The 110,397-nt window shown below is 67.7% G+C and carries 118 protein-coding genes and 2 tRNA genes (2 of these 120 cut by a window edge); 55 read left to right on the top strand and 65 right to left on the bottom strand.

Annotated elements, in window-relative coordinates; genetic code table 11:
• Positions 1–369 carry the 3' portion of a DUF2336 domain-containing protein gene (locus AC1DSZ_RS13480; RefSeq protein ID WP_476838860.1) on the top strand. The gene continues 720 nt to the left of window position 1, outside the view, so only the last 369 of its 1,089 coding nucleotides appear in the window; its start codon lies beyond the left edge, outside the window; it ends in the stop codon at positions 367–369.
• Between the two features lie 35 nt (positions 370–404).
• On the opposite strand, the gene trmB is transcribed toward AC1DSZ_RS13480, so the two are convergent.
• The 8 genes from trmB to miaB form a co-directional block, all read right to left on the bottom strand.
• Entirely contained in the window at positions 405–1,094 is a 690-nt protein-coding gene (trmB, locus tag AC1DSZ_RS13475; protein ID WP_476838859.1) for a tRNA (guanine(46)-N(7))-methyltransferase TrmB, read from the bottom strand.
• 10 nt (positions 1,095–1,104) lie between these two features.
• Entirely contained in the window at positions 1,105–2,295 is a 1,191-nt protein-coding gene (metK, locus tag AC1DSZ_RS13470) for a methionine adenosyltransferase (protein ID WP_476838858.1), read from the bottom strand.
• A gap of 174 nt (positions 2,296–2,469) precedes the next feature.
• A complete protein-coding gene (locus AC1DSZ_RS13465; protein ID WP_476838877.1) occupies positions 2,470–2,943 on the bottom strand; it encodes a helix-turn-helix domain-containing protein in 474 nt (157 codons plus the stop codon).
• Between the two features lie 155 nt (positions 2,944–3,098).
• On the bottom strand, positions 3,099–4,694 hold the full coding sequence (gene lnt / locus AC1DSZ_RS13460) for an apolipoprotein N-acyltransferase (RefSeq protein WP_476838857.1): 1,596 nt from the start codon (positions 4,692–4,694) through the stop codon (positions 3,099–3,101).
• 9 nt (positions 4,695–4,703) lie between these two features.
• Positions 4,704–5,783, bottom strand: coding sequence for a hemolysin family protein (locus AC1DSZ_RS13455; protein WP_476838856.1), 1,080 nt, complete (start codon positions 5,781–5,783; stop codon positions 4,704–4,706).
• 5 nt (positions 5,784–5,788) lie between these two features.
• Entirely contained in the window at positions 5,789–6,304 is a 516-nt protein-coding gene (gene ybeY, locus AC1DSZ_RS13450) for an rRNA maturation RNase YbeY (protein ID WP_476838855.1), read from the bottom strand.
• Between the two features lie 38 nt (positions 6,305–6,342).
• Complete coding sequence (locus AC1DSZ_RS13445; RefSeq protein ID WP_476838854.1) at positions 6,343–7,386, bottom strand: PhoH family protein; 1,044 nt, start codon at positions 7,384–7,386, stop codon at positions 6,343–6,345.
• A gap of 74 nt (positions 7,387–7,460) precedes the next feature.
• Positions 7,461–8,837, bottom strand: coding sequence for a tRNA (N6-isopentenyl adenosine(37)-C2)-methylthiotransferase MiaB (gene miaB, locus AC1DSZ_RS13440; protein ID WP_476838876.1), 1,377 nt, complete (start codon positions 8,835–8,837; stop codon positions 7,461–7,463).
• A gap of 408 nt (positions 8,838–9,245) precedes the next feature.
• On the opposite strand from miaB, the gene AC1DSZ_RS13435 reads away from it, so the two are divergent.
• Complete coding sequence (locus tag AC1DSZ_RS13435; RefSeq protein ID WP_476838853.1) at positions 9,246–9,797, top strand: DUF1003 domain-containing protein; 552 nt, start codon at positions 9,246–9,248, stop codon at positions 9,795–9,797.
• Positions 9,798–9,960: 163 nt separating this feature from the next.
• Here the strand turns inward: AC1DSZ_RS13435 and infC are convergent, their stop codons facing one another.
• Positions 9,961–10,491, bottom strand: a complete 531-nt coding sequence (infC, locus tag AC1DSZ_RS13430) for a translation initiation factor IF-3 (RefSeq protein ID WP_188520240.1) — start codon at positions 10,489–10,491, stop codon at positions 9,961–9,963.
• Positions 10,492–10,639: 148 nt separating this feature from the next.
• On the bottom strand, positions 10,640–11,857 hold the full coding sequence (locus tag AC1DSZ_RS13425; protein ID WP_476838852.1) for a glycosyltransferase family 4 protein: 1,218 nt from the start codon (positions 11,855–11,857) through the stop codon (positions 10,640–10,642).
• 101 nt (positions 11,858–11,958) lie between these two features.
• On the opposite strand from AC1DSZ_RS13425, the gene AC1DSZ_RS13420 reads away from it, so the two are divergent.
• Positions 11,959–12,744: an alpha/beta hydrolase gene (locus tag AC1DSZ_RS13420; RefSeq protein ID WP_476838851.1), complete on the top strand. Its 786-nt coding sequence runs from the start codon at positions 11,959–11,961 to the stop codon at positions 12,742–12,744.
• A 191-nt stretch (positions 12,745–12,935) separates the two neighbouring features.
• Here AC1DSZ_RS13420 and AC1DSZ_RS13415 read toward each other — a convergent pair whose 3' ends face one another.
• Both AC1DSZ_RS13415 and AC1DSZ_RS13410 read right to left on the bottom strand, forming a co-directional pair.
• Positions 12,936–13,199, bottom strand: a complete 264-nt coding sequence (locus AC1DSZ_RS13415) for a BQ00720 family protein (protein WP_476838850.1) — start codon at positions 13,197–13,199, stop codon at positions 12,936–12,938.
• A 54-nt stretch (positions 13,200–13,253) separates the two neighbouring features.
• On the bottom strand, positions 13,254–13,682 hold the full coding sequence (locus AC1DSZ_RS13410; protein ID WP_188520236.1) for an Hsp20 family protein: 429 nt from the start codon (positions 13,680–13,682) through the stop codon (positions 13,254–13,256).
• 201 nt (positions 13,683–13,883) lie between these two features.
• On the opposite strand from AC1DSZ_RS13410, the gene AC1DSZ_RS13405 reads away from it, so the two are divergent.
• The 3 genes from AC1DSZ_RS13405 (at position 13,884) to pheT (ending at position 18,047) form a co-directional block, all read left to right on the top strand.
• Positions 13,884–14,327: a type II toxin-antitoxin system PemK/MazF family toxin gene (locus tag AC1DSZ_RS13405; RefSeq protein WP_476838849.1), complete on the top strand. Its 444-nt coding sequence runs from the start codon at positions 13,884–13,886 to the stop codon at positions 14,325–14,327.
• A gap of 206 nt (positions 14,328–14,533) precedes the next feature.
• Positions 14,534–15,616, top strand: a complete 1,083-nt coding sequence (gene pheS, locus AC1DSZ_RS13400; RefSeq protein ID WP_476838848.1) for a phenylalanine--tRNA ligase subunit alpha — start codon at positions 14,534–14,536, stop codon at positions 15,614–15,616.
• Between the two features lie 10 nt (positions 15,617–15,626).
• The gene (gene pheT, locus AC1DSZ_RS13395) at positions 15,627–18,047 is read left to right on the top strand and encodes a phenylalanine--tRNA ligase subunit beta (RefSeq protein ID WP_476838847.1); all 2,421 of its coding nucleotides are present in this window, start codon (positions 15,627–15,629) and stop codon (positions 18,045–18,047) included.
• A 41-nt stretch (positions 18,048–18,088) separates the two neighbouring features.
• Here the strand turns inward: pheT and lepA are convergent, their stop codons facing one another.
• Positions 18,089–19,894 (bottom strand): translation elongation factor 4, encoded by a 1,806-nt coding sequence (gene lepA / locus AC1DSZ_RS13390; RefSeq protein ID WP_476838846.1) that lies wholly within the window; start codon positions 19,892–19,894, stop codon positions 18,089–18,091.
• Between the two features lie 112 nt (positions 19,895–20,006).
• On the opposite strand from lepA, the gene AC1DSZ_RS13385 reads away from it, so the two are divergent.
• From AC1DSZ_RS13385 to AC1DSZ_RS13365, 5 genes are all read left to right on the top strand, one after another.
• Positions 20,007–20,525, top strand: a complete 519-nt coding sequence (locus AC1DSZ_RS13385; RefSeq protein WP_476838845.1) for an N-acetyltransferase family protein — start codon at positions 20,007–20,009, stop codon at positions 20,523–20,525.
• 7 nt (positions 20,526–20,532) lie between these two features.
• On the top strand, positions 20,533–21,030 hold the full coding sequence (locus tag AC1DSZ_RS13380; RefSeq protein WP_476838844.1) for an N-acetyltransferase family protein: 498 nt from the start codon (positions 20,533–20,535) through the stop codon (positions 21,028–21,030).
• 126 nt (positions 21,031–21,156) lie between these two features.
• Entirely contained in the window at positions 21,157–21,996 is an 840-nt protein-coding gene (locus AC1DSZ_RS13375) for an EamA family transporter (RefSeq protein WP_476838843.1), read from the top strand.
• A 50-nt stretch (positions 21,997–22,046) separates the two neighbouring features.
• On the top strand, positions 22,047–22,316 hold the full coding sequence (locus AC1DSZ_RS13370) for a type II toxin-antitoxin system ParD family antitoxin (RefSeq protein WP_476838842.1): 270 nt from the start codon (positions 22,047–22,049) through the stop codon (positions 22,314–22,316).
• A complete protein-coding gene (locus AC1DSZ_RS13365; protein WP_476838841.1) occupies positions 22,313–22,615 on the top strand; it encodes a type II toxin-antitoxin system RelE/ParE family toxin in 303 nt (100 codons plus the stop codon). Before AC1DSZ_RS13370 ends, AC1DSZ_RS13365 begins: the two co-directional genes overlap by 4 nt.
• 3 nt (positions 22,616–22,618) lie before the next feature.
• Here the strand turns inward: AC1DSZ_RS13365 and hrcA are convergent, their stop codons facing one another.
• Positions 22,619–23,686, bottom strand: a complete 1,068-nt coding sequence (hrcA, locus tag AC1DSZ_RS13360; protein WP_476838840.1) for a heat-inducible transcriptional repressor HrcA — start codon at positions 23,684–23,686, stop codon at positions 22,619–22,621.
• A gap of 208 nt (positions 23,687–23,894) precedes the next feature.
• On the opposite strand from hrcA, the gene rph reads away from it, so the two are divergent.
• The 3 genes from rph to AC1DSZ_RS13345 all read left to right on the top strand — a co-directional run bounded on the left by rph (position 23,895) and on the right by AC1DSZ_RS13345 (position 26,003).
• Positions 23,895–24,608, top strand: coding sequence for a ribonuclease PH (gene rph, locus AC1DSZ_RS13355; RefSeq protein ID WP_476838839.1), 714 nt, complete (start codon positions 23,895–23,897; stop codon positions 24,606–24,608).
• A gap of 10 nt (positions 24,609–24,618) precedes the next feature.
• Positions 24,619–25,248, top strand: coding sequence for an RdgB/HAM1 family non-canonical purine NTP pyrophosphatase (gene rdgB / locus AC1DSZ_RS13350; protein WP_476838838.1), 630 nt, complete (start codon positions 24,619–24,621; stop codon positions 25,246–25,248).
• Between the two features lie 107 nt (positions 25,249–25,355).
• Positions 25,356–26,003 carry a hypothetical protein gene (locus tag AC1DSZ_RS13345; RefSeq protein WP_476838837.1) on the top strand — a complete coding sequence of 216 codons (648 nt, stop codon included), beginning with the start codon at positions 25,356–25,358 and terminating at the stop codon, positions 26,001–26,003.
• Positions 26,004–26,114: 111 nt separating this feature from the next.
• Here the strand turns inward: AC1DSZ_RS13345 and rpsA are convergent, their stop codons facing one another.
• The 3 genes from rpsA to aroA all read right to left on the bottom strand — a co-directional run bounded on the left by rpsA (position 26,115) and on the right by aroA (position 30,069).
• Positions 26,115–27,824 (bottom strand): 30S ribosomal protein S1, encoded by a 1,710-nt coding sequence (gene rpsA, locus AC1DSZ_RS13340; RefSeq protein WP_476838836.1) that lies wholly within the window; start codon positions 27,822–27,824, stop codon positions 26,115–26,117.
• Positions 27,825–28,067: 243 nt separating this feature from the next.
• Positions 28,068–28,700, bottom strand: a complete 633-nt coding sequence (gene cmk, locus AC1DSZ_RS13335; RefSeq protein ID WP_476838835.1) for a (d)CMP kinase — start codon at positions 28,698–28,700, stop codon at positions 28,068–28,070.
• A 4-nt stretch (positions 28,701–28,704) separates the two neighbouring features.
• A complete protein-coding gene (aroA, locus tag AC1DSZ_RS13330; protein ID WP_476838834.1) occupies positions 28,705–30,069 on the bottom strand; it encodes a 3-phosphoshikimate 1-carboxyvinyltransferase in 1,365 nt (454 codons plus the stop codon).
• A 170-nt stretch (positions 30,070–30,239) separates the two neighbouring features.
• On the opposite strand from aroA, the gene AC1DSZ_RS13325 reads away from it, so the two are divergent.
• The 3 genes from AC1DSZ_RS13325 to AC1DSZ_RS13315 all read left to right on the top strand — a co-directional run bounded on the left by AC1DSZ_RS13325 (position 30,240) and on the right by AC1DSZ_RS13315 (position 32,767).
• The gene (locus AC1DSZ_RS13325; protein WP_188520221.1) at positions 30,240–30,629 is read left to right on the top strand and encodes a TIGR02300 family protein; all 390 of its coding nucleotides are present in this window, start codon (positions 30,240–30,242) and stop codon (positions 30,627–30,629) included.
• Positions 30,630–30,716: 87 nt separating this feature from the next.
• A tRNA-Ala gene (locus AC1DSZ_RS13320) sits at positions 30,717–30,792 on the top strand.
• 280 nt (positions 30,793–31,072) lie between these two features.
• Entirely contained in the window at positions 31,073–32,767 is a 1,695-nt protein-coding gene (locus AC1DSZ_RS13315) for a methyl-accepting chemotaxis protein (protein ID WP_476838833.1), read from the top strand.
• A gap of 82 nt (positions 32,768–32,849) precedes the next feature.
• Here AC1DSZ_RS13315 and AC1DSZ_RS13310 read toward each other — a convergent pair whose 3' ends face one another.
• From AC1DSZ_RS13310 to AC1DSZ_RS13290, 5 genes are all read right to left on the bottom strand, one after another.
• A complete protein-coding gene (locus AC1DSZ_RS13310; RefSeq protein WP_476838832.1) occupies positions 32,850–33,188 on the bottom strand; it encodes a hypothetical protein in 339 nt (112 codons plus the stop codon).
• A 256-nt stretch (positions 33,189–33,444) separates the two neighbouring features.
• The gene (locus AC1DSZ_RS13305) at positions 33,445–34,293 is read right to left on the bottom strand and encodes an ABC transporter permease (RefSeq protein WP_476838831.1); all 849 of its coding nucleotides are present in this window, start codon (positions 34,291–34,293) and stop codon (positions 33,445–33,447) included.
• 8 nt (positions 34,294–34,301) lie between these two features.
• Positions 34,302–35,210, bottom strand: a complete 909-nt coding sequence (locus AC1DSZ_RS13300; protein ID WP_476838830.1) for an ABC transporter permease — start codon at positions 35,208–35,210, stop codon at positions 34,302–34,304.
• Entirely contained in the window at positions 35,207–36,340 is a 1,134-nt protein-coding gene (locus AC1DSZ_RS13295) for an ABC transporter ATP-binding protein (protein WP_476838829.1), read from the bottom strand. The genes AC1DSZ_RS13300 and AC1DSZ_RS13295 overlap by 4 nt, the downstream gene beginning before the upstream one ends.
• Before the next feature lie 117 nt (positions 36,341–36,457).
• Positions 36,458–37,609, bottom strand: a complete 1,152-nt coding sequence (locus AC1DSZ_RS13290) for an extracellular solute-binding protein (protein WP_476838828.1) — start codon at positions 37,607–37,609, stop codon at positions 36,458–36,460.
• Positions 37,610–38,022: 413 nt separating this feature from the next.
• Here AC1DSZ_RS13290 and AC1DSZ_RS13285 point away from each other — a divergent pair, with 413 nt between their 5' ends.
• Positions 38,023–39,411, top strand: coding sequence for an NAD(P)-dependent oxidoreductase (locus AC1DSZ_RS13285; RefSeq protein WP_476838827.1), 1,389 nt, complete (start codon positions 38,023–38,025; stop codon positions 39,409–39,411).
• Positions 39,412–39,422: 11 nt separating this feature from the next.
• Positions 39,423–40,736, top strand: a complete 1,314-nt coding sequence (preA, locus tag AC1DSZ_RS13280; RefSeq protein WP_476838826.1) for an NAD-dependent dihydropyrimidine dehydrogenase subunit PreA — start codon at positions 39,423–39,425, stop codon at positions 40,734–40,736.
• Positions 40,737–40,787: 51 nt separating this feature from the next.
• Here the strand turns inward: preA and AC1DSZ_RS13275 are convergent, their stop codons facing one another.
• A complete protein-coding gene (locus AC1DSZ_RS13275) occupies positions 40,788–41,672 on the bottom strand; it encodes an SMP-30/gluconolactonase/LRE family protein (RefSeq protein WP_476838825.1) in 885 nt (294 codons plus the stop codon).
• Between the two features lie 157 nt (positions 41,673–41,829).
• Between AC1DSZ_RS13275 and AC1DSZ_RS13270 the strand changes: the two genes are divergently transcribed.
• The 4 genes from AC1DSZ_RS13270 to rplT all read left to right on the top strand — a co-directional run bounded on the left by AC1DSZ_RS13270 (position 41,830) and on the right by rplT (position 44,275).
• Complete coding sequence (locus AC1DSZ_RS13270) at positions 41,830–42,567, top strand: GntR family transcriptional regulator (protein WP_476838824.1); 738 nt, start codon at positions 41,830–41,832, stop codon at positions 42,565–42,567.
• On the top strand, positions 42,564–43,487 hold the full coding sequence (locus AC1DSZ_RS13265) for a dihydrodipicolinate synthase family protein (protein WP_476838823.1): 924 nt from the start codon (positions 42,564–42,566) through the stop codon (positions 43,485–43,487). The genes AC1DSZ_RS13270 and AC1DSZ_RS13265 overlap by 4 nt, the downstream gene beginning before the upstream one ends.
• A 178-nt stretch (positions 43,488–43,665) precedes the next feature.
• A complete protein-coding gene (rpmI, locus tag AC1DSZ_RS13260) occupies positions 43,666–43,866 on the top strand; it encodes a 50S ribosomal protein L35 (protein WP_188520211.1) in 201 nt (66 codons plus the stop codon).
• Positions 43,867–43,906: 40 nt separating this feature from the next.
• Positions 43,907–44,275 (top strand): 50S ribosomal protein L20, encoded by a 369-nt coding sequence (rplT, locus tag AC1DSZ_RS13255; RefSeq protein WP_188520210.1) that lies wholly within the window; start codon positions 43,907–43,909, stop codon positions 44,273–44,275.
• A gap of 65 nt (positions 44,276–44,340) precedes the next feature.
• On the opposite strand, the gene AC1DSZ_RS13250 is transcribed toward rplT, so the two are convergent.
• A complete protein-coding gene (locus tag AC1DSZ_RS13250; protein WP_476838822.1) occupies positions 44,341–45,570 on the bottom strand; it encodes an MFS transporter in 1,230 nt (409 codons plus the stop codon).
• A 174-nt stretch (positions 45,571–45,744) separates the two neighbouring features.
• On the opposite strand from AC1DSZ_RS13250, the gene AC1DSZ_RS13245 reads away from it, so the two are divergent.
• The gene (locus AC1DSZ_RS13245; protein ID WP_476838821.1) at positions 45,745–46,554 is read left to right on the top strand and encodes an NAD-dependent epimerase/dehydratase family protein; all 810 of its coding nucleotides are present in this window, start codon (positions 45,745–45,747) and stop codon (positions 46,552–46,554) included.
• 5 nt (positions 46,555–46,559) lie between these two features.
• Here the strand turns inward: AC1DSZ_RS13245 and olsA are convergent, their stop codons facing one another.
• The 11 genes from olsA to hslV form a co-directional block, all read right to left on the bottom strand.
• Entirely contained in the window at positions 46,560–47,363 is an 804-nt protein-coding gene (gene olsA, locus AC1DSZ_RS13240; RefSeq protein ID WP_476838820.1) for a lyso-ornithine lipid O-acyltransferase, read from the bottom strand.
• A 5-nt stretch (positions 47,364–47,368) separates the two neighbouring features.
• Entirely contained in the window at positions 47,369–47,746 is a 378-nt protein-coding gene (locus tag AC1DSZ_RS13235; protein WP_476838875.1) for a Fur family transcriptional regulator, read from the bottom strand.
• Positions 47,747–47,883: 137 nt separating this feature from the next.
• Positions 47,884–48,309: a GNAT family N-acetyltransferase gene (locus AC1DSZ_RS13230; protein WP_476838819.1), complete on the bottom strand. Its 426-nt coding sequence runs from the start codon at positions 48,307–48,309 to the stop codon at positions 47,884–47,886.
• A gap of 55 nt (positions 48,310–48,364) precedes the next feature.
• Complete coding sequence (tsaB, locus tag AC1DSZ_RS13225; protein ID WP_188520205.1) at positions 48,365–49,048, bottom strand: tRNA (adenosine(37)-N6)-threonylcarbamoyltransferase complex dimerization subunit type 1 TsaB; 684 nt, start codon at positions 49,046–49,048, stop codon at positions 48,365–48,367.
• Positions 49,049–49,128: 80 nt separating this feature from the next.
• On the bottom strand, positions 49,129–49,734 hold the full coding sequence (locus AC1DSZ_RS13220) for a malonic semialdehyde reductase (RefSeq protein WP_476838818.1): 606 nt from the start codon (positions 49,732–49,734) through the stop codon (positions 49,129–49,131).
• Between the two features lie 121 nt (positions 49,735–49,855).
• Entirely contained in the window at positions 49,856–50,419 is a 564-nt protein-coding gene (locus tag AC1DSZ_RS13215; RefSeq protein WP_476838817.1) for a NifU family protein, read from the bottom strand.
• 120 nt (positions 50,420–50,539) lie between these two features.
• Positions 50,540–51,034 (bottom strand): universal stress protein, encoded by a 495-nt coding sequence (locus AC1DSZ_RS13210; RefSeq protein WP_476838816.1) that lies wholly within the window; start codon positions 51,032–51,034, stop codon positions 50,540–50,542.
• 76 nt (positions 51,035–51,110) lie between these two features.
• Positions 51,111–52,151 (bottom strand): tryptophan--tRNA ligase, encoded by a 1,041-nt coding sequence (gene trpS, locus AC1DSZ_RS13205; protein WP_476838815.1) that lies wholly within the window; start codon positions 52,149–52,151, stop codon positions 51,111–51,113.
• A gap of 77 nt (positions 52,152–52,228) precedes the next feature.
• Entirely contained in the window at positions 52,229–53,803 is a 1,575-nt protein-coding gene (gene murJ, locus AC1DSZ_RS13200; protein ID WP_476838814.1) for a murein biosynthesis integral membrane protein MurJ, read from the bottom strand.
• Between the two features lie 48 nt (positions 53,804–53,851).
• The gene (hslU, locus tag AC1DSZ_RS13195; protein ID WP_476838813.1) at positions 53,852–55,156 is read right to left on the bottom strand and encodes an ATP-dependent protease ATPase subunit HslU; all 1,305 of its coding nucleotides are present in this window, start codon (positions 55,154–55,156) and stop codon (positions 53,852–53,854) included.
• A 42-nt stretch (positions 55,157–55,198) separates the two neighbouring features.
• Positions 55,199–55,756: an ATP-dependent protease subunit HslV gene (hslV, locus tag AC1DSZ_RS13190; RefSeq protein ID WP_476838812.1), complete on the bottom strand. Its 558-nt coding sequence runs from the start codon at positions 55,754–55,756 to the stop codon at positions 55,199–55,201.
• Positions 55,757–55,951: 195 nt separating this feature from the next.
• Here hslV and hisB point away from each other — a divergent pair, with 195 nt between their 5' ends.
• Genes hisB through coaA form a run of 7 tightly spaced genes read left to right on the top strand, consistent with a single transcriptional unit; the run spans position 55,952 to position 60,556 of the window.
• Complete coding sequence (gene hisB / locus AC1DSZ_RS13185; protein WP_476838811.1) at positions 55,952–56,539, top strand: imidazoleglycerol-phosphate dehydratase HisB; 588 nt, start codon at positions 55,952–55,954, stop codon at positions 56,537–56,539.
• 47 nt (positions 56,540–56,586) lie between these two features.
• On the top strand, positions 56,587–57,084 hold the full coding sequence (locus AC1DSZ_RS13180; protein WP_476838810.1) for a DUF2628 domain-containing protein: 498 nt from the start codon (positions 56,587–56,589) through the stop codon (positions 57,082–57,084).
• Entirely contained in the window at positions 57,081–57,731 is a 651-nt protein-coding gene (gene hisH, locus AC1DSZ_RS13175) for an imidazole glycerol phosphate synthase subunit HisH (protein WP_476838809.1), read from the top strand. The genes AC1DSZ_RS13180 and hisH overlap by 4 nt, the downstream gene beginning before the upstream one ends.
• On the top strand, positions 57,719–58,477 hold the full coding sequence (gene hisA / locus AC1DSZ_RS13170; RefSeq protein WP_476838808.1) for a 1-(5-phosphoribosyl)-5-[(5-phosphoribosylamino)methylideneamino]imidazole-4-carboxamide isomerase: 759 nt from the start codon (positions 57,719–57,721) through the stop codon (positions 58,475–58,477). The genes hisH and hisA overlap by 13 nt, the downstream gene beginning before the upstream one ends.
• Positions 58,470–59,243: an imidazole glycerol phosphate synthase subunit HisF gene (hisF, locus tag AC1DSZ_RS13165; RefSeq protein WP_476838807.1), complete on the top strand. Its 774-nt coding sequence runs from the start codon at positions 58,470–58,472 to the stop codon at positions 59,241–59,243. Before hisA ends, hisF begins: the two co-directional genes overlap by 8 nt.
• Entirely contained in the window at positions 59,240–59,563 is a 324-nt protein-coding gene (locus tag AC1DSZ_RS13160; RefSeq protein ID WP_476838806.1) for a phosphoribosyl-ATP diphosphatase, read from the top strand. Before hisF ends, AC1DSZ_RS13160 begins: the two co-directional genes overlap by 4 nt.
• 30 nt (positions 59,564–59,593) lie before the next feature.
• Entirely contained in the window at positions 59,594–60,556 is a 963-nt protein-coding gene (gene coaA / locus AC1DSZ_RS13155) for a type I pantothenate kinase (RefSeq protein ID WP_476838805.1), read from the top strand.
• Positions 60,557–60,634: 78 nt separating this feature from the next.
• On the opposite strand, the gene AC1DSZ_RS13150 is transcribed toward coaA, so the two are convergent.
• The 5 genes from AC1DSZ_RS13150 to AC1DSZ_RS13130 are packed head-to-tail and all read right to left on the bottom strand — an operon-like array spanning position 60,635 to position 64,539.
• On the bottom strand, positions 60,635–61,633 hold the full coding sequence (locus AC1DSZ_RS13150) for an adenosine kinase (RefSeq protein ID WP_476838804.1): 999 nt from the start codon (positions 61,631–61,633) through the stop codon (positions 60,635–60,637).
• Between the two features lie 54 nt (positions 61,634–61,687).
• Positions 61,688–62,059 (bottom strand): helix-turn-helix domain-containing protein, encoded by a 372-nt coding sequence (locus tag AC1DSZ_RS13145; RefSeq protein WP_476838803.1) that lies wholly within the window; start codon positions 62,057–62,059, stop codon positions 61,688–61,690.
• Positions 62,056–62,631 carry a Smr/MutS family protein gene (locus AC1DSZ_RS13140; RefSeq protein ID WP_476838802.1) on the bottom strand — a complete coding sequence of 192 codons (576 nt, stop codon included), beginning with the start codon at positions 62,629–62,631 and terminating at the stop codon, positions 62,056–62,058. Before AC1DSZ_RS13140 ends, AC1DSZ_RS13145 begins: the two co-directional genes overlap by 4 nt.
• Positions 62,628–63,818, bottom strand: coding sequence for a murein transglycosylase A (mltA, locus tag AC1DSZ_RS13135; protein ID WP_476838801.1), 1,191 nt, complete (start codon positions 63,816–63,818; stop codon positions 62,628–62,630). The genes AC1DSZ_RS13140 and mltA overlap by 4 nt, the downstream gene beginning before the upstream one ends.
• Before the next feature lie 13 nt (positions 63,819–63,831).
• Complete coding sequence (locus AC1DSZ_RS13130) at positions 63,832–64,539, bottom strand: Tim44/TimA family putative adaptor protein (protein WP_476838800.1); 708 nt, start codon at positions 64,537–64,539, stop codon at positions 63,832–63,834.
• Positions 64,540–64,795: 256 nt separating this feature from the next.
• Between AC1DSZ_RS13130 and secB the strand changes: the two genes are divergently transcribed.
• Positions 64,796–65,278, top strand: coding sequence for a protein-export chaperone SecB (gene secB, locus AC1DSZ_RS13125; protein ID WP_188520186.1), 483 nt, complete (start codon positions 64,796–64,798; stop codon positions 65,276–65,278).
• Positions 65,279–65,348: 70 nt separating this feature from the next.
• On the opposite strand, the gene dnaQ is transcribed toward secB, so the two are convergent.
• The 5 genes from dnaQ to AC1DSZ_RS13100 are packed head-to-tail and all read right to left on the bottom strand — an operon-like array spanning position 65,349 to position 69,009.
• Positions 65,349–66,074, bottom strand: a complete 726-nt coding sequence (gene dnaQ, locus AC1DSZ_RS13120; RefSeq protein ID WP_476838799.1) for a DNA polymerase III subunit epsilon — start codon at positions 66,072–66,074, stop codon at positions 65,349–65,351.
• Between the two features lie 27 nt (positions 66,075–66,101).
• Positions 66,102–66,713, bottom strand: a complete 612-nt coding sequence (gene coaE / locus AC1DSZ_RS13115) for a dephospho-CoA kinase (RefSeq protein ID WP_476838798.1) — start codon at positions 66,711–66,713, stop codon at positions 66,102–66,104.
• The gene (locus AC1DSZ_RS13110) at positions 66,710–67,555 is read right to left on the bottom strand and encodes a shikimate dehydrogenase (protein ID WP_476838797.1); all 846 of its coding nucleotides are present in this window, start codon (positions 67,553–67,555) and stop codon (positions 66,710–66,712) included. Before AC1DSZ_RS13110 ends, coaE begins: the two co-directional genes overlap by 4 nt.
• A complete protein-coding gene (locus AC1DSZ_RS13105) occupies positions 67,552–68,175 on the bottom strand; it encodes a Maf family protein (RefSeq protein WP_476838796.1) in 624 nt (207 codons plus the stop codon). Before AC1DSZ_RS13105 ends, AC1DSZ_RS13110 begins: the two co-directional genes overlap by 4 nt.
• A 3-nt stretch (positions 68,176–68,178) precedes the next feature.
• A complete protein-coding gene (locus AC1DSZ_RS13100) occupies positions 68,179–69,009 on the bottom strand; it encodes a pyruvate, water dikinase regulatory protein (protein WP_188520181.1) in 831 nt (276 codons plus the stop codon).
• Positions 69,010–69,412: 403 nt separating this feature from the next.
• Here AC1DSZ_RS13100 and hemE point away from each other — a divergent pair, with 403 nt between their 5' ends.
• The 8 genes from hemE to AC1DSZ_RS13060 all read left to right on the top strand — a co-directional run bounded on the left by hemE (position 69,413) and on the right by AC1DSZ_RS13060 (position 78,083).
• Positions 69,413–70,483, top strand: a complete 1,071-nt coding sequence (hemE, locus tag AC1DSZ_RS13095) for a uroporphyrinogen decarboxylase (RefSeq protein ID WP_476838795.1) — start codon at positions 69,413–69,415, stop codon at positions 70,481–70,483.
• Positions 70,480–70,905 (top strand): protoporphyrinogen oxidase HemJ, encoded by a 426-nt coding sequence (gene hemJ / locus AC1DSZ_RS13090; protein ID WP_476838794.1) that lies wholly within the window; start codon positions 70,480–70,482, stop codon positions 70,903–70,905. Before hemE ends, hemJ begins: the two co-directional genes overlap by 4 nt.
• Positions 70,906–71,112: 207 nt before the next feature.
• Positions 71,113–72,378: a transcription termination factor Rho gene (rho, locus tag AC1DSZ_RS13085; RefSeq protein ID WP_188520178.1), complete on the top strand. Its 1,266-nt coding sequence runs from the start codon at positions 71,113–71,115 to the stop codon at positions 72,376–72,378.
• Between the two features lie 76 nt (positions 72,379–72,454).
• Positions 72,455–73,771 (top strand): tRNA uridine-5-carboxymethylaminomethyl(34) synthesis GTPase MnmE, encoded by a 1,317-nt coding sequence (mnmE, locus tag AC1DSZ_RS13080; RefSeq protein WP_476838793.1) that lies wholly within the window; start codon positions 72,455–72,457, stop codon positions 73,769–73,771.
• Positions 73,772–73,836: 65 nt separating this feature from the next.
• Complete coding sequence (gene mnmG / locus AC1DSZ_RS13075; RefSeq protein ID WP_476838874.1) at positions 73,837–75,696, top strand: tRNA uridine-5-carboxymethylaminomethyl(34) synthesis enzyme MnmG; 1,860 nt, start codon at positions 73,837–73,839, stop codon at positions 75,694–75,696.
• Positions 75,693–76,325 carry a 16S rRNA (guanine(527)-N(7))-methyltransferase RsmG gene (gene rsmG / locus AC1DSZ_RS13070; protein WP_476838792.1) on the top strand — a complete coding sequence of 211 codons (633 nt, stop codon included), beginning with the start codon at positions 75,693–75,695 and terminating at the stop codon, positions 76,323–76,325. The genes mnmG and rsmG overlap by 4 nt, the downstream gene beginning before the upstream one ends.
• A 12-nt stretch (positions 76,326–76,337) precedes the next feature.
• Positions 76,338–77,180, top strand: a complete 843-nt coding sequence (locus tag AC1DSZ_RS13065) for a ParA family protein (protein WP_476838791.1) — start codon at positions 76,338–76,340, stop codon at positions 77,178–77,180.
• A 33-nt stretch (positions 77,181–77,213) separates the two neighbouring features.
• Positions 77,214–78,083, top strand: coding sequence for a ParB/RepB/Spo0J family partition protein (locus tag AC1DSZ_RS13060; RefSeq protein ID WP_476838790.1), 870 nt, complete (start codon positions 77,214–77,216; stop codon positions 78,081–78,083).
• A 12-nt stretch (positions 78,084–78,095) separates the two neighbouring features.
• Here AC1DSZ_RS13060 and holA read toward each other — a convergent pair whose 3' ends face one another.
• From holA to leuS, 3 genes are read right to left on the bottom strand one after another with little or no spacing between them, the layout of a single operon-like run.
• Positions 78,096–79,115 carry a DNA polymerase III subunit delta gene (holA, locus tag AC1DSZ_RS13055; protein ID WP_476838789.1) on the bottom strand — a complete coding sequence of 340 codons (1,020 nt, stop codon included), beginning with the start codon at positions 79,113–79,115 and terminating at the stop codon, positions 78,096–78,098.
• Between the two features lies 1 nt (position 79,116).
• On the bottom strand, positions 79,117–79,644 hold the full coding sequence (lptE, locus tag AC1DSZ_RS13050) for an LPS assembly lipoprotein LptE (RefSeq protein ID WP_476838788.1): 528 nt from the start codon (positions 79,642–79,644) through the stop codon (positions 79,117–79,119).
• Positions 79,631–82,261, bottom strand: coding sequence for a leucine--tRNA ligase (gene leuS, locus AC1DSZ_RS13045; RefSeq protein ID WP_476838787.1), 2,631 nt, complete (start codon positions 82,259–82,261; stop codon positions 79,631–79,633). Before leuS ends, lptE begins: the two co-directional genes overlap by 14 nt.
• Positions 82,262–82,416: 155 nt before the next feature.
• Between leuS and AC1DSZ_RS13040 the strand changes: the two genes are divergently transcribed.
• The gene (locus AC1DSZ_RS13040) at positions 82,417–83,091 is read left to right on the top strand and encodes a YggS family pyridoxal phosphate-dependent enzyme (RefSeq protein ID WP_476838873.1); all 675 of its coding nucleotides are present in this window, start codon (positions 82,417–82,419) and stop codon (positions 83,089–83,091) included.
• On the opposite strand, the gene AC1DSZ_RS13035 is transcribed toward AC1DSZ_RS13040, so the two are convergent.
• Together AC1DSZ_RS13035 and AC1DSZ_RS13030 are read right to left on the bottom strand one after the other, a co-directional pair.
• Positions 83,092–83,766, bottom strand: a complete 675-nt coding sequence (locus tag AC1DSZ_RS13035) for an HAD family hydrolase (protein ID WP_476838786.1) — start codon at positions 83,764–83,766, stop codon at positions 83,092–83,094.
• A 12-nt stretch (positions 83,767–83,778) separates the two neighbouring features.
• Complete coding sequence (locus AC1DSZ_RS13030; protein ID WP_476838785.1) at positions 83,779–84,243, bottom strand: L,D-transpeptidase family protein; 465 nt, start codon at positions 84,241–84,243, stop codon at positions 83,779–83,781.
• A 201-nt stretch (positions 84,244–84,444) separates the two neighbouring features.
• On the opposite strand from AC1DSZ_RS13030, the gene AC1DSZ_RS13025 reads away from it, so the two are divergent.
• Complete coding sequence (locus tag AC1DSZ_RS13025) at positions 84,445–85,131, top strand: response regulator transcription factor (protein WP_476838872.1); 687 nt, start codon at positions 84,445–84,447, stop codon at positions 85,129–85,131.
• Positions 85,132–85,152: 21 nt separating this feature from the next.
• Complete coding sequence (locus AC1DSZ_RS13020) at positions 85,153–85,638, top strand: cyclic nucleotide-binding domain-containing protein (RefSeq protein WP_476838784.1); 486 nt, start codon at positions 85,153–85,155, stop codon at positions 85,636–85,638.
• On the opposite strand, the gene xth is transcribed toward AC1DSZ_RS13020, so the two are convergent.
• The 6 genes from xth to tesB all read right to left on the bottom strand — a co-directional run bounded on the left by xth (position 85,639) and on the right by tesB (position 93,214).
• Complete coding sequence (gene xth / locus AC1DSZ_RS13015; RefSeq protein WP_188520166.1) at positions 85,639–86,451, bottom strand: exodeoxyribonuclease III; 813 nt, start codon at positions 86,449–86,451, stop codon at positions 85,639–85,641.
• A gap of 85 nt (positions 86,452–86,536) precedes the next feature.
• Entirely contained in the window at positions 86,537–87,361 is an 825-nt protein-coding gene (locus AC1DSZ_RS13010; protein WP_476838783.1) for an outer-membrane lipoprotein carrier protein LolA, read from the bottom strand.
• Positions 87,362–87,416: 55 nt separating this feature from the next.
• A complete protein-coding gene (locus AC1DSZ_RS13005; RefSeq protein WP_476838782.1) occupies positions 87,417–90,083 on the bottom strand; it encodes an FtsK/SpoIIIE family DNA translocase in 2,667 nt (888 codons plus the stop codon).
• A 208-nt stretch (positions 90,084–90,291) separates the two neighbouring features.
• Positions 90,292–91,764 (bottom strand): ammonium transporter, encoded by a 1,473-nt coding sequence (locus AC1DSZ_RS13000; RefSeq protein WP_188520164.1) that lies wholly within the window; start codon positions 91,762–91,764, stop codon positions 90,292–90,294.
• Between the two features lie 27 nt (positions 91,765–91,791).
• Positions 91,792–92,130, bottom strand: coding sequence for a P-II family nitrogen regulator (locus AC1DSZ_RS12995; RefSeq protein WP_188520163.1), 339 nt, complete (start codon positions 92,128–92,130; stop codon positions 91,792–91,794).
• A 208-nt stretch (positions 92,131–92,338) separates the two neighbouring features.
• Positions 92,339–93,214, bottom strand: a complete 876-nt coding sequence (tesB, locus tag AC1DSZ_RS12990) for an acyl-CoA thioesterase II (RefSeq protein WP_476838781.1) — start codon at positions 93,212–93,214, stop codon at positions 92,339–92,341.
• A gap of 126 nt (positions 93,215–93,340) precedes the next feature.
• Here tesB and AC1DSZ_RS12985 point away from each other — a divergent pair, with 126 nt between their 5' ends.
• Complete coding sequence (locus AC1DSZ_RS12985) at positions 93,341–94,579, top strand: ubiquinone biosynthesis hydroxylase (protein ID WP_476838780.1); 1,239 nt, start codon at positions 93,341–93,343, stop codon at positions 94,577–94,579.
• A gap of 59 nt (positions 94,580–94,638) precedes the next feature.
• On the opposite strand, the gene AC1DSZ_RS12980 is transcribed toward AC1DSZ_RS12985, so the two are convergent.
• The 4 genes from AC1DSZ_RS12980 to AC1DSZ_RS12965 form a co-directional block, all read right to left on the bottom strand.
• Positions 94,639–94,851: a Trm112 family protein gene (locus tag AC1DSZ_RS12980; protein WP_476838779.1), complete on the bottom strand. Its 213-nt coding sequence runs from the start codon at positions 94,849–94,851 to the stop codon at positions 94,639–94,641.
• A complete protein-coding gene (locus AC1DSZ_RS12975; RefSeq protein ID WP_188520159.1) occupies positions 94,848–95,519 on the bottom strand; it encodes an LON peptidase substrate-binding domain-containing protein in 672 nt (223 codons plus the stop codon). Before AC1DSZ_RS12975 ends, AC1DSZ_RS12980 begins: the two co-directional genes overlap by 4 nt.
• Before the next feature lie 34 nt (positions 95,520–95,553).
• Positions 95,554–96,462 carry a thioredoxin gene (trxA, locus tag AC1DSZ_RS12970; protein ID WP_476838778.1) on the bottom strand — a complete coding sequence of 303 codons (909 nt, stop codon included), beginning with the start codon at positions 96,460–96,462 and terminating at the stop codon, positions 95,554–95,556.
• Between the two features lie 97 nt (positions 96,463–96,559).
• The gene (locus tag AC1DSZ_RS12965) at positions 96,560–97,078 is read right to left on the bottom strand and encodes a prolyl-tRNA synthetase associated domain-containing protein (RefSeq protein ID WP_476838777.1); all 519 of its coding nucleotides are present in this window, start codon (positions 97,076–97,078) and stop codon (positions 96,560–96,562) included.
• A 166-nt stretch (positions 97,079–97,244) separates the two neighbouring features.
• Here AC1DSZ_RS12965 and AC1DSZ_RS12960 point away from each other — a divergent pair.
• Positions 97,245–97,319, top strand: a tRNA-Gly gene (locus AC1DSZ_RS12960).
• A gap of 95 nt (positions 97,320–97,414) precedes the next feature.
• Here AC1DSZ_RS12960 and AC1DSZ_RS12955 read toward each other — a convergent pair.
• Entirely contained in the window at positions 97,415–98,152 is a 738-nt protein-coding gene (locus tag AC1DSZ_RS12955; protein ID WP_476838776.1) for a cyclic nucleotide-binding domain-containing protein, read from the bottom strand.
• Positions 98,153–98,881: 729 nt separating this feature from the next.
• Between AC1DSZ_RS12955 and AC1DSZ_RS12950 the strand changes: the two genes are divergently transcribed.
• Positions 98,882–100,150: a class I SAM-dependent methyltransferase gene (locus AC1DSZ_RS12950; protein WP_476838775.1), complete on the top strand. Its 1,269-nt coding sequence runs from the start codon at positions 98,882–98,884 to the stop codon at positions 100,148–100,150.
• A gap of 14 nt (positions 100,151–100,164) precedes the next feature.
• On the opposite strand, the gene AC1DSZ_RS12945 is transcribed toward AC1DSZ_RS12950, so the two are convergent.
• On the bottom strand, positions 100,165–101,325 hold the full coding sequence (locus tag AC1DSZ_RS12945; RefSeq protein WP_476838774.1) for a trans-sulfuration enzyme family protein: 1,161 nt from the start codon (positions 101,323–101,325) through the stop codon (positions 100,165–100,167).
• Between the two features lie 130 nt (positions 101,326–101,455).
• Between AC1DSZ_RS12945 and AC1DSZ_RS12940 the strand changes: the two genes are divergently transcribed.
• A complete protein-coding gene (locus AC1DSZ_RS12940) occupies positions 101,456–101,977 on the top strand; it encodes a TspO/MBR family protein (protein ID WP_476838773.1) in 522 nt (173 codons plus the stop codon).
• On the opposite strand, the gene AC1DSZ_RS12935 is transcribed toward AC1DSZ_RS12940, so the two are convergent.
• The 3 genes from AC1DSZ_RS12935 to AC1DSZ_RS12925 are packed head-to-tail and all read right to left on the bottom strand — an operon-like array spanning position 101,917 to position 103,757.
• On the bottom strand, positions 101,917–102,339 hold the full coding sequence (locus AC1DSZ_RS12935) for a response regulator (RefSeq protein WP_476838772.1): 423 nt from the start codon (positions 102,337–102,339) through the stop codon (positions 101,917–101,919). The two genes, AC1DSZ_RS12940 and AC1DSZ_RS12935, sit on opposite strands and share 61 nt — an antisense overlap.
• A gap of 51 nt (positions 102,340–102,390) precedes the next feature.
• Complete coding sequence (hpt, locus tag AC1DSZ_RS12930) at positions 102,391–102,939, bottom strand: hypoxanthine phosphoribosyltransferase (RefSeq protein WP_188520152.1); 549 nt, start codon at positions 102,937–102,939, stop codon at positions 102,391–102,393.
• Between the two features lie 59 nt (positions 102,940–102,998).
• Positions 102,999–103,757 (bottom strand): zinc-ribbon domain-containing protein, encoded by a 759-nt coding sequence (locus AC1DSZ_RS12925; RefSeq protein WP_476838771.1) that lies wholly within the window; start codon positions 103,755–103,757, stop codon positions 102,999–103,001.
• A 137-nt stretch (positions 103,758–103,894) separates the two neighbouring features.
• On the opposite strand from AC1DSZ_RS12925, the gene ftsE reads away from it, so the two are divergent.
• The 8 genes from ftsE to AC1DSZ_RS12885 all read left to right on the top strand — a co-directional run.
• Positions 103,895–104,557: a cell division ATP-binding protein FtsE gene (ftsE, locus tag AC1DSZ_RS12920; RefSeq protein WP_476838770.1), complete on the top strand. Its 663-nt coding sequence runs from the start codon at positions 103,895–103,897 to the stop codon at positions 104,555–104,557.
• Complete coding sequence (locus tag AC1DSZ_RS12915; protein WP_476838769.1) at positions 104,550–105,542, top strand: cell division protein FtsX; 993 nt, start codon at positions 104,550–104,552, stop codon at positions 105,540–105,542. Before ftsE ends, AC1DSZ_RS12915 begins: the two co-directional genes overlap by 8 nt.
• 100 nt (positions 105,543–105,642) lie before the next feature.
• Positions 105,643–106,290: a YdcF family protein gene (locus AC1DSZ_RS12910; protein ID WP_476838768.1), complete on the top strand. Its 648-nt coding sequence runs from the start codon at positions 105,643–105,645 to the stop codon at positions 106,288–106,290.
• Between the two features lie 89 nt (positions 106,291–106,379).
• On the top strand, positions 106,380–107,141 hold the full coding sequence (locus tag AC1DSZ_RS12905) for a lysophospholipid acyltransferase family protein (protein ID WP_476838767.1): 762 nt from the start codon (positions 106,380–106,382) through the stop codon (positions 107,139–107,141).
• Positions 107,142–107,395: 254 nt separating this feature from the next.
• Positions 107,396–108,967, top strand: coding sequence for a signal recognition particle protein (ffh, locus tag AC1DSZ_RS12900; RefSeq protein ID WP_476838766.1), 1,572 nt, complete (start codon positions 107,396–107,398; stop codon positions 108,965–108,967).
• A gap of 84 nt (positions 108,968–109,051) precedes the next feature.
• Positions 109,052–109,390 carry a 30S ribosomal protein S16 gene (gene rpsP / locus AC1DSZ_RS12895; protein WP_476838765.1) on the top strand — a complete coding sequence of 113 codons (339 nt, stop codon included), beginning with the start codon at positions 109,052–109,054 and terminating at the stop codon, positions 109,388–109,390.
• 33 nt (positions 109,391–109,423) lie between these two features.
• Positions 109,424–110,095, top strand: coding sequence for a ribosome maturation factor RimM (gene rimM / locus AC1DSZ_RS12890; protein WP_476838764.1), 672 nt, complete (start codon positions 109,424–109,426; stop codon positions 110,093–110,095).
• Positions 110,092–110,397: the 5' end (the start) of a carbonic anhydrase gene (locus AC1DSZ_RS12885; protein ID WP_476838763.1), read on the top strand. The gene runs 426 nt beyond the window's last position; the window shows 306 of its 732 coding nt (coding positions 1–306); the start codon lies at positions 110,092–110,094; the stop codon falls past the right edge of the window. The genes rimM and AC1DSZ_RS12885 overlap by 4 nt, the downstream gene beginning before the upstream one ends.

Here is a 110,397-nt window from a genome sequence, read left to right as displayed (position 1 = left end):
GAAATCGAGGAACTGACGCTGCGCTTTGGACGCGGCGAGCTCAGCGAGGCCGACGTGGCCACCTTCGCCCGCGAGGGACGCCGCGCCCAGGCGCTCGCCGCCCTGGCGCTTTTGGCGAGCCTGCCCCGCAGCATCGCAGACCGCGTGTTCGTGGATCCCGACGAGGACCTGCTGCTGATCGTCTGCAAGGCGATCGGCCTGCACTGGGAGACCGTGGACGCCCTGCAGCGCTTCCGGGTTCCGTCCAGCCACCGTCCCTATGATGCGACGCGCCTGCGCGACAGCTTCGACCGGCTGAACCCGGCGACCGCCAAGCGGGTGATCCGCTTCCTGCATGCGCGGGAGCCGCGCAGCGAACGCATGAACTGACCAACGGGCGCGGCTCCACTGAGCCGCGCCATTTGTCATCGCCGGCGCATGCGCAGGTAGGAGGGCGTGCGGCCCTCCCGCAGGGCCTTGGCCTCATAGCGGGTGCTCGGCCAGCCCGGATAGGGCTCACGCCAGTCGGCGGCGCGTTCGGCCTCCCACACGAAATCGGGCGAGCGCAGCACGCGCGCCAGGACCCAGCCGACATAATGGTCGATGTCGCTCGCGAACCAGAACGAGCCGGCGGGCCGGAGGATGCGCCCGAGCCGCAGGAGCATGGCGTCCGACACGAACCGCCGCTTGTGATGGCGCCGCTTGGGCCAGGGGTCGGGATAAAGCAGCACCACGCGGGCGACCGAGGCGTCCGGCAGGGCCTCGATCACCTGCAGGGCGTCGCCGTCGAACAGGCGGATGTTGTCAAGCTTCTCGGCTCCGATGGCGGCCAGCAGCTTGGCCATGCCGTTCACGAAGGGCTCGCAGCCGATGAAGCCCACGTCCTGGTTCTGGCGCGCGCGCGACAGGAGATGCTCGCCGCCGCCGAACCCGATCTCGAGCCAGACCTCGCGCACCGGCCGCCCGAACAGCCCTTCTGGCTGCCCGAGGTCCGTCTTCGGGTCAACGCGCAGGCGGGGCAGGAGCGTCTCGAAGAGATCAGCCTGCCCGGCCCGGAGTTTCTTGCCCTTGCGACGGCCGTAGAACGCGCCGCCTTCGCCCGCGGCGCCCGTCATGCCGCAATCCTCAGGCCAGCGACTTGAGCTGGTCGGCGAGGTCCGTCTTTTCCCAGCTGAACCCGCCATCCTGTTCGGCCGCGCGGCCGAAATGGCCGTAGGCCGCCGTGCGGGCGTAGATGGGACGGTTCAGGCCCAGATGCGTGCGGATGCCGCGCGGCGTCAGGTCCATGATGTCCATCAGAGCCTGCTCGAGCTTGCCCTCGTCGATCCGGCCCGTGCCGTAGAGGTCGGCGTAGATGGAGAGGGGCTTGGCGACGCCGATCGCGTAGGAGAGCTGCAGCGAGCAGCGCTCCGCCAGGCCGGCTGCCACGACGTTCTTGGCGAGGTATCGGGCGGCATAAGCGGCGCTCCGGTCCACCTTGGTGGAATCCTTGCCCGAGAATGCGCCGCCGCCATGCGGGGCCGCGCCGCCGTAGGTGTCGACGATGATCTTGCGACCGGTGAGGCCGCAATCGCCGTCGGGTCCGCCGATCACGAACTTGCCGGTGGGGTTCACGTGCCAGACGGTCTCGGCCGAGATCCAGCCTTCCGGCAGGGCCTCGCGCGCGTAGGGCTCCACGATGGCGCGGACGTCGTGCGACGACAGGTCGGCGTCGAGATGCTGGGTCGAGACCACGATCTGGGTCACGCCGACCGGCTTGCCATTCTCGTAGCGCACCGTGACCTGGCTCTTGGCGTCCGGGCCCAGCACGGTGCTTTCGCCCGAGCGGCGCGCCTTGGACATGCGGGCCAGGATGGCGTGCGCGTAATAGATCGGCGCCGGCATCAGCTCGGGCGTCTCGCGGCAGGCGTAGCCGAACATGATGCCCTGGTCGCCCGCGCCCTCGTCCTTGTTGCCGGCCGAGTCGACGCCCTGGGCGATGTCGGCCGATTGCGCGTGCAGCAGCACCTCGACCTTCGCGTTCTCCCAGTGGAAGCCCTCCTGCTCGTAGCCGATGTCCTTCACGGCGAGCCGGGCCAGGTGGGTGAGGTAGTCGCGCGTCAGCACGGCCGGGCCGCGCGTCTCGCCGGCGATCACCAGGCGGTTGGTGGTGGCCAGCGTCTCGCAGGCGACGCGAATGTCCTTGGGGTCCCAGCCCTGCTCGGGGCCGATGCGGTAGAAGGCGTCGACGATCTCGTCCGAGATCCGGTCGCAAACCTTGTCGGGGTGACCTTCCGAAACGGACTCGCTGGTGAACAGATAGCTCGAACGCGCCACGATGACCCTCGCCTGTCCTTTCAGCGGCAAAGGCCGCCACTGAGCGGATTGTCGTGACAGGGAGCGTTCTTCAGGTCAAGCCGTATTGCCGGACGCGTTCGTTACTCCGAACGAAAGAGCCCGCCGCCGGGGAGGCGAGCGGGCGCTTGCGTCGAAGTCGCGTTCGGTCGGCGCCTACTCGGCGACGAGCGGCTGGACCAGTTCGGCCACGGGCTCCGCGAAGCCGGTCTCGGCCAGGATCGGGGCCGCGTCGGCGCCGGCCAGCGACGACACGAGGTCGACGATGCGGCGGCGGATCTTGGCGTCCTTGATCTTCAGGAAGGCGCGGTTGAGCTGCACGCCCTCGTTGGTGGCCAGGAAGTCGGCCACATAGGTCGTGTCGGCGCCGTCGCGGAAACCGGCGGTTTCCATCTCGGGCTGCGGCGAGCCTTCAAAGGAGAACTCCACCGGCATGCCGAGGATCTTGGAGATCTGCTGCAGCCGGCTCGCGCCGATGCGGTTGGTCCCCTTCTCGTATTTCTGGACCTGCTGGAACGTCAGGCCGAGCGCCTCGCCGAGCTTTTCCTGGCTCATGCCGACCAGAACCCGACGCATGCGAACCCTGCTCCCGACATGCTTGTCGATCGGGTTAGGAGCCTTTTTCAAAATCATCGTTGCCTCCGCGATGCGGTCCCGCGGCCCTGCCCCCAGAACCGCCGCCGTTGCGCTTGTGCGTTTCGCCGGCAGGAAGCCCGGATAGCGGTTTGCAACCTACCGAGGCGACCAACGGTTGAATCGACCGTAGCGCAACCCAATGATTATTGTCAAATACGTTGCAAACGAATGGTCAACAGAATTGATGAAAGCGAAAACATCAGCAGCGCCAGCAGGTTGCCGTAGGCGCCGAAGGGCGTGCTCGCCAGGCGTGCGGGCAGGCGCGAATCAAGCACGCCGTCCACGCCGAGCGGGAGGGACGCGACGATGCGGCCATAGGGATCCACCACGGCCGAGATGCCGTCGTTCGCCGCCCGGATCAGCGGCAGCCCTTCCTCGATCGCCCGCAGCCGGGCTTGCGCGAAATGCTGGTAGGGACCTGGCGTCAGCCCGAACCAGGCGTCATTGGTGAGGTTCAGGAGCACGCCCGGATCGCCCTGCTCGGGCTTCGCCTCGCCGGGGAAGATCGCCTCGTAGCAGATCAGCGGCGCGACGGGCGGCAGGCCCGGAACGGCCAGCATCTTGCGCCGCGCGCCGGCCTCGAACCCGCCCGGCGCGTTCACGAACTGGCGCAGCCCCATGGCCGTGAGGGCGTCGTTGAAGGGCAGGTACTCGCCGAACGGAACGAGATGCGCCTTGTCGGAGCTGTCCACGATCGTGCCGTCATCGGCCACCACCTGGACGGCGTTGAAATAGCGTCGCCCGCGCTCGCCGGGCAGCGGTTCGGCCGAGCGCACCGCGCCGGTCACCAGCACGGCCCCCTTGGGCAGCATCTGGGCGATCTGCGCCAGCGCGGTGGGGTCACGCGCCAGAATGAACGGGAAGGCGCTTTCCGGCCAGATGAGGTGCGTGACCTTGGCCATGCCGGGATGTTCCGGCGACGTGGCGCGGTCGCTGAGCGTGAGATAGCGGGACATTATCGCGTCCCGGTTCTCCGGCCTGAACTTGTCGTCCTGCGGCACGTTCGGCTGCACGATCCGCAGCGACACATTGGGGGCCATCGCGGTTGCGCCCGTGGCGAGCCTCAGCCCGCCAAAGCCCGCCAGCAGCACGAGGCCGGCCAGCGCACACACCGGCGCGGCCCAGCGCTCGCGCCCGCTGGCGCCGGTCGCGATCGTGGCCGGAGCGGCGCAGATCAGCGTCGCCAGCAGGGTCAGCCCGTGAAGGCCCATCCAGGACGCCGCCTGCGCGAGCCAGAGATGGCCGCCGAGCGCCATGCCGAACTCGTTCCACGGAAAGCCGGTGAACAGCACCGAACGTAGCCATTCGGTCGCGGTCAGGGCCAAGGACAATGAGACTACCCGCATTGGTCCGGGCGTCCAGACGATGCGGGCGAGCACGAAGGCCAGCGCCGTATAGACGGCCAGCACGGCCGGCAGCCCCACCACGCCGAGCGGCATCAGCCAGGCGAACTGGTCGGCCTCCACCAGAAAGGCGGAGCCCAGCCACCACAGCCCGGCGACGAAATAGCCGAAGCCGAAGAACCAGCCTGCCAGGGCCGCATGGCCGAGCGTGGCGCGCGACATGCGACCGACATCGGCCGCCGAGCCGTCCAGCAGCCACACTGCGAGCGTAAAGGACGCCATCAAGGCCGGCAGCACGCCGAAGGGCGGCATCGCGAGCGCGCCCAGCGCGCCGGCCACAAAGGCCAGCGCGAGGCGTCGCCATCCCCAGGCGAGGATGATCCGGTGGGCGAAGTTGTTCATGCGGCCTGTTCAGCCTTGCTTGGCGTCGGGCGCGGCGGGGGAGGATTGGTCCGTGATCGCGGCCCGTGGCGGGGGCAGACTGAGGGGAGCGTCCGGCGGGGGCAGCGCCTCGAGCGCGCTGGTGTGAATGCGCAGCCGCTTGATGCGGCGGGGGTCGGCGTCCAGGATCTCGAACTCGACGCCGGCCGGATGGGCGATCACCTCGCCCCTCACCGGCACGCGGCCCACCAGGGCGGCGATGAGGCCTCCCAGCGTGTCCACGTCCTCGGCCATCTCGCCATGCGCGAGATCCACGGTGAGCTCGGCCGAGGCCTCCTCCAGGCTCGTGCGGGCGTCCGCCAGATAGGACCCGTCCGGCGCCTTCGTGATCATGGGGGCGTCCTGGAGGTCGTGTTCGTCCTCGATGTCGCCCACGATGATCTCGACCAGGTCCTCGATCGAGACCAGCCCGTCCGTGCCGCCGTATTCGTCGATCACCAGCGCCATGTGAGTGCGCGAGGCCTGCATTTTCACCAAGAGGTCCATGGCCGGCATGGAGGGCGGTACGAACAGCACCGGCCGCAGGATCTTGGCGGCCGAAAGCGGGATCGAGAGATCCACCTTGCCGAGGTCTGGCGCCCCGGCCGGCAAGGCGCGACGCCGGCCCGGCGCTTTCGCGGTTTCGGCGCGGGTCGCCATGTAGTCCAGGAAGTCGCGGATGTGCACCATGCCGCGGGGGTCGTCGAGCGTCTCGGCGTAGACCGGCAGGCGTGAGTGGCCGGCGGTGCGAAACACGCGCAGAAGCTCGCCCAGCGTGATCTCGATCGGGACAGCCACGATGTCGGCGCGCGGCACCATCACGTCGTCGACCCGGTGGGTGCGCAGTCCGAGCACGTTCTTCAGCATCGCCCGCTCGAGCGGGGCGAAATCCGCGCCGCTTTCGGCGAGCGCCTCCTCGAGATCGTCGCGGAAGCTTTGGGCGTGCCTGATCCCGAGGCGCGACAGGAACCGGTCGATAAAACTTTCGCCCGGCGTGTCGCGCGCTTCAGCCTGACCGGCTCCGCGTGTGGAGCCGTTGGTCGAGCCGCTGGATGTGTCTTCGGACGTCATGGTGATCAAGCCATCCTGACGGACGGCGTCTCCTCGTCAAGGGGGCGGTCCGCGTAGGGGTCGGCGACCCCAAGCGTGGCCAGAATGGCGACCTCGAGCGCTTCCATGCGCTCGGCGTCCTCGGCCACGATGTGGTCATGGCCGAGCAGATGCAGAAATCCATGCACCACCAGGTGCGTGAAATGGTCGGCGACGCTCTTGCCGTCGTCCTCGGCCTCGCGCTGAAGCGTTTCGAACGCCACCGCGATGTCGCCCAGAAACGGCGATTTGGAGACCTTGGGGCCCTCGACGGCCGGAAACGACAGCACGTTGGTGGGCTTGTCCTTGTCCCGCCACTGCTGGTTGATCTCGCGCATATGCGCGTCGTCGGTCAGCAGCAGGCTGACCTCCGCGCCGGGGAGGAGCCGCACGCCAGCGCCCGCCGCCGCGGCCGCGATGGCCTTTTCGGCAATCGCCTCGGCCTGCGGCAGCGCACGCCAGAGCGGGCTTTCTTCCTGGGTGTCGAGAACCGGGCTCGTCATGTCGGGTCTGTCATGGGGACAACGTCATGGGGACAACGTCATGGCGCGCGCTTCGGCGCCTCGCCGCGGAAATCGGCCTCGTAGGCTCCGACGATGCGGCGCACGAGATCGTGGCGCACCACGTCGCCTTCCTTGAAGGTGACGCGACCGATGCCCTCGACGCCGTCGAGGATGCGAACCGCCTCGACGAGGCCGGATTTCTGGCCCGGCGGAAGGTCGATCTGGCTCGGATCGCCGGTGATGATCATGCGCGAGCCCTCGCCCAGGCGGGTGAGGAACATCTTCATCTGCATCGTGGTGGTGTTCTGGGCTTCGTCCAGAAGCACGATCGCGTTGGTGAGCGTGCGGCCGCGCATGAAGGCGAGCGGCGCGATCTCGATCATGCCGGTCTGCATGCCGCGCTCGACGTGGCGGGCCTCCATGAAGTCGTACAGCGCGTCGTAGATCGGCCGAAGATAGGGATCGACCTTCTCCTTCATGTCGCCCGGCAGGAAGCCGAGCCGCTCGCCGGCCTCCACGGCCGGGCGCGACAGGATCAGCTTCTCGACCACGCCCTGTTCGAGCAGCTGGACCGCGTAGCCCACCGCCAGCCAGGTCTTGCCGGTGCCGGCCGGGCCTTCGGCGAACACGAGCTCCTGGCGCTTCAGCAGCCGCAGATAGGAATGCTGGGCGGCGTTGCGCGCCCGCACCCGGCGTCGGCGCGTTCCGATCTCCTCGAAGGAGGATGATCCGGCGTCTGCGACCGCGGGAAACAGCACGCCCTGCATGGCGGTTTCCTGGATCACGCCGTCGACGTCCCCGGGGCTCAGCGCCTCGTTCAGCTGCACGCGGGCATAGAGCCGCTCCAGCACCACACGGGCCTGCTCGGTGTTGTCCGGCGTCCCTTTCAGGATCACGTTGTTGCCGTTGGCGTTGGCGACGACGCCGAGCCGGCGCTCCAGATGAGCGAGGTTCTGGTCGTACTGGCCGAACACCAGGCTGGCCAGCCGGTTGTCCTCGAATGTCAGCTTGATCTCGGCGGCCTCGGCGATGCCGCCGCGCGGCTTGACGGTGAAACGATTGACGCCCTCGGCTGGTCTCAAGGAAGCCTCTTTTCTCTCATGGTCGCCCGTTGAACGCGCGAGACCGCCTCTGCGCTGCTGAGCATCCTGCTCTTTCACGCGGATTCCCGATCCGGTTCGATATCGGCCCGCTCGCCTAGCAGGCTGAAATTGCCGAGGCCGCCGATGCGCACCGGGAGGATGTCGCCCGCCTGGGCGCCCCGTCCCTCGAACGCGACGGCCTGCAGGTAGGGCGACTTGCCGACCATCTGGCCCGGATGCTTGCCGGGCTTCTCGACCAGCACGTCCACGGTGCGGCCAACCGTGGCGGCGTTGAAGGCCCGTAGCTGGCGATCCAGCAAAGCCTGCAGCTCATGCAGGCGAGCGGTCTTCACGTCCTCGGGGATCTGCGCTGCGTTGTCGGCGGCGGGCGTGCCGGGCCGCGGGCTGTATTTGAACGAATAGGCGGCCGCGAAGCCGACCTCGGCGATCAACCCCATGGTGTCGCGGAAATCGGCGTCGGTCTCCCCCGGGAAGCCGACGATGAAGTCCGACGACAGCGCGATGTCGGGCCGCACGGCGCGCACCCGCTCGATGATGCGCAGGTATTCGTCGCGTCCGTGCCGGCGGTTCATGGCCGCCAGGATGGCGTCCGAGCCGGACTGCACGGGCAGGTGCAGGTAGGGCATCGCGGCCGGCAGGTCGCCATGGAGCGCGATCAGGTCGTCGTCCATGTCGCCGGGGTGGCTCGTGGTGTAGCGCAGGCGCGCGATGCCGGGGGTCTCGGCGAGGCGCCGCATCAGGCGGGGCAGCGTCCAGGCGCGGCCGTCCGACCCTTCGCCATGATACGCGTTGACGTTCTGGCCAAGGAGCGAGACCTCGCGCACGCCGGCGGCGGCGAGCCGTTCGACCTCGGCCACGATGGCCGCGACAGGGCGCGAGACCTCGGCTCCGCGCGTGTAGGGCACCACGCAGAACGTGCAGAACTTGTCGCAGCCTTCCTGCACGGTGACGAAGGCCGACACGCCGCGCTGGCGGGTGCGCTCGGGCCGCGGCTGCGGCAAAGCGTCGAACTTGCTGTCGGCCGGAAAGTCCGTGTCGACGACGGGCCGCGTGCGGGCGGCGTCCAGCAGGGCGGGCAGGCGATGGTAGCTCTGCGGGCCGACCACGAGGTCGACGCCCTTGGCGCGGCGCAGGATCTCGGCGCCTTCGGCTTGCGCGACGCAGCCCGCGACGACGACCTGCATCGATCCGCCGGCGGCCTCACGATCACGACGCATCTCGCGGACGCGGCCCAGCTCCGAGTAAACCTTCTCGGCGGCCTTCTCGCGGATATGACAGGTGTTCAGGACCACGAGATCGGCGTCCGCCATCTCGGTCGTCTCGGAAAAGCCTTCCGGGGCCAGAACGTCCGCCATTCGCTGGGCGTCATAGACGTTCATCTGGCAGCCGTAGGATTTGACGTAGACCTTCCTGCTTCCGTCCTGGGCCATGTTTCCGCCGAAGCCGCGGCGCGCTCGCGCCTCGCGAATCACTCTCGCGGCCATGCCGAGCATGCCGCAGTTCTCCGCACGGTGTTTAGACGGTCGCGGCCTGCAAGAGAACTGGATTCGCAAGAAGCCGCCGGGCGTGGCTGCGGCGCATCAGCCCGGGAGGCCTACGCGGCCTGTCCGCGCCCCCGCCAAGAGGCTCGCGGGGTTGACAAATTGGTTCGCTGACGCATCTTCCCATTCAGCCGCGCGGGTACAGCCCGCCCGGCCCCATCAGGACACCGAACCGCAATGCCCAGCGACAGTCCCAGTCGATTGACCGCGCCGTTGACGGCCGTTCGGGTACGCTGAGCCTTCCGCTCCGCTCACTCCCGATCCGCCGCCAGCGGCCGGTCGGAAAGAGAGTGAGCCATGAGCAACGAGATCCGTTATCTCGCCCAGCACCTGCTGCACGCAGGCGTATCGCCCCTAAGCGAGCGTGACCGGCGCGTCATCGCGCGCGTCGCCCGCCGCATGCACGTCGCCCGCGACGTCAACCAGGTCTTCGACGACCGCCTGACCTGGAGCGAGCGCATCGCCGACAAGGTCGCGGCGGTGGGCGGCTCCTGGGGCTTCATCATCGGCTGCCTCGTCTTTCTGGGCGCGTGGGCCGTGCTGAACGCCGCCATCCTGGCCGCCAACGCCTTCGATCCCTACCCCTTCGTGTTCCTGAACCTGCTGCTCTCCATGGTGGCGGCCCTGCAGGCGCCCGTGATCATGATGTCGCAGAACCGGCAGGCCGCGAAGGACCGCCTGGCGGCGGCGCTGGACTACGAGGTCAACGTCAAGTCCGAGACCGCCATCTCGGAGCTGCACGACAAGGTCGACCGGCTGCAGGCGCAGATCGAGCAGCTCGTCTCCCTGCAGGCGAGCGCCCTCAAGGACGCCCGCGACGACGCCCGGGACCGCCTGCGGGCCGTGTAGGCCGCCTGGGCCAACGTCCCGTCATTGCGAGCCGGAGGCGAAGCAATGACGGCGAGGCTTCGGGACGTTTCGCCTGCATTCCCGGCGCATCGAAAGCGTCCAAACACAAAAAAGCCGCCGCGGGGTTCGCGGCGGCTTTTTGCTGAGTGACCCTGGCTGCGCGTCAGCGCGGCGCCATGATCATGACCATCTGGCGGCCTTCGAGCATGGGCTCGGATTCCACCTTGGAAACGTCCAGCATCTCGGCCTTGACGCGCTCGAGCAGCTTGATGCCGAGGTCCTGGTGGGCCATTTCGCGGCCGCGGAAGCGCAGCGTGACCTTGACCTTGTCGCCTTCCTCGAAGAAGCGGCGCACGGCCTTCATCTTGACCCCGTAGTCGTGGTCGTCGATGCCGGGCCGGAGCTTGATCTCCTTGACCTCGACGGTCTTCTGCTTCTTGCGGGCCTCGGCGGCTTTTTTCTGCTCGTTGAACTTGTATTTGCCGTGGTCGAGGATCTTGCAGACGGGCGGGGCCGAGTTCGGCGCGATCTCGACGAGGTCCAGGCCTGCGTCTTCGGCCATCTTCAGGGCGTCCAGAAACTGGACGATGCCCTGGTTGGCGCCGGTCTCGTCGATCAGCTGCACTTCGCGAACGCCGCGGATGTCGCGATTGGCGCGGGGCCCATCCTTCTGCGGGACCGGAGCGGCTCTCATAGGTCTGCGAATGGCTTTAGTCTCCTCTGGGCCCGCCCCTTCCGGGCAGAACCGATCGGCCATAGGGGTCGGCGGCGGGCGTTGTTGACGGCAACGTGGGAAATTCGCAGAAAGCTCCGCGAAGTCAACTCACGGCTTGTGAATTCGTTTATCGATCCTTGGCCAGGAGCGCCGAATAGACGTCCAGCGTCTCCCGGACCATGCGGCTGAGGGAGAAATGGGCTTCTACGTGCGCGCGGGCGCGCGAGGCGAGCGCGTCGCGGGCGCTGGCGCCCAGCTGCAGCGCCTGCCCGACCGCATCCGCGAGCGCGGCCGCGTCGCCCGCCGGCACGCGCCAGCCCGTGCGGGCCGACGGCGGCGCCTGCGGGGGCGCGAGCACGGTCTCGGGCACCGCGCCCAGGTCCGACACGACCACGGGCGCGCCCATCGCCTGCGCCTCCACGGCCGAGCGCCCGAACGCCTCCGGCTCCGTGGACGGGACCGTGACCACGGACGCGGCCATGAACGCCGCGGGCATGTCGGCGCAATGGCCCGCGCGGTACACCACGCCCCCGAGCCCGAGCCTGGCCGTGAGCGCGTCGAGCTCCTTCACGTACCCGTCGCGCCCTTGCGGGTCGCCGGCCAGCACGATCGCGAGGTCGCGCACGCCGCGGTCCACCAGCATCTTGGCGGCCTCGATCAGCACCTTCTGGCCCTTCCAGCCGGTGAGGCGGGCGGCCAGGAGCACGACGCGCTGGTGCGGCTCCACGCCCCACTGCTTGCGCAGCGCCTCGACGCGCTCGGGCTCGACCGCATGCGGCGCGTAGGCGCGCAGGTCCGTGCCGCGGTGGATCACGCGGACGCGCTCGCGCGCGAAGGGGTGCATGCGGCCGATCAGGTCCGCGGTGTAGTGCGAGTTCGCGATCACGGCGTCTCCGCGCGCCATGACGGAATTGTAGAGCACCTTGACGGCGGACTTGCCCGAGTAGCTGCCCGCATAGGTGGTGACGAAGGGCAGGCGCAGCGCCCGGCTGGCCGCGAGCGCGCTCCAGGCCGGCGCCCGCGAGCGGGCATGGACGATGTCGACGCCCTCGTCGAGGCAGATGGCCCTGAGACGGCGGGCGTTGGAGAGCATCGCGAGCGGGTTCTTGGTCCGGGCCGGAAACGGGATCCAGATCCCGCCCTTGGCCTGCAGCTCGGCGACCAGCCGGCCGCCCTCGGTGGCGACCAGCGCGCGCGCGCCAGCGGCCGCCAGCGCCTCGGCGACATCCACGGTGGTGCGCTCGACGCCGCCGGCCTCCAGGTCCGGAACGACCTGCAGGACGGTGCGTCCGGCCAGATCGGACAGGCCGCGGCCCACAAAGGCCGTGGTGGGACCCTGTCGCATCAGACGCGCCTCCGGTAATGATCGCGGGCGCCGGAAAACCGGCCATATGTCGAAAAGCTCAGGCGATTCGCCGCGACGCGTTGCATGCCAAGAGGTTTACGGTGAGCGCAGTCAACACGCAATTTGCCCCTCCGGAATTCCTGAAGTTGGACGTGGACGACGGCCCCCGCCGCATCGCGTATCGGCTTCGGGCCGGCGCAGGGCCGACGGTGGTGTGGATGGGCGGATTCCGATCCGACATGCTGGCCACCAAGGCGGCTACGCTGGACGCGTGGGCGGCCGAAAAAGGGCGCAGCTTCCTGCGCTTCGACTATTCGGGCCACGGCGAATCCGACGGCCGTTTCGAGGACGCCACGATCTCGCGCTGGCTCGGCGAAAGCCTTGCGATCATCCGCGACAAGGCCGGCCCCAAGCCCATCCTGGTGGGCTCCTCCATGGGCGGCTGGCTGGCGCTCCTGGCCGCCCGCGCGCTGAAGGCCGAAAACCTCGGCCTATCCGGGCTCGTGTTGATCGCGCCCGCCGTGGACTTCACGCAGGCGCTGATGTGGGTTCGCTTCCCCGCTAAGGTGAAGCGCGAGATCACCGACAAGGGCGTCTGGATGCGCCAGTCGGAGTACGCGCCGGACCCCTACCCGATCACCCGGGCGCTGATCGAGGATGGACGGCTTCATCTCATGCTGGATGGCCCGCCGATCATGACCGGCTGCCCGGTGCACATCCTCCAGGGCATGCGCGACCCCGACGTGCCGTGGAAACACGCCATGCGGCTCGTGGAGCACATGCCGGGCGACGATGTGGTGACGACGCTGATCAAGGACGGTGACCACCGCCTGTCCCGGCCCGAGGACCTGGCCAGGCTGGTGAGCGCGATCGAGGGGATCGGGTGAGCAGTTCAGAGTGACGGAGCGCAACTCTCTCCCGCGCAGCGGGGGAGATGTCGGCGCCAGCCGACAGAGCGGGTCGCGGTGCGCCGGAAATCGTTCAGAGACAAGCGCACGACCGCCCCTCCCTGCCCTCCCCCGCTTCGCGGGAGAGGGTTCCGGCTGCGGCCGCGCCGCGCCAGGGGAGGAACTTCGCTCTAGTGCACGCTCACGGGCGTGAGGTTGTTCTCCCACGCATTCGCGATCGCGGTGTTGCGGCTGTCAGTGACCATGATTGGCGTGCCGTCCGCGCCGAGCAGCGCGAAGAGGTCGAGGCCGGGCTGGATCTCGGGCGCCTGCGGAAACAGACGGTTGAGGTCGTCCGACTTGATGGCCCGCACATACGCGATCTCTCCGCCGCCCATGGCGGCCAGGATCTGCGGGGTGACGTTCAGGTCGAAAGTCTTGCTGGCGTTAGGCATCGCACCCTCCTTTGAGCGGAGCGAGTGGGGGAAAGCGTCTTTGCAGGCGTGGGATCAGTCCCGGCTCAGGATGTCGATCCGCCTGACGATGCGCTCGCATTCGGGGCGAACCAGATCGATGGAAAGCAAGCCGTTGGCGAGATCGGCGCCGCGGACTTCCAACCCGTCGGCCAGCAGGAAGGCCCGCTGGAACTGCCGCGCCGCGATGCCGCGGTGCAGGAACATCCTGTCCTTGTCGTCGGCCTGCCGGCCACGGATGACCAGCTGGTTCTCCTCCAGGGTAATTTCCAGATCGTCCCGGGTGAACCCCGCCACCGCGAGCGTGATCCGCAGCCGCTCCGGCATGTCGCCGTCGCGGTGGATGCGCTCGATGTTGTAGGGCGGGTATCCCTCCGAGGCGGCCTTGGCCACCCTGCTGAGAGCCCGTTCCACCTCGTCGAAGCCGAGCAGGAACGGTGATGACAAGGACGGTACGCGTGACATGAAGCCCTTTAGCGAAGGCGCTCCGGATCCGGGCCCGCTCATGCAGCACCCGGGCGGCCGAGGCCGCATCCGGAATATGTGCGCTGGCGGGGGTGGGTTCAAGGGTTGGATATGGTTGCCTTCCAGGCTCGTGCTGCCGGATTATGATCGTGTTGAGATTGCGCCGCACAGCCGAATGGCGTTCAGAAAGTTTGGATCACGATGCCCATCGCTTTTCCGGTGGCACGCCGCACTGTTCTTCTCTGCAATTACGGGGCCGGTGGATTCCGAGAGCCCGAAATGGTGAAGAAGCGCCCGGCGGTCGTTGTGTCACCGCGTCTGCCGAACCGTGACGGTCTTTGTGCCGTGGTCCCGCTATCCGGTTCTGAACCTCGCCGCTCTGTTCCATACATCGTCCGCCTGGAACTGGACGACGACCTGCCGTCTCCCTTTCCGCAGCGTGTCTGGTGGGCAAAATGCGACATGGTAGCGACTGTCAGCTTTACACGGCTGGACTTGTTCAGAACGGAGCGCGATCAATCAGGTCGACGACGTTACATTCAGCCAAAACTGCCCTCAGCACAGTTCGAATTGGTGATGAAGGGAACGCTGAATGGACTCGGCCTGGGTCACTTGACATTGTTCGCGCCCGAACCACATTGGTGATGATTGCTCGCGGCCTCGGCCGTTGAGCCTCAAGACCCCGCAAGGGGCGGACCCCGCCACGGCGATAACAAGCCCGGCGGGGTTTTCTTTAGGTGAAGGCGCTCCGCCACGCCTCTCTCTCGACAACCCGCGCCCTCCCGTGGCAAACACCCGCGTCCGCGCAGGGGGCTCCAAAGGGGCCTCTCCGGCGCCTGAGGTGTTTGCCCATGTCCGATCTTTCCGCCCTTGAATCCGAGATTGCGGCCGCGGCGGCCCAGGCCGGCGACGAAGCCGCGCTCGAGGCTGTGCGCGTCGGCGCGCTCGGCAAGAAGGGCTCCGTGTCCGAACTGCTGAAGACGCTGGGGGCGATGAGCCCGGACGAGCGCAAGGAGAAGGGCCCGCTGATCAACGGCCTGCGCGACCGCGTCACGGCGCTGATCTCCGAGCGCCGCACGGCGCTGAAGGACGCGGCGCTGGATGCGCGCCTCGCGGCCGAGCGGGTGGACGTCACGCTGCCGTCGCCCGAGAGCGCGCTTGGCCGGGGCCGCGTGCACCCGATCAGCCAGGTGATCGACGAGCTCACCACCATCTTCGGCGACATGGGTTTCGCGGTCGCGGAGGGGCCGGACATCGAAACCGATTTCCTGAACTTCACGGCCCTCAACTTCCCGGTCGGCCACCCGGCGCGGGAGATGCACGACACGTTCTTCTTCAACCCGGACGCCAACGGCGAGCGCAAGCTGCTGCGCACCCACACGAGCCCCGTGCAGGTGCGCACCATGATGAGCCAGAAGCCGCCGATCCGGGTGATCATCCCGGGGCGCACCTATCGGTGCGACAGCGACCAGACGCATACGCCCATGTTCCACCAGGTCGAGGGCCTGGTGATCGACAAGGGCTCCCACATGGGCCACCTGAAGTGGATCCTGGAGGAGTTCTGCAGGAGCTTCTTCGAGGTCGACAACGTGAAGATGCGGTTCCGGCCGTCGTTCTTCCCGTTCACGGAGCCGTCCGCCGAGGTCGACATCCAGTGCTCCCGCAAGGGCGGCGAGATCCGCTTCGGCGAGGGCGACGACTGGCTGGAGATCCTGGGCTGCGGCATGGTGCACCCCAACGTGATCCGCAATTGCGGGCTCGATCCGGACGAGTACCAGGGCTTCGCGTGGGGCATGGGCATCGACCGCATCGCGATGCTGAAATACGGCATGCCGGACCTGCGCGCCTTTTTCGACGCCGACGTCCGCTGGCTCAGCCACTACGGCTTCCGCCCCCTCGACATGCCGTCCCTGACGGCCGGCCTGAGCGTTTGAGGACTGACCGATGAAGCTCACACTCTCCTGGCTCAAGGAGCACCTCGACACGGGCGCGAGCGTCGAGACGGTGGCCGAGACGCTCACAAAGGTCGGGCTCGAGGTCGAGGCGATCGAGGATCAGGCCAAGGTGCTGGCGCCATACACGATCGCGTATGTGGTCTCGGCCGAGCAGCACCCGAACGCGGACCGACTGCGGGTGTGCATGGTGGACACCGGCGCAGGCGAGCCCGTGCAGGTGGTGTGCGGCGCGCCGAATGCCCGGACGGGCATGAAATCGGTGTTCTCGCCGCCCGGCACGTTCATTCCCGGCAAGGGCATCACGCTGGGGGTCGGCACGATCCGGGGCGTCGAGAGCCGCGGCATGCTGTGCTCGGCCATGGAGCTCGGGCTCGGCGAGGACCATGACGGCATCATCGACCTGCCGGCTGACGCGCCGGTGGGCGTCGCCTATGCGGAGTGGGCCCATCTCGACGACCCGGTGATCGACTTCGCGGTGACGCCGAACCGGCCGGATGCGCTCGGCGTGCACGGCGTGGCGCGCGACCTCGCGGCCGCCAATCTCGGCCGCTTCATCGACAAGCCGGTGCAGACCGTGCCCGGCGCCTTCCCGTGCCCCACGCGCGTGCGGCTCGACTTTGCCGCCGATGACGCCAGGCTCTGCCCGGCCTTCGCGCTGCGCCTCGTGCGCGGGGTGAAAAACGGCCAGAGCCCCGAGTGGATGCAGCGCCGGCTCAAGGCGATCGGGCTGCGCCCCATCAACGCGCTGGTCGACATCACCAACTACATGACGTTCGACCAGAACCGGCCGCTGCACGTATTCGACCTCGCCAAGGTGAAGGGCGACCTCGTTGTGCGCCGCGCCCAGGACGGCGAAGAGGTGCTGGCGCTCGATGGCCGCACCTACCGCCTCGACGCCGGCATGGTGGTGATCGCGGACGACAATGGCGTCGAGAGCATCGCGGGCGTGATGGGCGGCGAGCACTCCGGCTGCGACGAGAACACCACGGACGTGCTGATCGAGTCGGCGCTGTGGGACCCGCTCAACATCGCCACCACGGGCCGCAAGCTCGGCGTCAACACGGACGCGCGCTACCGCTTCGAGCGTGGCGTCGATCCGGCCTTCTGCCTGCCGGGCCTCGAGATGGCGACCCGGATGGTGCTGGACCTGTGCGGCGGCGAGGCGTCGGCGGTCGAGCTCGCGGGCGAGATCCCGGCCTCCGACAAGCTGATCGACTTCCCCTATTCGGAAGTGCAGCGCCTTACCGGGCTGGAGCTGCCGGTTCCCGAGATGAAGGTGATCCTGCGCGAACTCGGCTTCTGGGTGTCGGGCTCGGACCGCTACGTGAAGGTGGCGGTGCCGTCCTGGCGGCCGGACGTGGAAGGCAAGGCCGACATCGTCGAGGAGATCGTGCGCATCGCCGGGCTCGACAGGGTGCTGTCGACGCCGTTCCCGCGCGAAGAGGCGATCGTCGCCAAGCCGGTGCTGACGCTGATCCAGAAGCGCACGCGCACGGCCAAGCGCGCGCTTGCGGCGCGCGGCATGGTGGAGGCCGTGACGTGGTCGTTCATCGGCAAGAGCGAGGCCGAGCGCTTCGGCGGCGGGCAGCCGGAGCTGGCGCTCGCCAACCCGATCGCGGCCGAACTCTCCGACATGCGCCCGAGCCTGCTGCCGGGGCTGCTCAAGGCCAGCCAGCGCAACGCCGACCGGGGCTTCGCCGACATGGCGCTGTTCGAGGTCGGGCAGGTGTTCCGCGGCGACAAGCCCGAGGACCAGAAGATCGCGGCTTCGGGCGTGCGGCGGGGATTGGCGCGCGCCGAGGCTGCCGGCCGGCACTGGACGGGCGCGAAGGCGGCCGACCTGTTCGACGCCAAGGCGGACGCCATGGCGGTGCTGGAGACGCTGGGCGTGCCCACGGGCGGGCTGCAGATCGTGGCGGGCGGGCCGGCGTGGTTCCACCCGGGCCGGTCGGCGACGCTGCAATTCGGCCCCAAGATGGTGGTCGGCTGGTTCGGCGAGTTGCATCCGCGCGCCCTGGAGGCGCTGGACGTCAAGGGCCCGGCGGTGGGTTTCGAGCTCATCCTCGACATGCTGCCGCCGCCCAAGGCCAAGCCCACCAAGGTGAAGCCGAAGCTGACGCTGTCGGACTTTCAGCCGATCGCGCGCGACTTCGCGTTCGTGGTGGATAGGGCGGTGGCGGCCGGCGACCTCGTCAAGGCGGCGCAGACGGCGGAGCGGCAGCTGATCACGGCCGTGGACGTGTTCGACGTCTATGAGGGCCCGGGCGTGCCGGAGGGCAAGAAGTCGGTCGCGCTCGCGGTGACGCTGCAGCCCACCGAGAAAACGCTCACGGATGTCGAGATCGACGCCGTGGCGGCCCGGATCGTGGCCGAGGTGCAGAAGAAGAGCGGCGCGACGCTGCGGGGCTGACCGGCGCGCGGGCGGGGTGGGCGCGTTGGCGCCCGCCCGCCTCAGCTGTCCATCTTCAGGGCGGCGATGAAGGCTTCTTGCGGGATCTCGACGCGGCCGAACTGGCGCATGCGCTTCTTGCCCTCTTTTTGCTTGTCGAGGAGCTTGCGCTTGCGGGAGACGTCGCCGCCGTAGCACTTGGCGGTGACGTCCTTGCGCAGGGCCGAGATGGTTTCGCGGGCGATGATCTTGCCGCCGATGGCCGCCTGGATCGGGATCTGGAACAAGTGCTGCGGGATCAGCTCCTTGAGCTTCTCGCACATGGCGCGGCCGCGCATCTCGGCGCGAGTGCGGTGCACAAGCATGGAGAGCGCGTCCACCGGCTCGGCGTTGACGAGGATCGACATCTTCACGAGGTCGCCGGCCTTGTAGTCGGTGATGTTGTAGTCGAAGGACGCGTAACCTTTCGAGATCGACTTGAGGCGATCGTAGAAGTCGAACACGACCTCGTTCAGCGGCAGGTCGTAGATCACCATGGCGCGCTTGCCGACATAGTTCAGGTCGACCTGCGTGCCGCGCCGGTCCTGGCAGAGCTTGAGGATGCTGCCGAGATACTCGTCCGGCGTCAGGATGGTGGCGCGGATCCAGGGCTCCTGGATCTCCTCGATCTTCATGATGTCCGGCATGTCGGCCGGGTTGTGCAACTCGACGTGCTCGCCGTCGCGCAAAGCGAGCTTGTAGATCACCGAGGGCGCGGTGGCGATGAGGTCGAGGTTGAACTCGCGCTCCAGCCGCTCCTGGATGATTTCGAGATGCAGCAGGCCGAGGAAGCCGCAGCGGAAGCCGAAGCCGAGCGCGGCGGAGCTTTCCATCTCGTAGGAGAAGCTGGCGTCGTTGAGGCGCAGGCGGCCCATGGCGGCGCGCAGGTCCTCGAAGTCGGCCGCGTCCACCGGGAAGAGGCCGCAGAACACCACCGGCTGGGCCGGCTTGAAGCCCGGCAGGGCCGAGGCGGTCTGGCGGCGCGTCTCCGTGATGGTGTCGCCCACGCGGGTGTCGGCGACCTGCTTGATCTGGGCCGTGATGAAGCCGATCTCGCCGGGACCGAGCTCGGCCTGGTCGGTCATCTTTGGCTTGAACACGCCGATGCGGTCCACCGAATAGCGGGCGGCCGCGCCCATCATGGTGATGTCCGCGCCCTTCTTGAGCACGCCGTCGATGACGCGCACCAGCACGACCACGCCCAGATAGGCGTCGTACCAGCTGTCCACCAGCAGAGCCTTGAGCGGCGCGGTCTCGTCGCCCTTCGGGGGCGGCAGCTTGGTGACGATGGCCTCCAGCACGAGGTCGATGCCAAGCCCGGTCTTGGCCGAGATCGGCACCGCGTCGGAGGCGTCGAGGCCGATGACCTCCTCGATCTGCGCCTTGATGCGGTCGGGCTCGGCGGCGGGCAGGTCGATCTTGTTGAGGACGGGCACGATCTCGTGGTTGGCGTCCAGCGCGTGGTAGACGTTGGCGAGCGTCTGCGCCTCGACGCCCTGCGAGGCGTCCACGACTAGCAGCGAGCCCTCGCAGGCGGCCAGCGAGCGGCTGACCTCATAGGCAAAATCGACGTGGCCGGGCGTGTCCATGAGGTTCAGGATGTAGGTCTTGCCATCCTTGGCCTTGTAGTCGAGCCGCACCGTCTGGGCCTTGATGGTGATGCCCCGCTCGCGCTCGATGTCCATGCTGTCGAGCACCTGCTCGACCATCTCGCGTTCCTGCAACCCGCCGGTGGACTGGATCAGCCGGTCGGCCAGGGTCGACTTGCCGTGGTCGATGTGGGCCACGATCGAGAAGTTGCGGATGTTGGAGATGGGGTGCTCGCTCATCGCGCCGGAATAGCAGCCGGGCGTTGGATTTCCAAGCGACACGGCGGCGCGGGGCGCTTGATTCGAAGCGCCGGCCCGGCGAACCTGCGGCGGTCACGCTTCCGGAGCCGCCATGACGGTCACGACCCGCATCCTCGATCCCGCCGCCGCCCGCGACGCCCTGCCGGCGCTGGTCGATATCCTGGTCGGCTGCGTGAAGGGCGGGGCCTCGGTCGGCTTCATGAACCCGTTCGGGCCGGAGGACGCGCGGGCTTGGTGGCGTGGCGTGGTCGACGACCTCGCGGCCGGGCGCCTCGCGCTCGTGGCGGCTGAGATCGACGGCCGGGTGGTCGGAACCGCGCAGCTGCATCCCTGCGCCAAGCCGAACCAGCCGCACCGGGGCGATGTCGCGAAGGTGCTGGTGCATCCGGGCGCGCGGCGCCGCGGCGTGGCCGAGGCCCTGATGGCGACGGTCGACGCCGAGGCGCGCCGGCGCGGCCTCACGCTGCTCACCCTTGACACAGTGACGGGCTCGGCCGCCTCCTCGCTGTACCGCAAGGCGGGCTGGACGGTGGTCGGCGACATTCCGGACTACGCGCTGTGGCCGGACGGGGGCCTGTGCTCCACGACGGTGTTCTTCAAGCGGCTGTGAGGCGCACATGCAGGTCACGATCCGCGACGCGACTGAAGACGACCTGCCGGCCATGCTGGAGATCTACAACGACGCCGTGCTGAACACGACGGCGGTGTGGACCATCCACACGGCGGACCTCGAGAACCGCCGCGCGCTGATGCGCGAGCGCAAGGCCAAGGGCTACCCGGTGCTGGTCGCCACGCTGGGCGACATGCTGCTCGGCTATGCGAGCTTCGGCGATTTCCGCCCGTGGGACGGCTACGCCCACACGGTGGAGCACTCGATCTACGTGCACCAGCACCACCACGGCAAAGGCGTCGGCAAGGCCATGATGCCGCCCCTGATCGCGGCCGCGCGGGCGCTCGGCAAGCACGTGATGGTGGCCGGGATCGACGCGTCGAACACGTCCTCGCTGCAGTTCCATAAGCGCTTCGGCTTCAACGAGGTTGGGCGCATGCGCGAGGTGGGGTGGAAGTTCGACCGCTGGCTCGACCTCGTGCTGCTGCAGAAGATGCTGGACTGAAGACGCTAGCCTGGGCACGTCCGGCGGCCTCGCGGCAGCCATGCGGCCAAGCCTCTGGCGTGGATCGCGCCCGTTCGGCAAGGTGATCGCGGCGGCGTCCGCCTCCCTGCCTGCGGAACCTCCGCCTTGACCCCCATCGTTTTCGCCGCCGCCCTCCTGAGCGCCTTTCTGCATGCGGCCTGGAACGCGGCGGCGCGGAGCCGCCCCGAGCCCGGGCTGGCGCTCGCCGCCGTGGTGATCACGGCTGGCTTCTTGATGCTGCCTGGCGTGCTGTGGCTCGGCCTGCCGCCCCCGCGGGCGCTGATGTGGCTGGGGCTCGGCACGGCCTTCAACCTCGTCACCATGCGGGCCATGATGGCCACCTTCCGGCGCCTGCCCTTCGCGCTCGGCTACCCGCTGGTGCGCGGCGTCGCGCCGCTCGGCGTTACGCTGATCGGCTGGCTCGCGGTGGGCGAGCGCGTCACCCCCATCACGTTCGTGGGCATCGTCGCGATCTCGCTGGGCGTGCTGCTGCTGGCCTTGTCGGCGCGACGAGGCGAGCGCCTCGACAAGGTCGGAATCGGGCTCGCGATGCTGGCCGGGCTCGCCAACGCGCTGTTCGTGGTCACGGACGCGCAAGGCGTGCGGATCGCGGGCGATCCCATCCAGTATGGCTGCGCGGTGTCCGTCGCCAACGCGATCACGATGGCGGCGCTGCTCACGATCGAGGGGCCGGGCGTGCGGCGCGCCTACAAGGGCAATCTCGGCTTCAGCAGTCTGGCCTGCCTGATGTCGAACGGCTCCTACCTGCTGGTGCTCTACGGCTTCACGCACGGGCCCGTCGGCGCCGTCGCGGCGCTGCGCGAACTCTCGATTTTCTTCGGCGTGCTGATCGCGGCCGTGGGGCTGAAGGAGCCGGTTGGTTGGCTGCGCTGGACCGCCGCCCTGGTGGCGCTAGCCGGCGTAGCGGTGATCCGGCTGGGGTAGCGACAGCGTACCGCCGCTGGTATGATCCAGTCATACCGCCGGAGAAAGCGATGCCAGCACCTGAGAAACGCACCTTCAGTCTTCCCGTCGAGCATGCCGCGTTCATCGACGAGAAAGTCGCGTCTGGAGATTACGCATCCGCTAGCGAAGTTGTACGGGCGGGCCTTCGCGCGTTGAAAGAGCGCGACGACGCCGTGGAGCGCTGGCTCCGGGAAGATGTGGCGGCAACCTACGACGCCATTCAGGCTGACCCAACCCGCGGCGTACCGGTTCGCGAGGCCTTCGCCATTTTGAGATCCCGGCGGACGCCGAAGGGGTGAAGCGGCGCGAAGTCGTTCTTGCGCCAGAGGCGATCGATGATCTGGGCGCACTGTTTGACTGGATCGCAAGCGCAGCTGGCGAGGTCGTTGCGCGCGGCTATATCGACCGTATCGAGCGTTATTGTTTCAACTTCGACATGGCGGGAGAGCGCGGTTTAGCGCGCGATGACATTCGGCCGGGATTGCGCATCATTGGCTTTGAGCGCCGCATAACGCTGGCTTTCTCTGTCGGACCGGAGACCGTGACGATCTTGCGAGTATTCTACGGCGGGCAGGATTGGACGTCGGCTCTGACGTGAACGCTACCGCCCCTCCAGCAGCCTGCTCACAACCCGCGCCGTGTAGTCGACCATCGGGACGATCCGCCCATAATTGAGCCGCGTCGGGCCGATCACGCCCACGACGCCGACGATCTTCTGCGAGGCGTCTCGGAACGGGGCCGCGATGAGGGACGAGCCGGACAGCGAAAAAAGTTTGTTCTCCGAGCCGATGAAGATCCGCACGCCCTCGCCCTGCTCGGCGCGGGCCAGGAGCTCGATGACCTCCTTCTTGGTTTCGAGATCCTCGAACAGGAGGCGGATACGCTCCAGGTCCTCCATGGCGCGGAGGTCTTCCAGGAGGTTGGCCTGACCGCGCACGATGAGCTGGCGGTCGTCGCCCCGGCCGCCCCAGCTTGCGAGGCCGCTCTCCACCAGGCGGGCGGTGAGCGAATCGAGCTCGGATTCGGCGCGGGTGCGCTCGTTCTCGACTTCGCTGACGAGCTCGCCGAGCGTGCGGTCGCGGATGCGGGCCGACAGATAGTTCGAGGCTTCCACCAGCGCGCTGGCCGGCAGGCCGGGCGGCAGGTCAACGATGCGGTTTTCCACCGCGCCGTCGTCGCTGACCAGCACCACGAGGGCGCGGGCGGGGTCGAGGCGGACGAATTCGAGATGCTTGAGGCGGGCGGTCGCCTTGCTGGTCGCCACCACGCCGGCGCCGCGCGACAGGCCGGACAGCAGCGACGAGGCTTCTGCCAAAATTGCGTCGGTGTTCTTTTGCTGGCCGGAGGCGCGCACCTCCGCTTCGATCCGCGAGCGATCCTCGGTGGTGACGTCGCCGACCTGCAGCAGGGCGTCTACGAAGAAGCGCAGGCCCGCCTCTGTGGGCAGGCGCCCGGCGCTGGTGTGCGGAGCGAATAGGAGGCCGGCCATCTCGAGGTCGGACATCACGTTGCGGATGGACGCCGGCGACAACGCCATGGGGAGAATGCGCGAGAGATTGCGCGAACCCACCGGTTCGCCGGTCGCCAGATAGCTTTCCACGATCCGGCGGAAGATCTCGCGCGATCGGTCGTTCAGGTCCAAGAGCGCCCGGCTGGTCGGCTGCGCCACTGTGCTCACATCCTCGACTTGGCCCCGCCATCGCGAGGACCGTTCTTATTGTTGGGCGTTCGGCAGGCTGCAATCAAGGCTCTGCGACGCTTGAGCAGCGCCGGGCGGGCGCTTTGGGCGGGGAAACCGACGGCCGGCCCGCCTTGCTCTCCTGCCCGGCGGGGCCTAGAACGCCCGCAACCTTCGTTTCAATAGACAGGATGCCCTCATGCGACCCTCCCGCCGCGCGCCCGACGAGCTGCGCAAAGTGAGCCTGGAGCGCGGCGTGGCCCGCTACGCCGAGGGCTCGTGCCTGGTGAAGTTCGGCGAAACGCATGTGCTGTGCACGGCCTCGCTGGAAGAGCGCGCCCCGCCATGGCTGCGCAACACCGGCAAGGGCTGGGTGACGGCCGAATACTCCATGCTGCCGCGCGCCACGCATGAGCGCACGCGCCGCGAGGTGACGTCCGGCAAGCCTTCCGGCCGCACGCAGGAAATCCAGCGCCTGATCGGGCGTTCGCTGCGCTCCGTCGTGGACCTGACCTCGATCGGCGAAAAGCAGATCGTGATCGATTGCGACGTGATCCAGGCCGATGGCGGCACCCGCACAGCCGCGATCACGGGCGGCTGGGTGGCGCTGCACGACTGCATCCAGTGGATGCGCGGCCGCTCCATGCTGACCGGCAATCCGCTTAAGGATCACGTCGCGGCGGTGTCGTGCGGCATCACCAGGGGCGCGCCGGTGCTCGACCTCGACTACGCCGAGGACAACGGAGCCGAGACCGACGCCAATTTCGTGATGACCGGAACCGGCGGCCTCGTCGAAATCCAGGGCACGGCCGAGGGCAAGCCGTTCTCGGAGGAAGAGTTCCTGACGCTCATGCGGCTCGCCAAGCAGGGCGTCGCGCAGCTGGTCGAGCTCCAGAAGCTCGCCGTGATGTAGGGAGGCCGACATGGCCCGCAAGCTTTCCGGCACGGTGGTGATCGCCACCCACAACAAGGGCAAGCTGAAGGAAATGCAGGAGCTCCTCGCCCCGCATGGCCTCACGGCCGTGTCGGCCGGGGAGCTGGACCTGCCCGAGCCGGACGAAACCGGCTCGACGTTCGCCGAGAACGCCCGGATCAAGGCGCAGGCCGCCGCGATGGCGGCCAACCTGCCGGCCGTCGCGGATGACAGCGGCATCTGCGTGGCGGCCCTGGAGGGTGCGCCGGGCATCTATTCGGCGCGATGGGGCGGACCCGAGAAGGATTTCGGCGCCGCGATGCAGAAGGTCGAGGCTGGCTTGCGCGAGCGCGACGCCTTCGAGCCGGACCAGCGCCACGCCTGGTTCATCTCGGCGCTCTGCATCGCCTGGCCCGACGGCCATGTGGAAGAGTTCGAGGGCCGGGTCGACGGCACGCTGGTCTGGCCGCCGCGCGGCACGGCCGGGTTCGGCTACGACCCGATGTTTTTGCCGGACGGCCACAGCCGCACATTCGGCGAGATGTCGGCCGAGGAAAAGCACGGCCTGCCGCCGCACGGGCTCGGCCTGTCGCACCGGGCGCGAGCCTTCATCCTGCTGGAGCAGGCCTGCCTGGCCTGAGCAGGCCAGGCCTTCCAATCCGGTCGCCTTTTTGCAGCCGGGATCCGGTCCAGCTTGCGCCGCAACGCACCGGCTTATTCAGGTTGTCGCTGAATGAGGCCGCCCCGATGAACGATTCCAAGCACCTGCTCGCCGCCACCGCATCCTTTGTCCGCACGGCGTCCGGCCAGATCGTCACGTCCGTTGCGGCAGCCCTGTGCGTCGCCGCGATCACGAACGCCGTCGTGGGAAAGCCGCAGCCCGTGCAGCCGCCCGCGATCGTTCTGGTCGCGCCGTCCACGCCCAGCGCAGCGCCGGTCGAAACTGCCGGGCGGGTCGCGGCTGCTCCCCAGGCGGCGTCGTTCACGATCACGGGCGCATTTCCGATGCAGGCCGAGCTGGCGCACGGTTTTCCGATGGACGGCGACCCCGGCTTCCAGACATCCCTCTCGCGGCCCTTCGCGGCCCTGGCTGGCGGCGCCTGGGCCGAGCCTCGGCTGAGCTACACCGTGATGGCGGCCGACGAGCCCGCGCCCGCGCCCCGCCGCAAGGTCCAGGCTGTCGCGACCGCCAAGCCGGCCCGGCCCGCCCCCGTCGTGGTGGCGGCCGTCGCGGAGCCGCCGGCCGCGCAGGGCGCAGCCGCCGAACAGGCCGATCATGACGGCCCGCGCATCTTCGGTTTCCGCACCCCCAAGCTGCTGCCCAGCATGGGCGACGTCGTAGGCGGCGTCACGGCCGCGGCCTCGTCCCTGACCCGGCTGGCGCGCTTCGACTGACGACGCGACCCAATCCCGCCGCTTGAATGAAAAAACCCGCCCGGATCGCTCCGGGCGGGTTTTCGTATGAGCTCAGAGGCCGACCGGGCCGAGGCCCGATCGGCGGGGCGATTACTCGCCCTTGTTGGCGCGCTTGAGGGCGGCGCCCAGGATGTCGCCGAGCGAAGCGCCGGCGTCAGCCGAGCCGTACTGCGCGATGGCTTCCTTCTCTTCGGCCATCTCGAGCGCCTTGATCGAGACCTGCACCTTGCGCGACTTGCGGTCGAACATGGTGACGCGGGCGTCGATCTTCTCGCCGGGGGCGAAACGCTCGGGACGCTGGTCCTGGCGCTCGCGGGCGAGCTCGTTGCGCTTGATGAAGGCCGTCAGGTCGGTGCCGACAATCTTGACCTCGAGGCCGGACTCCTTGACCTCGGTGATCTCGCAGGTCACGACCGCGCCCTTCTTGACGTCGCCAGCCGCAGCCGCATCCGCGAAGGGATCGCCGCCGAGCTGCTTGATGCCAAGCGAGATGCGCTCCTTCTCGACGTCGACGTCGAGGACCTGCGCCTTGACGATGTCGCCCTTCTTGAACTCCTCGATGACCTGCTCGCCAGGGCGATTCCAGTCGAGGTCGGACAGATGGACCATGCCGTCGACGTCGCCGTCCAGGCCGATGAACAGGCCGAACTCGGTCTTGTTCTTGACCTCGCCCTCGACCACGGTCCCGGAGGGGTTCTTCTCGGCGAAGGCCTCCCAGGGGTTCTGCAGGGTCTGCTTGAGGCCCAGCGAGATGCGGCGCTTGACGGGATCGACCTCGAGGATCTGCACTTCCACTTCCTGCGAGGTGGAGACGATCTTGCCGGGGTGGACGTTCTTCTTGGTCCACGACATCTCGGAGACGTGGATGAGGCCTTCGATGCCGGGCTCCAGCTCCACGAAGGCGCCGTAGTCCGTGATGTTGGTGACGCGGCCCGAGAACTTGGCGTTGACCGGGTACTTGGCCTCGATGCCCTCCCACGGATCAGCAAGCAGCTGCTTGATGCCGAGAGAGATGCGGTGCGTCTCATGGTTGATCTTGATGATCTTGACCTTGAGCTGCTGGCCGATGGTTACGACCTCGGACGGGTGGTTCACGCGGCGCCAAGCCATGTCGGTGACATGCAGCAGGCCGTCAATGCCGCCGAGATCGACGAACGCGCCGTACTCGGTGATGTTCTTGACGACGCCGTCGACGGTCTGGCCTTCCTCGAGGTTCGCGACCAGCTCGGAACGAGCCTCGGCGCGGGTCTCTTCGAGGACGGTGCGGCGCGACACGACGATGTTGCCGCGGCGGCGATCCATCTTGAGGATCTGGAACGGCTGCGGCACGCCCATGAGCGGGGTGACGTCGCGGATCGGGCGGATGTCGACCTGCGAGCGCGGCAGGAACGCCACGGCGCCGTCGAGGTCGACCGTGTAGCCGCCCTTGACCTGGTTGAAGATCACGCCCGTGACCTTCTCGTTCTTCTCGTACGAGACTTCGAGCTTGACCCAGCTCTCCTCGCGGCGAGCCTTGTCGCGCGAGATGACGGCTTCGCCGAGCGCGTTCTCGATGCGGTCGAGATAGACCTCGACTTCGTCGCCGACCTCGAGGACGCCTTCGCGGCCGGGTCCGGTGAACTCGCGGAGGGCGACGCGGCCCTCGGTCTTCAGGCCGACGTCGATGACGGCCATGTCCTTCTCGATGGCGACGACCTTGCCCTTGACGACCGAACCCTCGAGGGCGTCGGCGGCGGAGAAGGACTCATCGAGCATCGACGCGAAATCTTCGCGCGACGGGTTTTTCAAGGCTGCGGACATATGTTCTCCTGGGGCCATGGAGGCCCGGCGCCGGTGGTTTGCGTTGCGATGCGCTCCGTCTCGCCGATGCCTCCGCGAGAGCGAAGGCCCCCGCCATGGGCGGGCCGGCGCGAACCGACGATCAGGAGCGTGGTTCATTTCGGCCAGGGAGCCGGGGGATATCGACACGCGGGGCGACACGACAAGAAGGGCGCGGTGGACGCGCCCTCTTCTCCGGAACCGGTTCCTCGACCCCTTCGGGCGTCAGTCCGGCTCCCGCCTCGCGGCCTCGACATGAGCGACGGCAGCCTGGAAGGCCTGCTCTATACCCAAATCGGTCGTATCGAGCAAGCGTGCGTCGGGGGCGGCCACGAGGGGCGCAGTTGTGCGGCCCGAATCACGCGCGTCTCGCTTGCGGATGTCAGCCAGCACGTCCTCGTAGGGCGTCGTGTCGCCCCGGCCGGCGAGCTCGCGGTGGCGCCGGCGGGCGCGCTCCTCGGCGGAGGCGGTGACGAAGATCTTCACCTGCGCGTCCGGGCAGATCACGGTGCCTATGTCGCGGCCGTCCAGCACCGCGCCTTCGGGGCGCGCCGCAAACTGGCGCTGCCAGGCCGTGAGCGCGGTGCGCACCGCCGGGATGGCGGCCACCACGGAGGCGGCCTCGCCCATCTCGCGGCCGCGGAGACGCGATTCGTCGAGGTGCGCGAGATCGAGCGACTGCGCGGCCCGCACCGCCAGGGCTTCATCGCCGAGCGGATCGTTGTGGTCCAGCAGCGTGCGGGCGACCGCGCGATAGAGGAGGCCCGTGTCCAGATGGGGCAGGCCGTAATGAACGGCCAGCCGCTTGGCGAGGGTGCCTTTGCCGGATGCGGCAGGGCCGTCGATCGCGATGATCATGGCGTCAGGCCGAGAACCGGGCGCCAAGGCCCTGCATCAGGCCCTCGAAGGCGGGGAAGCTGGTGGCGATCATGGTGCGGTCGTCCACCGTCACGGGCTGGCGCGATGCGAGGCCCATCACCAGGAAGCTCATCGCGATGCGGTGATCGAGGTGGGTGGCGACGGTCCCGCCGCCTTGCGCCTGCCCGGCGCCGCCGCGCACCAGGAGATCGTCGCCCACGATGCTGTGGTCCACGCCATTGGCCGCAAGGCCGTCCGCCACCGCCTGCAGTCGGTCGCTCTCCTTGACGCGGAGTTCCTGGAGGCCGCGCATGCGGGTCTCTCCGGTCGCGAAGGCGGCCGCGACGGCCAGCACCGGATATTCGTCGATCATCGAGGGGGCGCGGCCGGCCGGCACGTCGACGCCGGAAAGCGCCGAGTGGCGGACGCGCAGGTCGGCGACGTCCTCGCCGCCTTCCTGGCGACGGTCGAGCTCGACGATGTCGGCCCCCATCTCGCGCAGGGTGGTCAGGAGGCCGATGCGCAGCGGGTTCATCATCACGCCCTCGACGACGATGTCGGAGCCGGGCGTGATCAGCGCCGCCACGATCGGGAAGGCGGCGGAGGACGGATCGGCCGGCACCACCACGTGGGCGGCCTTAAGCTCGGGCCGGCCCTCCAGGACGATGCGGCGGCCATGCTCGCCTTCGGTCTCCACCGTGACGGTCGCGCCGAAGTAGCGCAGCATCTTCTCGGTGTGGTCCCGCGACGCCTCTGCCTCGATCACGGTGGTGCGGCCCGGCGCATTCAAGGCGGCGAGCAGAACCGCCGACTTGATCTGCGCGGACGCGACCGGCGTGCGGTACTCGATCGGAAGCGGATCCTGCGCGCCCTTCAGCGTGATCGGGCAACGGCCGCCCTCGGCCTCCGACACCACCACCGCGCCCATGCGGGTCAGCGGATCCAGAATGCGGCGCATGGGGCGCTTGCGCAGCGAGGCGTCGCCATCGAACGTCGCCGTGATCCCGGCGCCTCCGACGACGCCCATCATCAGGCGCGATCCGGTGCCGGCGTTGCCGAAGTCGAGCACGCCGGCGGGCTCCCGCAGGCCGCCGACGCCAACGCCCTGGATGCGCCACGCGCCCTCGCCCGTGCGTTCGATCGTGGCTCCAAGTGCGCGGCACGCCTCGGCGGTGCGCAGCACGTCCTCGCCCTCGAGCAGGCCCTCGACGGTGGTTTCGCCGACCGCGAGCAGGCCGAAGATCATGGCCCGGTGCGAGATCGACTTGTCGCCCGGCGCGCGAACGCGGCCGCGCAGGCTCGCGCCGGGGCTCGCCGTGAGCGGCTGCGGGGCGCCGTGATGGGCCTCTGAGGCGGGCGAGCTGGACACCGTCGATCTCTCCGGGTGCGGGTTCCGAAAGGCTGGCCGCACCTAGCACAGGCGCACGGCGCCGTCACGCGGCGGGACCTCAAGCCAGGCAAGGACGAGCGACACGTTGACAGCCGGGGAACGGGCGACTAACCGAAGCCATCCCTTTTTCCCTGACAAGGCTGGTCCCAGTGGCGAAACCGGAACTCGGCACCAAGCGCCAATGCCAGAGCTGCGGCGCGAAATTCTACGATCTCGGCAAGGATCCGATCGTCTGCCCGAAATGCGGAACCACCTATACGGCGGCCGCGATCGCGCCGCCGACGCGGGGACGCGCGGCCGAGGTCGCCAATCGTGACGACGACGAGGAGACCGAAGAGGCCGGCGCCGGCCCCGAGCTCGTGTCCCTTGATGAAGTTGAGGCGGAGGAGAGCGGCAAGGAGCTGCCGACCGACGACGACGTCGAGATCGAGGACGACATCGCCGAAGACGACGACACCTTCCTGGAAGAGGAAGAGGCCGGCGACGATGACGTGGCCGACCTGATCGACGGCGAAATAGAAGACGACGAAGAGGCTTGATCCGATCGGCGAGGGCGGCTATAGACCCCCTCGCCGACGCAAGACGGCGACGCACCGGGGGGCCCCAACCCCCTGGTTTCGGTGAGTGGGGCCATAGCTCAGCTGGGAGAGCGCTTGAATGGCATTCAAGAGGTCGGCGGTTCGATCCCGCCTGGCTCCACCAACCGGAACTTTCCCGCCATCCGAGGCGGCGAGCTGCTAAACGCGCACTAATCCGACAATTTGTCTGCTTGCCTGAACGCCGTCGCGATTTTGACGGCGTTTTCGTGTGTTTTGCGCTCGCACGGCTGGATCTTGTGTTTTGTCGTTTAACACCCGTGTTTAAGTTAAAAAATGCATTCTGTTTACCCCATTGTCAGAAATGTCCCCTAACGGTTGTCAATACCAACCCCTAATTGTGCAACGCAGTTACGCGTACCGGGGGTGGCAAGGGGGATCGAGTCATGGCTTCTGGGCGAACAATCACGCGGTGGCTCCTGCTCGCGGGAGCAGGTCTGGGCACGATGGGGCTGGCATGGCTGGCCGCAAGCGCGAACCCGGCGCTGGGCCTCGGCGTCGGCGCCGTCTCGCTCGGATTCGTTCTGGCCGCCGCCGTCCACCTGGTCTGGGCCGAACCGGCCCTGGTGGTGACGACTGATGCTGAACGGGACGCTCAAACGGAGCTGACGCGCCTGCGGGCGGCGATCGACAGTTCGCCCACCAACGTAATGATGGCCGACGAGAATCATCGCATCGTCTACGCCAACGAATCAGTTCGCCGGCTCTTTGCCGAGCACGTCACGGATTTCAGGCAGGCCCTGCCGCGCTTCGACCCGAACGGGATCATCGGCGAATCGATGGGGATCTTCCATCGGAACCCGGCCCATCAGGAGCGCATGGTGTCCGGCCTCACGGCCCCGCACGTCGCACGGGTCAAGGTTGGCCGGCGAACCTTCGATCTCGTCGTGTCTCCCATCCTGGCCAAGGGTCAACGCCACGGAGCCATGCTGGAATGGCGGGACGTGACCGCCGAGGTCGGCGCCCAGGACGAGATCGCCGCCGTGGCGGCGGGCGCGCAAGCGGGCGACTTCACGCACAGGCTGAGCGTGGACGGAAAAACGGGCTTCATCCGCCGCATCGCCGAGAGCATGAACGGCCTGTGCCAATCGATTGATTCGGCCACGTCCGAACTCGCCGCAAGCCTACAGTCGCTGGCGCAGGGGGACCTCACCCGGACGATCAGGACGCAGCATCAGGGGCGTCTCGGAGAACTGAGCGAAGCCTTCAACGACACCGTGGCGCGACTGGCCGAGACGGTGGCGACCATCCAGGGCACGGCCGCGGATGTCGGCCAGGCCGCCCGTGAGATCAACAGCGGCGCCGATGACCTGTCCGGCCGCACGGAGCAGCAGGCTTCGTCGCTGGAGCAGACGGCCGCCACCACCGAGGAATTGGCCGCGTCCGTGAAGGCCTCGGCGGCGTCGTCCCGCTCCGCTGTGGCGGCCGCCAATGATGCGCGCCGGGTCGCCGAGCAGGGCGGCAAGGTGGTGATCGAGGCCGTGGCCGCGATGGAGCGGATCGAGCAGGCGTCCAAGCGCATTTCGGACATCACCACCGTGATCGACGACATCGCGTTCCAGACCAACCTGCTGGCGCTCAACGCGGCCGTCGAGGCGGCCCGCGCGGGTGAGGCCGGAAAGGGGTTCGCGGTCGTGGCCTCGGAGGTGCGCACGCTCGCGCAGCGCTCCAGCGACGCCGCGAAGGACATCACCGGCCTGATCAACAGCTCGGCGCAGGAAGTGGCCGAGGGCGTGCGCCTCGTGCGCTCCACCGGCAGCGCGCTGGTCGAAATCGTGGACGCGTCGCAGCGGGTCGCCGGCACGGTGACGGAGATCTCGGACGCGTCCGGCGAACAGGCCAACGGCATCGACGAGATGAGCCAGGCGATCGCGCATCTCGACGAAATGACGCAGCAGAACGCCGCGCTGGCTGAGCAGAGCGCCGCTTCAGCCGCCACGCTGACATCGCAGCTGACGCGCCTCAATGATCTCGTGGCCCATTTCCGGGTGGATCAGGGCCGCCATGGCGGCGGTGAGCCCGCTCGGTTGCAGAGCCTGGCGGACGACGCCTTCAAGGGACGTCGGCGCGCTGTTCGCTAGAGCGAAGTTCGACCTGATTGCACCAGGTCGATCACTCTCGCTTCAGGTGGCCGGACGCTGCCCCGGGCGGCCGGCCAACCTGTCAGTTGCGATGATGCTGGAGCTGCGGCTGATCGGCGGAAAGGTCCGGCGCGGCCGGTTGAACACCCGACGGCAGGGTAGGCCGGCCCGGATTGGCGAGCGCGTAACGAAACATTGCGCGAGCGTAGATCAGCCCTTCGGCAAGGCCTTCGGCCTGTTCCTCGTAGGTGAAGTCGCCCGTGTCGAGCGCCTTGATCTCCGCGAGGGTCGCCTGCTCGAGCGCCTGGAGGGCGGCCGGATCGGCGTGTTCGGCGTGGTAAGCGGTGATTACAACCTGAAGAGCGCGGAGTAGGGCCGCGATCGTAATGGTGTCCACCGACGTGAGGGTGTCATCGGTCATTGCGCATCCTTTGATCCTGGAGGCTCCGCGGCCATTCTGGCGCTCGCCGCTGGCGCCTCATGCCGGGGTTTCGCCCCGGATTGCTCTCACGGTGAGCGAAGGATCAAAGCTTGAGAAGCAATCACAGGTTGTATCGTGCGTTGCAAATGCCGTTTTGAGAGCAATACCCTGCGGTTGCATCTCCGATGGTGAACACGCAATTAACCGGTGTCATGCGGAAGATGTTTATATGCGAAGTTTGAGGCGTTAACGCTCCTCAGGCGAGTTGCAGCGCGCTCATCTCTTCCTGCTCGGCGGCTTTCTCGGCCGCCCTTTCACGGGCCGATTCCCTTCGGCGCATGATCTCGTAGGCGATCGCGCCCGCGACCGTCACGGCGATCAGGATCAGGCCGAGCGCATTCACGGCCGGCGTGAGGCCGGTGCGCACCTTGGATGCGATGTAGATCGTCAGCGTCGTGTCGGTGCCGCGCGTGAACAGGGTGGTGTTGTAGTTCTCAAAGCTCTGGAAAAAGGCCAGCACGGCTCCGGAGATGATTGCGGGCTTGAGGTGCGGGGCGAGGATGCGGCGGAAAACCTGCCCGTGGCTGGCGCCCAGATCAAGCGCAGCTTCCTCCAGGCTGGAGTCGAAGCGCTGGAGGCGCGCCAGCACCATCAGCATCACATAGGCGGTGATGAAGCTCGACTGACCAATCACGGCCAGATGCAGGCCGCCCTTGACGCCCAGCCGGTCCCAGAACACCAGCGTCGAGATGCCGATGATCACGCCGGGCGTGAGCAGCGGCGACACCATCACGGCGTAGAGAAAACCGCGCGCCTTGGCGTGGACGCCGTTCAGCACCATCGCGGCGGCGACGCCGAGCGGCACCGAGACGACGATCACGAAGAAGCCGATGATGAAGCTGTTCTTGAGAGCCACCCACATGCCGGCGTCGTTGTAGAGCGCCTCGAACCACCGGGTGGTGGTGCCGAGCCATGGCGTCACGGTGGGGAAGCGGCTGGTGTTGAAGGTAGCGGCCGCCATCACGACGAGCGGCAGAAACAGATAAAGCAGGAACAGGCCCAGATAGATCGTCAGGAGACGGTCCGAAGCGCGGTGCGACTGCATCGGGGCCTCTACTTGGCGATGTCGGTCAGCCCGACCTTGAAGACGCGCATCATCGTGAGGATGAAGGCGACGCACAGGCCGAGCAGGATGAACGCATAGGCCGATCCGCGCGGCCAGTTCTGGGCCTCGAAGAACCAGCTGTAGATCGTCTCCGTGAACCAGCGCGTCCCCGGGCTGCCAAGGAGGGCGGGCACCACGTAGGAGGACGCCGCCAGCACGAACACCATGATGCAGCCCACCGCGATGCCCGGCTTGGCGTGCGGGATCACGACGCGCCAGTGGATGCGCCAGGTGGGCGCGCCGAGGTCGCGGGCGGCCTCGACCTGGTTGCGATCCAGCGTTTCCAGCGCGTTATAGAGCGGAAACATCATGAACAGCAGAAACGCGTAGGTCATGCCGATCAGCACGCCGCCGCTGCCCGACAGCCAGCGCACGGGGGCGTCGATGATCCCCAGCGCCTTCAGGATGATGTTCAGCGGGCCGCTATAGGCCAGCATGATGTACCACGAGAAGGTACGCAGGATTTCGTTGATCCAGAACGGGATCACGAGGATCAGCAACAGAAAGGACGCGCGCTCGGGCGTCGCCACCTTGGCGAGGTAATAGGCCACCGGGTAGCACACCACGAGGCAGATGAAGGTCACCAACGTGGCGCCCCAAAGGGTGCGCAGGAACACGCGGAAGTCGTCCGGGAAATCGAGGTTCAGGACGTCGATGCCGCGAAACAGCGAGGCGTAGTTCTCGAGCGTGTAGTGGTCCTTGGGCCCGCCCATCTCCACCATGGTGAGATTGGGATGGAAGGAATATTCCACCATCACGAAATAGGGCAGCACCACCATGGCGATGACCCAGATGGCCACGCCCGACAGCATCGCGAGCGCCATCCCGGTTCCGTAGCGCCGGAAGAGCTCGCTCACGCGGCGACCTCCGCGGCGACGGCGGCGTGCGATCCGCCGGCGCCCTCCGCCGCTCCGGCGTCGCCGCCGGTCGGCAGCACCACGGCGCTCTCGGGCGCGAAACCGAGCGCGAGCTCCACGCCGGGCGAAAGGCTCGGCAGCGCGCCGTCATTGGCGGCCTGCACGATGATCTCGCCGTCGGCGGCGCCGTTCAGGAACAGGTTGGCGAAGCTGCCCTCGAAATCCACGTGGTCAATGCGGGCCGACAGCCGGTTCGCGTCGTCCGTCCCCATGCGCAACCGCTCGGGACGCACGAAGAGCGTCGCCTGATCGCCGGCCTTGAGCGCCGGACCGGCGCGGCCGGACAGCATGCCGGCCGCCGTCTCGATGCGGGCTAAGCCGCCCGCGATTTCGGCGACGCGGCCGGAGAAGCGGTTGTTCTCGCCCACGAAGGTGGCCACGAAGGGCGTCTGCGGGGCGTCGTAGATCTCGGAAGACGGCCCGACCTGCTCGATCCGGCCGCGCGACATCACGGCGACGCGGTCCGACATCGTCAGGGCCTCGCCCTGGTCGTGCGTGATGTAGATGAAGGTGACGCCGGTGCGGCGCTGGATGGCGCGCAATTCGGAGCGCATGTGCTGGCGCAGCTTGAGATCGAGCGCCGATAGCGGCTCATCGAGCAGCATGACCTTGGGCTCCACGGCGAGCGCCCGCGCGATGGCGACGCGCTGCTTCATGCCGCCCGAAAGCTCGCTGATGCGCTTGTCGGCCGCGTCCGGCATGGCGATGAGCTCGAGGAGCTCCATGGCGCGTGCGCGGCGTTTCTCGCGAGGGACGCCGCGGACCTCGAGGCCGAAGGCGATGTTCTCCCACACGCTCATCAGCGGAAAGAGCGCGAGGTTCTGGAAGATCAGGGCGGTGGGCCGCTCGTTGGGGCCCTTGCCGGCCATGTCGACGCCGCCGATGCGGACGTGGCCCTCGGTAGGCTCGGTGAAGCCCGACAGAATCCGCAGGATCGTGGTCTTGCCGCAGCCGGACGGGCCCAGGAAGCTGAAGAACTCGCCCGCCCGGACGGTCAGGTTGATGTTGCGGACGGCCGTGAAGTCGCCGAAGCGCATGGTGACGTTGTCGAGTTCGACGTCCTGGCTCATGGGGCTCCAGAGGGTCGTTGCAGGCGCCGCCGCACGCGATCGGCCAGGGAGGGTCGTTCAGGCTGGGGCCATGGACGGGCGAAGCGAGCCCGCCCGTCCACGGCGCGTCGCGGGGTGTTACGCCGACATGAACTTCTTGGCGTATTCGGTGCGCTTGCTGATGAACCAGGACGGCTGGGCCGGCCACCACCAGAGCTTCTTCAGCGCGTCGCCCGGATAGGCGGTCTGGAAGAACTTCTTGGCGTTGGCGTCGGCGAGCTCAACCGCGCCCTTGGAGGTGGAGTTGGCCCCATAGGCGGCCGCCCAGGCGGCGCCGCCCTCGGGCGAGTTGATCCACGAGATCCAGGCGTAGACCTGCTCGAGGTTCTTGGCGCCCTTCAGCAGCACGAAGTTCTGCAGCCAGCAGACGGTGCCTTCCACGGGGGCGATGTAGCCGACCGGGAAGCCTTCCTTCATGAGCGCGGCCGCCGACGTGTCCCAGCACATGCCGACCGTGCAGCCGTTGGTGCGGAACGCGCCTTGGGCCTCGTTCTCGTTGGACCAGAACTGCGCGACGTTCTTGCGCTTAGAGAGGGCGAATTTGAGGATCGCGTCGTAGTTCGCGGTCATCTTGGCTTCGTCCGTGAAGCTCTCCTCGAACTTGTGCGGGAGCTTGCCCTGCGCGTCGAGGCCGCGGCCGATGGCGACGAGGCCCGAATGGCCGCGCAGCGTCAGCTTGCCGGCGTATTTGTCGTCGAACAGGTCCATCAGGCTGGCTTTGCCATAGACCATCGGGGCGTCCTTGGCGTGGTAGGTCAGCGACTCGCTGCCCCAAACCGAGGTCGTGCCATAGCGCTTGCCGTTGATCGTCAGCGCGTTGGCGGCGCCGCCCTGCAGGAACGCCGGGTCAATGCCCTCGATGTTCATGCGCTTCTCGTCCCACGGCTGGACGAAGTCGTTGTCGGTCCAGCTCAGCAGGCGGTCGGAGGTCGGCTCGCAGATGTCGAAGCTGCCGTTGGTGGCCGCGCCGGTCTTGGCCTGGGCGACCATCTCGTCCTGGCTGCCATAGCCGGTGAAGTTCACCTTGATGCCGGTCTTCTTCTCGAAGAGGGCGAAGACCTTCGGGAACTCGTCGTAGCCGGCCCAGCCGATGAAGTTGAGCACGCCGGACGACGCCAGCGAGCCGCGGATGATGGCCGGAGAGGCGACCGTCAGGGCGGCGGCGGCCGCGCCCGTCTTGATCAGCCCGCGCCGGGAAATGAGCCCGGCCTCGTTGTCGCGCTTCGTCATGATCTTACCCTCCGGAGTTCAGCCGTGGCTCGGCCGCGGCCACCGCGCCCGAACCGGACGCGATCGTTCTTTATTGACGCCAGTTTACGGGGCCGTGACGCAAAGGGAAGCCGCCAAAACGGGCTTCCCGGCGCGACCCCGAGCGGCGCGGTGGATGGGCGCGTGCGATCATGGTTCCCCTCCCACGGTCGTCCGGCGGGGCTTTCGCCCGTATGGGAAGCCTATGGTTGTGCCGGTCCGGCGCGCTCAGGCTTTGCGACGATGATTTGTCACATTGCGACAGCCGCGCCGCCCCTGCGCGTCGGCCGGGCTTGCGGGTCGCTTGACACCCCGCCGATCCGGCCTCAACCTGACCAAACGGTCAGGATTCAGATGCGCGGCCGCGCGCGTTACGGCGAAATGGGAGGGGAACCATGAGCGCCAACCGAAGCACCGCCGGGATCGCGTCCGGGCGCTTGAGCACGGCCGAGTACACGGCCAATTTCGGCGACCTCCATGCGCCGCTCGATCGCCACGAGGCGCATGTCGAGGCCGACCGCTGCTATTTCTGCTTCGATGCGCCCTGCCAGACCGCCTGCCCGACCTCGATCGACATCCCGCTGTTCATTCGGCAGATCCAGACCGACAACCCGATCGGGTCGGCCGAAACCATCCTGAAGGCCAACATCTTCGGCGGCATGTGCGCGCGGGTGTGCCCGACCGAAACGCTGTGCGAGGAGGCCTGCGTCCGCAACGAGGCCGAGGGCAAGCCGGTGAAGATCGGCCTCCTGCAACGCTATTCCACGGACGTGCTGCTGGATCGCGCCCATCAGCCGTTCCGGCGCGCGCCCGCCACCGGCAAGCGGATCGCCGTCGTGGGGGCGGGACCGGCGGGCCTCTCCTGCGCACACAAGCTTGCGGAGCACGGCCACGAGGTCACGGTGTTCGAGATCAGGCCGCGGCTCGGCGGCCTGAACGAATACGGCATTGCGTCCTACAAGGCGCCGGACGATTTCGCCCAGCGCGAGGTGGCGTTCATCCTATCGCTTGGCGGCATCAGGGTGGAGACCAACCAGCGGCTCGGCCAGGATTCCGATCTGGCCGGCCTGCGGGCCGATTTCGACGCGGTGTTTCTCGGCGTCGGGCTCAGCGGCGTCAACCAGCTCGGCCTTGCGGGCGAAGGCGAACTCGGCGGCGTGCTGGATGCGGTGGACTGGATCGCCACGCTGCGGCAGACGCCCGACAAGTCGAAGCTGCCGATCGGCCGCCGGGTGGTCGTGATCGGCGGCGGCATGACGGCCGTGGACGCGGCCGTGCAGGCCAAGCGGCTCGGCGCGGAAGAGGTCACGATCGTCTACCGCCGCGGCCAGGACGCGATGAAGGCCTCCCTCTACGAGCAACAACTGGCGCAAACCAACGGCGTGCTGATCCGCACCTGGGCGGCCCCCGCCGAGCTGACCGGCGACGCCGGGCAGGTCACGGGCGTCACCTTCGAGCGCACCGCCGAGGTCGCCGGCAAGCTCGCCGGAACGGGCGAGCGCTTCACGCTTCCGGCCGACATGGTGCTGTGCGCGGTCGGCCAGCTCCTCACCCCGGGCGATCTCGGCGGCGCGGAGACGCTCGCGCTCTCGGGCGGCCGGATCGTCGTGGACGACGAGCGACGCACCAGCTTGCCGGGCGTCTGGGCCGGCGGCGATTGCGTGGCCGGGGGCCAGGACCTCACGGTCTCGGCCGTGGAGGACGGCAAGCAGGCCGGCCTCAGCATCAACCGCGCGCTGATGAGCGCTGTCGCGGCGGCTCGCGCCGTGCACGCGGCCGAATAAGGGAGGGCGTCATGGCGGATCTGCGCACGAATTTTCTCGGCATCCGGTCTCCCAACCCGTTCTGGCTGGCTTCCGCGCCGCCCACCGATCGCGAGGTCAACGTCACGCGCGCTTTCAAGGCCGGCTGGGGCGGCGTGGTGTGGAAGACGCTGGGCTCGGAGGGCCCGCCGGTCGTCAACGTGAACGGCCCGCGCTACGGCGCTATCCACGGGGCGGACCGGCGCCTGCTGGGCTTCAACAATATCGAGCTGATCACCGACCGGCCGCTGCAGGTGAACCTTCAGGAGATCAAGGCCGTCAAAAAGGCCTTCCCCGACCGCGCCATGGTGGTGTCGCTCATGGTGCCCTGCGACGAGGAGAGCTGGAAGGCGATCCTGGCCGCCGTGGAGGAAACCGAGTGCGACGGCGTGGAGCTGAATTTCGGCTGCCCGCACGGCATGTCGGAACGTGGGATGGGATCGGCCGTCGGGCAGGTGCCCGAATATATCGAGATGGTGGCGCGCTGGTGCAAGCAGCATACGCGCATGCCCGTGATCGTGAAGCTGACGCCCAACATCACGGACATTCGCCACCCGGCGCGGGCCGCGAAACGCGGCGGCGCGGACGCGGTGTCGCTGATCAATACGATCTCGTCGATCGTGTCCGTGGATCTCGACCGCATGGCGCCGACGCCCACGATCGACGGCAAGGGCTCGCATGGCGGCTATTGCGGCCCGGCCGTGAAGCCGATCGCGCTCAACATGACGGCCGAGATCGCCCGTGACCCGGAAACGCACGGCATGCCGATCTCGGGCATCGGCGGCGTGACGACGTGGCGGGATGCCGCGGAATTCATCGCGCTGGGCTGCGGCACCGTGCAGGTGTGCACGGCCGCGATGACTTATGGCTTCAAGATCATCGACGAGATGACGGCGGGCCTGTCCAACTGGATGGACGAGAAAGGCTACGCGACCCTGGACGACTTCCGCGGCCTGGCGACGCCGAACGTCACCGACTGGCAGTACCTGAACCTGAACTACGTCACCAAGGCGGTGATCGACCAGGATCTCTGCATCAAGTGCGGGCGCTGCCATATTGCGTGCGAGGACACCTCCCACCAGGCGATCGCCAACTTGGTGGACGGCCGGCGCATGTTCGTCGTCAAGGACGAGGAATGCGTCGGCTGCAATCTGTGCGTCGAGGTTTGCCCCGTGCAGAACTGCATCACGATGCAGCCCATGGCGGCGGGCTCGGTCGATCCGCGCACTGGCCGGGTGGTGCAGCCTGGCTACAGCAACTGGACCACGCACCCCAACAACCCGATGGCGCAGGTCGCGGCGGAGTAGGGCCTCGCCGACCGGTATGGCCGGGCTTGGCCCGGCCATCGTCAAGCGGTCTCAGAGCGGCTCGCCGAAGCGCGCCACCTTGGCGCCGGGGACATCCACCTCGAACCGGATCAGGGTTCCGGCCTGGTAGACGCCGGTGCGGTCGGTCGCCAGCGAGGTCACGTAAAGGGTCTTCAGGTCCGGACCGCCAAAGCACGGCATGGTGGGCGAAGCCACCGGGAGCATGAGCTTTCGCTCGATGGTTCCGTCGGGTGCGATGCGGTTAAGGCAGCCGGCCGACACGCCCGCCGACCAGTAGTACCCCTCGGCGTCGCAGGCCGCGCCGTCGGGGCGGCCTTCCTCTTCCTCCATGACGCGGATGCGCCGCTGGTTGGAGAGGGCGCCGGTGCGCGGGTCGCAGTCGAAACACTGGATAAAGCGTAGGCGGCTGTCGGAATGAAACAGCCGCTTGCCGTCCGGGCTCCAGGCAAGCCCATTCGAGGTCATCAGCCCATCCGTCATGCGCTGGCAGGCTCCGTCTGGCGTCACCCGATACAGCGCCGCGATGGGCTGCTTCTGCTCGGGCGGGCGATCGTCCATGCTGCCGACCCAGAAGCAGCCATCCGGCCCGACCTTGCCGTCATTGAGACGGTTGCCCGGAATATCGGGCTCGGGCGCGACCAGCAGATCAAGCGATTCGGACCCGAAATCGAACAGGTAGACGCCCGTTTTAAGCGCGACGACGGCGCGGCCGTCCGCACAGAGGCCGAAGCTGCCGATCGCGGACGGCATTGTCCAACGCTTCAGGTCGCGTGTCGCGGCGTCGAGCCGGAAGAGCGCCGGCGCGGCGATGTCGACGAAATAGAGCGCGTTCTGGTCGGGCGCCCAGACGGGGCTCTCGCCGGTGCCGAGTGGGATGTCGATCAGCTGTTCGAAGCGGGGCGTTTCAACTCGCATGGCTGTTCCTTTGGGCCGTTTCGCGACGCAACTCTCATTGGCTTTATGCTTGCACAATGCATAGCTCGTCCCGACCGGCTTGGCTGCCGGTCCGCTTTGATATATCAGATCGCACTAGCGCGACCATTCCGGCCGCACGTTCAGTGGACGTTTCCGAGTGTCGGTAAAGCTTGGCCCTGTTGACCCCGCGCTTTTGAAAGGCTTGCGGGACCATGTGCACGAGCACTTGCGGCGCGCCATCATCGCGGGCGAGCTGCCGGCCGGCTCATGGCTCAACGAGCGCGCCATGGCGGAGCAGCTCGGCGTCAGCACCACGCCTCTCAAGGAGGCGCTGCGACGCCTTGAATCCGAGGGCCTCGTCGCCACCGAGCCGAGAAGGGGCGTCCGCGTGACGTTCGACGCCGGCCAGGCGGAGGAAATGGGCCTCGCCAGGGCGGCGCTGGAAGGCATGATCGCCCGCATGGCGGCGGACCGGATCGACCCCACCGGCGTGGAGCGCCTGCGCGAGGTAATCGGCCGCATGACGAAGGCCACCAAGGCGGGTGACGTCGAGGCCACGATCGACCTCAACGAGGAATTTCACGACGCGATCCACGACATCTCGGGGTGCCGTTACCTGCACCGGCTGATGGTGGGCCAGCGCATCTACGTCCACACCGCCCGAGCCGTGATCCTGGGCGACGCCGAGGAACGGATCCGGGCTCTCGGCGAGCACACCGCCATTTTCGACGCGCTGGCGCGCCGTGATCCCGAGAACGCCGAGCGCTGCATGCGCGACCACGTGCTGCGGTCCGTCCGCCATCACGTCAAGACGGCGTTCGAGGGCCGCTCGCCGGCGGCCCCCGACGGCCGCCCAGCCCCCCTTCCGGAATCCGCCAAGGAGCAGACCCCATGACCAGCCCCCGCCTCCAGACCGCGCTGCGCGGCATTTCTGGCGTCCATGTCACGCCGTATAACGCCGATGGCGCCGTCGATCAGGCGCAGTTGGTCCGCGTGATCGACCGTATCGCGGCCGGCGGCATCCACAACATCGTGTCGGCCGGCAATACCGGCGAGTATTACGCGCTGACGCCGGACGAAGTGCGCGCCGTGCATGACGGCGCCACCCAGGCCAACGCCGGCCGTTCGCTGTTGACGGCCGCGGTGGGCCGCTCGCTGAAGGAAGCGATCGAGCTCGGCCGCCGCGCCAAGGCCGGAGGGGCGGACGCCATCATGGCGCACCAGCCGATGGACCCGTTTGCGGCTCCCCAATCGCAAGCGGCCTATTTCATGGCCATTGCGGACGGCGTCGACCTGCCGCTCGTCGCCTATGTGCGGTCGGACGCCATGAAGGCGAGCGAGCTGCTCGGCATCGCCAACCATCCGAACGTCGCGGCGGTGAAGTTCGCCACTCCCAACCTGATGCTGCTCGCAGACTGCGTGCGCGCCAGCGGGCCCGAGACGGCGATCTGGGTCTGCGGCCTCGCGGAAGGCTGGGCGGCGCCCTTCTATGCGGCCGGCGCGCGCGGCTTCACGTCGGGCCTCGTGAACGTCGACCCGGCGCGCTCGCTGCGCATCCACGCGGCGCTGGAGAGCGGCGACTTTGAAACCGTGCGCGAGCTGGTGAACACCATCGCGACCTTCGAGACGATGCGGACCAAGTTCGGCAACGGCGCGAATGTGACGGTCGTGAAGGAAGCCATGGAGATGATCGGCTTCCGGGTCGGGCCGGTGCGGCTGCCCGGGCTGCCGGCGCTGGACGGGGCCGATCGCGAGACGCTGCGCGGCGTGCTGGCCGGCTGGGGCGTGCTCGACGCCCGCCAGGCGGCCGAATGAGTCGGCCAAGCGCGCGCCTGCCTTGATTCCCCCTGCGGTTCTGCTATAGACCGCGCCTTCGAACCGCCCGGCCGTTAGGGCTGCCGTGGCGGTTCTTTTTCGCGCTCATGATGAGACGAACGGTTCTCACGAACCGACCAATAAAACCGGGGACGGCATGCCGTCCAAGGAGAGCAAAATGCCCAAGATGAAGACCAAGTCGAGCGCCAAGAAGCGCTTCAAGATCACGGGAACCGGCAAGGTTCTCTATGCCCACGCCGGCAAGCGGCACGGGATGATCAAGCGGACCAACAAGCAGCTCCGCAACAACCGCGGCACGGCCGTCCTCTTCGAGGGCGACGCGGCCAACGTGAAGAAGTACTTCCTGCCGAACGGCTGATCGCCCCGGCTCACTTTTTTCCCGATCCAGGAGATCAGCCATGTCCCGCGTCAAGCGCGGCGTCACTTCGCACGCCAAGCACAAGAAGACCCTGAAGGCCGCCAAGGGCTTTTACGGTCGCCGCAAGAATACCATCCGCACCGCCAAGGCGGCCGTGGATCGCGCCATGCAGTACGCCACCCGCGACCGCAAGGCGAAGAAGCGCACATTCCGGGCGCTCTGGATCCAGCGCGTCAACGCAGCCGTGCGTGAGTTCGGCCTCACCTATTCGCGCTTCATCGACGGCCTGAACAAGGCTGGCGTCGAGGTGGACCGCAAGGTTCTGTCCGACATCGCCATCCGCGAGCCGGAGGCCTTCAAGGCCCTGGTCGAGAAGGCCAAGTCCGCCCTGCCGGCCCAGGCCGCCTGAGCGACAACGACACGCCTGACTGCAAAACCCTCGCCGGGCGACCGGCGGGGGTTTTTCTTTGGGCGTTATCTCGGCTCGGCGACGAGACGGTCGCGCTTCCAGAGGCCGGGAAACAGCCGGGCCCATAGCACCGCCACCACGACGGTGCCGACGCCGCCGACCACGACGGCCGGAACGGCCCCGATGGCGGCCGCCAACGCGCCGGATTCAAACTCGCCGAGTTCGTTGGACGCGCCGATGAAGACGCTGTTCACGGCCGCGACGCGGCCCCGCATGGCGTCCGGCGTCTCCGACTGCACGAGCGTCTGGCGCACATAGACGCTGACCATGTCGGCCGCCCCCAGCGCCACCAGGCAGGCGAGCGATAGCATCAGGTTCGTCGACAGGCCGAAGACGATTGTCGCCAGCCCGAACAGCCCCACGGCGAAGAACATGGTGCGTCCCGCTCGATGCTGCAGCGGGCGCGACGCCAGCGTAACCGACATCGCGACGGCCCCGATCGCGGGCGCGCTGCGCAGCATGCCGAGGCCGACCGGGCCGACGAATAGCACGTCACGCGCGTAGATGGGCAGCAGCGCGGTCGCGCCGCCCAGCAGCACGGCGAAGAGGTCCAGCGAGATCGCGCCCAGGATCACGGGCCGCTCGCGGATGAACACGATACCGGCCAGCAACGTGGCGAGCGTGGTCTTCTCCCGGATCGGGGCCCGTTCTCCGCTGCGGATGAACGCGATCAGGAGCGCCGATGTGGCGAAGGACGCCAGCGCGGCCGCGAACACCACGGGCGGGCCGAACGCGTAGAGGATGCCGCCGACGGCAGGACCCGCGATGGACGAGGTCTGCCAGGCGGAGGCGTTCAGCGCCACCGCGCTCGCAAACCCGTCGCGGCCGACCAGATTGGGCAGAAGAGCCTGGCTGGCCGGGTTGGCGAAGGCCCGTGCCGAGCCCACCATCACGGCCAGCGCATAGATGGGCCAGACTGGGGCGTTGGGGTTGAGAGCGACGAGCAGCAGCCCGAGCGACGCGAGCGCGACCACGCTCCAGCACAGGCTCATGATCCGTCGCCGGTCGAAGCGGTCCGCCACGTGGCCGGTGACGAGCGCCAGCGCGAGGGCGGGCAGGAACGCCGCCAAGCCGACCAGCCCGAGCGCGAGCGCGCTGCCTGTGCGGTCGTAGACCAGCCAGCCGAGCCCGACATTCTGGATCTGCATTGCGAGCCCGGACAGGAAGCGCGCCGAGATGAACAGGCGGAAGTCGCGCGAGCGAAGTGCGGCCCAGCCGCTGGCGTTCCTGATCATCGGGTCCTGTGGGGTCGAGGTTCGCTCGCCGTACCACGTCTGGTTTCGGCGTGGCGCCCTGAGTCGCGCAGGGCTGCCCGGGCGCGCACCGCGGAATACGGCTGCTTGCCCGGCGGCTTCGATCTGATATTTCAGCTGGAGGCGTCAGCCAAGGGCGAACAACGAGGACACGCGATGAAGATCCTGATCACCGGCGGCGCCGGGCATGTGGGCCGCAAGCTCAGGCGCGAATTCGCCGGGCGCTTCGCCCTGATCCGCACTTTCGACATGGCGCCGGCGGAGCCGATCGGGCCCAACGAGGAGAGCGTGGTCGGGGACATCGCCGACATGGCGGCGGTTGAGAGCGCGATGCAGGGCATGGACGCCGTTATCCACATGGCGGCCGAGCCGAACGAAGCTCCGATCGAGACGATCCTGCCGGCCAACGTGATCGGGACCTGGAACGTCTACGAGGCGGCGCGGCGCTGCGGCGTGAAGCGCGTGATCTTCGGTTCGAGCAACCACGCGGTGGGTTTCTACCCGCGCGCGCAACGCATCGACGAGCTCGCGCCGGTGCGGCCCGACAGCCGCTATGGCCTGAGCAAATGCTGGGGCGAGGCCACGGCGGCGCTCTACGCCGACAAATACGGGGTGAAGAGCCTGATCCTGCGGATCGGCAACGCCGCCGACCTGCCCGGCAGCGAGCGGGCGCTGGCGATCTGGGTGAGCGGGCGCGACCTCGCGCAGCTCTGCGCGATCGGCCTGGAGCACCCCGACATCCACTGCAACGTGGTGTTCGGCGTCTCCAACAACGCAGCCTGCTGGTACGACAACTCGGCCGCCTATCAGCTCGGGTACAAGCCCCAGGATCGCGCCGAGGACCATGTGGACGCCGCGATGGCGGGCGAGGCCGGCCAGCAGCACGAGCCGGCGGACCTTTATTTCCAGGGAGGTCCGTTCTGCGCGCGGGAATACGCCGGCGGCCCGGTTCCGCCGAAATCCTGAAGGGCTCAGCCTCTGGCGGGTTCGCGTCCCGTGGTCAGCCTCGCATAGGTCGATCGGATCGTGGACTCGCACGCGCGAGTTACGGCCTTGCGGTTCGAATCGACTCCGAAAGGAATGGGCTCGCCCCATTCCACCACGGCGTCGATGGGCGCTCCGGCGATGATCGGCCCCAGATGGGGCAGGAGGTCCATGTCGCCATACCAGGCCAAGGCCGGTCGATCCTGCCGCCCGACAGGCAGGCCGCCGCGCCGGGGATACGCGACCGTGAGTGGCTGCACGGTGACGCTGCCGGTATGGCCGGCCTCCGCGATGGCGTCGCGGGCGGCCCCGATCACCGCCGACTTGAACGGGAGCACGCGGCAGCCGTCGCTGGTGGTGCCTTCGGCGAACAGCACGATGGCGTCGCCGCCCGCAAGCCGCTCGGCGATCTCCCGATTGGCTTCGGCAGCGCCCTTGCGGCGCTGGCGGTCGATGAAGATCGAGCGCTGCAGACGCGCGAACGTGCCGAATACGGGCCAGCTCGCGACTTCCCGCTTGGCGATGAAGCTCATGGGCGCCAGCGTCGAGATCACCACGATGTCGAGCCAGCTCGTGTGGTTGGCGATCACCAGCACGGGCCGCATCGACGCTGGTGCGCCGCGCACCTCGATTCGGATGCGGAACAAGGCGCAGACGAAGCGGTGGAAGAGCCGCGGAAGCGCGTGGGACAGGCGCCAGCCGGCTTTCAGCGCGGTCCATTGAACCGCCATGAGGACGAGCGTCACCGGAACGAGAACCGCCAGCACCGCGGCCAGCCGGAGGCGGCGCATCGCGGCTAGCTCTTGCGATCGTCGTCGAGCGGCACGGCGTAGAGTTCGAGACGGTGGTCCACGAGCCGGTAGCCCAGGCGCCGCGCGATCTCGGCCTGGAGCCGCTCGATCTCTTCCGAGCGGAATTCTATCACCTGACCGGTGCGGAGATTCACGAGGTGGTCGTGGTGCTCGTCCGGCGTCCGCTCGTAACGGGCGCGGCCGTCCTTGAGGTCGAGGCGCGCGATGATGCCGGAATCCTCGAGCAGCTTGACGGTGCGGTACACGGTCGAGATCGAGATGCCCCGGTCGATGTCGTGAGCGCGGCGGTGCAATTCCTCGACGTCGGGGTGGTCCTCGGCCTCGGCGAGCACGCGCGCGATGGTGCGGCGCTGGCCCGTCATCCGCAGCCCGGCGGCGACGCAGCGCTGCTCGATGGGGTTGTTCCGTGGCTGGCGACTGGGACTCACGAGCGACCGCCGAATTGCAACTGGGTCGTCCTTATAGGAAAAGCCCGCCCGGTCGTCCACCGCCCGAGAGGCTAAGCCAGCGTCCGCCGCAGCACCAGGGCGGCGGCTGCCGAGCCGTCCGGCTTGCGGTAGTAGCCGGCGCGGCGGCCAACCTGCTCGAAACCCGCGCGCGCATAGAGCGCCCGAGCGGGCGCGTTGCCCTCGTCGACTTCCAGGAACAGCGTGCGCACGCCGCGGTTCACGAGCGCGCCGAAATGGGCCTGCAGCAAGCGCTTCCCTAGGCCGGCTCCCTGGCGACGGCGCGCCACCGCGATGGTTAGAATCTCGGCCTCGTCGAGGGTGACGCGCGACAGCACGAAGCCGTGCAAGGCCTGCCCTGGGCCGATGCCCTGGCCCACCACGGCGCGGTCCAGCAGCAACGCCTCGCATTCGGAGGCTGACCAACCCGCGTGAAAGCCTTCCGCGTGCAGCGCCGCGATGGAGGCCGCGTCTTCCATGCGGAGCGATCGGACGGAGGCTGAAGCGGGGCTCAGGAAGGGGATGCGCACGACCTCACCGACGCGGAATGCGATGATGATCCTGCGGCTTGGCGTCCGGCGAGCGAAGGTAGAATGGCTTGGGAAGCGCCATTTCGGGGCGGGCCGCCATGCCGAGCTTCGCCACCCAGCCGATATCGGGCGCGGGGCCCGCGTCCACCACGGCGGCGTCCAGCCCGGCGAACCGCGCCTCGGCGCAGAGCGCCTCGGCGCCGGAGCCGACGACCAGCACCGGCCCAGATCCAATCTGGCGCACGACGTCGCGGAGCAGGATCACGCGTGGGGACATCACCGCGCGACCGCCCTGCCCCACCACCTGCGCGTAGACGTGGCCGTGCCGGGCGTCGATCGCGACCGCCACCAGGGCGCGGACGCCGGAGGCGATCAGCGGAGCCGCATAGGCCGAGAGCGTGGTGACGCCCACGGCCGGGACGCCCGCGCCAAGCGCAATGGCGCGGGCCGCCGAGATGCCGACCCGCAGTCCCGTGAAGCTGCCCGGCCCGATCGTGACGGCGACGCGATCAAGCGATCCGAAGCCGCCGTCCACGGTCTTCATGACCCGTTCGAGCATGGGCATCAGCGCTTCGGCATGGCCGCGCGCCATGGGCTCGGATTCCATGGCGACCGGGTTCTCGACCCCGGACTCCATCACGCAGACCGAGCAGGCCTCCAGCGCGGTATCGATGGCGAGAATGCGCACCTTGTGCTCCACGACGGGGCGCCCGAACCGCGCCCTGTCGTGTGTTCGCAGAAAACGCTCGCGACGTGAAGCCCGCGCGCTCAGGCGATCGTGCAGAACTCCTCGAAGTCGAGGCGGGGGCTGCGCGGGAAGAGGCTGGCGGGATCGCCGTAGCCCAGATTGCAGATGAAATTCGACTTCACCTTGCCGTCCGGGAAGAAGGCGGCGTCCAGCGCGGCGTTGTCGAAACCGGACATCGGGCCGCAATCGAGCCCGAGCGCGCGGGCGGCCAGCATCAGGTAGGCGCCCTGCAGGGAGGAGTTGCGGAAGCCGGTCGCCTCGATGGCGGCGGGCTTGCCCTCGAACCAGCTGCGTGCGGTCGGGTTGTGCGGAAACAGCTTGGGCATGTGCACGTAGAATTCGAGATCGTAGGCGACGATCGCGGTTACGGGCGCGGCCAGGGTCTTGTCGCGGTTGCCTTCGGACAGGGCCGGGGCGAGCTTCTGCTTGGCGGCGGCCGACTTCACGAACACGATGCGGGCCGGCCCGGAGTTCGCGGCGGTCGGGCCCATCTTCATCAGATCCGCGACCTGGCGCAGCAGTTCGTCAGACACGGGCTTGTCCAGGAATGCGTTGAACGTGCGCGCGTCGAGAAAGAGCTGGCGCAGGGCGGCGTCGGTGAGCGGCGCCTTCAGGGTGTCGAGCATGGTCGGGGATCCTTGCGGGTCAGCCCACGGCTGACTTCAGCATCCCGAGCAAGATAAAGGCCGCTCCCGAGGGAGCAGCCCATTCGCGTGCAAACACCCGTTTGTGCGGATGCAATGCGGCTCAGACGGCCTGCACCTCGCGCACATCCGGCAGGAAGTGGCGAAGCAGGTTCTGGATACCATGCTTCAGGGTGGCGGTGGAGGACGGGCAACCCGAGCAGGAGCCCTTCATGGTGAGGTAGACCACGCCCTCGCGGAAGCCCTTGAACGTGATGTCGCCGCCATCGCCCGCAACGGCAGGCCGCACACGCGTTTCGAGCAGCTCCTTGATGGTCTCCACCGTGGCGGCGTCAGCCTCGTCGAAGAACTCGTTGTCGGAGCCGTCCGCGGCGGGCTCGGCCTGGCCCTCGAACAGGGCCTCGCCGGACATGAAGTGCTCCATGATGGCGCCGAGGATCGCAGGCTTCAGATGCGCCCAGTCCCCCTCGCCCTTGGTCACGGTGACGAAATCCGAGCCGTAGAACACGCCGGTGACGCCCGGAACCGCGAACAGGCGGCGGGCCAGCGGCGAGCGCTCGGCGGCGCGCGCATCACGGATGTCGAGCGTGCCGTCCGGCATGACGCCGCGGCCTGGCAGGAACTTCAGCGTGGCGGGGTTGGGAGTGGCTTCGGTCTGGATGAACATCGGGATCTCCTCGCACACACGGGTTCAAGGCCCGCAGCGCAATGCGCCGAAATGCTCGGCGACACGCGAATATCTAGCACGATATTTGGTTCACCGCAGGTCCGGAATTAATCCGGAGGCCTACGCAAGCGCGTCGATATCCGCATCCGCCAGCGCGCCCGGCACGATCGCGATCGGGATCGGGAAGGACGCGGCGGCGCCGGCAAGGTTGTTGACGAGCGGCCCGGGGCCGTCCGACCCTGCGCCGGCGGCCAGCACCAGCAGCGAAATGTCCTCGTCTTCCTCGATCAAGGTGAGAATCTCGTCCGCCTTGGCGCCCGTCCGCACGGCCTTTTGCGGATCGATGCCCGCAATCGCGCGGGCGCGGGCGGCGGCCTCCTCGAGCATCCGGCCTGCCTCCTCGGCGGCCTCGGCTTCCATGAGCGAGCCGACGCCGAGCCAGTGCTGGAAATCGGCCGGACTGATCACGGCGAGGAGCAGGAGATCTGCGCCGACGCGCCCGGCGCGGCGGGCCGCGAAATAAAGGGCCCGTCCACATTCATCCGTGTCGTCGATCACGACGAGAAACTTGGGCCGGTGTCCGGCCTCGTAGGACCGTCGGGGCTTCAGCGCCATGCGGCTTGCTTCCATCAGGGCCGGTGCGCCCATGCTTGCAGGCTGTGCGCCGGCCCGCAAGGGCTCCGCGGCCGCCTCAGCGGCGGCGGATAAAGCCCACGATGTCCTTCACGGCGTCCATGTTGGGGCGAGCGATCGCGCTGGCGCGCTCGGCGCCGTCGGCCAGCACCGAATCAATATAGGCCGGGTCCGCCGTGAGCCGCTTCATCTCCGCCCCGATCGGCCCGAGCTTGGCGACCGCGAGGTCCACCAACGAGGCCTTGAAGGACGAGAATTGCGCGCCGCCAAACTCGGCCAGCACGTCGGCGCGGGTGCGCTCCGCCAGGGCGGCAAAGATGCCGACGAGGTTCTGCGCCTCGGGCCGCTTCTCCAGCCCGGCTTCCTCGGACGGAAGCGGCTCCGGGTCGGTCTTCGCCTTGCGGACCTTCTGGGCCACCGCGTCGGCGTCGTCGGACAGGTTAATGCGCGAATAGTCCGACGGGTCGGACTTCGACATCTTCTTGGAGCCGTCGCGCAGGCTCATCACGCGCGTCGCCGGGCCCTGGATCAGGGGCTCGGGGAGCGGGAAAAAGCCGTCGCCATGGCCCGCTGCCGCGATCGAGTCGGCATAGTCGTTGTTGAATTTCTGGGCGATGTCGCGGGAGAGTTCGAGATGCTGCTTCTGGTCCTCGCCGACCGGCACATGCGTGGCGCGGTAAACCAGGATGTCGGCCGCCATGAGGCTCGGATAGGCGTAGAGGCCCAGCGAGGCGTTCTCGCGGTCCTTGCCGGCCTTCTCCTTGAACTGCGTCATGCGGTTCAGCCAGCCGATGCGGGCGACGCAGTTGAACACCCAGGCGAGCTCGGCGTGTTCGTGGACCTGGCTCTGGTTGAACACGATATGGCGCTTGGGATCGACGCCGGCGGCCAGAAAAGCGGCCGTAACCTCACGGATCTGCGCCGTCAGCGCGGCGGGGTCCTGCCAGACCGTGATGGCGTGCATGTCGACGACGCAATAAATGCAGTCATGGCTCTGCTGCAGCGCCACGAATTTCGTGATCGCCCCAAGGTAATTGCCGAGGTGCAGGTTGCCGGTCGGCTGAACGCCGGAAAATACGAGGGGTTTGAAGCCCGCCATCGTCTTAAATCTCCCAAGTCGGCGCGCTTATGGCGGCTTCCCCCTGCGGGCGCAAGGAAAAGCATGCTGCGCAAGCTTCAGGCGAGCGACTTGCGCCAGGTTCTAGCCCCGAAGGCCAACAGGATGGCCGCATAGACGAGCGCTCCGCCGCCGCACAAGGCCGCCAGTGCGCCGGCGCGCATCCAGGCAGGCGCCTCGACGGCGAGCGCCGGTCCGGCCGCGCTCCGGGCCAGGATCACCGCCGTGGCCATTGCGGCTGTCGCGGCCGCCACGGCGACGGAGCGCCGGACCAGCGTTCCGCTTGGTTTCCACCAGCCGGTCGCTCGCAACGCCCATGCGAGAACGAGCGCGTCGACCCAGGCGCCGGCCGAGACCGCCAGCCCAAGGCCGCCGACGCTGTGCTGGGCACGTAACGCAAGCCCCACCAGGATGGTGGTCGCCAGCGCCGCGAGTGCGCCCAGAAGCGGCGGTCGGCTGCGCTCCGCCGCCAGAAAGGGCTGGGCGAGAACGCGCGCGACGGCGGCGGCCGGCAGGCCGACGCTCAAGCCCGCGATTGCGGTCGCGACCGCGGCGGCGTCGATCCCGGTGAAAGCCCCGCGCTCGAACAGGACGCTGGCGATCGGAAAGCTCAGCACCGCAAGCCCGGCGGCGGCCGGTAGGGCCAGAAGGAGGGCCAACAGGATGGCCTGATCCAGCAGCGGCCCTACCGCGCCGGTATGGCCGGTCCGCCCCAGCCTGACTACCTCGTTCAGGAGCACGACGCCCGCGCCGGCCGCCACGAACCCGAGCGGCAACTGGAACAGGCGATCGGCGTAATGCAGGTGCGCCAAGGCGGCGGGCTGGTCCGAGGCAAGGTAGAGCGCCGCGAGGATCGAGAGTTGGGCGGAGGCTGCGGTTGCGAGCCCGGGGACCGCGAGCGCGATGGCCTGGCGCAACGCCGGCGATCGAGTCGGCCACGAAAGGATCGGCCGCGCAGCCCCGCGAAGCAGCGGGAGCGCCACGAGAGCAAGCTGAAGCGCGCCTGCCGCGGAAACTGCACCCGCCACAGCGAAAGCGGCGTGCGCTCCCTCGGCGCCGGCCTGAGCCAGGCCGAGCAGCGTGACCACCAGGACGGCGTTGACGGCCGCCGGCGCCAGCGCAGCCCAACGCAGTCGGCCTTCGGCGGCGAGCAGCGCCCCTAACAGTGCCGACAGCACGGTGGCGGGCACGAGCGCGAGGGTCCATCGTGACAGGTCAATGGCCAGGCCAAGCCGCTCGGGATCCTCAGAAAACCCGCCCGCGAGCGCGAGCACGATCCAGGGCGCCAGGATCTCGGCCGACGCGAACGCAACTCCGAGAACGAGCGCGAGACCGACGATCGATTCGCCGGCGAACCGACGTGCGGCGTGGGGCCCGCCCTCGGCGGCGACACGCGCGTAGACAGGCGCAAACGCGCCGTTGACCGCGCCTTCGCCGACGATGCGGCGCAGGAGATTGGGAATGCGAAGGGCCACCAGAAGGGCGTCGGCGGCCGGGCCCGCGCCCAGGAGGGCGGCAATCAGGACATCGCGGACGAAGCCGAGGATGCGCGACGCGCCCGCGCCTGCGCCCACCACGGCGGAGTCGCGCGCGATGGTGGCGGAAGGCGGATGCTCGGCGGCGGGCGGCGTCATGGCGGGACCGAAACAGGTTCGATCCCGCCTTGCAAGGAGCAGCCCCGCTTAAAGGATGAAGCGGCTCAGGTCGGCGTTGCGGGCGAGATCTCCGACGGCTTTCTCCACATAGGCGCCGTCGATCACGATGGTTTCGCCCGAGCGGTCCGGCGCGGTGAACGAAATGTCGTCCAGGATGCGCTCCATCACGGTCTGCAGCCGGCGCGCGCCAATGTTCTCGACGGACCCGTTTACCTCCACGGCGACGCGCGCGATGGCGGAGATGGCCGTGTCGGCGAAGTCGAGCGTCACGCCCTCGGTGGCCATCAGGGCGACGTACTGCTTCACGAGGCTCGCCTCCGTGTCGGTGAGGATGCGGCGGAAATCGTCCTCGTTGAGGGAGCTGAGCTCGACCCGGATGGGCAGGCGGCCCTGCAGCTCGGGCAGGAGGTCCGACGGCTTCGACACGTGGAAGGCGCCGGAGGCCACGAACAGCACGTGGTCGGTCTTCACCGGCCCGTGCTTGGTGTTGACGGTTGTGCCCTCGATCAGGGGCAGCAGGTCGCGCTGGACGCCCTCACGCGACACGTCGGCGCCTCCGCGGTTCTCGCGGCCGCAGATCTTGTCAATCTCGTCCAGGAACACGATGCCGTTCTCCTCGACGTTGCGAATCGCCTCCGAGACGATCTGGTCCTGGTCGAGGAGCTTGTCGCTTTCCTCGGCGACCAGCGGCTCATAGGCTTCCTTCACGCTGGTGCGCCGCGTCTTGGTGCGCCCGCCCATCTTGCCGAAGATGTCGCCCAGCGAGATTGCGCCCACGGATGCGCCCGGCATGTTGGGCAGCTCGAACATCGGCATGCCGGACTGGCCCTGGGCGAGCTCGATCTCGATCTCCTTGTCGTCCATCTCGCCGTCGCGCAGCTTGCGTCGGAAGCTCTCGCGGGTGTTGGGGCTCGATCCGGGCCCGACCAGCGCATCCAGCACGCGCTCCTCGGCGGCCTTGTGAGCGCGGGCGCGCACGTCCTTGCGGCGGGTCTCGCGCACGAGCCCGATGCCGATCTCGACCAGGTCACGAACGATCTGCTCGACGTCCCGGCCGACATAGCCGACCTCGGTGAACTTGGTGGCCTCGACCTTCAGGAAGGGCGCGTTGGCGAGCTTGGCGAGCCTCCGGGCGATCTCGGTCTTGCCGCAACCGGTGGGGCCGATCATCAGGATGTTCTTGGGCAGGACCTCCTCGCGCATGGGCCCTTCCAGCTGCTGCCGGCGCCAGCGATTGCGCAGCGCGATCGCGACGGCCCGCTTGGCGTCACGTTGGCCAACAATGTAGCGGTCGAGTTCGGAAACCGTCTCGCGCGGCGAAAAAGTGCTCATGATCCGTTCTGCCCTGTCGGGAAGGGTGGAGGCCGGAGCGGCTCAGGCCGCGTCCAGGCTCTCGATGGTCAGATTGCCGTTCGTGTAGACGCAGATGTCGGCCGCGATGCCGAGGCTCTTGCGCACGATCGCTTCGGCGTCGAGGTCGGTGTTCTCGATCAGCGCGCGGGCCGCCGACAACGCGTAGTTGCCGCCCGAGCCGATCGCCATGACGCCATCCTGCGGCTCCAGCACGTCTCCCGCGCCGGACAGAACGAGGCCGACCTGCTTGTCGGCCACCAGCATCATGGCCTCGAGCCGCCGCAGGATGCGGTCCGTGCGCCAGTCCTTGGTGAGCTCCACACAGGCGCGCATGAGCTGGCCGGGATACTGCTCGATCTTGGCCTCGAGCCGCTCGAACAACGCGAAGGCGTCGGCGGTCGCGCCCGCGAAGCCGACGATCACGTCGCCCTTGCCGAGCCGGCGCACCTTGCGGGCGTTCGACTTCATCACGGTCTGGCCGAGGCTCACCTGACCGTCGCCGCCGATCACGACCTTGCCGCCCTTGCGCACCATCAGGATCGTCGTGGCGCGCCAGCGCCCGTCATCGTGTTCAGCCATGGAATCTTCCGGAGTTTCGTCCCACCACACATAGGGGTTGCGGACGGCTGCTCCAATGGGCGCCGGTCGGCAACCATGCTGGCGGAGCGCGTGCTCACGAAAGATGCAGCAGAGTGGCGTTCAGGCACGCGAGTTGCTAGAAGCGGCCCGGCGGGCGACCTTTTCTTCCCTGCAGAGCCCGCGGGAGTTCACGCCATGCGTTCGGCGAGCGTGTCGCGCAAGACGGCCGAGACGGAGATCTCGGTCAGCCTGAGCATCGATGGAACCGGCGAAGCCCGGATCGCCACCGGCGTGGGCTTCTTCGACCACATGCTCGAGCTCTTCACGCGCCACGCCCTGTTCGACGTCACGGTCTCGGCCAAGGGCGACCTGCATGTCGACCAGCACCACACCGTCGAGGATGTCGGCATCGCGCTCGGCCAGGCTTTCGCGGAGGCGCTTGGCGAGAAGCGCGGCATTCGGCGCTACGCCGCCGCGCATCTGCCGATGGACGAGACGCTGAGCCGCGTATCGATCGACATCTCGGGCCGGCCCTTCCTGGTGTTCCGGGCCGAGTTCACGCGCGACAAGATCGGCGAGTTCGACACCGAGCTCGTGCGCGAGTGGTTCCAGGCTTTCGCGACCAATGCCGGGATCACGCTGCACGCCGAGACGCTGTATGGCGACAACAACCACCATATCGCCGAGAGCCTGTTCAAGGGTCTGGCGCGCGCCTTGCGTGAGGCGTGTGCGGTGGACCCCCGCGAAGGCGAGCGCGTTCCCTCCACCAAGGGCGCGCTCTGAGCGCAGTTGACCCTGCGCGCCCGCATGCAATTGGGGAAAGGCGCCTCATGACGACCTATTCTGTCCACCTTCCGGCCGAGGCGGTTCCGGGCTCCCCGGAGGGCCTCGAGCGCGCCGTCCTGGTGAAGGACGGCTTCCATTGGACCGCGCTGGTGTTCCCGCTGCTGTGGCTGCTGTTCAACCGCCTCTGGTGGGCGTTCCTGGCCTTCGTGGTCATCACGATGGCTGTCGTGTTTCTGGGGCGTGCGGCCGGCCTAAGCGAGACCGCGATTGCGACGCTCGACCTCCTGATCGGGCTATTCGTCGCGATCTCGGCGCCCGACCTGAAGGCTTGGGGCCTCGGGCGCCGCGGCTACGCGATCGCGGACGTGGTGACGGGCACCTCGGCGGACGACGCGGAGCGCCGCTTCTTCGACCGGTGGCTGTCGCGCACGGCTGCCGCCCCGGGCGCGCGTCCGGCCGGGCAGACCCCCGGGCAGGGATACGCGTCACGACCGCAGCCGCAGGTGCTCGGGCTGTTTCCTGACGCCGGGGCGGCCCGATGAGCATCGCGATCATCGACTACGGGTCGGGCAATCTGCACTCGGCCCAGAAAGCGTTCGAGCGGTCGGCCCGCGAAGCCGGGCTCGACACGCCCGTAAGGCTGACATCGGACCCCGACGCCGTGCTTCGCGCGGAGCGGATCGTGCTGCCGGGCGTGGGAGCGTTCGCGGATTGCCGGGCCGGCCTTGATGCCGTTCCGGGCATGGTGGACGCGCTGGAGGAGGCCGTGCGTCGGCGCGGCAAGCCGTTTCTGGGTATCTGCGTCGGCATGCAGCTGATGGCGAGCCGTGGGCTCGAATATGTCACCACGGATGGCCTCGGCTGGATCCCGGGGGACGTCACGCTTCTGCAGCCCGACGATCCGGCGCTGAAGATCCCTCACATGGGCTGGAACACGCTCGATGTCCGGCGCGAGCACCCGTTGCTTGCAGGGATTCCGACCGGGCCGGACGGATGGCACGCCTATTTCGTGCATTCCTACCATCTCGCGGCCGCTGATCCCTCGCTGGTCGTCGCCGAAACCGAGTATGGCGGTCCTGTCACCGCCATGGTGGCGCGTGACAACATGGCGGGCGCACAATTCCATCCCGAGAAGAGCCAGAAACTCGGACTGGCGCTCATCGCGAATTTCCTGAGGTGGCGTCCGTGATCCTGTTTCCCGCAATCGACCTGAAGGAGGGCCGCTGCGTGCGGCTCGTGCAGGGCGACATGGCGCTCGCGACCGTGTTCAACGACGACCCGGCCGCCCAGGCGGCGGATTTCGAGGCGCAGGGCTTCGAGTGGCTGCACCTCGTGGATCTCGACGGCGCCTTCGCGGGCCGGCCGGTGAACGCCCAGGCGGTAGAGGCCATCCTGGGCCGGGTGAGCCTTCCCGTGCAGCTCGGCGGCGGCATCCGCGACATGCGGACCGTCGAAGGCTGGCTTGCGAGCGGCATCCGTCGCGTCATCATTGGAACGGCGGCTGTGCGTGATCCGGACTTCGTGCGCGAGGCTGCTCGCCGCTTTCCGGGCCAGATCGCGGTCGGCATCGACGCGCGTGACGGCCGTGTGGCGGTGGAAGGCTGGGCACGCCTGTCGGAGATGTCCGCCGAGGACCTTGGCCGCAAGTTCGAGGACGTCGGTGTGGCGGCCCTGGTCTACACCGACATCGCGCGCGACGGCATCCTGACCGGCCTCAACATCGAGGCGACGCTCGCGCTCGCCAACGCGGTCAGCATTCCGGTGATCGCGTCGGGCGGCCTGGCGTCCATCGACGACGTGCGCCGCATGCTGGAGCCGGACTGCGCCGTGCTGGAGGGCGCGATCTCTGGCCGGGCCCTCTATGACGGCCGGCTGGACGCCGAGGAAGCGCTCAAGCTGATCCTTTCCGTGCGGGGGAGCACGCCCGATGCTTAAGGTGCGGGTCATCCCCTGCCTAGACGTGAAGGACGGGCGCGTCGTCAAGGGCGTGAACTTCGTTGGCCTTCGCGACGCCGGCGACCCGGTGGAAAGCGCCATCGCGTATGACGCGGCCGGGGCGGATGAGCTCTGCTTTCTCGACATCACGGCCAGCCATGAGCGGCGGGGCACGCTGATCGACGTGGTCACCCGCACGGCCGAAGCCTGCTTCATGCCGCTTACGGTGGGAGGCGGCGTCAGGACGGTCGAGGACATCCGGGCCCTGCTGCTCGCCGGGGCCGACAAGGTCTCGATCAACACCGCGGCGGTGACGGACCGCCATTTCGTGCGCCGGGCGGCCGAGAAGTTCGGCGTCCAGTGCATCGTGGTGGCGATCGACGCCAAGAGGGTCTCGGGTCCGGACGAAGATCCGCGCTGGGAAATCTTCACGCATGGCGGCCGCACGGCCACGGGCATCGACGCGATCGCGTTCGCGGAGGAAGTCTGCGAGCTGGGCGCCGGCGAGATCCTGCTGACCAGCATGGATCGGGACGGCGTGAAGACCGGCTACGACGTGGCGCTCACACGCGCGGTGGCGGACGCCGTGCCCGCGCCGGTGATCGCCTCGGGCGGGGTCGGCAACCTCGACCATCTGGTTGAAGGCGTGCGCGAGGGTCACGCAAGCGCGGTGCTCGCGGCATCGATCTTTCACTTCGGCGAATACACGGTGCGGCAGGCCAAGGAACGGCTTGCGGCCGCCGGGCTGCCGGTGAGGATGGATTGATGGCGTTTTCGCTCAACGACCTGGACAGCTATCTGGCCGAGCGCGCGAAAGCGTCGCCGGATGAATCCTACACCGCCAAGCTGCTCGCCAAGGGGCCGTCCCACGCCGCCAAGAAACTCGGCGAAGAAGCCGTCGAAGCCGTGATCGCAGCCGTCGAAGGCGATGTTCATGCGTTGAAGATGGAAAGCGCCGACGTTTTATATCATCTCTTAGTCGTGCTTCGCGCGAGAGGCTTGTCGTTGCAGGATGTCCTCGACGAGCTCGCCCGCCGGACCGCGCAAACCGGGCTCCAGGAAAAGGCGTCACGCCCGCAAGGCTGACGACGAACCAAGCCCCGCAAAGGAGCGCGCATGAACGAGCGCGTCACGCCAGCGCCGGACGAGCTCTCGCCCTATCGCGTCTTCTCGCGGGACGAGTGGGCTGCCCTGCGCGCCGATACACCCCTGACGCTGGGCGTCGAGGACCTGATCAAGCTGCAGTCGCTGCACGATCCGATTTCGCTCGAGGAGGTGGTGGCGATCTACCTGCCGCTCTCGCGCCTGCTGTCTTTGTATGTCGCGGCCACACAAGGGCTGTTCAAGGCCACGCAGCGCTTCCTTCTCGCCGAGGATGGCAAGATGCCGTACGTGATCGGCATCGCAGGCTCCGTCTCGGCCGGCAAATCCACCACCGCGCGCGTGCTGCGGGCGCTTCTGTCGCGGTGGCCGAACACCCCCAAGGTCGACCTCGTGACCACCGATGGCTTCCTGTTGCCCAACGCCGTGCTGCAGCGTGAAGGGCTAATGGAGAAGAAGGGCTTTCCGGAAAGCTATGACGGCTTGGCCCTGACGCGCTTCCTGTCTCAGGTGAAAGCCGGTGAGCGGAAGGTCAAGGCGCCGGTTTACTCGCACCTGACCTACGACGTCATGCCGGACGAGTTCGTGACCGTCGATCGGCCGGACATTCTGATCGTAGAGGGCCTGAATGTGCTGCAGCCGAGCCGGCTTTCGCGCGAAGGCAAGACGGTGCCGTTCGTGTCGGATTATTTCGACTTCTCGGTCTATCTCGACGCCGAGGAAGACCTGCTCGAGAAATGGTACGTGTCGCGTTTCATGACGCTTCGCCAGACGGCTTTCCGGGACCCGCGTTCGTTCTTCAAGAAATATTCCGAGTTCACGGACGAGGAAGCCGAAGCCACCGCCAAGGCGATCTGGCATCGGACCAATCTGCCGAACCTGCGCGAAAACGTCCTGCCGACCCGCCCGCGCGCCAGCCTGGTGCTGACCAAGGGCGCGAGCCACCGGATCGAGCAGGTCGCGCTGCGAAAGCTCTAGGGACTGTCTCCCGTTTCACGTGAATCCGGCAAGGCGGCGCGAGCCGCCCTGCAATGTTTCACGTGAATCCGTTTCGGCTCAGAGCACGCCGTTGTCGCGCGCAAGGTCCAGAAGGCTGACCTCCGGACGCGCGCCGACATGCTGGATCACTTCGGCGGCCGCGAGCGCTCCGAGGCGGGCGCAGGTCGTCGCTTCGAGGTCGCGCGCGACGCCGAACAGGAAGCCTGCCGCGAACAGGTCGCCCGCGCCGGTGGTGTCCACCAGGTTCTCGATCGGGAAGGCGTCCACGGCCTGGGTCTGCTCGCGGGTGACGATGAGGCACCCTTCTTCGGACCGGGTGACGACGCCCAGCAGGTTCTCGTCACGGAACGCCGAAACCGCAGTGGTGAAATCGGCCGTCTGGTAGAGGCTCTTCAGCTCGCTCTCGTTCGCGAACACGATGTCGAGCGCGCCGGTGCGCATCAGGTCGAGGAACTCGTCGCGGTAGCGGTCGACGCAGAAGCTGTCCGACAGCGTCAGCGCGACCTGTCGGCCTGCCGCATGCGCCAGCTGGGCGGCGCGCCGGAACGCCTGCTTGGCCTGGTCGCGATCCCAAAGATAGCCTTCCAGGTAGACGATGCTCGACGCCGCCACCACGTCAGGGTCCACATCCTCGGGGCCGAGGTTCTGGCAGGCGCCCAGGTAGGTGTTCATGGTGCGCTCGCCGTCGGGAGTCACCAGGATGAAGCTGCGGGCCGTGGCGGGGCCGTCGTTAGACGGCGCGGTGGGAAAATGGACGCCGATCGACCGGATGTCGTGGGTGAAGAGCCCGCCAACCTCATCGTTCTTGACCTTGCCGATATAGGCCCCGCGCCCGCCGAACGACGCGACGCCGACGATCGAGTTGGCGACCGAGCCGCCCGAGATCACGGTCGCCGGGCCCATGGCCGAAAACAGCCGCTCGGCTTCCTGCTCCTCGATCAGCCGCATCGCACCTTTATGCAGCTGGTTCGCGAGAAGGAACGCATCGTCGGTTCGAGCCAGCACGTCCACGATGGCGTTGCCGAGGCCGAGGACGTCATAGAGCGGTGCGGTCATGAGGCGGCGTTCCTGAATGGCGGTGCGCCCGTGTGGGGCAAGGCGCGGACCGGGTCAAGGTTTGGGGCGGGCCTGAGCGGCGGCGAGGATCGCCTCGATGCCGGCGATGTCGTCGCCGTCGAGACGCCCGACCATGCGGGCAAAGCGGTTGGCGAGGCGGGTCGCGTCCGGAGAGAGGCCGGCGGTGTCGACCGTGACGCGCGGATGGGAGACGTCGGCGAGGCGCAGGAGCTCTTCGGCGTCGTCCCAGATGATGTTGAAGTAGTGGATCACCCGCTGCACGAAGCCCCAGTTCGGGCGGCCGCGGCGGCCGTGCTCCAGGGCTGACAGGTAGGTGGGCGTCACACCCAGCGCTTCGGCCATGTCCTTCAACTGGACGCCGCGCTCGGCGCGGAGCTCGCGCAGGCGCGCGCCGAACGGCGTCATGACGCGCCCGGCCCACGCGGGCGGCGCATCCGGATATAAAGCGCGCCGGAGCCGCCGTGATGTGCGGCCGCCTCTTCGAAGCCGACCACGAGGGGGCGCAAATCCGGCAGCCGCAGCCAGTGCGGGACTGTCCGCCTGAGGACACCGCGCTCTTCGAACAGCCCTCCCCGTTCGGCGGGACCTCCGCCCTTGCCGGTCACGACGAGAACCACGAGATGGCCCTGCGCCTGGGCGCGGTGGAGAAAGCCTCGCAGCGCGTCGTGAGCCTCGGCCTGGCGCATGCCGTGGAGGTCGATCACGGCCTCGATCGCATGCGAGCCGCGCGATAGCCGTTGCCGGAGACGGCGTTCGAGGGGAGCCAGCGGGGCGATCGGCGCGGGCGCGGGCTTCGGCTTGGCGAGCGCGCCGGGAGCCTTGGCGACATCGCTCGCAGGCGGCGCTGGCGCGGGCGGCTCGGCGGGAGGCGGGGCGACCACCGGAGCCTGGCCCGGCATGGGGTTCACGTGCCGGGTCACCTGCGCCCAGAGGGCGACCTCGTCGCTGGTGAGGGATCGGCGCCGGCGCTGGGTCACGGCCGGACTTTCGGGAGAAGCACGACGAAGCGGCCCCTGTGTCGCACCAGCCCGGCCTGCCGGCCGGCTTCGGCGCCCGAGCCAAGAAAGATGTCGGCGCGCGCGGCGCCGAGAATGGCCGAACCCGTGTCCTGCGCGGTCATGAGACGCGCGAAAGGCGAGCCCGTCGCGGATGACAGGTCCGCGTCGATCCAGAACGGCAGACCGTAGGGCCAGAGCGACCGGTCGACCGCGATGGAGCGCCCGGGCGTGAGCTCGACCGAGGCCGCGCCGGTCGGGCCCTGGTCGGGCCGCATGCCCTTTCCGAGCGCAAAGAAGATGTAGGACCGGTTGAGCCGCATGATCCGCCGGCCGTCGTCCGGGTGCTCGCGAAGCCAGGCCTTCAGCTTTTCGAGCGTCATCTCCTCGAGGGTCATGTGGCCCTCGGTGACGATCACCTTGCCGATGGACGTGTATGGATGGCCATTCCGCCCGGCATAGACCAGGCGGCGCAGCTTGCCGTCCGGAAGCCGCACCCGCGCGGAACCCTGCACCTGCGCGAGGAAGAGCTCGACCTCGTCCCGGACATACAGGAGCTCGAGCTTGCGGCCGTTCAGGGCGCCACCCCAGATCGCGGCCCTGTCCGGATAGGGCTCGAGCCCGGCGGGCGTCTTCCGCGCCGCCGTGAGACCTCCGTCGAGACCCGGAACGCCGCCCGGATAGGACGCAAGATCGTCAGGACGGGCCAAAACCGGGACGGGAAACCGCTCGCTTCGGGTCAGCGAGCCTTCCATCTCGGGCTCATAATAGCCGGTGAGGAAGCCCTGCCCCTCAGCGGGCGTGATCTCGTAGGGCTGGAACTCGCGCTCGAAAAACGCCCGCGCGGCCGCGGCTTTCAGCGGGCCGAGCTCTAGCCCGCGCCGGCAAATGGCGACCAGGGCGGGGTCCGGCGGCAGCCCGGGCCGGAGCGACGCGCCGGAATTGGCGATGGGCTTGCAGGTTTTCGCGAAGGCCCTGAACGCGGCCGCGTGGTCGTCCGCCCCCCAGCCGGCGAGCGCCGCGAACGCGAGCGGCTTCAGCGTGGAGCCGCCAGGACCGGAGCGAATCGGCAGATCAACGGTCGACATCGCGAGGGTCTCGGGGCGAGCCGTGGACGGCAGCAGCGCGAGCAGCAGGATCGCCGCGCGGGCGACCGCGCGCAGCCGCATCCCGGGCACGTCGTCAGTGCCCGGCTTCGGTGGCGACGAGCTTCCAGTTCGGATCGCGGGACCCTGCCTCGCGGGCGAAGGTCCACACATCCGTCACGTCGACGACCTTGGTCGAATCGCCGTCGATCACCGCGCCGGTCTGGTCCTTGGTGGCGGTGATCAGCTTCGAGACGAAGCGCACCGTGACCTGGGCCGTGCGGCCGCGCAGTTGCGCGTCGACATACTCGGCCTTGTCGATGGACACGAAGGTGGTCTCGACCTTTTCGCCGCGCTTTTCGCGCTCCGTGATCGCGCTGACGAAACCCTCGTAGACATCCTTGGACAAGAGGTCCTTCAGAGATTTGCGATCGCCGCTCGCGAAAGCGGTCACGATCATCTCGTAGGCCGACTTGGCGCCCTCCCGGAACACCCTGGGGTCGAAGCCGCCATCCGCGGCCGCGATGGCGTCGAAGCCCGCCGCAAGCGGAGTGGCGTCCTCCGCGTATCCCTGCCAGCGGTCAGGGTCGTGCTGGCCCATCGGCGGAGCCGCGGCTTCCTCGGGCCCGCGATCCAGGCGAACGACGTTGGAATCGTTGGCGGGCGAAGGCGTCTGCGGCGCCCGGCGCATCACGGGCGGACGCTCGTTGCCGGTGCGCGTTCCCAGGACCGAGCGAAGACGCCAGATCACGAAGACCGCCAAGGCCAGGAAAATGATGGTCGTGAGGTCGAAGGAGTCCTGCATCGTCTCGTCGTCTCGCGCCGCCTCGGCCCCGCGCCGAAATATCGGGTTCCCTTCTATATGGACCGTCCTGCGCTGGACTTCCACCCGCGGGCGTGGCGAAGCGCGCAGGCGCAAGCCGCCGCGTGAAGGCGCGAAGCCGCAGGCGCTCCTTGTGGGGCTCGTCTTTCCGTGTTAGCCCGCGCGCCGAAGAGCCGTCGCAAGCCGGCCATCGCTCAACGGATCGGGGGCCAAGGCAGGGCCTCCAGAGGAGAACCCCATGGCCAACGGAAACGGCGCCGCCGGCGCTCCCGAGCAGGACATCTCGCCCTCGCTCAACGCGCTCGCGCAGTACATCAAGGATTTCTCGTTCGAGAACCCGAACGCTCCGCGCTCGCTGACCCCGCAGGCGAACCCGCCGCAGATCTCGATCTCGGTGAACGTCAACGCCAAGCAGATCGCGGATGCGGACTACGAAGTCGAGCTGACGCTCGAGGGCAAGGCCGGCGAAGCGCCGAACCTGCTGTTCAGCTTCGAGCTGATCTACTCGGGCATCTTCCGCGTGCAGAACATCCCGCAGGAGAACGTCCATCCGGTGGTGATGATCGAGTGCCCGCGGCTACTCTTCCCGTTCGCGCGCCAGATCGTCGCCGACGCCGTGCGCAATGGCGGCTTCCCGCCCTTGTTCATCGACCCGATCGACTTCGCTGCCCTGTTCCGCCAGCGCATCGCCGAAGTGCAGCAGCAGCCGGCGAACGCCTGACCCTTCGCCCATTTGCGAGAAAAGCCGGCCCTTGTGGCCGGCTTTTTCATGTCGGGAGGAAGCTTTCGTGTCAGGAAGCGGCCTTGGCGGCTTCCTGTTCGGGGAGGTAACGCCGCCACACGATCTCGCCCTTGAGCGTCGCGATGAACGCCTCATGGGCGGCGGCTTCGCCGGCGGTGAGGCGCGAGGGAAGCGGCTCGGGACGCACCAGCGATCCGCGCCGCGCGGAGGCGCGCTCCACGGCGGTCTTCACGCCCGCGGCCACGAGGCCCAACGTGGTCTGCCGGCCGCCCAGCAGCTCGACATAGACTTCCGCCAGGATTTCGGCGTCCAGCAGCGCGCCGTGCTTGGTGCGGCGGGAGTTGTCGATGCCGAAGCGCAGGCACAACGCGTCGAGGCTGGCGGGCGCGAACGGAAACTTGCGCTTGGCGATCGCCAGCGTGTCGACGACGCGGCCCTGATCGATGGGGCCATGTCCGAGCCGGCCCAGCTCGGCGTTGAGAAAGCTGATGTCAAAGGCTGCGTTGTGGGCGACCAGCTTGGCGTCGCCGATGAAGTCCACGAAGGCGTCCGCGATCGCGGCGAAGACGGGCTTATCCGACAGGAACTCGCTCGAGAGCCCGTGCACCGCGAAGGCTCCCTGCGGCATGTCCCGCTCGGGGTTGATGTAGACGTGAAAGTTCTGCCCCGTCGGCATGTGGTTCAGAAGTTCGACGCAGCCGATTTCAACGACGCGATCGCCGCCCAATGGGCTGAGGCCCGTGGTTTCCGTGTCGAAGACGATCTCGCGACTCATGGGGCGCCCTTGCCGTATTCCTGCAGCTCACCGCTGCGTCGCGGCGGAGCCGATCCGTCCCGCACAGGCGCGGATCACGTCCTGCACGCCGCGCCTCGCGGCGCCGAAGCCCTGGCTCGTATCCAGAACCCAGTGCGCCCGGGCCCGCTTTTGCGAATCGGGCATCTGCTTGGCCAGAATGGCCTCGAAGCGCTCGGCAGTCATGCCCGGGCGAGCCAGCACGCGCTGCTTTTGCACAGAAGCCGGAGCGCTCACCACCAGCACGGCGTCGCAGCGCCGGTCGCCGCCCGTTTCCAGCAGCAAGGGAACGTCGAGGACGATCAGCGAAGCGCCGGCCGCCATCCAGCGCCGGACGAAGTCCGCCTCAGCCTGGCGGACAAGCGGGTGAACGATGGCCTCCAACCGTTTGAGCGCCGCCGAATCCCCCAGAACGACCTTGCCGAGCGCTTCGCGATCGACGACGCCGTCGCGCGTGGTCCCGGGAAATGCAGTCTCGATCGCTTCCGCCGCAGCGCCCGCGTAGAGGGCGTGAACCGCAGCGTCGGCGTCGTGCACCGGGACGCCGGCTTCCCTGAAAAAGCCGGCCGTCGCGGACTTGCCCATCCCGATGGAGCCCGTAAGGCCGAGGATGAACGTCACCGCGCGCTCCGGGCGAGATCGTCCACGATCAGCTGCCGCAAGGCGGGCGTTACTTCCGGGCGCTTGCCGAACCAATGCTCGAAGCCGGGCGCGGCCTGGTGGAGCAGCATGCCAAGGCCATCCACCACAGGGTTGCCCCGCTGGCGGGCCTCGGCGAGCAGCCTCGTTTCGAGCGGAATGTAGACGGCGTCCGTCACGATGGCGCCAGGCTTGAGGCCCTCCAGCGAGACGTCGAGCTCGGGTTGGCCGCTCATGCCCAGCGATGTGGTGTTCACCACCATGTCGGCGGCCGGCATCAATTGCGAGACGGCGTCCCAGCGCGAGGCCTGGACCCGCTTTCCGAAGAAGTCGGCCAACTGCTCGGAGCGGTCGCGCGTGCGGTTGAGGATGGTGACCAATTCGACGCCGCGATCGAGTAGCCCGGCCACGATGGCGCGCGCGGCGCCCCCGGCTCCCAGCACCAACGCATGCGCGGTGCGGCTGGACCACCCGGGCGCTTCGGCATCCAGGCTGGCGACGAAGCCGAGGATATCGGTGTTGTCGCCATGCAGAACGCCGTTCTCGATCCAGACCGTGTTCACGGCCTGAAGCGCGCGCGCCCGGTCGGTAAGCACGTCCACGGCGCCGAACGCCGCCTCCTTGTGCGGCACTGTGACATTGCAGCCGACATAGCCTCGGGCCTGCAGGGTCTTCAAGAAACCGACGACGTCCTCCGGGCGAACCTCCTCGCACCCGTAGGAGCCTTCGAGGCCGAGCGTGCGGAGCCAATAGCCGTGGATCAGGGGCGAGCGCGAATGCTTCGCGGGCCAACCGACGATGCAGGCGCTGGGAACGGCGGTCACTGCGGGACGGCTCCGCTTTGCCGGAAGAACGCGAGAAGCTGAATCAACGGAAGCCCCAGAATCGTGAAGTGATCCCCCTCGATGGCCTCGAAGAGATGAATCCCCAAGCCTTCGAGCTGGTAGGCGCCGACGCTCGCAAGCGGCGATTCGCCGGCCGCGTCCAGATAGCGCGCGATCATGTCTTCCGACAACGCGCGCATGGCGAGGCTCGCGGACGTGACGGTCTGGAACAACACGGCCTCGTCGCGCATCACGACCGCGGCCGAGTAGAGTTCGTGACGCCGCCCCGACAGGCGGCGCAGCTGCTCGGCGGCCTCCTCCCGGTCGACTGGCTTGTGGAACGGCACGGCCCCGCACGCCAGCGTCTGATCGCCTCCCAGCACCATCCGGCCCGGCCGCAACTGCGCGACTGCGCTGGCCTTGCCGCGGGCGAGCGCCAACGCGGTCTCGCCAGGGCCAGCCCCACCGGCCTGCGCTTTCTCTTCCAGCGCGCGCTCGTCCACATCGGCCGCCATGGCCTCGAGCGGGATGCCGGCCGCCGCCAGAAGCGAGATGCGGGCGGCGCTGCGGGACGCGAGGATCAGCGGATCAGGATCCGCCCAAAGGTTCGACGCCGGCATGCGCTACTCCACGATGAACCGAAGCCGGTGTCGCTTCAGGTGGTCCATGATGGCTGCCGCGGTCTCCTCGATGGAGCGACGCGTCACGTCGATGATGGGCCAGTTGTGGCGCGCGCACAGCTTGCGCGAGAGCGCGATCTCTTCCGTGACGGCGAGCTTGTCGACATAGGGGCTCTGGTCGGACGCATTCAGGGTCAGCAACCGGTTCTGCCGGATCTGGACGATCCGCTCGGGCGACGCGACCAGGCCGACGATCAGCGGATGCTTGACGCTCTCGATGCCGGGCGGCAGCGGGATACCGGGGACAAGCGGGATGTTGGCGGTCTTCACCCCACGGTTGGCAAGATAGATGCTGGTCGGCGTCTTGGAGGTGCGGCTCACCCCGATGAGGATGATGTCGGCCGACTCCAGGTCCTCCGGAAGCTGCCCGTCATCATGCATCATCGTGTAGTTCAAGGCGTCGATGCGCTTGAAATAGTCGCCGTTCAGGACGTGCTGGGCGCCCGGCCGATGCGTCGAAACCGTTCCCAGGTAGGACTGGAACATGCTCAGCACCGGGTCCAGCACGGAGAGGCACGGGCAGCCGAACTCGCGGCAAGCCTCCTCCAGGCGGCCGGCCAGTTCGGGCTCGACCAGCGTATAGAGCACCATGCCGGGCGCCGCTTCGAGCTCGCCCAGCACGCGATCGAGCTGCGTCGAGGTTCGCACCAGCGGATATACGTGCTCGATCGCCGAGATGCCCTGATACTGGGCGGCCGCCGCACGGCTCACCGCGATGAGGGTTTCGCCCGTCGCATCCGAGACGAGGTGAAGATGGAAATAGCTGCGTCCCAAGGTCGGGATCCTTTGATCCAGACGATCCACAGCCCTGTGGACGGCTGTGAATGGCGTGGAGAGATCGACCTGTCTGGCCAGGCCCTGGGGACAATGTCGCAAGTCGGGGGACGCCGATCAACAGACGATCCGGCGGGGGATGGAATCGAACGCCTGTTGGCCACAGCGGTGGACGGAGACGATCGGCAGGATCGTCGCGACAGAGCTGGATGCGCCCGACCTCCTGCAAAACCCTTAATGAATCGTTAACGGCCCTGGACCTCCGGCATGCTCACCATCTCGATGGAGTTCTTGGCGATGCGGCCGGCAAGCTGTGTGCGACCTGTGGACCAATTGGCGTTCCGCAGGCGGGCGGTCTAAGAGAAGGATCAAAATAAAGAGTCTTAGAAAAAGGTATTTAGAAGTGACCTCCTCTCCCCTCTCGGGCGAAAAGCCGTCGGCGAGCGGCAAGCCGCTCCTCCGGGTGCTGGCTGGCGAGACGCTGCCGCGGCCTCCGATCTGGATCATGCGACAGGCGGGCCGCTACTTGCCCGAGTACCGGGAGCTTCGCGCTACCGCGCCGTCCTTCATGGATTTCTGCTACTCGCCCGCGAAAGCCGCGGAGGCGACGATGCAACCGATCCGGCGGTTCGGCTTCGACGCCGCGATCCTGTTCTCGGACATCCTGGTCGTCCCCGACGCTCTGGGGCAACCGGTGACGTTCGCCGAAGGCGAGGGCCCTCGCCTGCACCCGATCACGCTCGACGGCGGTCTCTCGCGGCTCTCGGACGAGATCGACCTGGAACGCCTGGGACCGGTCTTCGAGACCATCGAGCGGGTCAAGGCGGGGCTGGGCTCGGAAACAACCTTCCTGGGCTTCTGCGGGGCTCCCTGGACGGTGGCGAGCTACATGATCGCCGGCAAGGGCACGCCCGAACTGGCTCCGTCCCGGCTCCTGGCCTACCGCGATCCGGAATTTCTGACCGCGCTGATCGACAGGCTCGTGGACGCGTCCATTCGGTACCTCGTGCGGCAGTTTCAGGCCGGCGTCGACGCGGTGCAGATCTTCGAGAGTTTCGCGGGCGCGTTGACGCCGGCCGGCCTGGAGCGCTGGTCGCTGGGTCCAATCCGGCGGATCGTGGACGGCGTCCGGGCGCAGGCGCCCCATGCGCGGATCATCGTGTTCGCGCGTGCGTCGGGGCCCGGCCATCGGCTTGTGGCCGAGAAGACCGGCGCCGACGCGGTGGCGCTGGACTGGGCCGTGAACGGCGCCTGGGCGGCCTCTCAGGTGCAGTCCCTCAAGCCCGTGCAGGGCAACCTCGATCCCCTCGCGGTGGTGGCGGGCGGCGCGGCGCTGGAGGACGGCGTGCGGGACGTGCTGAGCACCTTCGGGGGCGGACCTCACATCTTCAATCTCGGCCACGGGATCGTGCCGGAAACGCCGGTCGAGCATGTGGGACGACTGGTAAAGCTTGTCCGGGGAGAGGTCGCGTGAGCTACGACTGGATCAAGGCGCTGCACGTCATCGCGATCATCGCCTGGATGGCCGGAATGCTCTATCTGCCCCGGCTCTTCGTGTACCACGCCGACGCCGTGAAGGGGTCGGACAAGTCCGAGACCCTGAAGCTGATGGAGCGGCGCCTCCTGAAGGCGATCATCAATCCGGCGATGATCGTCTCCTGGATCGCCGGGCTCTGGCTCGTCTGGCAGGGCGGCTGGTGGAAGGCGGGCTGGTTCCACGGCAAGTTCGCCCTGGTGCTGCTGATGTCCGGCGTGCACGGAATGCTGTCGCGCTACGTCAAGGACTTCGCGGCCGATCGCAACCAGAAGCCGGCGCGGTTCTTCCGGATCCTCAACGAGGTCCCGACCGTGTTGATGATCGGGATCGTCATCCTGGTGATCGTCAAGCCGTTCTGAGGCGAGAACGGCTGCGGGACTTGTGCTGGGGCGCAAAACGCGTTATCGCTCGAACGCCTCCCCAAGCAGTGGTTTGGTCTTCCTCGTGGCTCGGTTTCCCGACGCCCCGGTCGACCCCACTCCCGGAACCGATGCATTCGGTCCCACGTTTTTCTCACCCACCGCTCGCAGATGCCCGGTCAGGGCCGCGACTCCCAGGACATACCCATGCGGGAAATAAAGCTCCAGGACCTCAAGGCGAAGTCCCCGACGGAGATGCTCGCCTTCGCGGAGGAGCTGCAGGTCGAGAACGCCGGCACCATGCGCAAGCAGGAGCTGATGTTCGCGATCCTCAAGCAGCTGGCGTCCAACGAGGTGGAGATCATCGGCGAGGGCGTCGTCGAGGTGCTGCCCGACGGGTTCGGCTTCCTGCGGTCGCCTGATTCGAACTACCTGGCCGGCCCGGATGACATTTACGTCTCGCCCTCCCAGATCCGGCGCTTCGGCTTGCGCACCGGCGACACGGTCGAGGGGCAGATCCGCAGCCCGAAGGAAGGCGAGCGCTACTTCGCGCTGCTGAAGGTCAACACGATCAACTTCGAGGATCCGGACAAGGCGCGCCACAAGGTCAACTTCGACAACCTGACGCCGCTCTACCCGAACGAGCGCCTCAAGCTCGAGATCGAGGATCCGACCCGCAAGGATTTCTCGCCGCGCATCATCGACATCGTCTCGCCGATCGGCAAAGGCCAGCGCGGCCTCATCGTCGCGCCGCCACGCACCGGTAAGACTGTTCTGCTCCAGAACGTGGCGCAGTCGATAACCACGAACCATCCCGAGTGCTACCTCATCGTGCTGCTCATCGACGAGCGGCCGGAGGAGGTAACCGACATGCAGCGCTCCGTGCGCGGCGAGGTCGTTTCCTCCACCTTCGACGAGCCGGCCTCCCGGCACGTGCAGGTGGCCGAGATGGTGATCGAAAAAGCCAAGCGCCTGGTAGAGCACGGCCGTGATGTCGTGATCCTGCTGGACTCGATTACCCGCCTCGGTCGCGCCTACAACACCGTGGTGCCGTCCTCCGGCAAGGTGCTGACCGGCGGCGTCGACGCCAATGCGCTGCAGCGTCCGAAGCGCTTCTTCGGCGCGGCCCGCAACATCGAGGAAGGCGGCTCGCTCACCATCATCGCGACCGCCCTGATCGACACGGGTAGCCGCATGGACGAGGTGATCTTCGAAGAGTTCAAGGGCACCGGCAACAGCGAGATCATTCTTGACCGCAAGGTGTCGGACAAGCGCGTGTTCCCGGCGCTTGACATCACGCGGTCCGGCACCCGCAAGGAAGAGCTGCTCGTGCCGCCGGACGTGCTCAAGAAGATGTACGTCCTGCGCCGCATCCTCAACCCGATGGGCACCGTGGACGCGATCGAGTTCCTGCTCGACAAGCTTCGGCAGACGAAGACGAATTCGGACTTCTTCGACTCAATGAACACCTGATCGGATCAATGTTGATTCGGCTCTGAAACGACATGCGGCGGCTCACGGGCCGCCGCTCTCATTTGGGAGTTGGTGAATGCAAACGGGCGTCGAGGCGGAGACGATCTACGCTGTCGCGACCGCGCCCGGCCGCGCCGCGATCAGCGTCATCCGTGTGAGCGGGCCTGCCGTCCACGAAGCGCTGCTTCAGCTTAGCGGCGAGGTCCCGCCTCCGCGAGTTGCGAGCCTCCGGACGCTGACCGGGCATGACGGCGTCATCGATCAGGCGCTGGTGCTGCGGTTCGAGGCGCCGAACAGCTTCACGGGCGAAGATGTCGCCGAGTTCCACATTCATGGCGGCCGGGCTGTTCAAGGCGCGCTGCTTCGCGCGTTGGGGAGCATGCCGCGTTTGCGGCCCGCTGCGCCGGGGGAATTCACGCGCCGCGCGCTTTTGAACGGCAAGCTCGATCTGACCCAGGCGGAGGCGGTCGCCGACCTGATCGATTCGGATACGGACCGACAGCGCGCGCAGGCGCTTGGGCAGCTTGGAGGCGGCTTGGCCCGCGTGGTCGCCGGCTGGCGCGACTTGCTCATTGAAGCATCGGCGCTGATCGAGGCGGCGCTCGACTTCTCGGATGAACACGACGTCGGAGAATCTCTACCTCCGGCGGTGAGAGAGGCCGTAGTGGCCGTTACGAATGAGATCGCGGCCCAGCTGCAAAAGCGCGGCGCGGAGCGGCTGCGGGATGGGTTCACGGTGGTGATCGCCGGGCCGCCTAATGCCGGGAAGTCCACGCTGTTGAACTGGTGGGCAGGCCGGGAAGCCGCGATCGTTACGCCGATTCCGGGAACCACGCGCGACCTGATCGAGGTTGATCTCGAACTGGACGGGCTTCCCGTGCGGCTGATTGATACGGCAGGGCTTCACGCTGCTCGCGACATCGTGGAGCAGATCGGCATGGACCGCGCACGCGACCGCGCCAGGAGCGCCGACCTTGTTCTCTGGCTTGATCCCGGCGGCGGGTCCGTCGACGACGAGCTAGCCGATCGTCCGACCGTAAGGGTTCGGTCGAAAGTCGATTCAGTTCCGGAACGGTCGAGCAAACACGGCGAACTCGCGATTTCGGTGCTGGCTGGAACCGGCCTCAACGAGCTTCATGCGGAAGTCATCCGGCATCTCGGACAGACACTCGATAGCGGTGGCGTTCTCACCAGAGAGCGACATCGGCTCGCTCTTCAGGAGGCGGCCGAGCATCTCGGGCGAGCTGAGCGATCCCACGACGAGGGCGGTCCGGTCGAGTTCATCGCCGAGGATCTGCGCCTGGCGTTGCGCAGCCTTGATGGGCTGATCGGCCGCGTCACCTCGGAGGATATCCTCGACAAGGTGTTTTCGAGCTTCTGCATCGGCAAATAGATTCACGTGGAACATCGCCGCGCATGGCTGTGGCGAAGAACGGCGTCGCGAGCTATGGAAGCCCTATGAGAGAGCAATTCGACGTCATCGTCATCGGCGGAGGCCACGCCGGTACCGAGGCGGCCGCGGCCGCCGCCCGCATGGGGGCGCGCACGGCGCTGCTGACGCACCGCTTCGCCACAGTCGGCGAAATGTCGTGCAATCCGGCCATTGGGGGCCTCGGCAAAGGCCATCTGGTCCGTGAGATCGATGCGCTGGATGGGGTAATGGGCCTAGCCGCCGACAGAGGCGGCATTCAGTTTCGCGTGCTGAACCGGCGCAAGGGACCGGCAGTGCGGGGTCCCCGGGCCCAGGCGGACAGGATGCTCTATCGCCAGGCCGTCCAGGAAATCTTGCTCGCGACCGCGGGGCTTACCATCCTGGAAGGCGAGGCGGCGGCCCTGTTGCACCAGGGTGGGACGGTACAGGGCGTAAGGCTTGCGGATGGCCGTGAGCTGTCCGCCCAATCAGTCGTGCTCACCACTGGAACGTTCCTGAACGGGCTCATCCATATCGGTGATGAGCAAAGGCCGGCCGGGCGAATGGGCGAGGCGCCGTCCATTTCGCTGGCCGCCTCCCTGGCCAGTCTTGCGCTGCCGCTCGGTCGATTGAAGACCGGTACGCCTGCTCGCCTTGATGGTTCGACCCTCGACTGGGATGCGCTGGAGATGCAGGCCGGCGACGATCCACCCGAGCCGTTCTCGTTCATGACCGACCGGCTCGACGTCCAGCAGGTCTCGTGCGGGATCACTTACACGACCGCTCAGACTCACGAGGTGATCCGCCGCAACATGGACCGCGCGCCGCTCTACACTGGCGCAATCCAGGGTCGGGGGCCGCGCTATTGTCCTTCCATCGAGGACAAGGTCGTTCGTTTCGCCGAGAAGACGAGCCACCAGATCTTCCTTGAGCCCGAAGGGCTGGACGATGACACCGTCTATCCGAATGGCATCTCGACCTCGCTGCCCGTCGATGTTCAACGCGAGATGATCGCCACGATCCCGGGCCTCGAAACCGCGGTGATGCGTCGGCCCGGCTATGCGATCGAGTATGACTACGTCGACCCGCGCTGCCTTCGCGCGACCTTGGAGACCAAGGTGCTTTCAGGGCTGTTCCTGGCGGGGCAAATCAACGGAACGACCGGATATGAGGAAGCCGCGGCTCAAGGCTTGCTCGCTGGACTGAATGCCGCCCGTCTGGCTGGCGGGCAAGACGCGGTGACAATCGACAGGACCCAAGCCTATCTCGGAGTCATGATCGACGATCTCGTCACCCGGGGGGTGACCGAGCCCTACCGGATGTTCACGTCGCGCGCCGAATACAGGCTCTCGCTGCGGGCCGATAATGCCGGCGACCGGCTCACTGCGTGGGGCGCTCAGGTCGGGGTCGTGGGATCAGGCCGGCATAGGGCGTTCGATGCGATGAAAGCTGACCTGGATGCAGGCCGGGCCCAGCTTCAGAGTCTGCACATCACCCCGTCCGACGCTGCAAAAGCCGGCCTTCGGCTGAACCAAGACGGCGTTCTTCGCTCCGCGTTTGAGCTCCTGTCCTATCCGACGATCGAGTTTCCGCAACTTATCGACGTTTGGCCGGAGCTGGGGTCCATTCCCCCCAATATAGCTGAACGGCTCAGCGTGGACGCAACCTACTCGGTTTATTTAGAGCGGCAGGATCGCGACATCGCGGCGTTCCGTCGGGACGAGGCGGCCGTGCTTCCGGCATCTATGCGATACGAAGGTCTCCCCGGATTGTCGGCCGAGCTCCGAACCAGATTAAGTTCCGTGCGCCCGGAAACGCTGGGTCAGGCAAGCCGCCTTGAGGGCATGACGCCGGCGGCCCTAGCTGTCGTGGCGGCGAGCGCACGAGCGATCGGTTCGCACCCGTGACAAACGCTTCGCGAGAGCAGGTCCTTCGATCGCTCGATGTTTCACGTGAAACGGCGGCGATGCTGGATGAGTTCGTTTCGTCTCTGACCCGGTGGCAACGCGTCAAAAACCTGGTTGGCCCCCGTACGCTCGACGATGTCTGGGAGAGGCACATCGCCGATAGCGCGCAGCTTCTGGAGTGTCTCGGCGACCGAAAGGTCTTGGCTGACCTGGGGTCCGGGGCCGGCTTCCCAGGGCTGGTCCTCGCTATCTTGTTGAAGCAAGTTGCCGGCGCTCATGTTCACCTCGTTGAGAGCAACGGGCGTAAGTGTGGATTTCTCCGGGAGATCGTCCGTTCGTCAGGTCTGCCTGCAACCGTGCATTCGGGCCGTATTGAAGCCGTGTTGCCGCAGCTGAACGTCGAAGCCGTGACGGCTCGTGCTCTCGCACCTCTGAACGAACTGCTGAACCTGACCAATCAGGTGTTGAAAGGTCAGGTCCTGGGGGTATTCCCCAAGGGGCAAGATATAGACGCCGAATTGACCCAGGCCTCTAAATATTGGACATTCGACCACGCGACAGTGGCGAGCCGCACGGATTCGAAGGCCCGAATCCTGCTCATTCAGAATGTTCGCCCCGCGTCGCTTTAGAAAGTGGCGGTTATGACCTTCGACTCCATTCGTCTCAGTCGGTCCGGCAATCGACCCCGTGTTCTTGCGCTCGCAAACCAAAAAGGTGGCGTCGGGAAGACTACCACGGCGATCAATCTTGGTACCGCGCTGGCGGCGATCGGCGAACGCGTGTTGATCGTCGACCTCGATCCGCAGGGCAATGCGTCGACTGGTCTTGGAATCGACCGCAAAAGCCGGAAGATTTCGACATATAACGTTCTCGTCGGAGAGGCGTCGCTCCATGATGCCGTTCAGGAGACGGCGGTGCCGCGTCTGTCGGTGGCTCCTTCGACACTCGACCTGCTCGGCGTCGAGCTCGAGATTGCGGCGGAGCGCGACCGCGTTCATCGCCTGCGTGACGCCGTCGGAGCTTTGCATGCGCATCAGCAGGCCATCGGGGAAGAAGGCTTCACCTATGTGCTGGTGGACTGCCCGCCGTCGCTCAACCTCCTGACCATCAACGCCATGGTGGCGGCCGGGGCCGTGCTTGTACCCCTCCAATGCGAGTTCTTCGCGCTGGAAGGCCTCAGCCAGCTTCTGAAGACCGTCGAGCAGGTTCGTGCGGCGCTGAACCCGACATTGAGCATCCACGGCGTGGTGCTGACCATGTTCGATCCGCGCAACAACCTGTCGAATCAGGTCGTCCAGGACGTACGGCAATTCATGGGCGACAAGGTCTACGACACCGTGATCCCGCGGAACGTCCGCGTGTCGGAGGCGCCCTCCTATGGCAAGCCGGTCCTGCTCTATGACCTTAAATGCACGGGCTCGCAGGCTTATCTGAAGCTTGCGTCCGAAATCATTCAGCGTGAGCGCGCCCTGCAGGCCGCTTGATCGTTTCGTTTACGACATTGTCGGGAGTTCATGATGGCTGAAGAGGCGCGGTCCCGCCTTGGTCGCGGCTTGGCGGCCCTGATTGGCGACGTAGGGGATGAAGTCGCGGCCGTGGAGCGCGCGAAGGGTCAACGGCGCGTTCCGGTGGAGTTCCTGCGTCCGAACCCCCGTAATCCGCGCAAGACGTTTGAGGAAAGCGATCTCGACGACCTTGCGGCTTCCATCCGCGAGAAGGGCATCATTCAGCCCATCCTGGTGCGCACCTTGCCCGGGCTGGCGGATGTCTACGAGATTATCGCCGGAGAACGTCGCTGGCGCGCCGCCCAGCGCGCAGGACTGCACGAAGCGCCGGTCATCCTGGTGGAAGCCACGGACCGCGAAGCGCTTGAACTCGCGATCGTCGAGAACGTCCAGCGCGCCGACCTGAACGCGCTTGAGGAGGCGCTGGGCTACGAGCAACTGGCGACCGAATTCGACTACTCGCAGCAGGATCTCGCTCGCATCATCGGCAAGAGCCGCAGCCACGTCGCCAACACCATGCGCCTTCTGAAACTTTCGGAGCCCGTAAAGGCGATGGTGGCCGACGGCCAGCTCACGGCGGGCCATGCCCGGGCGCTGTTGACCATGCCTGACCCTGAGGCGGCCGCACGCCGGATCGTCGAGAAAGGCATGAACGTGCGCGACGTCGAGAAGATGTCGCAGGACGCCCACGCGGAAGCGGCCGCGCCGTCACCAAAGGTTCGGGCTGACAAGGATCCGGATACGCGGGCGCTCGAAAAAGCGCTGGAGGACGTGCTCGGAATGGTGGTGACGATCCAGCACGGGGCGAGAGGCGGCGAGGTCAAGATCCGCTACAAGACGCTGGATCAGCTAGATGCGCTCTGCCGCCGCTTGCGGCACTGACCTGACGGCTGATCAGCTTCGGCTCGCCCGCATCGCCACAGTGATGAACGCGCGGGATGCGAGCGACATCGCGAGCCCGCCGTTGCGGCGGGCTTGAGCCTGGGCTTCGCGCAAGGTCGCAATCGCACTCTCGAGCGTCAGGCGCGGCCACTTGGTGAGCTGCCGCTGGAAAGCCTGCTTCCGCTTGAAGAAGATCCTGGACGTTTCCGTGACACGGTCCATGTCCATGCCGTTGTCCAGGTTGATCCGCGCCTTGTGCAGCGTCATGGCGTGTCGAAGCGCAGCGCCGACCAGCACGCCCGCGTCTTCGCCTTCCTGGGACAGCCGGGATAGACCTCGATCGAGTTCGTTCATGTCGCCGAGGAAAATGGCGTCCAGCACGGCGTCGAGAACCGACACGCCGGCATCCGCCACGACGGCTTCCACATCCCGCACCGTGATGGCGTGGGCTCCGTCGGCGTAGCAGGCGAGCTTTTCCAGCTCGCGACGGATCAGAAGCCGATCGGGCGAGAGGCTTTGGCGCAGCAACTCCTTGGCGTCTCGGTCGGCGGTGAGGCCCCACTCGCCGAGGACGCCGTCGATGATGCCGGGCAGATCGCGGCCCTCATCCGCGTAGCAGGGCAGCGCCATGGCGGTCTTGGCGCCTTCCACCGCAGTGCGGAGTGGATTGCGGTTGGCGAGGTCTCCGGCCTCAATGACAACCCTCGCGTCCTGCGGCGGAACGGCCAACAGCGGCTGGATCAGGGGAGCGATGTTGCGCGATCCGGCCCGGACCCAGATCGAACGGCGGCCGCCAAACAGCCCGATGGTGTTGGCCTCGTCGGCGATGCGCGACGGGTCGGACGCGATGTCGTCACCCTCTAGCCGGACGAGCTGGAACGCATCTTCGGGGTTTTCGACGAAGCTTCTGGCGAGCGCGCGGGCGCGCTCGTTCACGAGGCCGCCATTCGGGCCGTAGACGAGGAATACCGTAAAGGCGGGATCGGGCCGGCGCAGAAACGAATCGACTTCGTGCGCCTTGCGGGTCGCCACCTCAGGTCCCGGTCGCCAGCTTGGCGGCGATGCGGGTGCGCAACTGGTCGGCCAGCGTCTTGGCGAGGCGGATCTCGGCGTCGCGCGCGGCGCGAACGGCCGCGAACCGCTGCGGCGACCGATCGTAGGACGCCGTCCCGAACGCCACCGCCTGCATGACCTGCTTCTTGGTGGCGATCTCGGTCAGGGTGAAGTTGACGGTGGCCAGGATCGTGGCCGCGTCAGCGCGCCCGGTCGTGGTGTTCACCACTGCGGCCTGGATGGTCTCCTTGACGGTCATGGACAGCCGGTAACGCGCGGCGGTCTGCTGGCCGGAGCCGTTGAGCTCAAAGCCGAGCTCCTGGACGAGGTAGTGGCCGATGCGGTCCTGGACCTCGTCCACGACGATGCCGCGAAGCGCCGCCTCGACCGAGCCGCCTCCGGCCGCTTCGCCATAAAGGGGGCGGAAGCACCCGGCCAGCGGCAAAGCGAGCAGACCGAGAATCAGGCCGGAGCGCAGTGTCCGGCGGGCCAGGTCATACGACGACATTGACGATCCTTCCCGGGACCACGACGAACTTGCGAACGGGCCGGCCTTCCAGCGCACGCTGGACCGCCTCGAGCTGCATCACGGCGGCTTCCACCTCGGCGCTCGACGCTGTCCGGCTGACGGTGACGTCGGCGCGCTTCTTGCCGTTGATCTGCACCGGCAACGTGATCTCGTCCTCGACCACCAGCGCGCGATCGGCGACCGGCCAGGGCTGGTCGGCGACAAGGCGCGTGTGGCCGAGCGCGAGCCAGCACTCCTCCGCGAGATGCGGCATCATCGGGGCGACGATCTGGATCAGAACCTCGCCGGCCTCCCGTAACGCGAAGGCCAGGTCCTCGCGGCGAGTGTCGTCCGTCACCGCGCCGATCGCGGCCGAGAGCGCGTTCGCGAGCTCGTAGGCATGCGCCACGCAACGGTTGAAACGGAGCCGCTCAACATCCTCTTCGGTGCGGATGAGCGCCCTATGGGCGGCTTTCCGGATCGCCAAAGCCTCGGCGGTGAACGAGGCCGGCGCTTCCGCCCCGACCGGACCCGCGACCCGGGCGATTTCGCCCGTGAGGCGCCAGAGGCGCTGCACGAAGCGGGAGGCGCCCTGAACGCCCTCCTCGGTCCAGATCACGTCCCGCTCCGGGGGCGAGTCGGACAGCATGAACCAGCGGGCCGTGTCGGCCCCGAAGGTGCCGATGATGTCGTCCGGGTCCACGGTGTTGCGCTTCGACTTGGACATCTTCTCGATGCCGCCGATCTCCACCGGGTCGCCCGACGACAGCAGCGTGGCGCGACGCTCGGCGCCGTCGGCTTCGATCCTGATCTCGGCAGGCGACACCCAGGCGCCGTCCGGCCCCTTGTAGGTCTCGTGAACTACCATGCCCTGCGTAAACAGGCCGCGGAACGGCTCATCGAGACCGACATGGCCTGCAGCCCGCATCGCGCGGGTGTAGAAGCGGGAATAGAGCAGATGCAGGATCGCGTGCTCGATGCCGCCGATATACTGGTCCACCGGCAGCCAATGGTCGACCACGGCGCGATCCGTCGGCGCGTCGTCGAGCCACGGATCAGTGAAGCGCGAGTAGTACCAGGACGAATCCACGAAGGTGTCCATGGTGTCGGTCTCGCGCCGCGCCGCGCGGCCGCACTGCGGACAATCCACCGCCTTCCAGGTCGGGTGCCGGTCGAGCGGGTTGCCGGGCAGGTCGAAGCTCACATCCTCGGGCAGCTTGACGGGCAGGTCCGCCTTCGGAACCGGCACCACGCCGCAGCTCTCGCAATGGATGATCGGGATCGGGCAGCCCCAATAACGCTGCCGGGAGACGCCCCAGTCGCGGAGGCGGAAGTTCACCTTGCGGCTCGCGACCGGCCGGCCATCGAACGATTCGGCTTCGAGACGACGCGCGACCTCCTCCTTGGCTTCGGCGATCGTCATACCGTCGAGGAAGCGCGAGTTGATCATGCGGCCGTCGCCGTCATAGGCCATGTCGGTGACCACGAAGGCTTCGGGCGCGACATCGGGCGGGCATACGACCGGGGTATTGCCGAGGCCATACCGGTTCACGAAATCCAGATCGCGCTGGTCATGCGCCGGGCAGCCGAAGATCGCGCCGGTGCCGTATTCCATCAGGATGAAGTTGGCGACATAGACCGGCAACTCCCACGCGGGATCGAAGGGATGGCGGGCGCGGATGCCGGTGTCGAAACCCTTCTTCTCGGCCTTGTCGATAGCCTCCTGGGCGGTTCCGGTACGCTTGCACTCCTCGATGAAGGCGGCCAGATCGGCGTTGCCGGCCGCGGCGGCGCGCGCGAGCGGATGGTCCGGAGCAATAGCCAGGAACTTGGCGCCGAACAGGGTGTCGGGCCGTGTCGTATAGATCTCGAGTTCGCGCTCCCCACCCGGAGCAGTGGTCGAGTCGAGTGCGAAACGAACCATCAGGCCTTCGGAACGGCCGATCCAGTTGCGCTGCATGAGGCGCACCTTCTCGGGCCAGCGGTCGAGCTGGTCGAGCGCGTCGTGCAGTTCCTGGGCGAAGTCCGTGATCTTAAAGAACCACTGCGTCAGTTCGCGCTGTTCGACCACCGCGCCCGAGCGCCAGCCGCGGCCGTCGATGACCTGCTCGTTGGCCAGCACGGTGTGGTCCACCGGATCCCAATTCACCTTGGCGGTCTTGCGATCCACCAGGCCAGCGGCCATGAAGTCCAGAAACAGGCGCTGCTGGTGCTTGTAGTAGCTCGGGTCGCAGGTCGCGATCTCGCGATGCCAGTCCAGCGAGAGCCCCATGGACTTGAGCTGCGAGCGCATCGTCGCGATGTTGGCGTAGGTCCAGGTGGCCGGGTGAACCTTGTTCGCCATCGCGGCGTTCTCGGCCGGCATGCCGAACGCGTCCCATCCCATGGGATGCAGCACGTTGAAGCCGCGTGCGCGCTTGTAGCGGGCGACCACGTCCCCCATCGCGTAGTTGCGAACGTGGCCCATGTGGATGCGGCCCGATGGATACGGGAACATCTCGAGCACGTAGTATTTGGGGCGGGGATCATCATTCCGGGTGCGGAACAGCTCGCGCTCTTCCCAGACCCGCTGCCACTTGGGTTCCGCCTCGCGGGCGTTGTAGCGCTCGGACGTCATGAGTGTATCAAGGGCCTCGTCTTGGCCTGCCCTCTCGCGGGCGACAATAGCGGTGGGATCGCGCCGCTTGCGCGGCGCGCGTGCGCCGGACTAGGACACGATAAAGCTTTTCGGTCAACGGCATGGCGCCGTTCGATGCGTCGACAGGAGATGTCATGGGCACTGAGTCCGGGGCGCCCGAGCGCCTGGTCGAAATTCGCCACGCGATCGCCCGCGCGGCCCATGAGGCCGGCCGTCAGGAAGGCGCCGTGACCCTTGTCGCGGTGTCGAAGACATTCACGGCAGACGAGATCGCGCCCGTGCTGGACGCTGGGCAACGCGTCTTCGGCGAGAATCGCGTTCAGGAAGCCAAGACGAAGTGGCCCGCATTGAAAGAACGCTTCTCCGGCGTCGAGCTCCACCTCATCGGACCCCTGCAGTCCAACAAGGCGCGCGAAGCCGTGCAGCTCTTTGACGTGATCGAGACCGTCGACCGCGAAAGCCTGGCCGAAGAACTCGCCAAGGAGATCGCCAGAACCGGTCGCGCGCCCCGGCTGCTCGTGCAGGTCAACACCGGCGAGGAGCCGCAAAAGGCCGGCTTGGCGCCGCACGAGGTTGACGCATTCCTTGAAGCCTGCCGCGACCGCTGGAAGCTGCAGGTGGAAGGTCTCATGTGTATCCCGCCGGCCGACCAGCCGCCCTCGCCGCATTTCGCGCTGCTGCGCGTCATCGCGGAGCGGAATGGCCTGAAGACGCTCTCGATGGGGATGAGCGCGGATTTCGAGGAAGCTATCCAGCTTGGCGCCACCCATGTGCGGGTGGGCAGCGCCATCTTCGGCCACCGGGGCTGATCAGACCCGCAACCCCGTCCTCTCGCGGATCAACGCGAGTGCGGCCGCATCGGTGAAGTCGGGCGCCGCCAGGGCTGCGCCGGCTGCAAGCAGCGCGGGCCCGTCCAGCGACGTCGCGACGCCGATCACGGGAAGGCCCGCCTCGGAGGCGGCCTGGATGCCGGACCGCGAATCCTCAAACGCGACCGAGCGCTCCGCCGCACCGCCCAGCCGGGCGAGGCCTGTCAGGTATGGCATCGGATGCGGCTTGGCGTGCTCGAGCTCGTCGCCGATCACGATCACGTCGAAGCGTTCGGCCAGGCCGATGGCCGACAGCATCTGGCTTGCGTTGGCGCGTGGCGCATTGGTGACGATGCAGCATCCAATATGCTGCTCGTGCGCTTTTGCGAGGAGGTCGAGAAGTCCAGGCAGGGGATGGAGCGCGCCGGCGCCGGCGAGTGCCCGGAACCTGGCTTCCTTTTCGTCGGCCAACCGCCTGTGTTCCGCCTCGGGCAAGTCCGGGAAGATGTCGCGCATGATGGCGGCGTTCTGCCGGCCCATGACGTGCTGCTGGTAGAACGCCTCGTCCACGGCGCGCCCAAACGGAGCGAGCATGGCGTTGAAGGCTTCGAGGTGAACCGGATCGGTATGCACCAGAGTGCCGTCAAGGTCGAACAGAAGGCAGGATTTGCTCAAGAGGTCCTCGTCTCAGGTGATCGTGATACGCGTCTGGCGGCTCATGCGCGGCAGCAGCCGGCGGAGCACGGCCGCGCTCACCGCGATGCAGCCTTCGGTGGGCAGGAAGCCCGGGCGCGCGACGTGCATGAAGATGGCGCTTCCCCGCCCGCGCACTGCCGGGCGCCGGTTCCAGTCAAGGTCGACGACGATGTCGTAGAGCGCGTCCGGCCGACGCATCGCCTCGCAACTCGCGGCGTAGGGCAGGCCGACCGGCCGGTTGTAGTTGCGGTCCTGCGGGCTGTCGCACCAGCCATCCTGGTTGCGGATAGGCCGGAGCGGCAGGCCCGAACGGGGACGTTGGCCGTGGTCGGCGCGGTAGAACGCTTGCAGCGGCCGAAGCGTCGCGCGCGGCGACGCGCCGTCCCCCTCCCGTTTGGCGGCAGAGACGCCGCCGCGTCCGAGCGCGCACGGGACCGTCCATCCGCCTGCGATCAACACACCGCGCCGGGGACAACCCGGGCGGCGAATCACGCGGATATGGCGGAACGGTGCTCCACGTGCCACTGTCACCTCGGGCTTTGCTCCCGCGCGAGCGGGTGAGGCTGGTTGCGGCGCAGGCCGCGGCTGGGCTAGTTGAAGCATCTTTGCGCGTCCGGCGCCAACCTGCGCTCCTGCAGCGCCAACCAGCGGAACGCCATGTCGAACGTCCGCAGCATCCTGGTGGTCGACGACGACGTCGAACTCGCCTCAGCGCTCGCCGAGCAGCTCGCCTTGCACGAGGAATTCGCTCCGCAGACCGTCGACACCGCCGCGAAGGCGCTGGCTTTCGTCAAGGACGACCGCGTCGACCTCGCCCTCATGGATGTCGGCCTGCCCGACATGGACGGCCGCGAAGCCGTGAAGCTGATGCGGCGCAACGGTTTCCGGTCGCCGATCATCATGCTGACCGGGCATGATTCCGAATCCGACACGGTGCTGGGCCTTGAGTCCGGGGCCAATGACTACGTGGCCAAGCCGTTTCGCTTTTCGGTGCTGCTGGCCCGTATCCGCGCGCATCTGCGCCAGCACGAGGCCAGCGAGGATGCGGTCTTTACGATCGGCCACTACACGTTCCGGCCCAGCGCCAAGCTCCTGGTCGCCGAGAACGGCTCGAAGCTGAAGCTGACCGAAAAGGAAACCGCGATCCTGCGTTTCCTGTATCGGGCCGGCGAGAAGGTGGTCACCCGCGACGTGCTGCTGGCGGAGGTCTGGGGCTATAACTCCAACGTCACCACGCACACGCTGGAAACCCACATCTACCGCCTGCGGCAGAAGATCGAGCGCGACCCGTCCAGCGCGCAGATCCTCGTCACCGAGGCGGGCGGCTACAAACTCCTTCCCTGATCCGGCTGTTCTGGACGCTCATTGTCTCTCAAGCGCGACATCGACCTGCTGCAACGCGTGCCGCTCTTTAGCCGCGCGGAGCCCGAGGCGCTGCAGCTCATCGCGTTCGCGGCCGAGGGCCGGAGCTTTCGGGGCGGCGACGTGCTGTTCCGTCGCGGCGATGTGTCGGACGGGGGATATCTCCTGACCGGCGGAGCGGTCTTGCTGGACGCGGGCGATCAAAGCGCCGCCATGATCGTGCAGGCGGGGGTGCTGCTTGGCGAGCTCGCGATGATCATCGACACGGAGCGCCCCGCCACCGCGACGGCGCGCGAGCCGACCACGACGCTGCGGATCACGCGCGAGATCTTCCGGCGGGTGATGCAGGAATTCCCGGACTCGGCCGACACGATGCGCGAACACCTCGCCGCGCACGCGCAGGCGACGTCCGCCGGGCTTTCGTCGGTGCGGTATCGCCTGCTCAACGTCGACCGGCTGGATCAGCCGCTCACCAAAGGGCGCGGCTGATCAGACGTCGAGATGGACCATCACGGGGACGTGGTCCGATGGCCGCTCCCAGCTGCGCGCTTCGCGCAGGATGGCGCTGCCCGCGAGGCTGCCGGCCAGTTCGCGCGACACCCAGACATGGTCGAGACGACGGCCGCGGTTGGCGGCTTGCCAATCCTTGGCGCGGTAGCTCCACCAGGTGTAGACGCGCTCCGGCTCCGGCGTGAGCGTCCGGATCGCATCCACCCAATCGCCGCACTCGATGACGCCAAGAAGCTTCTCGCGCTCGATCGGCGTATGGGAGATCACGTCGCGCATCTGCTTGTGACTCCAGACGTCGTTTTCGAGCGGAGCCACGTTCAGGTCGCCGACCACGATCGCCTTGCCGGCGCTGGGCTTGTCCAGGTGGCACCAGTCGCGCATCTCGTCCAGGAAGCTGAGCTTGTGCGCAAACTTCTCGTTGATCGCGGGGTCCGGGATGTCGCCGCCAGCCGGCACGTAGAAATTGTGCACCGTGACCCCTGAGGCGGGGCCGGCGTCCTTCAGGGACACGCTGATGTGGCGGGCGTCGTTCTTGCCGCAGAACGCCTTGGAGCCGCGCTCCTCGAAGGGCAGGCGCGAGACGATGGCGACGCCGTGGTAGCCCTTCTGGCCGTGAATCGCGATGTGGTTGTAGCCGAGCTTGCGGAAATCGCCGAGCGGGAAGCGGTCGTCCGGGCACTTCGTTTCCTGCAGGCAGAGAACGTCGGGCTGGTGGTCCTGCAAGAACTGCGTGACCAGGCCGGAGCGCAGGCGAACGGAGTTGATGTTCCAGGTCGCGACATTGAGGCGCAAAGCGACGTTCCTCCCGGGCTAGAAGCTCGGCAGGGGTATCGGTTTGCCCTCATGGCCGCAAGCGCTGCGCCGTCGCGGCGGGCGCTTACTCGAGAACGCGTGTGAAGTTGATGTTGAAGAGGTTCTGGTCGAGCTTCGCCTGAAGCTGGACGTTGCGCAGGGTGACGTTGGTTTCGTAGCCCTGCGGATCAACGACGAGCCACTGCTTCAACGCAAAGGACTTCGGATCGAAGAACAGCGTGACGCGCGATGTCCCGCCGAAGGTCGCCTTGTCCTCGACGGTGACGCTGACCAGGTCGGGCTCCGCCTCGGCGCTGATCAGGCGGGTGTCGCGCGACAGGTCCACGCGCTCCTTGAGCAGGAACTTCAGCGGCGTCTGGCCGATCGAGTACACGTCCTGGGTGTTGAGCTTGCGATCGCGGATCGCCACCGAGGAGCCGTCGGCGACGATCTCGATCGGGGCGGCGCGATACTCGAACCGCATGCGGCCCGGCTTCTGGACGTAGAGATTGCCTTCGAGGCGCTTCCCGTTCTGGCCGACCTGCACGAATTGCGCGCTGAGCGAATTCATGGCGTTCAGGGTCGCGTTGGCGCGCTCCACGATCCCGCGCTGGGATGTGTCGACGGGAGCCTCGGCTTTCGCGAGCTGGACGGTGGGCGCAGGGCCGGCCGCCGCGACCTGGACGGGCTCGATGCCGAGACCGCCGTCGCCGGCGCCGAGATTGGCCGGACGAGGCAGCGGAAGCGGAATGCGGCGCGGCGCGGTCGGCTTGGCGACGGGCTTCGGCGCGGCTGTCACGGCGGGGGTCGGCAGCGTCAGGGGCTCGCCGGTCTGGGCGGCCGCAGGGCCGCCGGCGAGGCCGAGGCCGACAAGGCCGACAAGCGCGATGGTGATGGCGTTGCTGGTCATGCGCTGCGTCTAGCCTGCCTGTATGGCCGTTTCACGGCTCGTTTCGCCAGCTCCCTCAATCCTCGTCGAACGGAGCGTCGCCACGTCCGGCGGGCTGCTCGATCAGGATCTCGCGTTTGCCCGCATGGTTGGGCGCACCGACAATGCCCTCCTTCTCCATGCGTTCCATGAGCGAGGCGGCGCGATTGTAGCCGATCTGGAGGCGGCGCTGGATGTAGGAGGTGGATGCCTTCTTGTCGCGCAGCACAACCGCAATGGCCTGGTCGTAGAGGTCGCCGCTGGGCGCGCCGAAATCGCCCTTGTCGAACACGGCGCCGTCCTCGGCCTCCTCGGTCGCGCCGCCTTCTTCCTCGTCCTGCGTAACGGCTTCGAGATATTGCGGCCGGCCCTGGGATTTCAGGTGCGCGACGACCTTCTCGACCTCGTCATCCGACACGAAGGGGCCGTGAACGCGGCTGATGCGCCCGCCGCCCGCCATGTGGAGCATGTCGCCCTGGCCGAGCAGCTGCTCGGCGCCCATCTCGCCCAGGATCGTGCGGCTGTCGATCTTGGAGGTGACCTGGAAGGAGATGCGGGTCGGGAAGTTGGCCTTGATGGTGCCGGTGATGACGTCCACGGACGGGCGCTGCGTCGCCAGCACCACGTGGATGCCGGCCGCGCGGGCCATCTGGGCGAGGCGCTGGATGGTGCCTTCGATTTCCTTGCCGGCCACCATCATGAGGTCGGCCATCTCGTCGACGATCACGACGATGTAGGGCAGCGGCTCGAGATCCATGATCTCGTCCTCGTACACGGCCTCGCCGGTTTCGCGGTCGAAACCGGTCTGCACCGTGCGGGTGATGATCTCGCCCTTCTGCTTGGCCTCCACGACGCGGACATTGAAGCCGTCGATGTTGCGGACGCCGAGCTTCGACATCTTCTTGTAGCGCTCCTCCATCTCGCGGACGGCCCATTTCAGGGCCACGACGGCCTTTTTGGGGTCCGTCACCACGGGGGTGAGGAGATGCGGGATGCCGTCATAGACGGAAAGCTCGAGCATCTTGGGGTCCACCATGATCAGGCGGCACTGCTCGGGCTGGAGCCGATAGAGCAGCGACAGGATCATGGTGTTGATGGCGACCGACTTGCCCGAGCCGGTGGTGCCGGCGACGAGCAGATGCGGCATGCGGGCGAGCTCGGCGATCACGGGTTCGCCGCCGATGGTTTTGCCGAGGCAAAGCGCCAGCTTGAACTTCGACTTCTCGAAGTCCTCCGAGGCCAGGAGCTCGCGCAGGAACACGGTCTCGCGCTTCTGGTTGGGCAGCTCGATGCCGATCGCGTTGCGGCCGGGCACCACGGCCACGCGGGCCGATACGGCGCTCATCGAGCGGGCGATATCGTCCGCAAGGCCGATCACGCGCGACGACTTGATGCCGGGCGCCGGCTCGAGCTCGTACAGGGTCACGACCGGGCCGGGATGGACCTTGATGATCTCGCCGCGGACGCCGAAATCCTCCAGCACGCCTTCCAGCAGGCGGGCGTTCTGCTCCAGCGCGTCCGCCGAGATGTTAGGCGCGGTGGTCTTCTTGGGCTCAGACAATAGCGCTAGCGGCGGCAGCTGGTAGCCGTCGCGATCGAGGAATGACGGCTGCGCCTCCTTGGCGAGCCGCTTGCCGGGACGCGGCGCGGGAGCGGGCGCGGAGACGCGCGGGGCCGCGACGCCGTCGATGACCAGGCCGGCGTCGAGGGGTTCGTCATCCGGGACGGCGTCGTAATCGTCGTCATCGTCATCGGGCTGCGCCGGCTGCGGCTGCGGACGTGCGTGGCCGGCAGGCTGCGGCTGTTCGCGGCGGGGAGCCGGGCGCTCGGCGGTGTCGGCCGCCGCGCGGGCGAAGCCCGGCTCGGCGCGGCCGGCGGGCGCCGGGAGGAGATCGTCGAAATCGTCCGGCGCGCGGGCCGGCATGGCGGCCCGGACGCGGGCCATGAAGCTCGGCCGGGCGGCGCGGCGGCGCCAGGCGCGAGCCATCGCGCTCTTCAGGCTGAGCAGGCCATGGATGATGGCCCCGACCGACACGATCGCGATCCCGGGCTCGCTGTTGCGGTCATCGTCCTCGAAATCATCGCTGCGGGCGGCACGTGATTCGCGCGGCTCCGCGCGAGCGTCGCTCTCCTTGTCGAAGCCCACCCCGGAAGCGGCCGACAGGGTCAGGATCGCGAGCACGCCGAGCGCGATCGTCAGGATCAGCCGGGCCAGGCCGCCGTTCAGGCCGGGAACGGCGTGGAAGGCGCGCAGTACGGCGTCGCCGAGCACGCCGCCCAGTCCCGTCGGCAGAGGCCAGCGCCCGGTGGTCGGGAGCGAGCTGGCGAGGCCCGCGGCCGCGGTCGCGCCCAATATCCAGAGCAGCACGCGCAAGCGGCTGCGCAGCAGGCGACGCCCCGAAACCAGGCGCACGCCCGCGAGCGCTGGCGGGGCGATCAGCGCGATGGCGGCCAGCCCGAAGATCTGCATCAGCACGTCGGCCGCGATCGCGCCGGGGCGGCCCAGCAGGTTGCGGACGGGCCCGTTGATGGCGTGGTTCAGGCTCGGGTCCTGGACCGACCAGGTCACCAGCGCGAGGCCGCAGGCGGCCGCGACCGCCAGCAGAATCAAGCCGGTGAGTTCGGCGGCGCGGCGCCACAGGAAGTCGCGCAGGGCTTCCGAGAGTTGGTCCAGACCTGAACCGCTCGCTCGTGTCGTCCGCATTCGCCGGGTCCACACACAATGGGGGGCGACCCGCGCATACGCGCAGGCCGGGTGATTCACCGTAGGGACGCCCCGGTTAAAGGTGGCTTAACCATCGGGGCCCGGCGGAGCCGGCGCGTGGCGCAGCCCCAAAAAGAAAAAGGGCGGCAGGGAATGCCTGCCGCCCAGTTCAGGGAGGAATGGAGGGGACTGCGCCCTCCGACGCATCTCAGTAGTTGTAGGCGCGCTCGCCGTGCTCGGCGATGTCGAGACCCTCGCGCTCCTTCTCCTGCGTGACGCGCAGGCCGAAGATCACGTCCACGACCTTGTAGAGGATCGCGGAGCCGACGCCCGACCACACCAGGGTGAGGCCGACTGCCTTGAGCTGGGCGAAGACCTGCGTGGCCATGACGTATTCGCCGGGAGCGGCTTCGCCGGGCTTGGCCGCGTAGTCCACCAGGCCGGTGCCGCCGAGGTCCGGGGACACCAGGATGCCGGTCGCGATGGCGCCCAGGATGCCGCCAACGCAATGGACGCCGAAGACGTCCAGGGAGTCGTCGTAGCCGATGGCGTTCTTGACCGTGGAGCAGAAGAAGAAGCAGAGCGCTCCGGCCGCGAGGCCGAGGACGATGGAGCCCATCGGACCCGCGAAGCCCGAGGCCGGCGTGATGGCGACGAGACCCGCGACCGCACCCGACACCATGCCGAGCAGCGAGGGCTTGCCCTTGGCCATCCACTCCACGAAAAGCCAGGACACGGCCGCGGCCGCGGTGGCCACGAAGGTGTTCACGAAGGCCAGCGCGGTGGTGCCGTTGGCCTCGAGGTTGGAGCCGGCGTTGAAGCCGAACCAGCCGACCCACAGGAGCGAGGCGCCGATCATCGTCATCGTCAGCGAGTGGGGAGCCATCAGCTCCTTGCCGTAGCCGACGCGCTTGCCGATCAGGATGCAGCCGACCAGGCCGGCGATGCCGGCGTTGATGTGCACCACGGTGCCGCCCGCGAAGTCCAGAGCGCCCCACTTGAAGATCATGCCGGCGTCGGCCGTGACCTCGGCGAGCTTGGCTTCGGCGGCGGTCTTCGCAGCCGCGTCAGCGCCAGCCGCCGCAACCGCCTTGGCGGCGTCGCCGATGGCGTCCGGGCCGCCCCAGTACCAGACCATGTGGGCGATCGGGAAGTAGATGAACGTGACCCACAGGACCACGAAGGCGATCAGCGCCGAGAACTTGATCCGCTCCGCGAAGGCGCCGACGATCAGGGCCGGCGTGATGCACGCGAAGGTCATCTGGAAGGCCATGTAGACCAGCTCGGGGATCACGACGCCGTTCGAGAAGGTGGCCGCGACCGCGTTGGTGTCGACGCCCTTCAGGAAGGCCTTCGAGAAGCCGCCGACGAAGTCATTGAGACCGCCGCCATTCGTGAAGGCGAGCGAGTAGCCGTAGAACACCCACAGCAGGGCCACGATCGACACGATGGCGAAGACCTGGGTCAGCACCGCCAGCATGTTCTTGGTGCGGACCAGGCCGCCGTAGAACAGGGCGAGCCCCGGGACCGACATCATCAGCACGAGGGCGGTGGCGATGAGCATCCAGGCCGTGTCGCCCTTGTTGGGGACCGGCGCATCGGCCGCAAACGCGGCGGTGCTCGTCAGCACGGCGAGCGACGCCCCAAACACGCTCGCCCTGACTGTGGTAGACAACTTCATTGGTGATAACTCCTGCCAGGAAGCGGCTTAGAGAGCGTCAGCGTCGCGCTCGCCGGTGCGAATGCGGACGGCCTGCTCGATGGGAGACACGAAGATCTTGCCGTCGCCGATCTGGCCGGTCTTGGCGGCGGCCGAAATCGCGTCGATGACTTTGCCGACGAGGTCGGCAGCGATCGCCACCTCGATCTTGAGCTTCGGGAGGAAGCTGACGGCGTATTCCGCGCCGCGGTAGATCTCGGTATGCCCCTTCTGCCGGCCATACCCTTTGACTTCAGTCACTGTCAGGCCGTGCACCCCAATGGCGGTCAGCGCGTCGCGAACCTCCTCGAGCTTGAACGGCTTGATGATGGCCATCACGATTTTCATGGATGTCGGATCCCCGTTACGCCACCTGCACATCGACGATGCGCGGTTCGAGCCGGAGAACACCTTTCAAGGGTCGTGCCAGTTCGGCCCTGCACTTTGGGCTAGGGTCAGGCGAACTGATTCGCGCCGATTCGGCGTGCGACCTTCCAGCAACGTGCGCTTCGCTTCGAGCACGCGTCCTGGTTGTGCATTCTTTTTAGGCGAATGCTTACTCGGCAGGCACTTTAGCGGTACGGGGCCGGATCAGCCCTTCCTGCGCGACGGACGCGACCAGGATGCCGTCGCGCGTGTACACGGAACCGCGCGAGAAGCCGCGCGCGCCACCGCTGGACGGGCTGTCATGAGCGTAGAGAAGCCACTCGTCCGCCTTGAACGGCCGATGAAACCACAGGGCATGGTCGAGGCTGGCGGCCTGGATGTCGGGATCGAAGACGCTGCGCCCATGTGCGACCAGCGCCGAATCCAGCAGCGCGATGTCGGACGCGTAGGCGAGAACGCAGCGGTGGATGATCGGATCGTCCGGCAAGGGCGCGGTCGCGCGGATCCACATGCGAAACACCGGGTCGCGCGGCTCGCGGCTCACATAGCGGGTCACGTCGACGGGGCGCAGTTCGATGGGGCGCTTGCGCGCGAAATATTGCTGCACGGAGGGCGGCATCCTGGGCGCGACCTGCACGCCGGTCTGATCGCCGCTGGGAAGGTCCTCGGGCATCGGCACGTCCGGCATGGGGACGAAATGCTCGAAGCCGCCCTCCTCGCTCTGGAAGGACGCCGACAGGGTGAAGATGGTCTGCCCCCGCTGGATCGCCTTGACGCGCCGCGTGCTGAAGCTTCGCCCGTCCCGAACCCGCTCCACCTCGTACACGATGGGAAGCTTGGAATCCCCGGGCAGGATGAAGTAGCCGTGCAGCGAATGCGGCATGCGGTTCTCGACCGTGCGGCAGGCCGCCATCAAGGCCTGGCCAATGACCTGCCCGCCGAAAACGCGCTGCCACGCCGTGTAGTCGCTGCGCCCGCGAAACAGATTCAGCTCCAACGTTTCCAGGTCGAGGGTGGTCAGCAACTCGGCGACGGGGTCGGACATGGCGGATCTCACGGTTCGGGCTGACGTTATGCCACTCCCCCGCGGGCTGTCGCCAGCCGTGTTCGCATTGTCGGCCGGCATGCGCGGGCGTAGGACAAGGGTGGAAGCCAGCCGGAGATCCTCACGATGAGCGACGCCTCACCCCGCCAGCCCCGCTTGGACTTGCTCGTGGCGGGCGGCGGCGCGGCCGGGCTCGCGCTGGCGCTGGCGCTCAAGACCGCGGTGGGCGGCCGGCTTGCGGTCTCGATCTGCGATCCGGCCCTGGCGGCGGCTCCCCGCCGTGACGACCGCGCCTTCGCGGTGGCGACCGGCGCGCGGCGGATGCTCGAGGTGCTGGGCGCGTGGGACGAGATCGCGACCGACGCCGAGCCGATCCGCAGCATGGCGATCACGGACAGCCGCACCTTTGACCCGGTGAGGCCGGTGTTTCTCGATTTCGGCGGAGAGGTCGGGCCTGACGAGCCCTTCGCCCACATGGTCGAGCACGCCAGCCTGATCCGGGCCCTGAGCCGGCGCGCCGCCGAGGCAGGCGTCGAGGTTCGCGCCGAACGGGTGCTTCGCGTGGAGCCGCAGCCGCATACGGCGCGCGTGCGCGTTTCGGGCGGCGAGACGCTCTCGGTCGGCCTTGTGGCGGCCTGCGACGGCGCCGCGTCGCCCTTGCGTGAGCAGGCCGGGATCGGGACGGTTTCCTGGCCCTACCGGCAATCCGGCATCGTGGCGACGATCGGGCACGAGCGGGATCACGAAGGCCGGGCCGAAGAGCATTTCCTGCCGTCCGGGCCCTTCGCGATCCTGCCCCTGCGCGGCCGACGGTCGTCCATCGTCTGGACGGAGCGCAGCGAGAACGTGCCGGCGCTGCTCGGCCTGGCGGACGACGATCTGCTGTTCGAGATCGAGCGCCGCTTCGGGCTGCGCCACGGCCGGCTCACGCTGGAGACGCGGCCGGCTGCGTGGCCTCTCCAATTTATGGTCGCGCGGCGGTTCGCGGCGGAGCGCCTCGCTCTCGTGGCGGACGCCGCCCATGTCATCCACCCGATCGCCGGCCAGGGGCTGAATCTTGGGTTCCGGGACGTCGCCGCGCTCGCGGAGGCGGTCGTGGACGCCGCGCAACTGGGCCTCGATCCGGGCTCGCCCGACGTGCTCGCCGCCTATGAGCGAGCGCGCCGCTTCGACACAGTCGCGATGGGCATGGTGATGGAGGGCCTCAACAGGCTGTTCTCGAACGACAACACGCCCCTGCGCCTCCTGCGCGACGCCGGCCTCGGCATGGTGGACAGGATGCCGGGGCTGAAGCGCTTCTTTATCCGCCAGGCCGCGGCGGTGTCGCCGGACATGCCCCGCCTTCTGCGCGGCGTTCCGCTTTAGGGCGGTGATTGAGGTGAACGACGCCGCACGCAGGCACGCCCGGCACAGGCGTCGGCGGACTACTCGTCCAGGCGGCGCGCTTCTTCGGGCAGCATGATCGGTATGCCGTCCCGGATCGGGTAGGCGAGCCTGGCAGAGCGGCTGATCAGCTCCTGCCGGGCCGCATCATAGTCCAGCGACCCGCGCGTGAGCGGGCAGACGAGGATTTCCAGAAGCTTGGGATCGATGCGGGTCGCCTGCGGGGCGTTGTCCGGAACGGGTTCCTGGCTCATTGCAGCGGCGTCTCCGATCCGTCCTGGCCGCGCGCCAGATCCATCTCGGTGATCGCGACCAGGATCTCGGCCCGGGTTTTCAGGTCCGGCGCTTCCAGCAGCGCCTGCTTCTCGCGCGGTTCGAAGGGGCTCATCATCGACAGGGCGTTCACGAGCGCCTCGTTGGAGGCCTCCTTGATGCCCTTCCAGTCGATCGAGAGGTCGTTGGCCTCCACGAAGGCCTTGAGCGTCCTGATCACCGATTCGCGGTCGACCTCGCCTTCGCCGGCGCGGGCCTCGAAGTCCGACGAAAACGCGGAAAAATCCACCCTGCACTGGCGGTAGGGCGTCGTCACCAGAAGCTCCTCGACGATTCGGAATCGCGCCACGCCTGTGAGGGTGATCAGGCAGCGCCCGTCGCCCGTTTCGGTGAACTGGGTGATGCGGCCGGCGCAGCCCACGCCGTAGAGGCTGGGCGTGCGCGGCATGATCTCGGACTCGACGTCCGGCTGGACCATGCCGATCACGCGCTGCCCCTTCAGGGCGTCGTCCAGCATCGCGAGATACCGCGGCTCGAACAGGTTGAGCGGCATCTCGCCGCGCGGAAGCAGCAAGGCTCCCGGCAGCGGAAACACCGGGATGACGGCCGGAAGATCGGCGGCGCTCCGATAGCTGGCGTTCATGGCCATGGCCGGCTCCTTTGTCGGGGCTTCGCCCCGCGCCCTATCGGAAAAGGAGCGCCGAAAGCTTGCGGCGTCCCGCGATGGTCATGGGGTCCATGGGCCCCCAAGCCTCGAAATACTGAAGCAGCTGCTTGCGCGCGCCATCGTCGTTCCAGGTGCGGTCGCGCTTGATGATCTCGACCAGCTGGTCCGTCGCGCCCTCGCGTTCGCCCTTGGCGCCGAGCGCCAGAGCGAGATCGAAGCGGGCCTGGTAATCCGCCGGGTCCGCATCGATCCGGGCGTAGAAGTCGGCCGTGTCGCCCAGCGATGCCGTTTTCTCGGCGAGATCGAGCGCCGCCCTGGCGCCCGCGAGAGCGGGGTCGTTCTCCTTGCCGGCCGGGGCCATGGCGAGGATCGCCTTGGCGCCCTCCAGATCGCCGGCCTCGACATGGATCTTGGCCAGCGCGCCCAGCGCCGCGAGGTTTTCGGGCTCCTGGTCGATCACCGCGCCATAGAGCTCTGCGGCGCCGGCCACATCGCCGGAGGCCAGCAGGGCTTCGGCTTCGGCGATCAGCTCCGCGGTCGCGCCGGGGCCGAGCGGGCCGACGAGGCGCTCGATGAACTGCTTCACCTGGCTTTCGGGCAGCGCGCCCATGAAGCCGTCGACCGGCTGCCCGCGCTGGAACGCGATCACGGCCGGGATCGACTGGATGCCGAGCTGCCCGGGGATCTGCGGGTGCTCGTCGATGTTCATCTTGACGAGCTTGACCTTGCCGCCGGCCGCCTTGACGGCCTTCTCGATCACGGGCGTGAGCTGTTTGCAGGGACCGCACCAGGGGGCCCAGAAGTCGACCAGAACGGGCCGCTGCATCGATTCGGCGAGCACGTCCTGGCGGAAGCCCTGGGTCGTGGTGTCCGAGACGAGGGTGTCTGCCCCCGCGGGGGCGGCGCTCGTGGCTTCAAAGGCCATCTTCGATCTCCTGGCCGGGAGCGCCCGGCGTTCGCATGAGCGTAACATGGGCCCCGCAGGTGGGCTCGGCAACGTCGACCACCCGCCTGAGGCGCATTTAGGTGACGGCGTCCTGGCGCGCCTCGCCGACCGCGATTGCGAGCGGCTCGTGGCCGGTCGCCCGCAGGAAGCGGAGCAGGTCGTCGCGCGACACGCCGGTCGTCATCGTGTTCACCAGCGGATGCACGTTGATGCGCTCGTGCTCGAGCAGGCGGCTGTCGAGCACCACCGTGACCCGGCCGGTGGTGTCGTTGATGGCCGCGAAAGGCGTCACGGAGCCCGGCGTGACGCCGAGCGTCTCGACCAGCAGCTCGGCAGACCCGAACGAGACCCGACCCGTTCCGCCAATCAGCTCATGCAGCTTCTTCAGGTCGATGACGGTGTCCTCCAGCGCCGAGACCAGGAAGAGCCGGCTCTTCTTGTCCTTCACGAAGAGGTTCTTCACGTGCGCGCCGGGCAGTTCGCCCCGCAGCCGCTTGGATTCCTCGACGGTGAAAACGGCCGGGTGTTCCACGGTCTCGTGCGGGATGCCGAGGGAAGCGAGAAAAGCGAAGACATCCTCTGGCGTGGCGGGCATCGGCGATCCTTGGTGACGGCGGACTTAGGGGTTCATACGTGAGCGGTTCTCAGGCTCGCAAGCCCGGCAGCGGGCGGGACGGCAAGAAAAGATCGCGCGCCCTGTTGCATCGTCGGCCGAGTTGCGGCATATACCGCCCGCCGGCGGCCGAAGCGCTCCGGAGGATGCGGGTGTAGCTCAGGGGTAGAGCACAACCTTGCCAAGGTTGGGGTCGAGGGTTCGAATCCCTTCGCCCGCTCCAAAGTCTCTTCCACCCCGAAGAGACGCAGCGACGAAAAAAGGCCGCCGAAAGGCGGCTTTTTTCGTTTTAGGCGTTTTGTGTCGTGGAGAGCGAGGTCAGTCGGACGCCGGGGCGCCGATGCGCTCGGCGTCGGATCGCGTCTTGCGGCGGTCAATCAGCGGATTGGGACCGGCGAAATCGGTCAGCTTGGCGAAATCCGCCACCGACACTTCCCTGCGCCGCACGCCGACGCCGTAAGGCTCCAGGGCGACGAAACTGCGCCAGAGATTTTCGGGGGTGGTGCCCAGATACAGGGCCAGCGCCTGCTTGCTCATCGGCAGGCGGGTCCACTCGCCCTGCGCTTCCGCCGGCACAGTGGTGAGGATCCAGTTGGCGAGCCGCTCCGCCATGGTGCGGAGTTTCTGGTTCTTCAATTCCGCAAGCACTTCGCACTCGCTCTCGGCGACGTCGCGGGCGAGGTTCTGGGCGAAGCGCAAGTCGGTCTGGAACACGGCCCGCAGATTCTGCGCCGGCATCAGCACGAAGCGGGAATTGGCCAGGGTGCGCGCCGAGTAAGAATTTGGCTGAAGGGTGATGGCCGCGGAGAGAATGAACGTCGCACCGGCCTCGATGAAGCCAAGCCCCGACTCGCGCCCGCGATGCACCGAGAAGCGCTCGATCTGGCCCTCCAGCAGCACGTACACGAAGGGTGAAACCTCACCCTCGTCGAACAGCAAGACGTTGGCGGGGTATCGCTGAACGAACGAGCCCTGCGTGAGAGCCCTCAGCGTATCCTCCGTCACGCCTCGAAAGAGGGGTGCGTCTTTGATCAACTCGATGACAGCGCTCGCCACGACGAACCATATTGAATTAAGACAATAGCCCACAATACATATGTGGCGTTGGCAAAGTAGACGCCAATCTCAGGCCGGTCAACCAAAATCACCACAACACGAAATGGCACTGCAAAACATCTTTGCGAGTGTGCCCAAATGCAAGCGAATTCTCAGAATACACGGGAAAAACGAAAGTAACGGGTGAGTTTGGGAACGATGAACCTTTACGTGAGATCGGCGGACGTAGGCTAAACTCACGACAGCCGATTAGTGCATTGCGGTGGATTCGTCGTCCGTTACTAGAAAGCCGACCTGATCGCCGACGTATCTTAAGGCCTTCCGCATGGCTGACATGCAGGAAGCGCAAGCTTCTTCACATTTTTCGCTTTGGCGGCCACTAATCGCGTCAGCAAGGCGGGACTGTTCACGACAATGCTCAAGCGCAGCATTCTGCAAGTCCGTGGTCGTCAACCGCTTCATCAACGCAAATCCGCCCCGGGCGGCGCAACCGCGCCGTCTTGGCTCCGAGAGCAAGCCAAGTCACGCGCCTAACTATCAGACGCAATCTCCAGACCCAATCGGTATAATGTCCTACATCGTCGAATTTAATGAATAATCCAGCGGGCGATGCGGCCCGGCAACGTACATGACCAATCCCCAATGCAACTCCCGGCCGCCGGCATGCGTTCCCGCCAAGTTCATGCTGGCGCTGTTTCGGCGGCGTCGCACGCGGGAACGGAGTTGGCCATGCACCTTCTTGGGCTCATTGGGCGGCATCTGATCAAGCGGGGCGCATTACGGATCGCCCTCCCGGACAACACCATCGAGAGCTTTGGCGGCGGCGCCCCGAGCGTGACGATGCGAATCCATGATTCGGCGACGATGTACCGGCTGCTCGCCAATCCGCAGCTGGCCCTCGGGGAGGGCTACATGGATGGGCGAATCACGGTCGAGAACGGGACGATCTATGATCTGCTCGACATCATTCTCGCCAACGCCGAATGGGCTATCCCGGGTGGTCCGCTGGCGCTGCTGAACGACCGCCTGCGCGTGCTGGCGCGGCGCGCGCTCCAGTTCAACCCCGCAACCCGGTCGCGCGCCAACGTGGCGCATCATTACGACCTCTCGGACCGTCTCTACGAATTGTTCCTGGACGACGACCGCCAGTATTCCTGCGCGTATTTCCTGTCGCCCACCGACACGCTCGAGCAGGCGCAGGCCCAGAAGAAGCGGCACGTTGCCGCCAAGCTGCTGCTCTCGGCCGGCCAGAAGGTGCTGGACGTCGGGTCAGGCTGGGGCGGCCTTGGTCTCTATCTGTCGACGCTGGACCGGATCGACGTGACCGGGCTGACCCTCTCGGAAGAGCAGCACCGGGTGTCCAACGCCCGGGCGCAGGACGCCGGCATCGCCGACCGCGTCCGTTTCGAGCTGCGCGACTACCGGGCCGAACAGGGCCGTTTCGACCGGATCGTCTCGGTCGGCATGTTCGAGCATGTCGGGCTGAACCACTACGACGCCTATTTCAGCAAGATCGCCTCGCTGCTGGCGGATGACGGCGTCGCGCTGGTGCACACGATTGGGCGCGCAGACGGGCCGGGCGCCACCAACGCATTCATTCAGAAATACATTTTTCCAGGCGGCTACTCGCCGGCCCTGCAGGAGATCTTGCCCTGGATCCAGCGCGCCGGGCTCTATGTGACGGACGTCGAAGTGCTGCGCCTGCATTACGCCGAGACGCTGAAACGCTGGCGGGAGCGGTTCAACCGCAACAGAGACGAGATCCGCGCGCTCTACGACGAACGGTTCTGCCGCATGTGGGAGTTCTACCTGGCCGGCAGCGAGGCGACCTTCCGGTATGGCGGCCACGTGGTGTTCCAGGTGCAACTCGCCAAGCGGGTCGACGTCGTGCCGCTGACGCGCGACTACATCGGGGCGTTCGAAGCCGCGCATCCGCTGCCGGACGTCGTCGCGCCGGTGAAGAGCCTGGCCCCCGAGAGAAGGCAGGCGGCCGAGTAGCCGCCCGCCGCCGCTCAACCGTGCGCCCGCCGGAGCGCCTGGTCGAGATCCGCGAACAGATCCTCCACATCCTCTATGCCGGCGGACAGCCGCAACAGGTCGGGCGGGCAGGGCGAGCCCGCGCCCTCGATCGAGGCGCGATGCTCGATCAGGCTCTCCACCCCGCCCAGCGAGGTCGCGCGCTTCCACAGGCTCACGCCGGCCGCCGTCGCAACCGCGCTGGCTTCGCCGCCCCGCACGCGGATCGACAGCATGCCGCCGAAGCCGCCCTGCATCTGACGGGCCGCGATGTCGTGGCCCGGGTGGGTCTTCAGGCCGGGATAGAGCACGGAGGACACGTGGGCGTGGTTGGAGAAACGCTGCGCCAGATCGGCCGCATTGGCGGCGGCGGCGCGAACCCGCAAGTCGAGCGTCCGCATGCCGCGGATCAGCAGAAACGCCTCGAACGGCCCCAGGATGGCGCCAAGATTGCGCCGGTTGGAGACGATGCGCGCCCAGAGCGCGTCCTGCTTGGCGGTCGCGAGCGCGCCCGCGATCACGTCCGAATGGCCGTTCAGGGACTTGGTGGCGGCGTGCATGACGATGTCGGCGCCCAGCGTCAGCGGACGCGTGAACACCGGCGTCGCAACGGTGGAGTCGACCGCCACCTTGGCGCCTGCCGCATGCGCGATCTTCGCGATGGCGGCGATATCGCTGATGGACCAGAGCGGGTTGGAGGGCGTCTCCAGCCAGACGAGCTTCGTACGGTTCGGCTGCACGGCGTTGCGCACCGCGTCGACGTCGCTCGTGTCGACGAAGTCGATCACCAAGCCCCAGTGCTTGGCGTCCGTGAGGAGCCAGTTGCGCAGCGCCCAGTACATCACGGTCGGGGCCACCACATGGTCGCCGGGCGCGAGCGCCAGGAACACCGCCGTGGCGGCGGACATTCCCGAGGAAAACACCAGGGCGGCGTCGGCCTCCTCCCACATGGCGATCACGCCCTCGGCTTCGCGCACGGTGGCGTTGTCCGGGCGGCCATAGACGTAGCCGGTGGAGTACTGGTTATCGGGATCGCGCAGATAGGTGGTGGCGACATGGATCGGCGACACCACCGCGTGGGTCACCGGGTCCGTATGCCCCATCGCCTGGGCGGAAAGAGTGCGCTTCGACCAGCGGGGGCTTTTGTTGCTCGACATGGGGCGTCCTTACGAGAAGGCGCGAACTCAACCAGAGAGGGCGGCCGGCCACAAGCCCCGCGACCCCGCGCGTGGGCGGCGAGCCCTTGCTTTCCAGCGCGATCGCGCGACCTTGGTGGCGGAGGACATGATGACCAGTGAAGCGCAGCCTCACGGGGCCGAAACCCGGTCCCGCAAGCCCATGAACGCCGGACTCGCCGCCCTGCTGGCGATCGGCCTCGTCGCGCTGGCGGGCGGGGTCGGCAACATGGCGACCATGCCCAACATCCCGACCTGGTATGCGGGGCTGAACAAGCCGTCGTTCAACCCGCCGAACTGGATCTTCGGCCCGGTCTGGGGACTGCTCTACCTCACCATCGCGTATGCGTTCTGGCGCATCCTGCGGCTCAACCCGGGGACGCCCGGTCGAACCCGGGCCATCGCGGTCTGGCTGATCCAGATGGCCCTGAACGCGTTCTGGTCCGTGGCGTTTTTCGGCATGCACAATCCGAAGCTCGGCCTCGTGGTCGTGATCGCGCTCGAAATCGCGATCCTGGCCACCATCGTGCTGTTTCGGCGGCTGGATCCGCCTGCCGGCTGGATCCTGGTCCCTTATGCGTGCTGGGTCGCTTTCGCGTCGGCGCTGAACGCATCCATCGTGCTGCTGAACTGACCGTCGAGCGTTTCGCGCACCACGTCGCGCAGGTGCGCGAGCGAGAACGGCTTCGGCAGCACCTCCTTGATCAGCGCCTCGAGGTTGCGCGCCCGCTCGCGCTGGTCGGCGTAGCCGGTCATCAGCAGGATCGGCATGTCGGGGCGCGCTTTCGCGGCCGCCAGCGCCAGCGCGATGCCGTCCATCATGGGCATGCGGATGTCGGTCAGGAGCAGGTCGTAGGCCGCTCCTTCGAGCAGGAGCATGTCGAGCGCCTCGGCCCCATCCGCGGCGGCGTCCACGAGGTGGCCGTCGAGCTGGAGGCCGCGGGCAATGAAGCCCCGCAAGGGCTCCTCGTCATCGGCGATGAGGATGCGCGCCATCGATCCTTCCTTCTTGCTTCCTGGTGCGTGCGCCGGGCTGTCGCCGGCCGGTCAGGTCTGGACGGCGTCGTCGCGCTCGACGACGCCAATGAACGGGAGTTCGCGGAACGAGTGCGCGACATCCATCCCGTAGCCGACCACGAAAAGGTCGGGGCAACTGAAGCCCACGAAATCGGGATTGATCGACACGGCGCGCTTGCCGGGCTTTTCGAGCAGGCAGCAGGTCATCACGCGCGCGCCGCGCGCCGCGAGCAGATCCTTGGCGAAGGCCAGAGTGCGGCCTGATTCGAGAATGTCGTCCACCAGCACCACGTCGCGGTCCTTCACCTCGCTCTCGACGTCGCGCAGGATCGAGACCTGCCCGGAGGAGACAGTCGCAGCCCGGTAGCTCGACAGGTGCATGAATTCCACCTGCGGGGTCAGCCCGACCCGGTGCAGCGCCCGCATGAGGTCGGCGGCGAACATGAAGCTGCCCTTCAGGATCGCGATGACGAGCAGGTCCTTGGGCTGGCGCGCCGCGATATCACGGGCGATCTCCTCGTTCCGGACCGCGATGGCCGCCTCGTCGAACAATACGCGGACCCGCCGGTTCTCGAACATCGTCTCTAATCCTGTCTGGAGGGGCGCTCAGCCATGGCGGCTCGCGCGGGCCGCCCCCGTCAATGCGTCGGCGCTTGCGGAACAGTTTCGGCGAAACGCACGACTACGTCACGTCCCTCGCCGGGCGGCGACGCCAGGCGCGCCCGGAAGGTGGTGCTCTCGCCCTTGGCGAGGGCGGCGCGCCCGACATCGGACGTCCAGGCGTAGATCTCGCGACCCTCCGGGCCACGCAAGCTCACGGTCACCTTGGGGATCTCGGTCGTCTGGGCGGCGACGCCCGTGATCTCGCCCTCCACGAGCAGGACGGCCTTGTCCTTGTCGACCAGCAACTCGGAACGAAGGGCCGAAAATTCAAGGCCGCGCAGGTTCACGGGCATTCCGATGGCCGCATAGAGGCCGGCCGTCTGCGGCAGGATCCTGACGATCTTGGCGCGCAGCCCCAACCCGGCGCCCAGCACCACGACCAGCACGGCGGCCGCCGCCAAGCCGGCCGAGACCTTGATCGGCGTGCGAGGCTTCTTCGCGGCCCGGTGCTTCGGCTTCGCGGCCGGCTTCAGGGATTTCGTCGGCTGCTGCTCCGCCGGGACCAGGGGCTCGATCATTTCAGCGTGGGAGATTTCCGCCTCGGCGGCGGCGTCGTGGGCGCGATCGGATTCGGCGGCGCCGATCGCCACCGCGTCGAGAGGCTCATCCAGCGCATCGGCGGGGGTCGCGTGCCAGGTATGCCGGCACTTTGCGCAGCGCAGGCTCCGCCCTGCCCCGAGTTGTTCGGGGGTCAGCGAATAGGAGCTTGCGCAGGACGGACAAACGATCAGCATCGCGAATCAGGCACAGTGGTTGCGGAGGACTTCTCCTGCCTCGCCGTTCATTGGTCGTCCTGCAGCCTTAATGAATGGTAAAGACCGCCTGGGCGGCGCCTTTCGCCGGCCGTTCATCCACAGGGGCGTGTGCAAGCGTGGTCCGCTTCGAGAATGTCGGTTTGCGGTACGGAATGGGCTCGGAGGTGTTGCGCGACATCACCTTCTCGATCGAGCCGCAATCGTTTCAGTTCCTCACCGGGCCGTCGGGCGCCGGCAAGACGACGCTGTTGCGGCTGATCCTCCTGGCGCTACGCCCCACCCGTGGGTTGATCCACCTGTTCGGGCAGGACGTGAACACGCTCGACAAGGACATGCTGACGGGCCTGCGCCGACGCATGGGCGTCGTGTTCCAGGATTTCCGGCTTCTGGACCACCTCACGACCTACGAGAACGTCGCGCTGCCGCTGCGCGTGCAAGGCCGCGACGAGTCGAGCTATCGCGGCGAAGTGGTCGAATTGCTGCGCTGGGTCGGCCTGGGCGAGCGCATGCACGTATTGCCGCCGGTGCTTTCGGGCGGCGAGAAGCAGCGCGCCGCCATCGCGCGCGCCCTGATCGTGCGGCCGGACCTGCTGCTCGCCGACGAGCCGACCGGCAACGTCGATCCTTCCCTGGCGCGGCGCCTCCTGCGGCTGTTCGTCGAGCTCAACAAGACCGGCACCGCGATCGTGATCGCGACGCATGATCTCGCCCTCATGGACCAGTTCGACCAGGCGCGCCGCCTGGTGCTGGGCGACGGACGGCTGCACATCTATGACTGACGTCGACATGAAGGACCCTTCCCCGCACGCGCCGCCGGGCCTGGAATGGGAGCCCGAGGCCGCCGGCGAGAAGCGGGAGCGGCCGCTCGGGCGCAACCAGCCCCTGGTGCCGGCCGCGTCCATCGCCGGCCGGGCGCTCGTCACCGTGATCGCCATCATGACTTTTCTGGCCGGGCTGACGGCCGGTGCGGCGCAGCTGCTGTCGGATGCTTCGGCGGACTGGCGCAGCCAGGTGTCGCGCGAAGTCACCATCCAGGTGCGGCCGGGGCCGGGCCGGGCCATAGACGACGAGGTCGCGAAGGCGGCCGCCGCGGCGCGCGCCGCGCCCGGGGTCGCGGAGGTTCGAATCTATTCCAAGCAGGAGTCCGAGCGGCTGCTGGAGCCGTGGCTCGGGGTCGGGTTGAACTTCGACGAGCTGCCGGTGCCGCGCCTCGTGGTGCTGAAGATTGCCCCGGACGCCCGCGTCGACTTCGCCACGCTGCGCCAGACGCTCGCCAACGACGTGAAGGGGGCGAGCCTCGACGACCACCGGGTCTGGATGGAGCGCCTCGCCACCATGGCGAACACTTTCGTGCTGCTCGGGCTGGGGATCCTCGCGCTGGTGTTGTCGGCGACCGGGCTCGCGGTGGCGTTCGCGACGCGCGGCGCCATGGACGGCAATCGCGGCATCGTGGAGGTGCTGCACTTCGTCGGCGCGAGCGACTCCTATATCGCGGTGGAGTTCCAGCGCCACTTCCTGCGGCTCGGCCTGCGGGGCGGCCTGATCGGCGGCGCGGCCGCGCTCGGGTTCTACCTGGCGGCCGGATGGACGGCGGCCGCCTGGACGGCGACGCCCGAGGGCACGCAACTCGAAGCGCTGTTTGGCCGTTTCGCCCTTGGTTGGCGCGGTTTCCTCGCCGTGGTGGCGATCGCCCTCCTGGTGGCGGTGGTGACCGCGGTGGTGTCGCGCCTCACGGTGAGGCGGACGCTCCAGGAGCTCTCCTGACCGCATGCCGGCCCGCCAGACAGGCGGGTTCATTATCGTTAACCTTCTGTGATCATGAATACGAAATCATGACGCGGATAGGCGACCAAACTGGATCACGATGCTGAGGCTCGCGCGAAACCTGACCGTGACGGCGTGCCTGCTGGCGGCCGTCGGGCTCGCGGCGGGGTTCTTCCTGTTTGTGCAGAGCCTCGCCCGCACGGAGCCGCCGCCTACCGACAAGGTCGAGGGCATCGTGGCGCTCACGGGCGGCGCCGAGCGCATCGCGGACGCGATGGAGCTCCTGTCGCGCGGCAAGGGAGAGCGGCTCCTGATCACGGGCGTGAACGCCAGAACGACGCGCGACAGCGTCGGCAAACAGCGCCCTGACCTGAAGTCGTTCTTTGATTGCTGCGTCGACCTCGACTACCAGGCGCTGAACACCATTGGTAACGCCGAGCAGACCCGCAACTGGGCCCGGCAGCACGGCTTCCGTCGCCTTCTCGTGGTGACGTCCACCTACCACATGCCGCGCACGCTGGCCGAACTCGCGCACGCAATGCCGGAAGGCCAGTTCCTGCCGCATCCGGTGGTGGCGGATAAACTCGATCTCGACGGCTGGTGGCGCGAGCCCGGCACCGTCCGGCTGCTGGCGGTCGAATACGTGAAATTCGTAGCCGCGATGGCGCGCATCGGGCTAGGCGTTCCCGACAGCGCGATGGCGTCAGCTCCGCCGCATCGTGAAGCCAAGCTGGCGGCCCGACGCTAGAACGCCTGACGCGTGCCGGGGCCGTTTCCCTCGGGGTGAAAAACCACTAAGCAGGACGGCCGTCCTCGACGGATCGTCCGGACCCCGCCATGACGCTTCGCTCCCTCGCCCTCAACGTCGTGCTCTACATCAGCCTGGTGGCCTATATGCTGCTGGCGCTGCCGACGTTCTTTCTGCCCCGGCGGGCCCTGATGGCCTATATCCGCAGCTGGGGCCGTTATTTCGTCTGGATCTGCCGCGTCATCGGCGGCATCGGCCTCGAGGTCCGCGGTCGCGAGAACATCCCGCCCGGCCCGCTGCTGGTCGCCTCCAAGCACCAGTCGATCTGGGAGACCTTCGCGCTCATCGGCCTGTTCGACGACCCGTGCTTTATCCTGAAGCGCGAGCTCACCTGGATTCCGCTGTTTGGCCAATACGCCCTGAAGTCGCGCATGCTGCCGGTGGACCGGCGCGGCGGCCCGGCCGTGCTGCGGCAGCTAAACGACAAGGCCCGCGATGAGATTCGGCACGACCGGGGCCGCCAGATCCTGCTTTTTCCGGAAGGCACCCGCCGCGCCGCGGGCGCGCCGCCGAATTACCGGCACGGCATCTCGCACATTTACGAGCGCCTGGGCGTGCCCTGCCTTCCGATCGCGCTGAATTCGGGCCTGTTCTGGCCGAGGCGCAGCCTGAAGCATCGGAAAGGCACCATTCTGGTCGAGATATTGCCGCCGCTGCCTCCCGACATGCCGCGCGAGGAATTCGCCGCCGTGCTGCAGGCGCGCATCGAGGAAGCGTCCGACCGGCTCCTGGCCGAGGGCCTCGCCGAACTCGGCGCCGACGCGCCCGTTTTGCCCGCCCGCGCGGGCTGAGCCCGCCCCGGCCGCCGTGGTTTCGTTGACTCGGCAGGCCATTTCGCCTATGCCCCGCCCATCAACGACGATCTTCGTCTTGAGCCGCCGCCCGGGCCCCGCGCCCGGAGGTCACCGTCCGACAGCGCGATGCGCCCTCGGGCGCGTTTCGCTTTGTGGGTCATTCAACGCCCGGAGCCGGTTCAGGACGTGAGGTCGCCGCATTCATGCGCTTGATCGCCCCCGGGGCGGATCACGCAATCAGGTGGTGTTTGATGTTCGAAGGGCTGTCCGACAAGCTCTCAGGCATTCTGGACAAGCTGACGCGCCGCGGCGCGTTGACGGAGGACGACGTCAACGCCGCCCTGCGGGAGGTCCGGCGCGCCCTGATCGAGGCGGACGTGGCGCTCGAGGTCGTGCGCTCGTTCACCGACAAGGTTCGGGCCCGAGCGGTCGGCGCCGAGGTCGTGAAGTCGGTCACGCCCGGCCAGATGGTCGTCAAGATCGTCCACGACACGCTCGTCGACACGCTGGGCTCCGAGGCAGACCCCATCAACCTCGAGGCGGTGCCGCCCGTCGCCATCCTGATGGTCGGCCTGCAGGGCTCGGGCAAGACGACGTCGACCGCCAAGATCGCCAAGCGCCTCACCGATCGCGAGCGCAAGAAGGTGCTGCTCGCCTCGCTGGACACCCGCCGCCCGGCCGCCATGGAGCAGCTCGCGGTGCTCGGCAAGCAGGTCGGCGTCGAGGTGTTGCCGATTGTTGCCGGCCAGTCAGCCGTGCAGATCGCGCGCCGCGCCATGGAGGCCGCCCGGCTCGGCGGCTTCGACGTGGTGATGCTCGACACCGCCGGCCGCACCACCGTGGACGAGGCCCTGATGGCTGAGGTCGCGGAGGTGAAGGCGCTCACCAATCCGCACGAGGTGCTGCTGGTCGCGGACGCGCTCACGGGCCAGGACGCGGTGAACACCGCGCGCGCCTTCGACAGCCGTCTCGGCGTGACCGGCATCGTGCTGACGCGCGTCGACGGCGACGGCCGCGGCGGCGCGGCGCTCTCCATGCGGGCCGTCACCGGCAAGCCAATCAAGCTCGTCGGCGTCGGCGAGAAGATGGACGCGCTGGACGAGTTCCACCCGGCGCGCATCGCCAACCGCATCCTCGGCATGGGCGACATCGTCTCGTTGGTCGAGAAGGCCGCGCAGTCGATCGACCAGGAAAAGGCGCTTCGCATCGCCGACAAGATGCGCAAGGGCAAGTTCGACCTGGACGACATGCGCGAGCAGCTCAGCCAGGTCGAGAAGCTCGGCGGCATGGGCGGCCTGATGGGGATGATCCCGGGCATCGCCAAGATGAAGGACCAGATCGCCAGCGCCAACATGGACGGCAAGGTGATCGGCCGGCAGATCGCGATCATCAACTCGATGACGCCGGGCGAGCGCCGCAACCCGGACGTCCTGAAGGCCTCGCGCAAGAAGCGCATCGCGGCCGGTTCGGGCGCGAAGGTCGAGGAGGTCAACCGCCTCCTGAAGCAGCACCGGCAGATGGCCGACATGATGAAGATGATGGGCCAGGGCGGAAAGCGCGGGCCCATGGCGGGCCTCGCCAACATGTTCGGGATTGGCCGCGGCATGCCGCAGGTCACGCCCGAGATGCTGGCGCAGCTCAAGGACAAGCTCCCGCCGGGCAGCCTGCCGCCCGGCATGGGCGGCGGCTTGCCAGCTGCGCCTCCGGCGGGGCTGACCGGCGGCGCCAAGGGGCCGGGCCTGCCCGGGCTCGGCGGCGGAAAGATCCCGGGGCTTCCGGGCCTCGGCGGTGGGTTCAACCCCTTCGGGGGGAAGAAGAAGTGAGTTCGGCGCGCGACCGCCCGCATCCCGTCGGCGGCCTGCGCTCCCTTTCAATCCGACACAGACGGGACAACTGAGGAAAACACCATGTCTCTCAAGATCCGGCTCGCCCGCGGCGGCGCCAAGAAGCGTCCCCACTACTCGATCGTCGTCGCCGACAGCCGCTATCCGCGCGATGGCCGCTTCATCGAGAAGCTTGGCACGTTCGACCCGATGAAGCCGAAGGATTCGGCCGAGCGCGTGAAGTTCGACGCCGAGAAGGCCAAGGACTGGCTGACCAAGGGCGCGCAGCCCACCGACCGGGTCGCCCGTTTCCTGGACGCCGCCGGCCTCATGAAGCGCGAAGCCCGCAACAACCCCGAGAAGTCCAAGCCGAAGAAGAAGGCCCAGGAGCGCGCCGCCGCGGCCGCTGCGGCGGCCGAGTAAGGCTCGCGCTTCCCCCTCTCCCCCGGGCGCGTCTTGCGTGCAGAACGGGGAGAGGGCCGGGGCGAGGGTGGCGGGGAAGCGCTCTCGTTTGGCCGCTCCCCTCATCCGGCGCTTTGCCACCTTCTCCCCGTCCCGGGGAGAAGGGAAGAACGGAGTACCAGCGTGACCCGCGATCTCATTCTCCTGGGCGTGCTTGGAGCCCCGCACGGCGTGCGCGGCGAGATGCGGTTGAAGTCCTATACGGAAGACCCGCTCGCAATCGCGGACTACAAGCCGCTCACCGACGAGGCCGGCGCGCGCCCGTTCAAGATCCTCTCCGCCCGACTCGTGAAAGACGACATGCTGGTGGTGCGCCTCGAAGGCGTCGCCGACCGTGACAAGGCCGCGGCGCTCACCAACACCCGCCTCTATACGCCGCGCGACCTGCTGCCGCCCGTCGAGGACGAGGACGAATTCTACCAGGCGGACCTGATCGGCCTGAAGGTCGAGGCCACGAACGGCGAAGCGATCGGCACCGTGCTGGCCGTGCTGGACTTCGGCGCCGGCGACATCCTTGAAATCGAGCCCGCTTCCGGCGGGCGGCCGATCATGCTTCCTTTCACCAAGGCGGTGGTTCCTCGCGTGGACATCGCCGGAGGACGGCTGATCGCCGAGCCGCCGCTCGAGACTTCAGGCGAGGAAGAACCCCCCGAGGAGGCCGTATGACCGACGACAAGCGCGCCGACGATCTGCCTGCTGACGATCTGAACGTGTTTCCGCCGCAGCTGCTGGAGGGCTACCGCGCTTTTTGCGAGAACCGCCTGCCCCGCGAGCGCGAGCGCTTCGAGGAATTGGCCGCAGCCGGGCAAAAACCGCGCGTGTTGCTGATCGGCTGCTGCGACTCGCGCGTCTCGCCCGAGGTGATCTTCGACGCCCGGCCGGGCGAGATCTTCGTGGTCCGGAACGTCGCCAACCTGGTGCCGCCCTATGAGCCAGGCGACGAGCACAACCACGGCACTTCGGCCGCG

The organism is Alsobacter sp. P4_H11 (assembly GCF_056400925.1).
Note: the sequence above shows the minus strand (reverse complement) of the source record. Positions and strands in the feature narration are given on the sequence as shown.

Coding starts and splice junctions, on each gene's coding strand:
- AC1DSZ_RS13370 (WP_476838842.1), top strand. CDS start 22,047: ATGCCAGCACCTGAGAAACGCACCTTCAGTCTTCCCGTCGAGCATGCC.
- AC1DSZ_RS12905 (WP_476838767.1), top strand. CDS start 106,380: ATGACGCTTCGCTCCCTCGCCCTCAACGTCGTGCTCTACATCAGCCTG.
- AC1DSZ_RS13145 (WP_476838803.1), bottom strand. CDS start 62,059: ATGACGCCGTTCGGCGCGCGCCTGCGCGAGCTCCGCGCCGAGCGCGGC.
- AC1DSZ_RS13230 (WP_476838819.1), bottom strand. CDS start 48,309: ATGGAAGACGCGGCCTCCATCGCGGCGCTGCACGCGGAAGGCTTTCAC.
- AC1DSZ_RS13000 (WP_188520164.1), bottom strand. CDS start 91,764: ATGAAGTTGTCTACCACAGTCAGGGCGAGCGTGTTTGGGGCGTCGCTC.
- hslV (WP_476838812.1), bottom strand. CDS start 55,756: ATGGCTGAACACGATGACGGGCGCTGGCGCGCCACGACGATCCTGATG.
- AC1DSZ_RS12925 (WP_476838771.1), bottom strand. CDS start 103,757: ATGCTGATCGTTTGTCCGTCCTGCGCAAGCTCCTATTCGCTGACCCCC.
- AC1DSZ_RS12910 (WP_476838768.1), top strand. CDS start 105,643: ATGCTGAGGCTCGCGCGAAACCTGACCGTGACGGCGTGCCTGCTGGCG.
- AC1DSZ_RS13005 (WP_476838782.1), bottom strand. CDS start 90,083: ATGCGGACGACACGAGCGAGCGGTTCAGGTCTGGACCAACTCTCGGAA.
- rph (WP_476838839.1), top strand. CDS start 23,895: ATGCGACCCTCCCGCCGCGCGCCCGACGAGCTGCGCAAAGTGAGCCTG.
- mltA (WP_476838801.1), bottom strand. CDS start 63,818: ATGCGGCTGCGCGCGGTCGCCCGCGCGGCGATCCTGCTGCTCGCGCTG.
- AC1DSZ_RS13425 (WP_476838852.1), bottom strand. CDS start 11,857: ATGCGACAGGGTCCCACCACGGCCTTTGTGGGCCGCGGCCTGTCCGAT.
- AC1DSZ_RS13065 (WP_476838791.1), top strand. CDS start 76,338: ATGACCTTCGACTCCATTCGTCTCAGTCGGTCCGGCAATCGACCCCGT.
- rpsA (WP_476838836.1), bottom strand. CDS start 27,824: ATGTCCGCAGCCTTGAAAAACCCGTCGCGCGAAGATTTCGCGTCGATG.
- AC1DSZ_RS13455 (WP_476838856.1), bottom strand. CDS start 5,783: ATGACGTCCGAAGACACATCCAGCGGCTCGACCAACGGCTCCACACGC.
- pheS (WP_476838848.1), top strand. CDS start 14,534: ATGTCCGATCTTTCCGCCCTTGAATCCGAGATTGCGGCCGCGGCGGCC.
- AC1DSZ_RS13215 (WP_476838817.1), bottom strand. CDS start 50,419: ATGTTCATCCAGACCGAAGCCACTCCCAACCCCGCCACGCTGAAGTTC.
- lepA (WP_476838846.1), bottom strand. CDS start 19,894: ATGAGCGAGCACCCCATCTCCAACATCCGCAACTTCTCGATCGTGGCC.
- cmk (WP_476838835.1), bottom strand. CDS start 28,700: ATGATCATCGCGATCGACGGCCCTGCCGCATCCGGCAAAGGCACCCTC.
- trxA (WP_476838778.1), bottom strand. CDS start 96,462: ATGGCCTTTGAAGCCACGAGCGCCGCCCCCGCGGGGGCAGACACCCTC.
- olsA (WP_476838820.1), bottom strand. CDS start 47,363: ATGCGCCGCCTCCGGCTGGCCGCGGTGCTGGCGGTTCTCGTTCCGGTG.
- mnmG (WP_476838874.1), top strand. CDS start 73,837: ATGAGAGAGCAATTCGACGTCATCGTCATCGGCGGAGGCCACGCCGGT.
- AC1DSZ_RS12945 (WP_476838774.1), bottom strand. CDS start 101,325: ATGTCGAGCAACAAAAGCCCCCGCTGGTCGAAGCGCACTCTTTCCGCC.
- AC1DSZ_RS12965 (WP_476838777.1), bottom strand. CDS start 97,078: ATGCCCGCCACGCCAGAGGATGTCTTCGCTTTTCTCGCTTCCCTCGGC.
- rpmI (WP_188520211.1), top strand. CDS start 43,666: ATGCCCAAGATGAAGACCAAGTCGAGCGCCAAGAAGCGCTTCAAGATC.
- AC1DSZ_RS13285 (WP_476838827.1), top strand. CDS start 38,023: ATGAGCGCCAACCGAAGCACCGCCGGGATCGCGTCCGGGCGCTTGAGC.
- leuS (WP_476838787.1), bottom strand. CDS start 82,261: ATGACGTCCGAGCGCTACAACGCCCGCGAGGCGGAACCCAAGTGGCAG.
- AC1DSZ_RS13150 (WP_476838804.1), bottom strand. CDS start 61,633: ATGACCGCACCGCTCTATGACGTCCTCGGCCTCGGCAACGCCATCGTG.
- AC1DSZ_RS13250 (WP_476838822.1), bottom strand. CDS start 45,570: ATGATCAGGAACGCCAGCGGCTGGGCCGCACTTCGCTCGCGCGACTTC.
- trpS (WP_476838815.1), bottom strand. CDS start 52,151: ATGGCGGGCTTCAAACCCCTCGTATTTTCCGGCGTTCAGCCGACCGGC.
- hpt (WP_188520152.1), bottom strand. CDS start 102,939: ATGTTCGAGAACCGGCGGGTCCGCGTATTGTTCGACGAGGCGGCCATC.
- hslU (WP_476838813.1), bottom strand. CDS start 55,156: ATGAGCACTTTTTCGCCGCGCGAGACGGTTTCCGAACTCGACCGCTAC.
- AC1DSZ_RS12975 (WP_188520159.1), bottom strand. CDS start 95,519: ATGGCCATGAACGCCAGCTATCGGAGCGCCGCCGATCTTCCGGCCGTC.
- AC1DSZ_RS13435 (WP_476838853.1), top strand. CDS start 9,246: ATGAGCAACGAGATCCGTTATCTCGCCCAGCACCTGCTGCACGCAGGC.
- AC1DSZ_RS13010 (WP_476838783.1), bottom strand. CDS start 87,361: ATGACCAGCAACGCCATCACCATCGCGCTTGTCGGCCTTGTCGGCCTC.
- hisB (WP_476838811.1), top strand. CDS start 55,952: ATGCGTTCGGCGAGCGTGTCGCGCAAGACGGCCGAGACGGAGATCTCG.
- AC1DSZ_RS13405 (WP_476838849.1), top strand. CDS start 13,884: ATGCCCATCGCTTTTCCGGTGGCACGCCGCACTGTTCTTCTCTGCAAT.
- AC1DSZ_RS13235 (WP_476838875.1), bottom strand. CDS start 47,746: ATGACGGGCCAGCGCCGCACCATCGCGCGCGTGCTCGCCGAGGCCGAG.
- lnt (WP_476838857.1), bottom strand. CDS start 4,694: ATGAACAACTTCGCCCACCGGATCATCCTCGCCTGGGGATGGCGACGC.
- AC1DSZ_RS13105 (WP_476838796.1), bottom strand. CDS start 68,175: ATGCCGGCGTCGAACCTTTGGGCGGATCCTGATCCGCTGATCCTCGCG.
- AC1DSZ_RS12940 (WP_476838773.1), top strand. CDS start 101,456: ATGACCAGTGAAGCGCAGCCTCACGGGGCCGAAACCCGGTCCCGCAAG.
- coaA (WP_476838805.1), top strand. CDS start 59,594: ATGAACGAGCGCGTCACGCCAGCGCCGGACGAGCTCTCGCCCTATCGC.
- AC1DSZ_RS13290 (WP_476838828.1), bottom strand. CDS start 37,609: ATGACGAAGCGCGACAACGAGGCCGGGCTCATTTCCCGGCGCGGGCTG.
- AC1DSZ_RS13310 (WP_476838832.1), bottom strand. CDS start 33,188: ATGACCGATGACACCCTCACGTCGGTGGACACCATTACGATCGCGGCC.
- AC1DSZ_RS13025 (WP_476838872.1), top strand. CDS start 84,445: ATGTCGAACGTCCGCAGCATCCTGGTGGTCGACGACGACGTCGAACTC.
- preA (WP_476838826.1), top strand. CDS start 39,423: ATGGCGGATCTGCGCACGAATTTTCTCGGCATCCGGTCTCCCAACCCG.
- AC1DSZ_RS12995 (WP_188520163.1), bottom strand. CDS start 92,130: ATGAAAATCGTGATGGCCATCATCAAGCCGTTCAAGCTCGAGGAGGTT.
- AC1DSZ_RS12980 (WP_476838779.1), bottom strand. CDS start 94,851: ATGAGCCAGGAACCCGTTCCGGACAACGCCCCGCAGGCGACCCGCATC.
- hisF (WP_476838807.1), top strand. CDS start 58,470: ATGCTTAAGGTGCGGGTCATCCCCTGCCTAGACGTGAAGGACGGGCGC.
- trmB (WP_476838859.1), bottom strand. CDS start 1,094: ATGACGGGCGCCGCGGGCGAAGGCGGCGCGTTCTACGGCCGTCGCAAG.
- ffh (WP_476838766.1), top strand. CDS start 107,396: ATGTTCGAAGGGCTGTCCGACAAGCTCTCAGGCATTCTGGACAAGCTG.
- AC1DSZ_RS13060 (WP_476838790.1), top strand. CDS start 77,214: ATGGCTGAAGAGGCGCGGTCCCGCCTTGGTCGCGGCTTGGCGGCCCTG.
- AC1DSZ_RS13410 (WP_188520236.1), bottom strand. CDS start 13,682: ATGTCACGCGTACCGTCCTTGTCATCACCGTTCCTGCTCGGCTTCGAC.
- AC1DSZ_RS13040 (WP_476838873.1), top strand. CDS start 82,417: ATGGGCACTGAGTCCGGGGCGCCCGAGCGCCTGGTCGAAATTCGCCAC.
- AC1DSZ_RS13385 (WP_476838845.1), top strand. CDS start 20,007: ATGACGGTCACGACCCGCATCCTCGATCCCGCCGCCGCCCGCGACGCC.
- ybeY (WP_476838855.1), bottom strand. CDS start 6,304: ATGACGAGCCCGGTTCTCGACACCCAGGAAGAAAGCCCGCTCTGGCGT.
- mnmE (WP_476838793.1), top strand. CDS start 72,455: ATGCAAACGGGCGTCGAGGCGGAGACGATCTACGCTGTCGCGACCGCG.
- AC1DSZ_RS12985 (WP_476838780.1), top strand. CDS start 93,341: ATGAGCGACGCCTCACCCCGCCAGCCCCGCTTGGACTTGCTCGTGGCG.
- AC1DSZ_RS13220 (WP_476838818.1), bottom strand. CDS start 49,734: ATGCTCGACACCCTGAAGGCGCCGCTCACCGACGCCGCCCTGCGCCAG.
- AC1DSZ_RS13210 (WP_476838816.1), bottom strand. CDS start 51,034: ATGGCGCTGAAGCCCCGACGGTCCTACGAGGCCGGACACCGGCCCAAG.
- AC1DSZ_RS12935 (WP_476838772.1), bottom strand. CDS start 102,339: ATGGCGCGCATCCTCATCGCCGATGACGAGGAGCCCTTGCGGGGCTTC.
- infC (WP_188520240.1), bottom strand. CDS start 10,491: ATGAGAGCCGCTCCGGTCCCGCAGAAGGATGGGCCCCGCGCCAATCGC.
- rdgB (WP_476838838.1), top strand. CDS start 24,619: ATGGCCCGCAAGCTTTCCGGCACGGTGGTGATCGCCACCCACAACAAG.
- murJ (WP_476838814.1), bottom strand. CDS start 53,803: ATGACGCCGCCCGCCGCCGAGCATCCGCCTTCCGCCACCATCGCGCGC.
- pheT (WP_476838847.1), top strand. CDS start 15,627: ATGAAGCTCACACTCTCCTGGCTCAAGGAGCACCTCGACACGGGCGCG.
- secB (WP_188520186.1), top strand. CDS start 64,796: ATGGCCAACGGAAACGGCGCCGCCGGCGCTCCCGAGCAGGACATCTCG.
- tesB (WP_476838781.1), bottom strand. CDS start 93,214: ATGTCCGACCCCGTCGCCGAGTTGCTGACCACCCTCGACCTGGAAACG.
- AC1DSZ_RS13380 (WP_476838844.1), top strand. CDS start 20,533: ATGCAGGTCACGATCCGCGACGCGACTGAAGACGACCTGCCGGCCATG.
- AC1DSZ_RS12915 (WP_476838769.1), top strand. CDS start 104,550: ATGACTGACGTCGACATGAAGGACCCTTCCCCGCACGCGCCGCCGGGC.
- lptE (WP_476838788.1), bottom strand. CDS start 79,644: ATGTCGTCGTATGACCTGGCCCGCCGGACACTGCGCTCCGGCCTGATT.
- AC1DSZ_RS13130 (WP_476838800.1), bottom strand. CDS start 64,539: ATGCAGGACTCCTTCGACCTCACGACCATCATTTTCCTGGCCTTGGCG.
- AC1DSZ_RS13245 (WP_476838821.1), top strand. CDS start 45,745: ATGAAGATCCTGATCACCGGCGGCGCCGGGCATGTGGGCCGCAAGCTC.
- AC1DSZ_RS13415 (WP_476838850.1), bottom strand. CDS start 13,199: ATGCCTAACGCCAGCAAGACTTTCGACCTGAACGTCACCCCGCAGATC.
- AC1DSZ_RS13275 (WP_476838825.1), bottom strand. CDS start 41,672: ATGCGAGTTGAAACGCCCCGCTTCGAACAGCTGATCGACATCCCACTC.
- AC1DSZ_RS13295 (WP_476838829.1), bottom strand. CDS start 36,340: ATGAGCCAGGACGTCGAACTCGACAACGTCACCATGCGCTTCGGCGAC.
- AC1DSZ_RS12950 (WP_476838775.1), top strand. CDS start 98,882: ATGCACCTTCTTGGGCTCATTGGGCGGCATCTGATCAAGCGGGGCGCA.
- hisH (WP_476838809.1), top strand. CDS start 57,081: ATGAGCATCGCGATCATCGACTACGGGTCGGGCAATCTGCACTCGGCC.
- dnaQ (WP_476838799.1), bottom strand. CDS start 66,074: ATGAGTCGCGAGATCGTCTTCGACACGGAAACCACGGGCCTCAGCCCA.
- rplT (WP_188520210.1), top strand. CDS start 43,907: ATGTCCCGCGTCAAGCGCGGCGTCACTTCGCACGCCAAGCACAAGAAG.
- AC1DSZ_RS13265 (WP_476838823.1), top strand. CDS start 42,564: ATGACCAGCCCCCGCCTCCAGACCGCGCTGCGCGGCATTTCTGGCGTC.
- rho (WP_188520178.1), top strand. CDS start 71,113: ATGCGGGAAATAAAGCTCCAGGACCTCAAGGCGAAGTCCCCGACGGAG.
- rpsP (WP_476838765.1), top strand. CDS start 109,052: ATGTCTCTCAAGATCCGGCTCGCCCGCGGCGGCGCCAAGAAGCGTCCC.
- AC1DSZ_RS13345 (WP_476838837.1), top strand. CDS start 25,356: ATGAACGATTCCAAGCACCTGCTCGCCGCCACCGCATCCTTTGTCCGC.
- AC1DSZ_RS13315 (WP_476838833.1), top strand. CDS start 31,073: ATGGCTTCTGGGCGAACAATCACGCGGTGGCTCCTGCTCGCGGGAGCA.
- AC1DSZ_RS13180 (WP_476838810.1), top strand. CDS start 56,587: ATGACGACCTATTCTGTCCACCTTCCGGCCGAGGCGGTTCCGGGCTCC.
- AC1DSZ_RS13305 (WP_476838831.1), bottom strand. CDS start 34,293: ATGCAGTCGCACCGCGCTTCGGACCGTCTCCTGACGATCTATCTGGGC.
- miaB (WP_476838876.1), bottom strand. CDS start 8,837: ATGGCCCAGGACGGAAGCAGGAAGGTCTACGTCAAATCCTACGGCTGC.